General features: G+C 62.1%; 92 protein-coding genes, 1 pseudogene and 1 riboswitch (1 of these 94 only partly in view). Of the genes and pseudogenes, 59 read left to right on the top strand and 34 right to left on the bottom strand.

Features of this window, described 5'->3' with window-relative positions:
• From HT585_RS15015 to HT585_RS15005, 3 genes are all read right to left on the bottom strand, one after another.
• Positions 1-986 carry the 5' portion of a M20 aminoacylase family protein gene (locus tag HT585_RS15015; RefSeq protein ID WP_176353690.1) on the bottom strand. 172 nt of this gene lie to the left of the window's left edge, so 986 of the gene's 1,158 nt are visible here — the first part of the coding sequence; its start codon is at positions 984-986; its stop codon lies beyond the left edge, outside the window.
• 65 nt (positions 987-1,051) lie between these two features.
• Positions 1,052-1,567 (bottom strand): hypothetical protein, encoded by a 516-nt coding sequence (locus HT585_RS15010; protein ID WP_173421730.1) that lies wholly within the window; start codon positions 1,565-1,567, stop codon positions 1,052-1,054.
• A 17-nt stretch (positions 1,568-1,584) separates the two neighbouring features.
• Positions 1,585-2,400 (bottom strand): DUF3100 domain-containing protein, encoded by an 816-nt coding sequence (locus HT585_RS15005; RefSeq protein WP_176353689.1) that lies wholly within the window; start codon positions 2,398-2,400, stop codon positions 1,585-1,587.
• A 463-nt stretch (positions 2,401-2,863) separates the two neighbouring features.
• Between HT585_RS15005 and HT585_RS15000 the strand changes: the two genes are divergently transcribed.
• The 6 genes from HT585_RS15000 to HT585_RS14975 all read left to right on the top strand — a co-directional run bounded on the left by HT585_RS15000 (position 2,864) and on the right by HT585_RS14975 (position 9,690).
• Positions 2,864-3,889 carry an ABC transporter substrate-binding protein gene (locus HT585_RS15000; protein ID WP_176353688.1) on the top strand — a complete coding sequence of 342 codons (1,026 nt, stop codon included), beginning with the start codon at positions 2,864-2,866 and terminating at the stop codon, positions 3,887-3,889.
• Between the two features lie 67 nt (positions 3,890-3,956).
• Positions 3,957-5,462, top strand: coding sequence for a sugar ABC transporter ATP-binding protein (locus HT585_RS14995; protein ID WP_176353687.1), 1,506 nt, complete (start codon positions 3,957-3,959; stop codon positions 5,460-5,462).
• Complete coding sequence (locus tag HT585_RS14990) at positions 5,462-6,454, top strand: ABC transporter permease (protein WP_176353686.1); 993 nt, start codon at positions 5,462-5,464, stop codon at positions 6,452-6,454. Before HT585_RS14995 ends, HT585_RS14990 begins: the two co-directional genes overlap by 1 nt.
• The gene (locus HT585_RS14985; protein WP_176353685.1) at positions 6,451-7,407 is read left to right on the top strand and encodes an ABC transporter permease; all 957 of its coding nucleotides are present in this window, start codon (positions 6,451-6,453) and stop codon (positions 7,405-7,407) included. The genes HT585_RS14990 and HT585_RS14985 overlap by 4 nt, the downstream gene beginning before the upstream one ends.
• A complete protein-coding gene (locus HT585_RS14980) occupies positions 7,404-8,423 on the top strand; it encodes a LacI family DNA-binding transcriptional regulator (RefSeq protein WP_176353684.1) in 1,020 nt (339 codons plus the stop codon). Before HT585_RS14985 ends, HT585_RS14980 begins: the two co-directional genes overlap by 4 nt.
• Positions 8,424-8,445: 22 nt before the next feature.
• The gene (locus HT585_RS14975; protein ID WP_176353683.1) at positions 8,446-9,690 is read left to right on the top strand and encodes a Gfo/Idh/MocA family protein; all 1,245 of its coding nucleotides are present in this window, start codon (positions 8,446-8,448) and stop codon (positions 9,688-9,690) included.
• 80 nt (positions 9,691-9,770) lie between these two features.
• Here HT585_RS14975 and HT585_RS14970 read toward each other — a convergent pair whose 3' ends face one another.
• Positions 9,771-10,241, bottom strand: coding sequence for a pyridoxamine 5'-phosphate oxidase family protein (locus tag HT585_RS14970; RefSeq protein ID WP_176353682.1), 471 nt, complete (start codon positions 10,239-10,241; stop codon positions 9,771-9,773).
• A gap of 301 nt (positions 10,242-10,542) precedes the next feature.
• Here HT585_RS14970 and HT585_RS14965 point away from each other — a divergent pair, with 301 nt between their 5' ends.
• Both HT585_RS14965 and HT585_RS14960 read left to right on the top strand, forming a co-directional pair.
• On the top strand, positions 10,543-12,018 hold the full coding sequence (locus tag HT585_RS14965; protein ID WP_246707690.1) for an SLC13 family permease: 1,476 nt from the start codon (positions 10,543-10,545) through the stop codon (positions 12,016-12,018).
• Between the two features lie 171 nt (positions 12,019-12,189).
• Positions 12,190-13,362 carry a glycerate kinase family protein gene (locus HT585_RS14960; RefSeq protein WP_176353681.1) on the top strand — a complete coding sequence of 391 codons (1,173 nt, stop codon included), beginning with the start codon at positions 12,190-12,192 and terminating at the stop codon, positions 13,360-13,362.
• Positions 13,363-13,503: 141 nt separating this feature from the next.
• On the opposite strand, the gene HT585_RS14955 is transcribed toward HT585_RS14960, so the two are convergent.
• The gene (locus tag HT585_RS14955) at positions 13,504-14,913 is read right to left on the bottom strand and encodes a S8 family serine peptidase (protein ID WP_246707689.1); all 1,410 of its coding nucleotides are present in this window, start codon (positions 14,911-14,913) and stop codon (positions 13,504-13,506) included.
• 158 nt (positions 14,914-15,071) lie between these two features.
• On the opposite strand from HT585_RS14955, the gene HT585_RS14950 reads away from it, so the two are divergent.
• Positions 15,072-15,614, top strand: coding sequence for an RNA polymerase sigma factor (locus HT585_RS14950; protein ID WP_176353680.1), 543 nt, complete (start codon positions 15,072-15,074; stop codon positions 15,612-15,614).
• Positions 15,611-16,417, top strand: a complete 807-nt coding sequence (locus HT585_RS14945) for an anti-sigma factor family protein (RefSeq protein WP_176353679.1) — start codon at positions 15,611-15,613, stop codon at positions 16,415-16,417. Before HT585_RS14950 ends, HT585_RS14945 begins: the two co-directional genes overlap by 4 nt.
• Positions 16,418-16,420: 3 nt before the next feature.
• On the opposite strand, the gene HT585_RS14940 is transcribed toward HT585_RS14945, so the two are convergent.
• Complete coding sequence (locus HT585_RS14940; RefSeq protein ID WP_176353678.1) at positions 16,421-16,915, bottom strand: Lrp/AsnC family transcriptional regulator; 495 nt, start codon at positions 16,913-16,915, stop codon at positions 16,421-16,423.
• 104 nt (positions 16,916-17,019) lie between these two features.
• Between HT585_RS14940 and HT585_RS14935 the strand changes: the two genes are divergently transcribed.
• The 3 genes from HT585_RS14935 to HT585_RS14925 are packed head-to-tail and all read left to right on the top strand — an operon-like array spanning position 17,020 to position 20,710.
• Positions 17,020-18,228 carry a diaminopropionate ammonia-lyase gene (locus HT585_RS14935; RefSeq protein ID WP_176353677.1) on the top strand — a complete coding sequence of 403 codons (1,209 nt, stop codon included), beginning with the start codon at positions 17,020-17,022 and terminating at the stop codon, positions 18,226-18,228.
• 5 nt (positions 18,229-18,233) lie between these two features.
• Entirely contained in the window at positions 18,234-19,406 is a 1,173-nt protein-coding gene (locus HT585_RS14930) for a M20 aminoacylase family protein (RefSeq protein ID WP_176353676.1), read from the top strand.
• Between the two features lie 44 nt (positions 19,407-19,450).
• The gene (locus HT585_RS14925) at positions 19,451-20,710 is read left to right on the top strand and encodes a Zn-dependent hydrolase (protein ID WP_176354182.1); all 1,260 of its coding nucleotides are present in this window, start codon (positions 19,451-19,453) and stop codon (positions 20,708-20,710) included.
• A 150-nt stretch (positions 20,711-20,860) separates the two neighbouring features.
• On the opposite strand, the gene thiC is transcribed toward HT585_RS14925, so the two are convergent.
• From thiC to HT585_RS14910, 3 genes are all read right to left on the bottom strand, one after another.
• Positions 20,861-22,681 carry a phosphomethylpyrimidine synthase ThiC gene (gene thiC / locus HT585_RS14920; RefSeq protein ID WP_176353675.1) on the bottom strand — a complete coding sequence of 607 codons (1,821 nt, stop codon included), beginning with the start codon at positions 22,679-22,681 and terminating at the stop codon, positions 20,861-20,863.
• 94 nt (positions 22,682-22,775) lie between these two features.
• Positions 22,776-22,908: riboswitch (TPP riboswitch) on the bottom strand.
• Positions 22,909-23,061: 153 nt separating this feature from the next.
• The gene (locus tag HT585_RS14915; protein WP_176353674.1) at positions 23,062-24,423 is read right to left on the bottom strand and encodes a sigma-54-dependent transcriptional regulator; all 1,362 of its coding nucleotides are present in this window, start codon (positions 24,421-24,423) and stop codon (positions 23,062-23,064) included.
• 3 nt (positions 24,424-24,426) lie between these two features.
• Complete coding sequence (locus tag HT585_RS14910) at positions 24,427-26,295, bottom strand: sensor histidine kinase (protein ID WP_176354181.1); 1,869 nt, start codon at positions 26,293-26,295, stop codon at positions 24,427-24,429.
• A gap of 229 nt (positions 26,296-26,524) precedes the next feature.
• Between HT585_RS14910 and HT585_RS14905 the strand changes: the two genes are divergently transcribed.
• On the top strand, positions 26,525-27,850 hold the full coding sequence (locus HT585_RS14905; protein ID WP_176353673.1) for a dicarboxylate/amino acid:cation symporter: 1,326 nt from the start codon (positions 26,525-26,527) through the stop codon (positions 27,848-27,850).
• 140 nt (positions 27,851-27,990) lie between these two features.
• Here the strand turns inward: HT585_RS14905 and HT585_RS14900 are convergent, their stop codons facing one another.
• The gene (locus HT585_RS14900) at positions 27,991-28,710 is read right to left on the bottom strand and encodes a helix-turn-helix transcriptional regulator (RefSeq protein WP_176353672.1); all 720 of its coding nucleotides are present in this window, start codon (positions 28,708-28,710) and stop codon (positions 27,991-27,993) included.
• Between the two features lie 76 nt (positions 28,711-28,786).
• Here HT585_RS14900 and HT585_RS14895 point away from each other — a divergent pair, with 76 nt between their 5' ends.
• Positions 28,787-29,398: a glutathione S-transferase family protein gene (locus HT585_RS14895; RefSeq protein WP_176353671.1), complete on the top strand. Its 612-nt coding sequence runs from the start codon at positions 28,787-28,789 to the stop codon at positions 29,396-29,398.
• A 113-nt stretch (positions 29,399-29,511) separates the two neighbouring features.
• Here HT585_RS14895 and HT585_RS14890 read toward each other — a convergent pair whose 3' ends face one another.
• The 4 genes from HT585_RS14890 to HT585_RS14875 all read right to left on the bottom strand — a co-directional run bounded on the left by HT585_RS14890 (position 29,512) and on the right by HT585_RS14875 (position 33,936).
• Entirely contained in the window at positions 29,512-30,396 is an 885-nt protein-coding gene (locus HT585_RS14890) for an aldose 1-epimerase (protein ID WP_176353670.1), read from the bottom strand.
• Positions 30,397-30,403: 7 nt separating this feature from the next.
• Positions 30,404-31,354: an L-arabinose ABC transporter permease AraH gene (araH, locus tag HT585_RS14885; protein ID WP_176353669.1), complete on the bottom strand. Its 951-nt coding sequence runs from the start codon at positions 31,352-31,354 to the stop codon at positions 30,404-30,406.
• A gap of 2 nt (positions 31,355-31,356) precedes the next feature.
• A complete protein-coding gene (gene araG, locus HT585_RS14880; protein WP_176353668.1) occupies positions 31,357-32,883 on the bottom strand; it encodes an L-arabinose ABC transporter ATP-binding protein AraG in 1,527 nt (508 codons plus the stop codon).
• Between the two features lie 69 nt (positions 32,884-32,952).
• Positions 32,953-33,936 (bottom strand): arabinose ABC transporter substrate-binding protein, encoded by a 984-nt coding sequence (locus HT585_RS14875; RefSeq protein ID WP_176353667.1) that lies wholly within the window; start codon positions 33,934-33,936, stop codon positions 32,953-32,955.
• A 197-nt stretch (positions 33,937-34,133) separates the two neighbouring features.
• Between HT585_RS14875 and HT585_RS14870 the strand changes: the two genes are divergently transcribed.
• From HT585_RS14870 to HT585_RS14845, 6 genes are all read left to right on the top strand, one after another.
• A complete protein-coding gene (locus HT585_RS14870) occupies positions 34,134-34,895 on the top strand; it encodes a FadR/GntR family transcriptional regulator (protein ID WP_176353666.1) in 762 nt (253 codons plus the stop codon).
• 70 nt (positions 34,896-34,965) lie between these two features.
• Positions 34,966-36,114, top strand: coding sequence for a galactonate dehydratase (gene dgoD / locus HT585_RS14865; protein WP_176353665.1), 1,149 nt, complete (start codon positions 34,966-34,968; stop codon positions 36,112-36,114).
• 36 nt (positions 36,115-36,150) lie between these two features.
• Positions 36,151-36,927 carry an SDR family oxidoreductase gene (locus HT585_RS14860; RefSeq protein ID WP_176353664.1) on the top strand — a complete coding sequence of 259 codons (777 nt, stop codon included), beginning with the start codon at positions 36,151-36,153 and terminating at the stop codon, positions 36,925-36,927.
• A 293-nt stretch (positions 36,928-37,220) separates the two neighbouring features.
• Positions 37,221-38,936, top strand: coding sequence for an L-arabinonate dehydratase (gene araD, locus HT585_RS14855; RefSeq protein ID WP_176353663.1), 1,716 nt, complete (start codon positions 37,221-37,223; stop codon positions 38,934-38,936).
• 12 nt (positions 38,937-38,948) lie between these two features.
• On the top strand, positions 38,949-39,857 hold the full coding sequence (locus tag HT585_RS14850) for a dihydrodipicolinate synthase family protein (protein ID WP_176353662.1): 909 nt from the start codon (positions 38,949-38,951) through the stop codon (positions 39,855-39,857).
• 114 nt (positions 39,858-39,971) lie between these two features.
• A complete protein-coding gene (locus tag HT585_RS14845) occupies positions 39,972-40,682 on the top strand; it encodes a FadR/GntR family transcriptional regulator (RefSeq protein ID WP_176353661.1) in 711 nt (236 codons plus the stop codon).
• A gap of 18 nt (positions 40,683-40,700) precedes the next feature.
• Here the strand turns inward: HT585_RS14845 and HT585_RS14840 are convergent, their stop codons facing one another.
• Positions 40,701-41,201 carry a hypothetical protein gene (locus HT585_RS14840; protein ID WP_176353660.1) on the bottom strand — a complete coding sequence of 167 codons (501 nt, stop codon included), beginning with the start codon at positions 41,199-41,201 and terminating at the stop codon, positions 40,701-40,703.
• 665 nt (positions 41,202-41,866) lie between these two features.
• Here HT585_RS14840 and HT585_RS14835 point away from each other — a divergent pair.
• Positions 41,867-42,622 (top strand): hypothetical protein, encoded by a 756-nt coding sequence (locus HT585_RS14835; RefSeq protein ID WP_343213985.1) that lies wholly within the window; start codon positions 41,867-41,869, stop codon positions 42,620-42,622.
• 283 nt (positions 42,623-42,905) lie between these two features.
• On the opposite strand, the gene HT585_RS14830 is transcribed toward HT585_RS14835, so the two are convergent.
• The 3 genes from HT585_RS14830 to HT585_RS14820 all read right to left on the bottom strand — a co-directional run bounded on the left by HT585_RS14830 (position 42,906) and on the right by HT585_RS14820 (position 50,336).
• Entirely contained in the window at positions 42,906-44,081 is a 1,176-nt protein-coding gene (locus HT585_RS14830; RefSeq protein WP_176353659.1) for an ABC transporter substrate-binding protein, read from the bottom strand.
• Positions 44,082-44,133: 52 nt separating this feature from the next.
• Entirely contained in the window at positions 44,134-44,499 is a 366-nt protein-coding gene (locus HT585_RS14825) for a hypothetical protein (RefSeq protein WP_176353658.1), read from the bottom strand.
• Between the two features lie 74 nt (positions 44,500-44,573).
• A complete protein-coding gene (locus tag HT585_RS14820) occupies positions 44,574-50,336 on the bottom strand; it encodes a beta strand repeat-containing protein (protein WP_176353657.1) in 5,763 nt (1,920 codons plus the stop codon).
• A gap of 516 nt (positions 50,337-50,852) precedes the next feature.
• On the opposite strand from HT585_RS14820, the gene HT585_RS14815 reads away from it, so the two are divergent.
• Positions 50,853-51,779 carry a transglutaminase-like cysteine peptidase gene (locus HT585_RS14815; protein WP_246707688.1) on the top strand — a complete coding sequence of 309 codons (927 nt, stop codon included), beginning with the start codon at positions 50,853-50,855 and terminating at the stop codon, positions 51,777-51,779.
• Positions 51,780-51,878: 99 nt separating this feature from the next.
• On the opposite strand, the gene HT585_RS14810 is transcribed toward HT585_RS14815, so the two are convergent.
• From HT585_RS14810 to HT585_RS14775, 8 genes are all read right to left on the bottom strand, one after another.
• Positions 51,879-52,487 carry a ribbon-helix-helix domain-containing protein gene (locus HT585_RS14810; protein WP_176353656.1) on the bottom strand — a complete coding sequence of 203 codons (609 nt, stop codon included), beginning with the start codon at positions 52,485-52,487 and terminating at the stop codon, positions 51,879-51,881.
• 3 nt (positions 52,488-52,490) lie between these two features.
• Positions 52,491-53,771, bottom strand: a complete 1,281-nt coding sequence (locus HT585_RS14805) for an HlyD family type I secretion periplasmic adaptor subunit (RefSeq protein WP_176353655.1) — start codon at positions 53,769-53,771, stop codon at positions 52,491-52,493.
• A 60-nt stretch (positions 53,772-53,831) separates the two neighbouring features.
• Positions 53,832-56,009: a type I secretion system permease/ATPase gene (locus HT585_RS14800; RefSeq protein WP_176353654.1), complete on the bottom strand. Its 2,178-nt coding sequence runs from the start codon at positions 56,007-56,009 to the stop codon at positions 53,832-53,834.
• 33 nt (positions 56,010-56,042) lie between these two features.
• Entirely contained in the window at positions 56,043-57,404 is a 1,362-nt protein-coding gene (locus tag HT585_RS14795; RefSeq protein ID WP_176354178.1) for a TolC family outer membrane protein, read from the bottom strand.
• A gap of 447 nt (positions 57,405-57,851) precedes the next feature.
• Positions 57,852-58,613, bottom strand: coding sequence for a GGDEF domain-containing protein (locus HT585_RS14790; RefSeq protein ID WP_176353653.1), 762 nt, complete (start codon positions 58,611-58,613; stop codon positions 57,852-57,854).
• Between the two features lie 436 nt (positions 58,614-59,049).
• Positions 59,050-59,970 (bottom strand): response regulator, encoded by a 921-nt coding sequence (locus tag HT585_RS14785; protein WP_176353652.1) that lies wholly within the window; start codon positions 59,968-59,970, stop codon positions 59,050-59,052.
• Positions 59,963-63,349 carry a hybrid sensor histidine kinase/response regulator gene (locus HT585_RS14780; protein ID WP_176353651.1) on the bottom strand — a complete coding sequence of 1,129 codons (3,387 nt, stop codon included), beginning with the start codon at positions 63,347-63,349 and terminating at the stop codon, positions 59,963-59,965. Before HT585_RS14780 ends, HT585_RS14785 begins: the two co-directional genes overlap by 8 nt.
• A 113-nt stretch (positions 63,350-63,462) precedes the next feature.
• Positions 63,463-63,894 carry an OsmC family protein gene (locus HT585_RS14775; protein ID WP_176353650.1) on the bottom strand — a complete coding sequence of 144 codons (432 nt, stop codon included), beginning with the start codon at positions 63,892-63,894 and terminating at the stop codon, positions 63,463-63,465.
• A 300-nt stretch (positions 63,895-64,194) separates the two neighbouring features.
• Between HT585_RS14775 and urtA the strand changes: the two genes are divergently transcribed.
• The 5 genes from urtA to urtE all read left to right on the top strand — a co-directional run bounded on the left by urtA (position 64,195) and on the right by urtE (position 69,957).
• Complete coding sequence (gene urtA / locus HT585_RS14770; protein ID WP_176353649.1) at positions 64,195-65,487, top strand: urea ABC transporter substrate-binding protein; 1,293 nt, start codon at positions 64,195-64,197, stop codon at positions 65,485-65,487.
• A 186-nt stretch (positions 65,488-65,673) separates the two neighbouring features.
• Positions 65,674-67,290 carry an urea ABC transporter permease subunit UrtB gene (gene urtB, locus HT585_RS14765; protein ID WP_176353648.1) on the top strand — a complete coding sequence of 539 codons (1,617 nt, stop codon included), beginning with the start codon at positions 65,674-65,676 and terminating at the stop codon, positions 67,288-67,290.
• A complete protein-coding gene (gene urtC, locus HT585_RS14760; RefSeq protein ID WP_176353647.1) occupies positions 67,287-68,450 on the top strand; it encodes an urea ABC transporter permease subunit UrtC in 1,164 nt (387 codons plus the stop codon). Before urtB ends, urtC begins: the two co-directional genes overlap by 4 nt.
• Before the next feature lie 5 nt (positions 68,451-68,455).
• Positions 68,456-69,220 carry an urea ABC transporter ATP-binding protein UrtD gene (urtD, locus tag HT585_RS14755; protein WP_176353646.1) on the top strand — a complete coding sequence of 255 codons (765 nt, stop codon included), beginning with the start codon at positions 68,456-68,458 and terminating at the stop codon, positions 69,218-69,220.
• A 41-nt stretch (positions 69,221-69,261) separates the two neighbouring features.
• Entirely contained in the window at positions 69,262-69,957 is a 696-nt protein-coding gene (urtE, locus tag HT585_RS14750; protein ID WP_176353645.1) for an urea ABC transporter ATP-binding subunit UrtE, read from the top strand.
• 62 nt (positions 69,958-70,019) lie between these two features.
• Here the strand turns inward: urtE and HT585_RS14745 are convergent.
• Positions 70,020-70,316, bottom strand: a pseudogene (locus tag HT585_RS14745) (LVIVD repeat-containing protein); the annotation flags it as partial.
• A gap of 331 nt (positions 70,317-70,647) precedes the next feature.
• On the opposite strand from HT585_RS14745, the gene HT585_RS14740 reads away from it, so the two are divergent.
• Together HT585_RS14740 and HT585_RS14735 are read left to right on the top strand one after the other, a co-directional pair.
• On the top strand, positions 70,648-71,106 hold the full coding sequence (locus tag HT585_RS14740) for an RrF2 family transcriptional regulator (protein ID WP_077505311.1): 459 nt from the start codon (positions 70,648-70,650) through the stop codon (positions 71,104-71,106).
• A gap of 140 nt (positions 71,107-71,246) precedes the next feature.
• Positions 71,247-72,473, top strand: coding sequence for an acyl-CoA dehydrogenase family protein (locus HT585_RS14735; RefSeq protein WP_425513747.1), 1,227 nt, complete (start codon positions 71,247-71,249; stop codon positions 72,471-72,473).
• 142 nt (positions 72,474-72,615) lie between these two features.
• Here the strand turns inward: HT585_RS14735 and HT585_RS14730 are convergent, their stop codons facing one another.
• Positions 72,616-73,833, bottom strand: coding sequence for an SfnB family sulfur acquisition oxidoreductase (locus tag HT585_RS14730; protein WP_176353644.1), 1,218 nt, complete (start codon positions 73,831-73,833; stop codon positions 72,616-72,618).
• A gap of 392 nt (positions 73,834-74,225) precedes the next feature.
• On the opposite strand from HT585_RS14730, the gene HT585_RS14725 reads away from it, so the two are divergent.
• The 26 genes from HT585_RS14725 to HT585_RS14600 all read left to right on the top strand — a co-directional run bounded on the left by HT585_RS14725 (position 74,226) and on the right by HT585_RS14600 (position 108,569).
• Complete coding sequence (locus HT585_RS14725; protein ID WP_176353643.1) at positions 74,226-74,612, top strand: BRA0787 family protein; 387 nt, start codon at positions 74,226-74,228, stop codon at positions 74,610-74,612.
• A gap of 218 nt (positions 74,613-74,830) precedes the next feature.
• A complete protein-coding gene (locus HT585_RS14720) occupies positions 74,831-75,733 on the top strand; it encodes a LysR family transcriptional regulator (protein ID WP_176353642.1) in 903 nt (300 codons plus the stop codon).
• A gap of 96 nt (positions 75,734-75,829) precedes the next feature.
• On the top strand, positions 75,830-76,318 hold the full coding sequence (locus HT585_RS14715) for a GAF domain-containing protein (protein ID WP_176353641.1): 489 nt from the start codon (positions 75,830-75,832) through the stop codon (positions 76,316-76,318).
• A gap of 57 nt (positions 76,319-76,375) precedes the next feature.
• Complete coding sequence (locus HT585_RS14710) at positions 76,376-77,506, top strand: FAD-dependent oxidoreductase (protein WP_176353640.1); 1,131 nt, start codon at positions 76,376-76,378, stop codon at positions 77,504-77,506.
• A gap of 345 nt (positions 77,507-77,851) precedes the next feature.
• On the top strand, positions 77,852-78,031 hold the full coding sequence (locus tag HT585_RS14705) for a hypothetical protein (RefSeq protein WP_176353639.1): 180 nt from the start codon (positions 77,852-77,854) through the stop codon (positions 78,029-78,031).
• 344 nt (positions 78,032-78,375) lie between these two features.
• Positions 78,376-79,320, top strand: a complete 945-nt coding sequence (locus tag HT585_RS14700) for an ABC transporter permease (RefSeq protein WP_065797635.1) — start codon at positions 78,376-78,378, stop codon at positions 79,318-79,320.
• The gene (locus tag HT585_RS14695) at positions 79,317-80,135 is read left to right on the top strand and encodes an ABC transporter permease (protein ID WP_176353638.1); all 819 of its coding nucleotides are present in this window, start codon (positions 79,317-79,319) and stop codon (positions 80,133-80,135) included. Before HT585_RS14700 ends, HT585_RS14695 begins: the two co-directional genes overlap by 4 nt.
• Positions 80,132-81,760, top strand: a complete 1,629-nt coding sequence (locus HT585_RS14690) for an ABC transporter ATP-binding protein (protein ID WP_176353637.1) — start codon at positions 80,132-80,134, stop codon at positions 81,758-81,760. Before HT585_RS14695 ends, HT585_RS14690 begins: the two co-directional genes overlap by 4 nt.
• A gap of 1 nt (position 81,761) precedes the next feature.
• On the top strand, positions 81,762-82,619 hold the full coding sequence (locus HT585_RS14685; protein WP_176353636.1) for a serine hydrolase: 858 nt from the start codon (positions 81,762-81,764) through the stop codon (positions 82,617-82,619).
• Positions 82,620-82,672: 53 nt separating this feature from the next.
• On the top strand, positions 82,673-84,217 hold the full coding sequence (locus tag HT585_RS14680) for an ABC transporter substrate-binding protein (RefSeq protein ID WP_176353635.1): 1,545 nt from the start codon (positions 82,673-82,675) through the stop codon (positions 84,215-84,217).
• 103 nt (positions 84,218-84,320) lie between these two features.
• Positions 84,321-85,760, top strand: a complete 1,440-nt coding sequence (locus tag HT585_RS14675; protein ID WP_176353634.1) for a M20 family metallopeptidase — start codon at positions 84,321-84,323, stop codon at positions 85,758-85,760.
• A gap of 272 nt (positions 85,761-86,032) precedes the next feature.
• Positions 86,033-87,292 carry a plasmid partitioning protein RepA gene (gene repA, locus HT585_RS14670; RefSeq protein ID WP_425513746.1) on the top strand — a complete coding sequence of 420 codons (1,260 nt, stop codon included), beginning with the start codon at positions 86,033-86,035 and terminating at the stop codon, positions 87,290-87,292.
• A gap of 5 nt (positions 87,293-87,297) precedes the next feature.
• Positions 87,298-88,356: a plasmid partitioning protein RepB gene (repB, locus tag HT585_RS14665; protein WP_176353633.1), complete on the top strand. Its 1,059-nt coding sequence runs from the start codon at positions 87,298-87,300 to the stop codon at positions 88,354-88,356.
• A gap of 350 nt (positions 88,357-88,706) precedes the next feature.
• Positions 88,707-91,631 carry a DNA translocase FtsK gene (locus HT585_RS14660; RefSeq protein ID WP_176353632.1) on the top strand — a complete coding sequence of 975 codons (2,925 nt, stop codon included), beginning with the start codon at positions 88,707-88,709 and terminating at the stop codon, positions 91,629-91,631.
• A 343-nt stretch (positions 91,632-91,974) separates the two neighbouring features.
• The gene (locus tag HT585_RS14655; RefSeq protein WP_246707687.1) at positions 91,975-93,042 is read left to right on the top strand and encodes a LacI family transcriptional regulator; all 1,068 of its coding nucleotides are present in this window, start codon (positions 91,975-91,977) and stop codon (positions 93,040-93,042) included.
• A 26-nt stretch (positions 93,043-93,068) separates the two neighbouring features.
• Positions 93,069-93,815 carry a transporter substrate-binding domain-containing protein gene (locus HT585_RS14650; RefSeq protein ID WP_176353631.1) on the top strand — a complete coding sequence of 249 codons (747 nt, stop codon included), beginning with the start codon at positions 93,069-93,071 and terminating at the stop codon, positions 93,813-93,815.
• A gap of 78 nt (positions 93,816-93,893) precedes the next feature.
• Positions 93,894-95,549, top strand: a complete 1,656-nt coding sequence (locus HT585_RS14645) for an amino acid ABC transporter permease (RefSeq protein ID WP_176353630.1) — start codon at positions 93,894-93,896, stop codon at positions 95,547-95,549.
• Entirely contained in the window at positions 95,530-96,237 is a 708-nt protein-coding gene (locus HT585_RS14640) for an SDR family oxidoreductase (protein ID WP_176353629.1), read from the top strand. The genes HT585_RS14645 and HT585_RS14640 overlap by 20 nt, the downstream gene beginning before the upstream one ends.
• Positions 96,238-96,254: 17 nt before the next feature.
• The gene (locus tag HT585_RS14635) at positions 96,255-99,287 is read left to right on the top strand and encodes an aminotransferase class III-fold pyridoxal phosphate-dependent enzyme (protein WP_176353628.1); all 3,033 of its coding nucleotides are present in this window, start codon (positions 96,255-96,257) and stop codon (positions 99,285-99,287) included.
• A 202-nt stretch (positions 99,288-99,489) separates the two neighbouring features.
• Positions 99,490-100,638, top strand: a complete 1,149-nt coding sequence (locus tag HT585_RS14630) for an ABC transporter ATP-binding protein (protein ID WP_176353627.1) — start codon at positions 99,490-99,492, stop codon at positions 100,636-100,638.
• Positions 100,639-100,658: 20 nt separating this feature from the next.
• Positions 100,659-101,891 (top strand): ABC transporter substrate-binding protein, encoded by a 1,233-nt coding sequence (locus tag HT585_RS14625; protein WP_176353626.1) that lies wholly within the window; start codon positions 100,659-100,661, stop codon positions 101,889-101,891.
• Positions 101,892-101,910: 19 nt separating this feature from the next.
• The gene (locus tag HT585_RS14620) at positions 101,911-102,867 is read left to right on the top strand and encodes a carbohydrate ABC transporter permease (protein WP_176353625.1); all 957 of its coding nucleotides are present in this window, start codon (positions 101,911-101,913) and stop codon (positions 102,865-102,867) included.
• Positions 102,860-103,672 (top strand): carbohydrate ABC transporter permease, encoded by an 813-nt coding sequence (locus HT585_RS14615; RefSeq protein ID WP_077505268.1) that lies wholly within the window; start codon positions 102,860-102,862, stop codon positions 103,670-103,672. Before HT585_RS14620 ends, HT585_RS14615 begins: the two co-directional genes overlap by 8 nt.
• A 3-nt stretch (positions 103,673-103,675) precedes the next feature.
• Positions 103,676-105,379 carry an amylo-alpha-1,6-glucosidase gene (locus HT585_RS14610; RefSeq protein WP_176353624.1) on the top strand — a complete coding sequence of 568 codons (1,704 nt, stop codon included), beginning with the start codon at positions 103,676-103,678 and terminating at the stop codon, positions 105,377-105,379.
• 14 nt (positions 105,380-105,393) lie between these two features.
• Entirely contained in the window at positions 105,394-106,428 is a 1,035-nt protein-coding gene (locus HT585_RS14605; protein WP_176353623.1) for a LacI family DNA-binding transcriptional regulator, read from the top strand.
• A 128-nt stretch (positions 106,429-106,556) separates the two neighbouring features.
• A complete protein-coding gene (locus HT585_RS14600; RefSeq protein ID WP_176354175.1) occupies positions 106,557-108,569 on the top strand; it encodes a beta-galactosidase in 2,013 nt (670 codons plus the stop codon).
• Between the two features lie 45 nt (positions 108,570-108,614).
• On the opposite strand, the gene HT585_RS14595 is transcribed toward HT585_RS14600, so the two are convergent.
• Positions 108,615-109,109, bottom strand: coding sequence for an SRPBCC family protein (locus tag HT585_RS14595; RefSeq protein ID WP_176353622.1), 495 nt, complete (start codon positions 109,107-109,109; stop codon positions 108,615-108,617).
• Between the two features lies 1 nt (position 109,110).
• Positions 109,111-109,494, bottom strand: coding sequence for an ArsR/SmtB family transcription factor (locus HT585_RS14590; RefSeq protein ID WP_176353621.1), 384 nt, complete (start codon positions 109,492-109,494; stop codon positions 109,111-109,113).
• A 254-nt stretch (positions 109,495-109,748) separates the two neighbouring features.
• On the opposite strand from HT585_RS14590, the gene HT585_RS14585 reads away from it, so the two are divergent.
• Positions 109,749-110,246 carry a DUF2165 family protein gene (locus HT585_RS14585; protein ID WP_176353620.1) on the top strand — a complete coding sequence of 166 codons (498 nt, stop codon included), beginning with the start codon at positions 109,749-109,751 and terminating at the stop codon, positions 110,244-110,246.
• 98 nt (positions 110,247-110,344) lie between these two features.
• Here the strand turns inward: HT585_RS14585 and pcaF are convergent, their stop codons facing one another.
• The 3 genes from pcaF to HT585_RS14570 are packed head-to-tail and all read right to left on the bottom strand — an operon-like array spanning position 110,345 to position 113,203.
• Positions 110,345-111,550 (bottom strand): 3-oxoadipyl-CoA thiolase, encoded by a 1,206-nt coding sequence (pcaF, locus tag HT585_RS14580; protein ID WP_176353619.1) that lies wholly within the window; start codon positions 111,548-111,550, stop codon positions 110,345-110,347.
• Positions 111,550-112,332 (bottom strand): CoA-transferase subunit beta, encoded by a 783-nt coding sequence (locus tag HT585_RS14575; protein ID WP_176353618.1) that lies wholly within the window; start codon positions 112,330-112,332, stop codon positions 111,550-111,552. The genes pcaF and HT585_RS14575 overlap by 1 nt, the downstream gene beginning before the upstream one ends.
• A 10-nt stretch (positions 112,333-112,342) precedes the next feature.
• Positions 112,343-113,203, bottom strand: a complete 861-nt coding sequence (locus HT585_RS14570; RefSeq protein ID WP_176353617.1) for a CoA transferase subunit A — start codon at positions 113,201-113,203, stop codon at positions 112,343-112,345.
• A gap of 249 nt (positions 113,204-113,452) precedes the next feature.
• On the opposite strand from HT585_RS14570, the gene HT585_RS14565 reads away from it, so the two are divergent.
• Positions 113,453-114,208: an IclR family transcriptional regulator gene (locus HT585_RS14565; RefSeq protein WP_176353616.1), complete on the top strand. Its 756-nt coding sequence runs from the start codon at positions 113,453-113,455 to the stop codon at positions 114,206-114,208.
• A gap of 178 nt (positions 114,209-114,386) precedes the next feature.
• Positions 114,387-115,049: a sulfite oxidase-like oxidoreductase gene (locus HT585_RS14560; RefSeq protein WP_176353615.1), complete on the top strand. Its 663-nt coding sequence runs from the start codon at positions 114,387-114,389 to the stop codon at positions 115,047-115,049.
• A gap of 77 nt (positions 115,050-115,126) precedes the next feature.
• Here HT585_RS14560 and HT585_RS14555 read toward each other — a convergent pair whose 3' ends face one another.
• Complete coding sequence (locus tag HT585_RS14555) at positions 115,127-115,330, bottom strand: hypothetical protein (RefSeq protein WP_176353614.1); 204 nt, start codon at positions 115,328-115,330, stop codon at positions 115,127-115,129.
• Between the last annotated feature and the right edge of the window lie 13 nt (positions 115,331-115,343).

Here is a 115,343-nt window from a genome sequence, read left to right as displayed (position 1 = left end):
TCGGCAGCCATGCTGGGGGCCGCATCGACGACGGAAAGGGCGCCGTCTTGCGCTGCGACCGAGCGCGCGAAAGCGGCCGACGCCGCATCGTTGATGGTTGCGGGATAACGACGTTGATAGTCGAGATCGGCCGAGCAACCGAAGCCTTCGGCGACGGCGACGACAAGTGTGCGCATCCGCTGTTCGAGGATGTCGCCGACGTCCTTCGCGAACCAGCGCGTGGTGCCGCGAATGACGGCCTCCTGCGGAATGACGTTCCAGGCGTCGCCGCCATGGATCTGGGTCACCGAGACCACGGCGGCTTCGAGCGGCGAGACGTTGCGGCTGGCAATCGTCTGCAGGGCGGTCACGATCTGGGCTGCAGCCACCAGCGGGTCAGCGCCTTCGTGCGGCATGGCGCCGTGGGCGCCGCGGCCGGTGATCCGAATCTCGAACACGCCGAAGGCCGCCATCATCGCGTCGTCGCGGGCAACGCAGGTGCCGACGTCGAGCGCCGGCCAGTTGTGCAGCGCATAGACGGAGTCAGTCGGAAAATCACGGAAGAGGCCGTCGGCGACCATGGCGCGGGCGCCGCCTTCGGCTTCTTCGGCTGGCTGGAAGAGGAAGTGAATAGTGCCGTCGAAATCCATCTCGGACGCCTGTCGCGCAGCGGCGAGCAGCATCGAGACATGGCCATCATGTCCGCACGCATGCATCTTGCCTGAGGTTTTCGACGCGTAGGCAACGCCGCTTGCTTCGACGATCGGCAGTGCGTCCATGTCGGCGCGGATTGCGATGGTGCGGGATGAGCTGCCCCGCGACAGCGTGCCGACAAGGCCGGTGCCGCCATAGCCGCCTTTGACGGCAATGCCCCATTCGGCAAGCTTGCCGGCGACGAATGCTGAGGTTTCCCGTTCCTCGAAGGCGAGTTCGGGATGGGCGTGCAGGTGATGGCGCCAGGCGATCGTTTCCGCGATGCGGTCGGGGCTGATGTCGTGGCGGCTCATCTCGTTCATCCTGTCTCTGCGAATGGAAGACCGGCCGCAACGCGGCCGGTCCAATGTTTGTTATCCTACTGGCCGAGCCTGAGGAACAGATCGGCGACGACGACGGAGCCCATATAGGTTCCGATCATCACGCAGATCGCCACGATAACGATCTTCCAGCCCGAACGGCGGGCGATCGCAAACTCGCTGGCCGTCAGCGCAAGGCCGCCATAGGCAAGCGCCGGGGTTGCAAGTGCCAGGAAGTTCAGGTGTTCGACCTGTTCGCTGACCCAGGCAGCTCCGGGCACGCCGGGGATGGTGATCAGGATGGCGATCAGCGAGACCCAGGCGACGCTTGGCAGGTAGAAGGGCACGAAGCGTGCGAAGCCCAGGCCGATGATGCAGGCGACGTAGAGTACCGCCATGCCGGGCAGGGCGACGAGGGGCGACGTGCCGGTGCCGACCCAGTTGGCGATGAGGCCGATGGCGCAGGCGATCAGCAGCAGCCCTGAATGCTTGACGACGTCGATCTTGCGCTCGTCTTCCGCATTCAGCGGCAGGTCGTCGGCAAGATTTGCGGTGGTATTGGTTTGATTGGCCATTGTTCCTGTCTCCCCGATCAGGCTGTTTTGCGTTCGGACGGACGGGCCTTGTTGTAAAGCCATTCCGTCAGCGGCAGGGCGACGAACATGCCGACATAAAGACCGGTCGCGTAGGTCAGGATGTTGCTGGCTGCGGCCAGAGCCAGGATGATGTCCTTCTGGTCCGGAACGACGGCGACGAGACCGCCGGTGCAGGCCGCCAGCATCGAGCCGGAGCCGACGCCGCAGGACATGGCAAGCGCCCGCACGTCGAAGATGCCGAGGCCGTGCACGAGCGGCGGCATGATGGCGAAGACGAAGGTGCCGATCAGCGTGCCGGTTGCATAGACGCCCATGGCACCAGCGCCTTCCGGCGAGTTGAGGCCGTATTTATCGGCGATCAGTGCCAGGTTGGGCTCGCGGTCGATCGAGTAGGTGGCGCCAACGGCTTCGCGGCCCATCTTGAGCAGGAAGACGGCGACCGGGAAGGCGACGAGAATGGTGCCGAGATTGCCCAGCTCCTGCAGCACGAGTGCCGGTCCGGCCTCGATGATCTTGGAGATCTGCGGTCCGACCGTTGTGCCAAACTTGGCGATGAAGGGCATGATCGCAACGGTGATCATGGCGCCTGATAGTTTGACCGCATCCTTGGAAAGGAACTTGGCGCTCGCCTTGAAAATGGCGGGATTGAGCAGGATGCCGAGCGCGAAGGCGTAAAGGATCGGCAGGAAGATCACGGTGCCGAGGCCGATCGACAGGCGTTGAATGCCGATCAGTTCGCAGACGATGACGATCGCAAGCACAAGGATGTGCAGATAGAGCCCGCCTGTGGCGGCTCCGGGTTTTCCGGTCATGATGTTCTCCTCTGGTTGGGGACCAGTTGTTGTTCTTTGCCCAGATTTCACACTATGGGCTGAGGACAAATTACGGCTAGCCGGTCGGCGAGCAACGAAGTGTTGCAGTTCCAGCAACGGTCGCTGAGCTGAACGCGGCCCTCGACAAAGCCGCTCGTCCCGTCTGTCGTTTCATGGTTGCAGTCCTGCTTTGGCGCCGTGCGGATGCGAATCGGCTTTTCGCGTGCTCTCGCTTTTGCATGTGCCGCCTTCGTGGCCAAGGCTGCATTCGGCAAAGTCCGGATCAGAACCCTGAAACGCCACTCCTTTCCCCAGCAATCGGGCCGATCGGCGCGGCCAAATCCGCTCGTCTGCGGATTCAGCTCCAAAATTCCAAAAACCCGCCAAAAATCGCTGAAAACCCCCATTGAAATCGATTACATTTTCTGGCTTGATGGTCCTCGCAAGATTTTGGGAGGATCTTATGAAGAAGCTTATCGCCGTAGCACTCGGCACCGTCGCATGCATTGCCATCTCCGCTTCGCTCGCCAATGCCGAGACCTTCAAGATTGGTTTGTCCAATGGTTGGGTCGGCAGCGAGTGGCGCACGCAGATGATCGATGAGGCCAAGGCGGCTGCGGAGAAATGGAAGGAAAAGGGCGTCGACGTCGAAGTCAGCGTCCAGAGCGCCAATGTCGACGTGCCCGGGCAGATCGCCCACGTGCGCAACTTCATCGCCGAGGGCGTAAACGCCATCATCATCAACCCCAACAGCCCGACGGCCTTCGACCCGATCTTCGCCCAGGCGAAAGAAGCGGGCATCCTGGTGATCGCCACCGATGCCGAAGTTTCGTCGCCGGACGCGACCTATGTCGGCATCGACCAGACGGCCTGGGGTGCGTCCGGCGCCAAGTGGCTGGCCGAAACGCTCGGCGGCAAGGGCAAGGTCGTCGCCATCAACGGTGTCGCCGGCCACCCGGCAAACGAGATGCGCGTCGCCGGCTATAAGAGCGTCTTCAAGGACTATCCGGATATCCAGGTGGTCAACGAGGTCAATGCCAACTGGGATCAGGCGCAGGGCCAGCAGGCCATGCAGAACATCCTTGCCACCTATCCTGACGTTAACGGCGTCGTCGTCCAGGACGGCATGGCGGCAGGCGCCTGGAAGTCGATCATGGATGCCGGCAAGGCAAGCCAGATCGCTGCCACCGGCGAAATCCGCAAGGACTTCATCGACCTCTGGAGCAAGGACAAGCTGAACTCCGGCGCGACCGTCAACCCGCCCGGCGTCATGGCAAGCGCACTCAACGTCGCTGTTCTGATGCTGCAGGGCAAGGAACTGAAGGAGCCGGCAACGGCGGGGCAGTACAAGAACGCCATGTACCTGCCGATCCCGTTCATCGACAGCAAGAACCTGGCGGACGCCGCCAAGCAGGTCGACGGCAAGCCGGGCTATTACTCCTACACCAGCGCTCTTTCGATCGAAGACGCCGAAGCGCTCTTCAAGTAAACGCTTGAGGCCGGGCGGATCTGTTGACCCGCCCGGCACCCCGGACCCGATTTACGGACCAAACCCCATGTCGAAACTAACGTTGAACGGCGTAAGCAAGGCTTACGGCGCCACCCTGGCTTTGCGCCGCGGCGACCTCGAGATTGCCGCCGGCGAAGTCCATGTGCTCATGGGCTCGAACGGTTCGGGCAAGAGCACTCTGTGCAAGATCATTGCCGGCAGCGTGCGTCCCGATGGCGGCGAAATCCTTATTGACGACAGGTCGGTGACGATATCAGGGCCGCAGTCGGCGCGTGAGCAGGGCATCGGTATTTTTTACCAGGAACTCAGCCTTGCGGCGAACCGATCGGTCGAGGAGAACGTCTGCCTGGCGATGCTGCCGGTGAAAGCCGGGATCTTCGTCGATCGCGCGGCCATGAAGGCGCTCGCTGCGCGTTACATCGATCTTTTCTCTGGGGTTTCCGGCGACGGATTTGCCGCCGAAACACTCGTCGGCAACTTGCGCGCGGATCAGCGACAGCTGGTCGAGATCATGAAGGCGCTGGCCAGCGAAGCCCCGATCCTGATCTTCGACGAGCCGACCTCGGCACTCGATCGGGCACAGGTCGACCGCTTCTTCCACATTCTTCGTGGGCTGAAGCGCGACGGCCGCGGCATCATCTTCATCTCGCACCGCATGGACGAGATCACCGCGATCGGCGACCGGGTGACGATCATCCGCGACGGCGAGACGATCAAGACGCTCAATCTCTCTGAGACCGATCCGGCCACCGTCATCCGGCTGATGGTCGGCGGCGCCGGCGACATGCCGGCGTCCCAGTCGTCTGCGCCTGCCGTTGCGAGCTTCGCGGCCGGTGCCGCCATGACCGTCGACAGGCTTTCGGGTGCCGGTTTCCGCAATGTCAGCTTCGAGGTCGCCAAGGGCGAGATTCTTGGTCTCGGCGGACTGCACGGCCAGGGCCAATCGGCGGTGCTGCGCGCGATCTTCGGCGCAAGCTCCGAAATGTCGGGCGAGATCCGCATCGGCGGCGACCGTTTCGATGCGAAGAGCCCGCGCGATGCCATCCGGCGCGGCTGTGCCTATGTCTCGGGCGACCGTGGTCGCGATGGCGTCATTGCCGGCAGGCCGATCATCGAAAACGTGACGCCCATCCATTACCTGCGCGATCGGCTGATGATTGCACGTCCGTCAAGCCTTAAGGCAAAGGCGATGCCGGCGCTTGAGGCGATGCACACCAAGTTCGCGAGCCTGATGCACCCGATCAACTCGCTTTCCGGCGGCAACCAGCAGAAGGTGATCATCGCCCGCTGGCTGATCGATAAGCCGGATGTGCTGCTGCTCGACGATCCCACCAAGGGCATCGACCTCTCTGCCAAGGCCGATCTCTTTGCTCTCATTCGCCAGCTGGCGAGCGAGGGGCTCGGAATCCTGCTCTATTCCTCGGAGGATGCCGAACTGCTGGGGAATGCCAACCGCATCCTCGTCTTTAACGGCGGGTCGGTGACGCGCGAACTCACCGGCGAGGATCGCACCCGCTACAATCTCTACCAGGCTGCATACGAGGCCGCGTGATGACACCGACCACGATAGAAACTCCATCCGCCCGCCCCGGCGGCCTCAAGCTCTGGCTCGAACGCTATCCGTTCCTGCCGGCGCTGATCATCGTCGTAGCACTGCTGGCGCTGAACGGTGCGTTCTCGCCCAACAGCCTCAGTTACCGCTCGCTGACGGGCTTGCTCAGCACCTACATGGCGCTGATCATGCTGGCGATCGCTCAGACCTATGTGGTTTCCGCAGGCGACATCGACCTTTCCGCCGGCGCGACGTTGTCGCTCGTCAATGTCGCGATCGTCGTCCTGATGGAGAAATGGGGCGGTGGTGCGGGTGCTGTCATCGGCGCCATGATCTGTGGCATTCTGCTCGGGCTTGCCTGTGGGGTGATCAACGGCATCGTCGTTGCAGCGCTTCGGCTGCAGGCGATCGTCGCCACCTTTGCCACCAGCATCTTCTTCACCGGCGTTGCGCTCTATGTCATGCCCGTTGCCGGCACGCCGGCGCCGGCGTTATTCTGGCGCACCTATGGCGGCAGGCTCCTCGGCCTTCCCTTTGTGTTCTACGTCCTTGCTGCACTGGCACTTCTGCTCTTCCTCTTGTCGCGCACCCGTCTCGTAACCCAGCTTCTGGCCGTGGGCGACGACCAACAAGCAGCTTACCAGACCGGCCTTCCCGTCGTTCTGGTGCGCATCAAGGGTTATGCGCTCTGCGGCCTGTTTTCGGCACTTGCAGCCTTTTGCCTCACCGGCGACACCGCCAGCGGCGATCCGCTCGTCGGCAGCAAGATGACGCTCTATAGCGTCGCGGCCGTGGTGCTCGGCGGCAGCGCGCTTGCCGGCGGCTGGACCACCGTCGTTGGCTCACTGTTCGGCGCACTGACGATCGGTCTCGTCAATTCTCTGGTCTTCTTCATGGGCACGCCATCGGAGTGGCAGAACTTCGTGCAGGGCCTTGCCATCCTTCTCGTCTTGATGGCAGGCGTGCTGGCCGGCCGGAGGGCACGCGCATGAACGCCGTCCTTTCCTTTCTCAAGAAGCCGCTGGTCATCGCGCTGATTTTGATCGTCGCGTTGCTCTATCTCGGTGAAAACCTGTCGCCGGGCTTTGCCTCCGCCGACCAGATCCTGCGCCTGCTGATTGTCGCCTCGCTGCTCGGCATCGTCGCGGCCGGACAGAATGTCGTCATTCTCGGCGGCAGAGAAGGCATTGACCTGTCGGTCGGCGGCGTCGTTTCGCTTTCGGCGATCATTGCCGGCAATGTGATGAACGGCGCCGACGGCGGCATCGTGCCCGCCATTCTTGCTTGCCTTGCGGCTGGTGCCTTCTTCGGCCTCCTGAACGGACTTGGTGTCACGCTGCTGCGCATCCCGCCGCTGGTGATGACGCTCGGCATGCTCGGCGTGCTCCAGGGCCTGCTCGTCGTCATCCGCAACGGCATTCCCTCGGGTCGTGCCGCTCCCGGGCTCTCCGCTTTCGTCACGCAGCCACTGGCGCTCGGCATTCCCGGGATCATTTGGCTCTGGATCGCCATCGGCCTGTTCATGGCCTTCATGCTCACCCGCACCGTCTTCGGCCACCGCATCTATGCGATCGGCTCCAACGAGCATGCGGCCTATATGGCCGGCGTGCCGGTGCGCCGCATGCGCATCGGGCTGTTCATGATCTCCGGAATGTTTGCCGCCATCGCCGGCCTCTGCCTGCTCGGCTATTCCGGCTCGTCGTTCGCCAATGTCGGCGAGCAATACATGCTCTCCTCGATCATCGCCGTCGTCTTCGGCGGGACGTCGCTTGCCGGCGGCAAGGGCGGGTACACCGGCACGATGGCCGGCGCGCTGTTGCTGGTGATCCTCCAGGGCATCCTGACAACGGTCAACATCGACGAATCCGGCCGCCAGATGGTGTTCGGCGCGACCTTGCTGCTGCTTATGTTGTTCTATGGACGCGGAAAGGCGATGCGGGCATGAGCGGCCGGCCGAAGATCAAGGATATCGCCGAGCGTGCCGGCGTGTCCGTCGCAACCGTGTCGCGGGCGCTTAGCGATTCCGGCCTGGTGACGGCCGAAACGAGCCAGCGCATCCGTGCGCTTGCGCGTGAGCTCAACTATCGGCCGAACGTTAGTGCGCGCAACCTGCGCACCCGCAAGTCGATGTCGGTATTGCTGGTCGTGCGCGATGTCGGCAACCCGTTCTATCTCGATATTCTCAAGGGCGTCGAAGCGACGGCGCGCGAGGCGGGCTATTCCGTCCTGATGGGCAACGCCGAGAATGATCCGGATCGCGAGACTGAATATTTCAACATGCTGCGCGACGGCCATGCCGACGGCATGATCCTGATGACCGGCAAACTGCCGCCGGCGGAGCATGATGCTGGCGTCGACCTTTCGCAGTTGCCTGTTGTCGTCGCGCTGGAAATGATCGAGTCCTCTGGACTGCCGCATGTTCAGGTCGACAATATCGCAGCCGCCAAAGCCGCAGTCGAACATCTGATATCGCTGGGTCACCGCAGGATCGCCCATATCGCCGGGCCGCTGCCCGAAGTCATGGCCGTCCACCGCCGCGACGGCTATCGCGCCGCGATGCGTGAGGCAGGCCTTGCGGTCCCGGATGGTTACGAGGTTCGCGGCGACTACCTGCTCGAAACCGGCCAGCTTTGCTGCGGCCAATTGTTTGCCCTGTCCGAACCGCCGACAGCACTTTTCGCCGCCAATGACGAAATGGCCTATGGCGCCATTCACGAGCTGCGCCGCCTCGGCCGCGACGTGCCGGGCGACGTTTCCGTCGTCGGCTTCGACGACCTCTATCTGAGCAAGGCTTTCTATCCGCCTCTGACGACCGTTACCCAGCCGCGCGCCGATATCGGCCGAACGGCGATGTCGCTGCTGCTGCGCATGCTTTCCGGCGAGGAGGTGGGTCTTTCCCCGCCGATCGTGCTGCCGACGGCCCTGAGTATACGGGCCAGCACCGCCTCGCCGCGCCAATAACCTGACAATCTGGGAGAAGAGAATGACACAGCTACCGAAGCAGACGCTGCGCGTGGGTTTCGTCGGAACCGGCTTCATCGCCCATTTCCACCTGAAGTCGATGATCGGCGTGCGCAATGTCGAGGTGACCGGCGTCTTCAGCCGCAAGGAGGAAAACCGCGCGAAGTTTGCGAGCGAAGTCGAAGCGCTCGGGCTCGGCACCTGCCGCACGCATGAGAGCCTCGAAGCGCTGCTGTCAGCCGACGACGTCGATGCGATCTGGATCCTGTCGCCGAACTATACGCGCCTCGATGTGATGCGCGCGCTGCACGGGGCAATCAAGGCGGGCCGCAGCAAAGTGTTCGCCGTTGCCTGCGAAAAGCCCTTGGCGCGCACGGTGGCGGAAGCCCGCGAGATGCTGACACTGGCCGAGGATGCAGGCCTCAACCATGGCTATCTCGAAAACCAGGTGTTTTGTACGCCGGTCCTGCGCGGCAAGGAGATCATCTGGCGCCGGGCTGCCTCCACCACCGGTCGGCCCTATCTGGCCCGTGCGGCGGAGGAACATGCCGGCCCGCATGAGCCCTGGTTCTGGCAGGGCGACAAGCAGGGCGGCGGCGTTCTCTCCGACATGATGTGCCATAGCGTCGAGGTTGCGCGCTATCTCTTGACCGCGCCCGGCGCGCCGCGAAACTCACTGAAGATCAAGTCCGTCAACGGCACCGTTGCTAACCTGAAGTGGACGCGCCCCAACTATGCCGAACAGCTGCGCAAGCGTTTCGGCAACGACGTCGACTATCGCAACCGCCCTTCGGAGGATTTTGCCCGCGCGACCGTGACGCTCGAGGATCAGGACGGCAACGAACTGATGATCGAGGCGACGACCTCCTGGGCCTATGTCGGTGCCGGCCTGCGCATCCAGCTCGAACTGCTCGGGCCGGAATATGCACTCGAATACAATTCCCTGAGCACCGGCCTGAAGATCTTCATGTCCCGCGAAGTCACGGGCTCGGAGGGCGAGGATCTGGTTGAGAAGCAGAATGCCGAGCAGGGATTGATGCCAGTGCTTGAGGACGAGGCCGGCGTCTATGGCTATACCGACGAAAACCGCCACATGGTCGAGTGCTTCCGCAAGGGCCAGAAGCCGCTCGAAACCTTCGAGGACGGCCTTGCCGTGGTCGAGATGCTGATGGGGCTCTATCGCTCGGCCGAGATCAACGCCACCTTGCAGTTCCCCGCACCGGAACTCGAACACTATGTGCCGGTTGTCGCACGCAAAGGCGCTTGATCGGGATTGTCAGAAGGCTGGCGGGGGCGCAGCCCCCGTCAACGTGATAGGCCAGGCATCACGGCTCGGGCGTGTTCTCGTCAATGCGAGGAGACGTCCACCGCGTCTTCGCCCGCGGCGCGCCCAGTCATCTCGTCGATCTCGATGACAAAAAACAGGTGCGGAGAGGTTCCGACGACGGTCTGTTCTGCCGGCTTCAATCCGCCCGGCTCCCACCAGTTGGTGCGTTTCTCCAGCAGCGACCATGCCTGGAGGCGTTCTTGGTGCCCTTGCGGTGTGTCCGGCAGTTCACGATATTTGCCGTAGATGACGGCGCTCTTCCAGCTTCCCCTGTCGGAGAACGCGTCAATCTGGACACAGACAAGAGGGTTTGCGCGCATCCAATCAACTTTCTGCCCGGGCATGGAGAAGCCGTACAGCCGGTTTGCAGTAAAGGCGTACTGGATGGGGACGATGTAGGGCTGGTCATCCCTGGCGCAGGCCAGCCGACCGATATGGTGCGAGGAGACAAGTGCGATGCATTCCTCACGCGACAATTCCCTGACGAACATGTTTCGCTTCCTCCAGCGGTGAGACGCTACCCAAAGACTGCAGGCATTTCGCGGTCCCCTGCATTGATATGGCGCAACGCGTGAACATTGACAGGCGCGATTGCCAAAGCCCGCTACGGTTCCGCCTCATCCGGCGTCCAATTGCCTCTTCCCAACGATAAATCGAACCCAGTGGCACTCAGGGCGGAATAAACCGCGTGCAGCGTCGTTAGGCCCTCATCGACACCTTATGAAGGTCGGGCGCGTGGCACGTGGGGTTTCGCCGCGAACCGGCCGCAAGCAAGAAAAGGATTGGGCCATCATGACCGGCGTTCAAGCATTTGCACCGGCGAAGGACATCGTCATCTCCTCCGCCAACGAAGCAGTGGATTTCGGCGGCCAGATGCCGATGCGACAGGTGCGGCTCCTGACCGGGTCGATGCTGCTCCTCTTCGCCGCGATCCTGGTCTTTGTCGCAGCCGACGGTCTGACCATGCCGATGCGGCTGGCGCTGATGGTGTTTGCGACAACGCTCGTCTGCTGGACGATCTTCGACCTGCCGGAAACGCCCGTGGCGCTTGCCGGAGCATTGGCGCTTGGCGCCACCGGCACCGTTAGCGAGGAGGCGGTGTTTGCCGCACTCGGAAACGATGTCGTCTGGCTGATGATTGGCGCTTTCGTCATTGCCTCGGTGCTGCAGGCATCGGGATTGGTGGAGCGGCTCACCTTTCGGATGCTGGCACCTTTCCGACGCGTCAGCAGTCTGTTCTGGGCGGTCACGCTGACGATCTTTGTGACTGCCTTCATCATTCCCTCGACATCGGCGCGGGCAGCAATCTTCATGCCGGTGTTTCTGGGCCTGACGGCCGCCATCGATCGGCCTGATGTCACGCGGGCGCTCGCCCTGCTTTTCCCGTCAGTGATTCTCCTGTCCGCTGCCGCCTCTTTGACCGGTGCCGGCGCACATCTGGTGGCGGCCGACTTCATCCGTCGTAGCGGCGGTGACACGCCCGATTTCCTCGAGTGGGCGCTGCTGGCAGCACCTTTCGGTTTGATCACCAGCCTGATCGCCTGCGGCCTCATCCTGCGCTTTTTCCTCGGTGCCGAGGATCGCAACGCCGCTTTTGAAGCGAGGGAAAGAACTGAAAGGCAGCCGCTCCGTGCGCCGGAGCGCACGCTGCTCGCGGTCACGGCACTCATCGTTCTGGCACTAGCGACATCAAGCCTTCATGGTGTTGCCTTGCCCTTCGTCGCTTTGATCGGCGCTCTGGTCATGGCCTCGGAAAAGATCTCGGGAATGCCGTTTCGCAAGGCGCTGAAGACCGTCGAGTGGAACCTGCTCCTGTTTCTCGCCGGCACGCTCGTGATCGGCGAGGCGCTGATGAGCACCGGGACGGCGGCACTTCTGGCCGACCGCGCCATCGGCATGCTCAGCCTCGTCGGCAAACCGCCGGCCTGGCTGGTCATCCTGTTCACGGTGATTGTCGCGACGTTCGCGCATATCGTCGTCGCCTCCCGCACGGCGCGGGCGACGGTGTTGATCCCGGCGCTCGCTCTGCCGCTGGCGGGGCTCGGTGTCGATCCGGCCGTTCTCATCATGACTGCAACTTTGGGGAGTGGATTCTGCCAGACACTGATGGTTTCCGCCAAGCCCGTGGCGCTCTTCGGAGGCATGGAGCCTCCCGCATTCACGCCGTCGGATCTGATGCGTCTCGCCGCGATGCTGCTTGTCCCCTTCGTCGGGTTCCTGACGCTTGTTGCCGCTTTCATCTGGCCGCACGTGGGGCTGGGAGACTGATGCAAGCATCTGAAAATATGTGATTATACCAAGGCCGGAGCCCACAAGCTCCGGCCTTCATTTTTTTCTGCATCGACGGCGAAATAGCTTCTTGTGCGGCGGAATAAACCCTCCGAGCGACCGTTTCTCCCTTGCATCCGCATTGTCACAAAAACGCAAGGAGACTGTCACATGACACTAACCATTCTGGTTGCACCGTCTGGTTTCAAGGAAAGTCTGTCGGCGGAAGAAGCGGCCGACTGCATCGAGAAGGGCGTGCTGCGCGCCTGCCCGCGGGCAAAGGTCCTGAAGGTGCCGATGGTCGATGGTGGCGAAGGCTTTACCAAGGCTCTGGTCGCGGTGACCGGCGGCACCCTGCACGAATGCGTCGTCACCGGACCGCTCGGAACACCGGTGCTGTCGCATTTCGGATTTCTCGGCGGGCAGGACGAATCCGTCGCCATCATCGAAATGGCGGCTGCCGCCGGTCTCAGGCTGGTGCCGCGCGATCGGCGCAACCCGTGCATCACGAGCAGTTATGGTGTCGGCGAGTTGATCCGCGCGGCACTCGATGCCGGCGCGCGCAGCATCCTGCTTGGCTGCGGCGACAGCGGCATCAATGACGGCGGCGCCGGCATGGCGCAGGCGCTGGGCATTGCGCTCCTCGACAAGGACGGCCTAGCTTTGCCGCCGGGCGGCGGTGCACTCGGCCAACTGGCGCGCATCGATCTGTCGTCGCGCGACCCGCGCCTGGACAGCGTTCGTATCGACGCGGCCGTCAACTGGCACAACATGCTGCTCGGCGAACGCGGCGTCGCCCGGGTCTTCGGCCCGCAGAAGGGTGCGACGCCCGAGCAGGTCGAACTGCTGGCCCATGCGATGGAGACCTATGCGGAGGCAATCCACCGCACGACAGGCATCGACGTCGGCAGTGCGCCGGGTGCCGGCGCCTCCGGCGGGCTCGGCGCCGCCATCCTCGGGCTGCTCGGTGGTAAGCTGCACCCGCGCTACGACATCGTCATGCAATATCTCGACCTCGACAGCATGATCGCGAGGGCCGACCTGGTGATTACGGCCGAAGGCAGCCTCGATGGCCAGACGCCTTTCGGCAAGGTTCCGGCTGAAGTCGGCCATCGCGCCAAGGAAGCCGGACGTCCGGTAATCGCGCTCGCCGGCACGATCGGCAAGGGCGTCACGCTGAACTTCGAGCACGGCATTGATGCCTTCGCGTCGATCCTGAAGGCGCCATGCAGCCTCGACGACGCAATCAGCGCCGCGCCGAAACTGCTGGTGCGAGCCGCGGAAGATGCGGTGCGCATGGTGCGGGTCGGCATGCTGCTAACCGAGCGTGGACTTGCCGCCTGATCAGATCGGCAATGACGACTCCGGCGGAAAGGTGGTGCGCAATGCGACACCTTCTTTCCGCCGGAGCTTTTTCATCGTGCAACATTGCGGGCGCTCAGGTGGCTGACGCCTGTGGCGCCACCTTGGCGACAGGACCGGCCGCTACGAGCGGCAGAGTTCGCGGGCGTTCAGGACGCCCCAGCCGAAAACCGGATCCTTGCCGGGCGCGCCGACATCTTCCGCTGTTTTCGCTACGAGTTCGCCGATCTCCTCGGCAGACAGCGACGGGTTCGAAGCCTTGAGAATGGCGACCGCGGCAGTGACGAACGGTGCTGCGAAGGATGTGCCGGTGCGCGGCCGGCCGCCATCGACGGAGGCGGCGGTCCACACGCCGGTGCCGAGTGCCGCAACGTCGATATGCTCGCCCTGGGCGGCGCGGCGGTAGGGGCGAAAATTGCGGTCGACGGCGGTAACCGCGATCAGTTCGGGGTAGGCGGCGGGGTAGACGGGCTTTGCCCTGGGGCCGTCATTGCCAGCCGCCGCCACCTGCAGGATATCGCGCTTTGCAACCAGCGAGACTGTTTTCTCCAGCAACTGGTTGTGGGGTCCCGAAAGGCTCATGTTGATCACCGTTACCCCGCGAGACGCCAGAAGATCGATCGCCCGGATGAGATCATAGGTCTCGGCGACATCGGCATCACCTTTCGTTTTCTGGAAGGCGTCGACAGCGATCAATCGCGCGTCGCGCAACAGGCCGGGCGCGCGGCTATCCTGCCGGCCGGCAATGAGGGCTGCAACAGCAGTGCCGTGCTGGCGCCCGGACTCTGGCGCTTCGTCTGCTGCCAGAGGAACGATGTGGAGATCGACGCCTTGCAGCGCCGGGTGATCCGGATTGATCGCGGTGTCGATGAGCCCGATGGGACCGGCGGCGGTGCAGGCCTTCCCGGCATCTGGCTCCGGCCAGCCGATGGCCGTGCGCACGAGCGCGCAGCGGCCTTTGCCGCAGGGTGTCGGCTGAGTGGCACCCTCATTCGGTTCGAAGTAATGGTTGAGGTCGGCGATGGCGCCCGGCGAGGCCGCCGCGACTTCCTGCCGCGCGGCCTCGAGCGTCATGCCCGAGGGTATCGAAAGCTTGACGATCTCAGAGCCGGAAAGCCCGAGAGGCTGGCGCGATCGGGCCGTGAAACCGCGCTCTCCGAGGCGCAGGATCGCGGCGTCGTCGAGTCCAAGCGCGATGACTTCGCCGGGCACATGTGTGGGTTTGCGCACGGGGGCTGGCCGTCGGGCGACGCGCTTTTCCGGGGCGCCACGGAAGAGATCGAGCAGATTGCCGCCGCCGCGCCATGCGCCGCCGGAACCGCGATCGGAGGACCGGCTCTGCGATGAACCTCCACCGCCGCCACCGTCATCATCATCCCCGCCGCCGTCATCATCGTCCGCGTGAGCTGAGGCGATGAAGGCGAAGGAGTTGGTTGTCGTGGAGCCTGTAATCCCTGAGGGCGCAAGGTCGCCATTGGCGACGGCCAGGCCACAGATCGATGCGGCGGTCAATCGAAGCAGGTGTTTCTTCAAGGCTTTCTCCTTGTCCCAACTGCGCCGGAGTGGATCAGCTTACCGTGAAAGGCAGGCCCGACGGTGGTGACTTTTGCGTGTGCTTCCCATATCGCTCAACGGATGAATGAACAAATTATTCCCCCGCGTGCCCGTCGAAGCGCCGGAAGGAACGTCAAATGATCGATCAGGAGATCGCTTTTGGCGAGCGCCTTGTCGCTTTCCTGCCCAACCTGCGCCGCTTTGCCATCTCGCTTTGCCGTTCGCGCGATATCGCCGATGACCTCGTGCAGGCGGCGTGCGAGAAAGCCCTTGTGGGCTCGGAGCGGTTCGAGGAGGGTACGCGCTTCGACGCGTGGATGTTCCGCATACTGCGCAATCTGTGGATCGACCAGCTCCGACGCCAGAAGACGGCAGGCCCGACCGAAGAGATCGAAGCGCAGCCGGAGCTCGCCGTTCCCTCCGGCCAAGCGGGATCCGAGGCGCGCATCACGCTGGAGAGCGTGGCCGTCGCCATCGACGACCTCGTGCTGGAACAGCGCGAGGTGCTGCTGCTGACCTGCGTGGAGGATCTCTCCTATAAGGAGGCAGCGGAAGTGCTCGGCATTCCGATCGGGACGGTGATGAGCAGGCTTGCGCGCGCCCGCAAGAATCTGGCTGAAGCGGCGGGAATAGAACCGGCCGCCGCGCGTTCCCCGGATATGAGAGGCGGGGCGAGATGAGCGAAATGGAATTCACCGACGAAATCCTGATGGCGTTTGCCGATGGCGAACTCGACGACGAGACGATGCGCCTCATCGAGGCGGCACTCGAGACGAACGATGAGTTGATGGCGCGCGTTGCGCTATTCATGGAAACGCGGGTTGCCTCGAGCGATGCGCTGAAGCCGCTGCTCGACGAGCCGGTTCCCGATCAACTGGTTGAGAAAGTCCGTGCGATGGCCGCCGAGGCGGCAGCGCGGGATGACGCCATCCGGATCGCTGATCCGGTCGACGAAAGCGCGCGTGCGGACAACATCATTGACTTCCGCCGGCCGGAGCCAACGGCTCAGACCCCGCGTCGCCCGTCGCAGGTGATGATGGCGTTGGCCGCGTCGCTTCTCATCGTCGTCGGTGGCGTCGCAGGGTATTTAGCCGGCGGAGCAGGCCAGATGGACCCAGGGAGCCCGCAGGTCGCAGGCCTCGTCGATGTGGCCGTGTCGGGCATTCTCGACCAGCGCGCCTCCGGCGAGGAAATCGCGATCGGCGACGGGCGTGTTCGGTTGGTTTCTACGTTTGAGGCGAGTGGCGAACAGATTTGCCGGGAGTATGAAATGAAGCGGCCGGATCAACCGGATTTCGTGTCGGTCGCATGCCGGAGCGCCGGCGGCTGGCAAACACAGTTGGCGATCGTGACGGCTGAAACCGGCGAAGGCTTCGCGCCGGCGTCGTCGCTTGAAACCGTCGACGCCTATCTGACGTCGATCGGGGCCGGCGCGCCGCTGGAGGCAGAGGCGGAGAAGAAGGCGCTTGCGGCCCGGAAATAGCCTTCAGCGCGGTTTTTCCACCGGCACGGACAGGCCTACCTTGACGCGATCCATGGTCACGAATGTCCGGAAGCGCCGGATGTTCGGGTTGCCGAAGAACATGCGCCGGGTGAAGGCTTCGTAGTCGCCCATCGTCGGCACGATCACGACCAGCATGAAATCCACGTCGCCGGTGACGTAATAGCACTGCTGCACTTCCGGTGCGGCCGAAAACGCCGCCTTGGCCGCATCGAGCAACTCGATCTGCTCGCTTTCCACCTCGACCTCGACCAGGATCGTTAGCGCCTGGTTGACGCGGGCCGGGTCGATCACCGCGACATTGCTGAGGATGACGCCGGTCTCCTCCATGCGCTTGATCCGGCGCTGTACGGCCGGCGCGGACAGGTTGACGGCCTCGCCGATCTGCCGCTGCGGCGTGGTGTTGTCTTTCTGCAGAATTGCCAGGATCGCCAGATCGAAGCGGTCGAGCTCCGCCGGTGCTGTCTTTGAAACGGCCATCGTCTCCTCGCTATCATTTACAAACTTGCATTCAAGGTGGCCATTTAGAGCGCATTTCTCTCACGCGATGAAATAGAATTTCGCCAAACAGGGAGATTGCCCGCATGCTTATTCGCAACCACCATGCCGATTTCGGATCGCCGCTGCTTCCGGAAGATGCCGAAATGCTTTCGATTTCAGCTGCCGCCGAGGTCGAGCGTCAGCTTTCCCGCCGCGATGACCACCGACCGACGCCGCTTCATTCCCTGCCGGCGCTTGCGAGCGAGCTCGGCGTTGGCGCGATCCTGGTCAAGGACGAGGGCCATCGGCTCGGACTTGGCAGCTTCAAGGCGCTCGGCGGATCCTATGCGGTGATCCGTCTGGTGCTTGACGAGGCTCGAAAGAGGACCGGCCGCGACGCCGACATCGACGATCTGGCGCGTGACGACGTTCGCGCGGTCGCCCGAGAGATGACGTTCGGTTGCGCTACGGACGGCAATCACGGTCGGTCGGTGGCGATGGGTGCGCAGCTTGTAGGTGCGAAGTCGGTAATCTTCGTGCATTCCAGCGTCAGTCAGAAACGCATAGACGCCATTGCGCATTATGGAGCCGAGATCGTCCGCGTCGAGGGGACCTATGATGACTCGGTCGAATTTGCCGCAAAGGTCTGTGACGATCGCGGCTGGACGGTTGTCTCGGACACATCCTGGTCGGGTTACGAGTATATTCCCGGACTGGTGATGCAGGGCTACATGGCGCTCCTGTGCGAGGCGTTGAGGGAGATCGGTACGCCGCCGACCCATGTCTTTGTCCAGGCCGGCGTTGGCGGCATTGCCGCGGCAACGGCCGGTCATCTGGCGCTGCGCTATGGTTCCGATCGACCTCAATTCGTCGTCGTCGAGCCGGCGCGGGCGGCCTGCCTCTTGGAAACGGTAAAGGCCGGACATCCGGTGAAAGTGGCGCATGGCGAGCCGACCGTGATGGCGATGCTCGAATGCTATGAGCCTTCATTGGTTGCCTGGCGTATTCTCTCGCGCGTTGCCTGCGCCTTCATGACCGTCGAGGAAGACGATGCCGTTTCGATCATGAACCGCCTCGCCCGCCCAAAAGGCGGCGATCCGGCAATCGTTGCCGGCGAGAGCGGTGGCGTCGGTCTGGCCGGCCTTGTCACGGTCGCCGGCAACCCGAATATGCGTGCCACCCTTGGCCTCGATGGCAGTTCGCGGATCCTGGTGATCAATACGGAAGGCGCCACCGATCCGGAGCGGTATGAAGAACTGGTCGGTCTCGCACCGGCTGAGGTCGCCGGTGTTTTGAGCATGGAAAGGGTATGATGCGGATGACTAGCACGAACGACAGGCTTGTGGCGGATATGACGGCATGGCGTCGCGATCTGCACGCTCATCCGGAATTCGGCTTTGAAGAGAAGCGAACGGCCGCCTTTGTTGCCGCCAAGCTGCGCGCGTTCGGCCTGGACGAGGTCGCAGAAGGCATTGGCGGCACGGGCGTTGTCGGCACGCTGCGGCGTGGCAAGGGAAACCGCGCCGTAGCCCTGCGGGCCGACATGGACGCGTTGCGCATTACCGAACAGGGCGGTGCAGTATATCGCTCCACCCGACACGGTACCATGCACGCCTGCGGCCATGACGGCCATACGGCGATGTTGCTCGGCGCAGCGAAGATGCTCTCCGAGGAGGGCGGTTTCGATGGCACCGTGCGCTTCGTCTTCCAGCCGGCGGAGGAATGGGGGAAGGGCGCGCTTGCCATGCTCGCCGACGGCTTGATGGAGCGCTTTCCCTTCGAGGAAATTTATGGCCTGCACAATATGCCGGGCCTGCCGGTGGGAAAGTTCGAGACGCGGCCGGGCGCCATCATGTCGGCCGAGGACAATTTCGAGATCACGCTCAAGGGCGTCGGCGGACACGCGGCGCGGCCACACTCCGGCAACGAGACTCTGGTTGCCGCCTGCGCGACGGTGGTCAATCTTCAGACCATCGTTTCGCGACGGCTGTCTCCCGCCGATATCGCCGTTGTCTCGGTGACGGAAGTGATCACGGACGGCACCCGCAACGCTCTGCCGGGGTTGGCACGCATTCTCGGCGATGCACGCAGTTTTCGACCCGAGGTCAGTGCCAAGATCGAGCAGCAGATGCGCACGATCGCCAAGGGGACAGCGGACGCCTATGGCTGTGAGGTCGAGGTGGACTACACCCGCGAGTTCGTGCCCTTGCTCAACGATCCCGCCCTCGTCGACCATGCATTCGCTGCGGCCAATGTGGTGTTCGGGCCGGAAAATGTCAGCGTTGCCGTCGAGCCGATGACCGGCTCGGAGGATTTTGCGCAGTTTCTTGCGCATGTGCCGGGCTGCTTCGTCTTTATCGGCAACGGCCAGCAATCCGCGCCGTTGCACAATCCCACCTATGACTTCAACGACGATGCCCTGATCTACGGCGCTCGCTTCCACGCCGAAATTGCCCGGCAACGACTGGCGCCACCGGGCGTGGTGCAATGACAGTCGTGATGCCCAATATCAGTCCTGCCGAAAGCGATGCCGTCATGCCTCATGCTTCCATCAATGCCGAGCGTCTGCTGGCGCGCATTCATGAACTCGGCGCAATCGGGCGCGACGATCGGGGTCAGTTGACGCGACTGGCAGCGTCCGACAGCGAGAAACTTGGCCGGGACCTTCTCGTCCATTGGCTGAAGGCCGTGGGGCTCGACGTTGCCGTCGATCGCATCGGCAACATCTTCGGCATATGGCAGAGTGAGGAAAACGCCGAGCAATTGCCGCTGATGCTCGGATCGCATGTCGACACCGTCATCAACGCCGGCATCTACGATGGCTGCTATGGCGTGCTGGCCGGGCTTGAAGTCATTGAGACGCTGAAGGAGCAGGGCGTTACGCCAGCCCGGCCGATCGTCGTCGCCGCCTTCACCAACGAAGAGGGCGTGCGCTACGCGCCCGAAATGCTGGGGTCGCTGGTGCATGTCGGGGGTCTCGACATCGAGGCCGCGCTTGCGACTGTTGGAACCGATGGCACCACGCTCGGATCGGAACTGACGCGCATCGGCTATGCCGGCACTGTCGAACCTTGCGCCTTGACGCCCCACGCCTATGTCGAGCTGCATATCGAACAGGGGCCGGTGCTGGAGCGTGAGGCGACAACGATTGGTGCCGTCGAAAACCTGCAAGGGATTTCCTGGCAGCGCGTTACCATAGAGGGTGTTGCCAATCATGCCGGCACCACGCCGATGGCAATGCGTAGCGATGCAGGTCTTGCGGCAGCCCGCGTTGGCCTGTTCCTGCGCGATCATATCGCGCGATCGAACGCGCCGAGCGTGGCGACGATCGGAACCATGCGCTTCGAGCCGGACGCGATCAACGTCATTCCCTCACGCGCCGTCTTTACCGTCGACCTGCGCGACCCGGACGAGGAGCGTCTGCAGGCACTTGAGAATGCGCTTGACGCCCAATTGCGGGTGATCATGGCGGAGGAAGGGGTGACGGTCACGGTCGAGCGGCTGGCGCGCTTCGAACCGGTGACATTCGATCGGGCAATCGTCGAGATGATCGAGGTGTCGGCGAGCGCCCGGGGGTTCAAGAGCCGACGCATGACCTCGGGCGCCGGACATGACGCCCAGATGATTGCGCGCATCGCGCCGGCGGCGATGATCTTCGTCCCGAGCCGCGACGGCATCAGCCACAATCCGCGCGAGCACACGGATCCGGCGGACCTCGTCGCCGGCGCCAATGTTCTGCTCGATGTGGTGAGCCGGATCGCTGGTGGCCGCGAGGTAGGGCAACCGCATTCGTGATTGTCCTGTTGGATTGATCAGGTGGGAGCAGTTGCGCCGCCACCCCTCCGTCAGGCCCGAGCTTGACGGAGGGGTGGCGCACGGGTGACAAACAGCAGCGAAGCCCGACAAAAACGAGAAGGGCCGTTGGCGACCCTTTTGCCGTCGTCGCTATCCTTTGGCCTCAGCTGCGCTCACCGGCATATAGAGATCGCCGCCCTCGCGATACTTCGCCGCCATCGCCTGAAAGCCTTCCTTCTGCGCTTCGGCGCGAATGTCGTGCGAGATCCGCATCGAGCAGAATTTCGGGCCGCACATCGAGCAGAAATGCGCGATCTTGTGCGCCTCCTTCGGCAGGGTCTCGTCATGGAAGGAGCGCGCCGTTTCCGGGTCGAGCGACAGGTTGAACTGGTCTTCCCAGCGGAACTCGAAGCGGGCGCGTGACAGGGCGTCGTCGCGGGTGCGGGCGGCCGGATGTCCCTTGGCGAGGTCGGCAGCGTGAGCGGCGATCTTGTAGGTGATGACGCCGGTCTTCACGTCGTTGCGGTCGGGCAGACCCAGATGTTCCTTCGGCGTCACGTAGCAGAGCATGGCGGTGCCGAACCAGCCGATCATCGCAGCCCCGATGCCAGAGGTGATGTGGTCGTAGCCGGGGGCAATGTCGGTCGTCAGCGGTCCTAACGTGTAGAACGGCGCCTCGCCGCAGACCGCCAACTGCTTGTCCATGTTCTCCTTGATCTTGTGCATCGGCACGTGACCGGGGCCCTCGATCATCACCTGGCAGTCTTTCGCCCAGGCGATCTTCGTCAGCTCGCCCAGCGTTTCCAGTTCGGCAAATTGCGCTGCGTCGTTGGCATCGGCGATCGAGCCGGGACGCAGGCCGTCACCGAGTGAGAACGACACGTCATAGGCGCGGCAGATGTCGCAGATTTCCTCGAAATGCTCGTAGAGAAAGCTCTCCTTGTGATGGTGCAGGCACCACTTGGCCATGATCGAGCCGCCGCGCGAGACGATGCCGGTGACCCGACCGACGGTCAGCGGGATATAGTGCAGTCGCACGCCGGCGTGGATGGTGAAATAATCGACGCCCTGTTCCGCCTGCTCGATCAGCGTGTCGCGATAGACCTCCCAGGTGAGATCCTCAGCGATGCCATTGACCTTTTCCAGCGCCTGGTAGAGCGGCACCGTGCCGATCGGCACCGGCGAATTGCGGATGATCCATTCGCGGATATTGTGGATATTGCGCCCGGTCGACAGGTCCATCACCGTATCGGCGCCCCAGCGCGTCGCCCAGACCATCTTTTCCACTTCCTCGGCCATGGAGGAGGTGACGGCGGAGTTGCCGATATTGGCGTTGATCTTCACCAGGAAATTCCTGCCGATGATCATCGGCTCGGATTCCGGGTGGTTGATGTTGGCCGGCAGCACGGCGCGGCCGCTGGCGATCTCCTGGCGGACGAATTCCGGCGTGACGTGATCGGGGATTTGGGCGCCGAAACTCTCGCCGTCGCGGGGTGTGGCGCGCGCGGCTTCGCGACCGAGGTTTTCGCGGATGGCGACGAACTCCATCTCCGGAGTGATGATGCCGGCACGCGCATAGGCAAGCTGTGTGACGGCGCGCCGGCCGGTTGCGCGCAGCGGCGCGTGACGGAAGGGGAAGGTCGGCGTCAGCCGCTCACCCGAGGCAAAGCCGTTATCCTCCGGCCGGACACTGCGCCCATCATAGGCTTCGACGTCGCCGCGCGCGATGACCCAGTTGCGGCGGAGCCGTGGCAATCCCTCCTCGATGCGGATGTTTGCGTCTTCGACTGTGTAGGGCCCGGAGGCGTCGTAGACGATGACCGGCGGCTCGCCCGATGTCGGATGGAGGGCGATTTCGCGCATCGGCACACGGATATCCGGATGGATCGTGCCCGGCTTATAGACCTTCTTCGAAGCGGGAAGCGGGCCCATGGTGACCGAGAGGTCTGCAGGTTGAGTGGCAATATTCATGACGAGGCTCCAAGTTTGCGGTTGGAGACCCAGTTCTGAAGCCGGAAGGAAAAGACAGGTTTGCCCGAGACTCCGCGCGAATGACGGAATAGTGGCGTCGATGTCTGCACCGTCCCTACGCCAGTATGAACTGGATCAGGTTCAACGGGTCACTGCGCCTCGGTCGGCAAAAGCCGTTCCGACCAGCAGACTCTCAGCCCCTTGACGGGACCCCCCTGGTGAATATCGAAAGATAGCCATCGATCCGGATGCGCCGTCAAGCGCTAATCTGGCGGCTGTGTCTCTCGCCTGTTGATCGTGCGGCGGGCTGTTTCCGGTTCGAACGCTGCCTTTGCGCATTTCCTGGCGGAAAACCGCGTCGCAGTTTTCCTGGAAATGCTTTAGCGACCAGGCTTTTCGGAGGCCGGGCGCTCTGCATAATCGGCGCGGTTGATGCCATGCCGCTGCAGCTTGTCGTAGAAGGTCTTGCGCGGAATGCCGAGCGCCTTAATCGTCGCCTTGACGTCGCCGCGCTGCGCCCGCAGCACCTCTTTCAGAATTTGCGCTTCGTACCGCTCCAGCCGTTCGGGCAAGGCGGCGCTGGTCGGTGCGGCGATAGTTGCCTGTCCGAGTGATCCTTCGACGCCCAGGGCGACCCGTTCGGCGAAATGCGAGAGTTCGCGCACATTGCCCGGCCAGGAGTGCGACATCAGGTGGTGGCGCACGGCCGGCGAGACATCCGGCACATCGCGCTTGAACCGCTCCGCCGCCCGCGTCAGGAAATGCGAGAAGAGCAGCGGAATGTCGTCGCGGCGCTCGCGCAGCGGCGGGATCGAAAGGGTGACGACATTGAGCCGGAAATAGAGATCCTCGCGAAAGTCGCCGCGCTGGGCCGGATCGCCGAGATCGATCTTGGCGGCGGCAATCACGCGGATATCGACCGGGCGCACGAGGTTGGTGCCGAGTGGTGTGACTTCGCGGGCTTCAAGGACGCGCAGCATTTTCACCTGCGTTGCCGGCGGCATCGCCTCGATCTCGTCGAGGAAGAGCGTGCCGCCGCTGGCATGCTCGATACGGCCGATGCGCTTCTTCAAGGCGCCGGTAAAGGCGCCCTGTTCGTGGCCGAAAAGCTCGCTCTCGATCACCGTTTCCGGCAGCGCGCCGCAGTTCAGCGCCACGAAATTCCCGTCCCGGCGCTGGCTCCAATTGTGCAGCAGCGTTGCCACCACTTCCTTGCCGCTGCCGGTCTCGCCGGCAACGAGCACATCGACGTCGGTGTCGGCGATATGCCGCAGGGTCTGGCGCAGCCGTTCCATGACCGGCGTCTGGCCAATCAGCGGCAGGCTTTCGCCGGCTGTTTCCGCCGCGCGCTTCAGTGCGCGGTTCTCCATCACCAGCCGGCGCTTTTCCAGCGCGCGGCGCGCGCTTTGGACGAGACGGTCGGCAGCAAAGGGTTTCGGGATGAAATCATAGACGCCATCCTGCAGGGCCTGGACGGCCATAGGAATATCGCCGTGGCCGGTGACCAGGATAACCGGAAGATCCGGATCGAAAGTGGCGATGCGGCGAAACAGCGTCAGGCCGTCGATCCCCGGCATGCGGATATCGCTGATGACGATGCCGCCAAAATCTGGGACAAGAGTTGCGAGCGCCTCTGTCGCACTGGGAAAGGTGGAAACGGTGAAGCCGGCAAGCTCCAGCGTCTGCTTCATTGCCTTCCGGAGGTCGCTGTCGTCATCGACAAGGCATACGGATTGCTGCATCGCTCAGGCCCTCTTCAGGCGCACGGTGAAGACGGTGCCGTCAGGCCCGGTCTTGACGTCAATGTCGCCGCCATAGTCGACGACGATCTCCTTGGAGATGGCAAGGCCGAGGCCGAGACCCTGGTCCTTGGAGGTGTTGAACGGCGTGAAAAGGTCTTCGAGGATATCGGGCCTTATGCCCGGACCATTGTCGGCAACAACGAGCAAAACACTATCGTTGGGACCGATTTCGCAACGCACATGGATCTCTGCATCCGGCTGATCGCCAAGAGCCTCCAAGGCATTCTGCAACAGGTTGATCAGCACCTGTTCCAGGCGGATGCGATTGCCGAGAACGTTGAGGCCGTTATCAGGCAGGTCGATGATGATCGCATCCATGTGGCCGGCAAAGCGGCTGCGCAGCAGCATCCGCGCGCCTTCGATCACCTCGCGCAGGGCCGTCGGCTCGGCGACGAAGCGGCCCTTTCTTGCAAAGCTGCGCAGCTCATCGGTGATGGTGCCGACCCGCTCGGTGAGCGCGGCGATGCTTTCGAGGTTTTCGACCGCGGTTTCCTTCTGGCCGCGATCGAGGAATGTGCGGGCGTTGTCGGCATAGGCGCGGATGGTGGCGACCGGCTGGTTGATCTCGTGGGCAACGCCGGCCGCCACTTGGCCGAGGATCGCCAGTCGGTTGGCCTGCACGAGCTCCTGCTGCACGGCTTGCAATTTTTCTCCGGTGCGCCGGTGGTCGGCGATCTCGATTTCGAGGTGATCGCGGGCGAGGCTGAGATCGTGTGTCCGCTCGGTCACCCGGCGCTCCAATTCATCGCGTGCGGCGCGTTCGTTGGCTGCAATCAGCGTCAAAGACTGACGTCGGCGAAGGAGGAATGCGGCAAGCGCCAGGAGCGGTGCAAGCACGGCAATCGCCAGCAGCCGTGCCTCGCGGCTCGCCGCGCTCAAAGCGGCATCGAGCGGCGCCAGTTGTTCCAGCCGCCAGCTGGTCGATGGAACCATCGTCTCAACCCTGAGATATTGCTTCTCGCTGCTGCCGGGCAGAAGGGCTGTGAGCATGCTCGACCCATCGCTCGTCGGTTCGATCCGGCGAAACGGCAAAGGCAGCAGCGAGGCGTCGCCGAACTGCAGGCTGTCGCGGATCGCGGCGAGCCGATCCGCCGGGATATTGCGGGTCGTCATGAACCTCCAGGACGGGAAGCTGGTGATCAGCACGATGCCGCGACGGTCGGTGACGTAGACAGGCTTGCCGGAGGCAAGCCAATCGGCTTCGACCCCGTCGAATTCGAGCTTGGCGACCACGACGCCGATCGGGCCTCCTGGCCCGTCGACCCGCCTCGAAATGTAAAGGCCCGGCCGTTTGCTGACTGTACCCATGGCGAAATGCTCGGCCTTGCCGTCGCGCATCGCCATCCGGAAATACTCGCGGAAGGCATAGTCATTGCCGACGAAACTGGTCGGCTCGCGCCAGTTGCTGGCCGCAATGGCCACGCCGTCGAGACCGATCGCATAGATCACCGCCGCATCGGTATTGGCGGCCAGCGCCTCCAGCTTTTGATCGAGGCGCTGCAACGATTGCTCGCCACCTTTTTCGAGGGCGGCCTTCACCTCGACATCATCGGCCAGAACCAGCGGCAGAGCGCGCTGCCGCTCAAGCACGGCGCGCAGTAGCGACGCTTTGAGGTTGGCGTCGATGCGGCTCTGGATGTCGACTGTTTCGAGCGCCTTGTTTCGCCCATACTCGCCGGCGACATAAAGTCCCGCTGCCAAGAGGGCGAAAGCCACCGCAGCGAAAATCAGCCAGGCACGGCGCATGTGCCGGTCAAGATCGGCTGGTTTTACGGTGGGCGGGGCAGGCATCGACATGGCGGAATTGTGCATTATTCCGCTCATATTTCCAGATCACCTGTGCGGATATCCGCTCAAATATTTGTGTACCCAATTCGAGAGCCAACAAAATACCTCTATAATTCAACAGCCTGATTGGTCTGCCTGCAATCTGGCACGCCCATTGCAAATGACATCCTCATGACAGCCCGAGCTGTCGCGCTTCGGAAATAGGGCCCGGGAGGCCCGGCATGACGCCGGACTGGGCCAAGTGGAGGATATCATGATTATCGACCAATCCGCGGAACCGCGCGGCAAGACACCTTTCTATCGCCATCTCTATGTCCAGGTTCTAGCGGCGATCGCCGCGGGCATCCTGCTCGGCCATTTCTATCCTGAGATCGGCACGCAGCTGAAGCCGCTCGGCGACGCCTTCATCCGGCTGGTGAAGATGATCATCGCCCCCGTCATCTTCCTGACGGTTGCCACCGGCATTGCCGGCATGACCGATCTCGCCAAGGTCGGCCGCGTCGCCGGCAAGGCAATGATCTACTTCCTGACCTTCTCGACGCTGGCGTTGATTATCGGCCTGATCGTCGCCAATGTCGTGCAGCCGGGCGCCGGCATGCACATCGACCCGGCCTCGCTCGACGTCAAGGCGGTCAGTTCCTTCGCCGAAAAGGCGCACGAGCAGTCGATCACCGGCTTCTTGATGAACATCATCCCGACGACGCTCGTCGGTGCATTCGCCGAGGGTGACATCCTGCAGGTGCTGTTCATCTCCGTGCTGTTCGGCCTGGCACTCGCGATGGTCGGCAAAAAGGCCGAGCCGGTCGTCGACTTCCTGCATGCGCTGACGCTGCCGATCTTCAAGCTGGTCGCGATCCTGATGAAGGCAGCCCCCATCGGTGCCTTCGGCGCCATGGCATTTACCATCGGCAAATACGGCGTCGGCTCGATCGCCAATCTCGCGATGCTGATCGGCACGTTTTACGTGACCTCGCTGCTCTTCGTCTTCGTCGTGCTCGGCGCGGTCGCCCGCTATAACGGTTTCTCTATCGTCTCCCTTATCCGCTACATCAAGGAAGAGCTGCTGCTGGTTCTCGGTACGTCCTCTTCGGAAGCGGCCCTCCCGGGCCTGATGAACAAGATGGAGAAGGCCGGCTGCAAGCGCTCGGTCGTCGGCCTGGTGATCCCGACCGGCTACTCCTTCAACCTCGACGGCACCAATATCTACATGACGCTCGCCGCTCTCTTCATCGCCCAGGCGACCGACATTCCGCTGTCGCTCGGCGATCAGGTGCTGCTGTTGCTGGTGGCGATGCTGAGCTCCAAGGGGGCGGCCGGGATCACCGGCGCCGGCTTCATCACCCTTGCGGCCACGCTTTCGGTGGTTCCGGCGGTTCCGGTCGCCGGCATGGCGCTGATCCTCGGCATCGACCGCTTCATGTCGGAATGCCGTGCACTGACCAACTTCGTCGGCAATGCCGTTGCGACCATCGTCGTGGCAAAATGGGAAGGCGAACTGGACGAGACCCAGCTTGCCGCGACCCTTGGCGGCCAGGCGTTGCCGGAGAGCCCGGTCCAAGGCCTGCAGCCTGCCGAATAGAGCTGCCTCCCAGGGCAAGACCGCATCATGATGCGGCGGGGCGCGGTCCACTTCCCGGTGGGCCGCGCCCTTCTCACGACTGGCTGCAGGTTTCGCTCAGGCTCGTTCCGATTGTTTCGTTGAACGGATGAGACGCGCTTCTACCGCCGCAAAGCATTTTGCGCCGTTGCCTTCTCCGCTCCTGCGTTCAACTGGGCGATGTATTCTCGAAGCATGGGAACGCGACGTGGACGGAAGCTTTCCTCGATCAGTTCGAGGCTGGTCATGCGATCGATCCTGAACTTGCGATATCCCTGCCTCAGGCTGCACCAGGCCAAAAGCACGAGCACGCGCTCGAGGTAGACGATGCCGAGCGGCAGAACGCGCCTCTCCGAGTGCCGGCCATCGGCGTCGACATAGTCGATGACGACGGCTCGCTCCTGCCAGCAGGCTTCGCGAAGCAGCGCGACGTCGATATTAGGCGCCGACCGCTGCTCGAAGCGATGAACCTGTGAGACCGCATGGATCGTCTGCTGCTGCAACCGGTCGGGCAGGGTGGCCGTGATTTTCGAAAGCACGGCTTCCGCGGCGCGGGCAAGCTCGGGCTCGCCCATGTGGCGAACTTCGCCGAGCCCCAGCACCAGGGCTTCGATCTCGAGCCGGGTGAAGGTCTGGGGTGGAAGCGCGATGTCTTCGGTCAGGCGGTAGCCGAAGCCGCGTTCGCCGTCGATGACCGCACCCGCGGCGCGCAGGCTGTCGATGTCGCGGTAGAGCGAGCGCAGCGATACGCCGGTTTCCTCTGCCAGTCGCGCGGCAGTCACCGGCTGGGGCAGGCTGCGAAGCGCCTGGAGAAGACGAAACAAACGATCGCTGCGTGCCATGACCCTACTGACGGAAATTGACAGTTGGGCCGTTTTATAAAGAGGCCAGACAGAAACCGCAATCGAGGACCTTTCCATGCTGACGCTCTATCACGCCCCGCGCTCCCGCTCTTCGCGCATCATCACTTTGCTTCGCGAACTGGATGCGCTTGACAAGGTGAACATCGTCATCGTCGACATCACCCGCGGCGACGGTAGTGGCGCCAAGGATCCCAAGAACCCACACCCGGATGGCAAGGTGCCGCTGCTCGTGCATGATGGCGTCGTCATCTGGGAAAGCATCGCCATCATCCAGTATTTGACCGATCTGTTCCCGGAAAAGAAGCTGGCGCCGGTTGCAGGCGACCCCAAGCGCGGCCGCTATCTGAGCTGGCTTGCCTGGTATGCCGGCGTGGTCGAACCGGTGCTGATCGTCGAAGCGGCCGGGATTTCGCATCCCTATCTGCAGGCCACGTTCCGCGGACCCAAGGAGATGGCACAACAGTTGGAGACGGCGCTGACGGCAAGCCCCTATCTGATGGGCGATGAATTCTCCGCTGCCGACTTGCTGCTCTATTCGCCATTTGCATGGTTCCCGGAAGCGACGCCGGACGTGCCTGCAGTCAAGGCCTGGATCGAGCGCTGCGCCGCGCGACCATCGGTACAATGGGCGGCGGAGTACGATGCGGCGCAGCAGGTTGCCGCGTAACTGCCAGATCGTTCCAAGCCACGGTCCATTGAAGCACCGCGCGCCCGATTGGGCGCGCGGTGCACTGTTGTATGCGCCGGTTGGTCGGTCTCCTCGCTTCGTTCCGTTCGCCTTCAACGCTCTTGCGAGATCAGGCGCGGCGAAAGCGTCATCGTAGCGACAAGGCTTTGACCGTTATCGAGAACGGATAGCCCCCCGAGGTGGGGAAGATGATGCCCATTCGGCAGATGCGTCATCGGCTCGAAACAGAGGAAATCGGCGTCTTCCGGCGCGTAGAGCATGAAGTGACGGAAAGGCGCTGGCGCTGCGATCTCCAGGCAGAGATCGAGCTCCGGCCACTCGACGATCGCCTTGCCGTCCCACCCCTCATAGGCATTGTTCAGCCAGTGCGGCGGGATCCGATTGCCTCCCGCGAAATCCAGGTCACCCGGGATGGGGCCGGACTGATCGGGCAGGTGTCCGGCTCGCTCGGTCCAGAAACGATCGGCCTTCGCCGTCAGTCGGGTGCCTGCGGGTTTCGGGAAGAAGGGATGGTGCCCGAGCCCCATCGGCAGAGCGAAGGCCGACCTGTTGGTGACCGAAAGCGTGAGGGACAGGCGATCGGCTGCAACACGGAAGTGCTGAACGGCGTCATAGGCGTAGGGACCCGGCGCGACCGCGCCGTGTTCGTAGCGCAGGCATGCTTCGGTTTCGCTGTGCGAAACCACCTCCCATGCCGCCAGCCAGCCGTCGCCGTGCAGGTAACAGGGGTCGCTGGCATTGGGCGCGAGTGCGAAGCGATGGCCGGAAAGGATGAAGCTGTTACCCTCCAGCCGGTTGCCGAAGGGAACGAGCGGAAAGCTGGCTTCGGCCCCGTGTCGCCGAGAGGCGAGGCCATCGGTCCGTGCGGGTCGAAAGAGCGGGATCCCGCAATAGGAGCCGGAGAGGATTGAGCCGCCGAAGCGGCTCAATTCGATTGACAGAGCCCCGTTGCCGAGTTGCAGGACGTCCGCAGTCATGCGGCAGCTATGCCCGGCGCCCGGCAGCTGACGAGCGAAGATTGTCGAGCAGCACGGCCATCAGCAGGATGAGGCCGCGCACGACATATTGGTAGAAGGCCTGGATGTTCAGCAGGTTCATGACGTTTTCGGCGATGCCCATGATCAGCACGCCGACGATCACGCCGGTCATCGCCGCACGGCCACCGGCAAGCGACACGCCGCCGAGCACGCAGGCAGAGATGACCGAGAGCTCGAGGCCCGTCGCCGCGTTCGGCTGACCGGAGGTGATGCGCGAGGCGAGCAGCACGCCGGCAACGGCGCAGACGAGGCCCTGTAACGCGAAAATCCAGATGCGCATGCGCGCAACGTCGACGCCGGCAAGGCGCGAGGCCTCCGGATTGCCGCCGATCGCCAGCGTGTTCTTGCCGAAGACGGTGCGGTTCAGGAGGAAGCCAAAGGCGACGAAGAACAGCGCCATGACCCAGATCGGTGTCGGGATGCCGAGGAAGCGCGACAGCGCCAACTGGTAGAAGCTCGGATCGTTGATGCCGACGGCGCGACCGTCCGACGCGATCAGCGCCAGGCCGCGCACGATCTGCATCGTCGCAAGCGTGGTGATCAGCGCGTTGATGCGGAAACGGGCGATGACGACGCCGTTGACCGTGCCGACGAGGCCGCCGCAGATGAGGGCGGCGACTAGGCCAAGCAGGATCGAGCCGGTGGCATTCGACGCCATGACCGCGACCATGCCGGAAAAGGCAACCGTCGAGCCGACGGAAAGGTCGAAGTCGCGCGAGGCGAGGCAGAACATCATGGTGCAGGCGACGATGCCGATGGTAACGACCGACTGCAGCAGACCGAGCATGTTACGCTCGGTCAGGAAGTTGGGCACCGTCAGCGAGACGACGAGAAAGGCCAGCGCGAAGATGACGACGAGGCCCTGTTCGCCGAGAAGAAGTTTTTTCAAGGAGGTCATCGTCAGCGTACCTGTGCGTGAGAAAGAGTATTGGCGTTTTGAACGTCCGGCAGTGCGGCGGCGAGAATGCGCCGCTCGTCGAATTCCGCCCTTGGAATATCGGCAGCGATGCGGCCTTCGCACATCACCATGATGCGGTCGGCGATGCCCATGACTTCGGGCAGTTCGCTGGAAATCACCACGATCGCCATGCCGTCCGCGGCCAGTTCGTAGAGGATTTCGTAGATTTCCGACTTGGCGCCGACATCGATGCCGCGCGTCGGCTCGTCAATCATCAGGACCTTGACGCCCTCTTCGGACAGCCAGCGGCCAAGGATCACCTTCTGCTGGTTACCGCCCGAGAGATTGATGATGTCCTGGCGGCGCGAGGGCGTGCGTACGCGCAGCTTGGCGATGAACTTGTCGGCAAGCGCACCCTCTTTCTTCGGGTTGATGATGCCGAAGGGTGAAAAGTGGCGACGCGAGGAGATCGTCATGTTCTCCTCGATCGAACGTCCCTGGACGATGCCGTCAAACTTGCGGTCCTCCGGGCATAGCACGATGCCGGAGCGGATCGAATGCGGCGGGCTGTCCGCCGTGATGGTGACGCCGTCGACCGACACGGTGCCGCCATTGCGGGCATCGGCGCCATAGACGAGGCGCGCCATCTCGCTGCGGCCGGCGCCGATCAGGCCGAAGAAGCCAAGAATCTCGCCGCGCCGGACGGAAAAGCTTATTGGGTGGCGAAGTTTCGCTCCCGAAATATTCTCGACGCGCAGCCGCTCTTGCCCGAGGCTGCGCTCGCGCCAGCCCCAGATGTTGGCGATTTCGCGGCCGACCATTTCCGAGATGATCTGGTCCCGTGTAACCTTCGAAATGTCGGGGTGATGGGCGGCGAGTTTTCCGTCACGCAGCACAGTCAGGCTGTCGCAGAGGCGGAAGATCTCGTCGAGACGATGGGAAACATAAAGGATGACGGTGCCGTTGGCGCGCAGACGGTCGATGAGAGAAAAGAGGATCTCGCTTTCCCTGGAGGAGAGCGACGACGTCGGCTCGTCGAGCGCAATCACGCGCGCGTCGAGCATGACCGCCTTGGCGATTTCGACCATCTGCCGCTCACCGATCGACAGCGAAGCCACCTTGACGGAAGGATCGACGTCGATGCCGATCTCGGCAAGCTTCTTCGAGACGACCCCGGTCAGTTGCTGGCGATCGATGACGCCGGCCTTGCCCGGAAAGCGACCGAGCCAGAGGTTTTCCGCAACCGTCAGTTCCGGGACGAGCTGCAGTTCCTGATGAATGACGATGACGCCGGCATGGAAGGCGTCGCGCACCGAACGGTAGTGCTGTTGCGCACCGTCGATCAGGATTTCGCCGGTATCGGCCGACTGATCACCCGAGAGAACGCGGATCAGCGTCGACTTGCCGGCGCCGTTTTCGCCCATCAGGCCGTGGACTGCGCCTTTTCTGACCGAGAACGAGACGTTCGACAGTGCCTGGACGCCGGGATAGCCCTTGGAGATGGTTCGGAATTCAAGGAAGTCTTGCATCTGCGACGCTCCGGAATGGGGCGCCCGGCGATGATAAACCGCCGGGCTCAAAGTCATCGAAGACGACGATTATTCGATGCCGAGGTCCTTGCGAACGGCCTCGTAGGTATCGCGCAGTGCGATCTGGCCGGCGGTCAGCGTCAGCTTTTCCGGCTCCTTGCCGTTGGCGACCCACTCGTACATGTTGAGCGCGGTCTCGTAGCCGTGGCGCTTCGGCGAGATGATCACTGTGCCGAAGAAGCCGGTAGCCGTGGGCTTCTTGAACTCGTTGATGGCCGAGTCCGCGCCGCCGATGCCGACGCCGATCATGCTGTCGGGCGCGATGCCGACGGTTTCGGTGGCGCGTACCGCGCCGAGCACCGCTTCGTCGTTGAGGCCGACGGCGACCCACTTCTTGATGCCGGCATTCTTGTTGAGAACGACGGTCGAGGCGTTGAGGGCTGCTTCCGTGTCGGTCTTTGCCTGCGGCGCGTCGAAGATGTTGGCTTCCGGGAAGCCGTTTGCCTTCAGCACCGAGAGCGCGCCTTCGACACGGTCGACGGCGGTCGGCAACTGGTCGTAGGAGACGCGGATCGCACCGACCTCCTTCATGTCCCAGCCGCGCTTCTTGATCTCGTCGACGATCGACTGGCCGACGGCTTCGCCGATCTTGGTGGCCGAGATGCCCATGTGCGGCACGTCTTCGATCGGGCTCCCGTCAGCGTTGACCAGGCGGTCGTCGACCGTCATCATTTTGAGATCGTTGGCGGCAGCCTTGGCAATGATGCCCGGGCCGAGCTTGACGTCGGGCGTGCAGATGATGAAGCCCTGAGCGCCCTGTGCGCCGAGGTTGTCGATCGCCGACTGAACCTTTTCGCCATCTTCCGCGCCGATCTTGACCAGCGTGAAGCCTTTTTCCTTGGCAGCGACGTCGGCGAACTTCCATTCGTCCTGGAACCAGGGCTCCTCGGGCTGCTTGACGATGAAGCCGATCTTGACGTCGGCGGCGAAGGCCGAGGTTGCGGCAAATACGGCGACGGTGCCGGCCAGAATGGCGGCTTTGAAGAAGCGCATGATTTCTCTCCCTGGTGAACTGCCTCCTGCAGTTGCCATTTGTGTATGATGAATCATCATATCCGTCAATTGCCTTTGTATGATGATTGAGATAGTGATGTATAACTATTGCTGAAGTGCTCTCTGATCCCTGTCGCGAGGAAAGGTGATCTGGGATAAAAGCGTCGGCGGAACTGAAGGGATGGGTGGAGATGCAGATGGAAGGTCAGGAACCGCAGGCCGTGGCAGGCGAGCAGGTACAGCGCCGGCCGCGCGTCCAGAAGAACGTGACGCGGGCCATCGCCTCCGATATCTGCGCCGATATCTTTCCTGTCGGCTCCTATCTGCCGCGAGAAAACGATCTCTGCGAGCGTTACGGCGTCAGCCGCACCGTCATTCGCGAATCGCTGAAAATCCTGGAATCGAAGGGCATGGTGCGTGGCCGCTCGCGGGTCGGTACCGTCGTTTGTGGTAAGGACGAGTGGAACATCCTCGATGCCCAGGTGCTCGAATGGATCGGAGAGCGCATCTTCGAGTTCGACCTGTTGAATTGCATTCTGGAAGCGCGCCGGGCGATCGAGCCGGTTGCCGCAGAATTCGCCGCCGAGCGTGCGACCGTGCAGGAAATCGCCGATCTCGAGCGGGCCTGGCAGGCGATGCGTGACGGTGAGCGCGATATCGCCGGCTTCACCGATGCCGACGTCGCCTTCCACACCTGCCTGCTCAAGGCCAGTCATAATCAGGTCTTCCTGCAGTTGGTCGGCATCATCCAGGCGGCGCTCAAGTTTTCGCTGCATGCTTCGAACGAGGCCGCCGAGCGGCGCGACGAAGCGATCGACGTCCATCGCGAACTGGTCGAAGCGCTGCGCATGCGCGACAAGGCGGCGGCGCGCGACTGCTCGATCCGCATGCTCGATCTTGCCGCGCGCGATCTGGCAACGGCGGTCAAGCAACACAGTCCTGCGAAACCCGTCCTCTGAAAATGCCCGCCGGCGTGTGCTCGCACGGCCGGTCACGACACGTTATCCCCACCGAACCGGACATCATTCCATGAAGATCACCAAGCTCACGACCTATATCGTCCCGCCGCGCTGGCTGTTTCTCAAGGTGGAGACCGACGAGGGCATCGTCGGCTGGGGCGAGCCCGTTGTCGAGGGCCGGGCCCTGACGGTAGAGGCGGCCGTGCACGAGCTTGCCGATTATCTCGTCGGCAAGGATCCTTTCCTGATCGAGGACCATTGGAACGTGATGTATCGCGGCGGCTTCTACCGCGGTGGTGCCATCCATATGAGCGCGCTTGCCGGCATCGACCAGGCTCTCTGGGACATCAAGGGCAAGGCACTGGGCCAGCCGGTGCATTCGCTGCTCGGCGGCCAATGCCGCGACAAGATCAAGGTCTATTCCTGGATCGGCGGCGACCGCCCGAGCGATGTCGCCCGCAATGCCAAGGACGTGGTGGCCCGCGGCTTCAAGGCGATCAAGCTCAACGGCTGCGAGGAGCTGCAGATCGTCGACACCAACGAGAAGATCGACAAGGCGGTCGAGACCATCGGCATCATCCGCGATGCCATCGGCCCGAACATCGGTATCGGCGTCGATTTCCACGGCCGGGTGCACCGGCCGATGGCCAAGGTGCTGGCCAAGGAACTCGAGCAGTTCAAGTTGATGTTCATCGAGGAGCCGGTGCTGTCGGAAAACCGCGAGGCGCTGAAGGAAATCGCCAACCATTGCTCGACCCCGATCGCGCTCGGCGAGCGGCTCTATTCGCGCTGGGATTTCAAGTCGGTGCTTTCAGACGGTTATGTCGACATCATCCAGCCTGACCTCTCCCATGCCGGCGGGATCACCGAATGCCGCAAGATCGCTGCGATGGCCGAGGCCTATGACGTGGCGCTGGCGCCGCATTGCCCGCTCGGACCGATCGCGCTTGCCGCCTGCCTGCAGATCGACGCCGTCAGCTACAACGCCTTCATCCAGGAACAGAGCCTCGGCATTCACTACAACGAGGCCAACGACATTCTCGACTATGTCTCCAACAAGGACGTCTTCCACTACGAGGACGGTTTCGTCTCGATCCCGCAGGGACCGGGCCTCGGCGTCGAAGTCGACGAGGCCTATGTCATCGAGCGGGCCAAGGAAGGCCACCGCTGGCGCAACCCGATCTGGCGCCATGAGGACGGCAGCGTCGCCGAGTGGTGACCGCTGCGCGGCTTCAATAGGCGAGGGAGAGAGAACATGAGCAAGCGGCTTTCCGGAAAGCGCATCGTCATTACAGGCGCTGCCCAGGGTATTGGTCTGGCGATGGCGGAAGCCTTCCTGAAGGAGGGCGCCAGTCTCTTTCTGATCGATCGGGACGGGCCGCTGCTCGACAAGGAGGCGGCACGCCTTGCCGCCGACGGCGGCAAGGTTGCCGCGACGACGGCCGATATCACCGATGCCGATGGGATTGCCGAAGCGATCCGCCAGGCGGAACAGACAATCGGTCGGCCGAATGCGCTGGTCAACAATGCCGGCATCAACGTCTTCTCCGAGCCGCTGGCATCGAGCGATGCCGACTGGCAGCGCTGCTTCGACGTCAATCTCAAGGGGGCTTGGAACTGCAGCCGCGCGGTTCTCCCGGGCATGATCGAGGATGGCGGCGGCGTCATCCTCAACATCGCGTCGACCCATGCCTTCACGATCATCCCGCATACCTTTCCCTATCCCGTCGCGAAACATGCGCTTCTCGGCATGACCAAATCGCTCGGCATCGAATACGCTTCAAAGGGGATCCGGGTGAATGCCCTGGCGCCTGGATACGTGTTGACGCAGAAGGCCGTCGAATACTGGAACAGCTTTCCGGACCCGGTCGCTGCCGAAGCCGAAACGATGAAACTACACCCAGGCGGCCGTATCGCCACCGCCGATGAAATCGCCCGTGCCGCACTCTTCCTGGTGTCGGACGAATGCACCTTCATCAACGCCACCTGCCTGACGGTCGACGGCGGATTGAGCGTCCTGCATCATCCCTAAAACCAAGCCACATGGCTTGGTCTCAAGTTCCCCCTTCAGTCACTGACGTGGCTGTTGTTGCCGCGCCTGCCGATTGTTGCAGCGCGCGGGGATGTCCTGCGTCCGGATCGCGACTTTTCTCCTGCTCAGCCAGCAGTTTCATCCAGCTTCCGATCGTTTCTCTAGCTGCCCCATGACCGCGCAAGTCCGCCCGATTGCGCGTGTCTGACACTTGACCGCCAATAACTCCGATTATATGAGAAATAAATGCGCCTGGATGCAAGGTCAGGCGAGTGCACAGCGGAGGGCCGAACGTGTCGAGAAAACTGAGATCGCAGCATTGGTTCGGAGGGCTCGACAAGGATGCCTTCATTCATCGCAGCTGGATGAAGAACAATGGCCTGCCGGATGACGCCTTCGACGGGCGTCCGGTCATTGGCATCTGCAACACCTTCTCCGAACTCACGCCTTGCAACGCCCATTTTCGTGGCCTGATTGAACATATCAAGGCGGGTGTGCTGGAGGCGGGCGGTCTGCCGCTGGAATTTCCGGTCTTTTCCTGCGGCGAGTCCAATCTGCGTCCCACCGCCATGCTGTTTCGTAATCTCGCCTCCATGGATGTGGAAGAGGCGATCCGCGGCAACCCGATCGATGGCGTCGTGCTGATGGCCGGTTGCGACAAGACCACGCCATCCCTCGTCATGGGGGCGGCATCCTGCGATCTGCCGGCAATCGTCGTTTCCGGCGGGCCGATGCTGAATGGTCGGCTGAAGGGCAGGACCATTGGATCGGGTACTGATGTCTGGAAGTTTTCCGAGGATGTGCGCGCGGGCGTCATGACGCCAGCCGAGTTCATGGCCGCGGAAAGCGCCATGTCGCGTTCTCCAGGCCATTGCATGACCATGGGCACCGCCTCGACCATGGCGTCGATGGCCGAAGCCTTGGGGCTGGCATTGCCCGGCAATGCGGCTTACCCCGCCGTCGATGCCCACCGTGCGCGCCTGGCACGGCTCTCCGGCAGGCGGATCGTCGCCATGGTCGCTGAGGACCTGCGGCCATCGCATATCCTGACGCGGGAAGCCTTCGCCAATGCCATCCGCGTCAACGGCGCCATCGGCGGCTCGACCAACGCCGTTGTTCATCTGCTGGCGATTGCCGGACGAGTGGGCACGGAACTGACGCTAGAGGATTGGGACCGGTTCGGTCGCGACATCCCGACGATCCTCAACCTCATGCCGTCGGGCACCTTCCTGATGGAGGATTTCTGTTATGCCGGCGGCCTTCCGGCGGTCATGAAGGAAATCGCCGATCTGCTTGATCTCGACAACCCGACGGTGACAGGCAAAAGCGTCGGCGAAAACATCGCGGATGCCGAAAATTACAATCCGGATGTGATCCTGCCACGCGATGTGGCGCTGACACAGCAAGGGGGCATCGCTGTCCTCAAGGGCAATCTCGCGCCTCAAGGTGCGATCCTGAAACCCTCTGCTGCGACACCCGCGTTGATGCAGCACCGGGGCCGCGCTGTCGTCTTCGAAACGATCGATCACTACAAGCAGCGCATCGACGATCCCGACCTCGATATCGACGAGAGCTCGATCATGGTTCTGAAAAACTGCGGTCCCAAGGGTTATCCCGGGATGGCCGAGGTCGGTAACATGGCGCTGCCGCAGAAGCTCCTGAAGAAGGGCGTGCGCGATATGGTGCGCATTTCCGACGCCCGCATGTCGGGCACGGCCTTTGGCACTGTCGTGCTGCATGTCGCGCCGGAGGCGGCCGTCGGCGGTGCGTTGGCGCTGGTCAGGGATGGGGACTGGATCGAGCTCGACGTCGCCGGACGCCGGCTGCACCTCGATGTCGACGAGGCGGAACTTGCCCGCCGCCGGCAGGAATGGACGCCGCCGGAGATCGCCATGCCCGGCGGTTACCAGGGTCTCTATGTCGAGCGAGTGATGCAGGCCGATCGTGGCGCCGATCTCGATTTCCTTGTCGGTTGTCGCGGGCACGCCGTGCCCCGCGAGAGCCATTGAGGAGGAGCGGCGATGTCCCGGTTCGATCCCGCCGATCTTCACGGCATCCACGCCATCCTCTATGCGCTGTTTGATGGCAACGAAAAGCTCGATCGCGAAGCCATGCGCCGGCAGACGGAAGTCTGTCTTGATGCCGGCGTGCATGGCATGGCGGCACTCGGCCTTGCGACCGAAGCCTCGAAATTGAGCGAGGCCGAGCGCATGGCCGTGATGGAATGGCTGGTCGAGGACACCGCCGGCCATGTGCCGGTGGCACTGACCATCTTCGGGCCTTCCGTCGAAGAGCAGGTGCGCCAAGCGCGCCATGCCGTTGGCGCCGGTGCCGACTGGCTGATCCTGCAGCCGCCGATCGTCGGCCAGTTCTCCGCACAGGAATACATTCGCTTCTTCGGCCGGGTCGCCGATGCGATCGACGTACCCGTCGCCATCCAGAATGCGCCTGCGTTCATGGGGAGAGGGTTGACGGCGAGCGATATCGCCGAACTCGTCCGCCAGCACCCCAACATTACCCTTATCAAGGGCGAGGGGCCGGTGGTCGATATCGCCGCGCTGATCGAGGTGACCGAAGGCCAGCTGCCTGTTTTCAACGGTCGCGCCGGCCTCGAGCTTATCGACAACCTGAGGGCCGGATGCCGTGGCTTCATTCTTGCGCCCGATTGCATCGACCATGCGGTCAGGGCCTACGAGTTCTATCGCGACGGCTGGGACGAGGAGGCGGAAGCGGCCTATCGGGATATGTTGCCGGCGGTGGTGTTCACCATGCAGGGGATCGAAAACCTGATGTGCTACGGCAAACGTCTCTTCGGTGAACGGGCCGGTATGCCCGTCTTCGATCGCGCGCCTGCGCTGCGACCGACCGAGACAGGACTTGCGATGGTTCGGCGTTTTGCGGCCGAGCTTGGTCGTCTTGGCGAAGAGTAAGCGCCTTCGCTCAGGCTCAAGCTGGCTTGACCGTTTGGGGCGTGGCGACGGCTATGGTAGCAAGGGCTCGAATCGCGCCAGAATGCGCGCCGGGATTTCGGAAACGGACGGCTGATGACGACATTTACGATCGGTGACCGCGGGCTGCCCGCGCAGATCGCGGCGGAGATCGGCCGCCGCATCGCGCTCGGCGAACTCAAGCCCGGCGAGATCCTGCCCAAAGAATCCGAGATGCTGGGCAATCTGCGCGTCAGCCGGACGACCTTGCGCGAGGCGCTGAAGATCCTGTCGACCAAGGGCTTCATCGAAGCCAAGCCGCGGCTGGGCACCCGTGTCCGCGCGCCGGAGCATTGGAACACGCTCGATCCGGTGGTGCTCTCCTGGCACGAAGGCGCGCAAGACCAGCAGCAACTGGCCGAAGAACTGTTCGAAATCCGTCTGGCGATAGAGCCGATGGCAGCGGGCCTTGCCGCCCGCCGCGGATCGGCGGACGAGCTTGTGCGCATCCGCGCGGCCTATGCCCGGATGACGGAAGACCATGCAACGGTTTCTTCCGCGATTGAGGCCGACATCGATTTCCACCTGGAAATCATCCAGGCGGCGCACAATCGCTTTCTTCTGCCCGTCTCGGCCGTCATTCGCACGGCACTGACGATCAGCATTCCCCGCACGCTCAGGACGTTCGGTGGATTGCAGCACTCTCTCAAGATGCACGAAGCGATCGTCGAAGCCATTGAAGCGCGCAATGCGGCATTGGCAGAGACGGCGGCGCAAACGCTGTTGAACGCGACCTACCAGCGCAATTTCTTATCCGCGCAGCTGTAGCCAGGACCAGCCACAGCATCACTTTCGGTGCAGGTTGATCTCGCTGGTAACGACCCTGTCGCCGGATGCCGGGTCGACATCGACCGTCGTCATCCGCATGCCGTTGGCGCCAACTTTCTGCAGCGTCAGATCTGCGCTGCGGTCGCCGTTGACTTCCTTCGCCCAGCGAATGGTGAGGTTGATGGCATCACCGCGACGGCTGCCGCTCAGGCCCGCACGTCCGCCACGCGGTCCGAGATACGACCCGCTGTATTTCGTGCCGCTGAATTTCAGTTGGGCATCGATCGATTTTGAAATCAGGATCAACCCGCGGCAGACGCCTTCCATCGAAAGCGCCAAACCCCGCGATTGAGAATCGAAGTTGCAGGAAACGTTGATGGGCGACATATGCGTTCGGATTCTAACTGTCCCGGCGCCCGTCCAACTGCCCTGCAGCGACTTCAGGAACGCACCTTCGTCCGCCTGGGCGGCGCCGGCAAGCGATGTTGTCATGGCGGCAAACACGAGCCAACGCAGCATATCGCAATCCTCCGTTCAGAGGCTTGGCATGGTACACCAGCCAAGGCCCAGATCACCAGCCGCAACGCGCAACGGCGGCGGATGTTCCGCGCACTGCGCTTCCTTATCGCGAAGCTTGCCCGGCTGCATCGCACCGCTGGCGCTGACGGAGCGTTGCCTGTGTCCGGGCGAAGAGAGGTTTCAGCCTGTGCAGTCAACCGCCCCGGAAGGGCGCGAGCAACGCCGGCTCGCCGTTAACCTCATCGCTCGAAAATCTTGCCGGCAAGATGGCCCTTTGCACTAAAAGACGGTAAGGAAACTGTTAATATCCTAGTATATGTAGTGGGTGTGGACGCCACCCCGGTTTATTTATCGCCATTTTGATATTTTTGGATCGATGTTAGTGTCTGTTTCATTGGAATTTCTTCTCCGCTTCGACCTGTCTATACAAAACGTCGCCTGGCGCGGGCCCGGTGCAAGAGGAGCGACCGGCGTCGTTCAAGGTACGTCAAGTCCTTGGGTCGCATGGGCTTGAGATCGTGACCGTTCATCCTTCACTTCGCGGTGCTTTCGAGCGACCTCTCCTGCCACGGGTCGAGGCGATCCTTGAGCGGGAGCAGTTCGGGGAGGCCTTACGTGATCTGGCGCTGAGGCTCGTCGCCATGCACGACATTGCCCCGAGGATCGTGCGCTACACGGCCAACCTTCAGAAGTGGCTGCTGACCCAGGCAATCCTGACCCTCTGTTTCGAGCACAAGATCGATGGCACCCGCCCGGGCCTGACAGCGGCAAAGCTCGTGGATTTTTTCGTCGCGAGCAAGATTGCGAGCAGAAATACGGCCGTCGCGCACCTGGCGGAAATGCGCAGTTACAAGTTGCTGCTCGACGCCGAATGGTCGGGCGACAAGCGCTTGCGCCCGCTGATCGTATCGGAAACCGCTGAGGATCTCATACGCCAGTGGTTCGATGGCCATCTCAAATCGCTCGACAGGTTGGATGGGGGCCGGCGTCACCACCTGTCCATGGCCGAGCCGTCATTGCTGTTTTTCGCGCACCCGAGGGCAACGCGTCGCCTGTTCGGGGAGCCGGGCTGGTGTTCGCCACCTGAAAGTGTTGCCTCCTTTGTGCGGACGGAGTCCGGCAGCAATATTCTGCATGATCTGATCGCGCGCCTGCCGAAGGGCGAGCTGCCGCAAGGCCAGATAACGATCGGCCCCTTGCGCATCAGTGAGATCACCAGCCGCTACATCATCTCGAATAGTCACGCCCAACGGGTTTTTGCACGGGCGCGCGACCTTGCCGTCGTTGGCTGGCAAAGGCCGGGAAACCGCGGCGACCTGTGGGTGTCATCGCAACTCGTGTCGGATTATCGCCGCTGGCAGGCGGTCAAGTTTGCCGCACTTGAAGAGGCGTTCGATTGGGCCGTTGCGCGGACCATCTGACCGCGCGGCGCCTCCAGGGTTGAAAGTCCCTGAACAGAGGCGCGCACGATCAGGTCGGGTGTGTCAGTCGAGGGAAGCCACCGGGCGAATGTACAGGCGCTTTGCCGCGTAATGAGAAACGGACGACCGAGTTTGCGGTTATCACAGCCTGTTCACCCATCATCCCTGATGGTTGTCAGGATCGTCCTGTGCTTCCGGATCGGCGCAGCCGGCCATAGCGCCGGCTGTAGTTGGACGCTTCGACCTTGGTCGCAAACCGACATTGCGAGCCCGGTCACTCGCGTTAAAACGAGCGGGGAGCTGGATCAAGGAGCTTCAATTTCCCGCCGGTAACTTGATGGATTGCGCAGGTCCGTCTTACAGCGCCGTTTTCTTCGAACCGGAATGCCGCCGCCGCGCCGATGAAGCCGCTCGGCGACCGAATGCTTTCCTGGTTGATGGCGTTTTCGCCCTTGGTGCGTACCAGACCTGCCGCAAGCGCAATGACATCGAAGCCATAGGCCGCATCGGCAGCGGCGGCGCGCTCATAGCGATCGAGGTAACGCGAGGTCATGCGCGAACCGTTCTCCGGACCAAACACACAAAGATGACTTCCGGAAAGCTCCGGACGTTTGTAGGCGGCGGCGGTCCAACCGGAACTTCCAACGACCATCGCATTCTGCTTCAGATAGCCATTGGCCCTAAGCTGAGACAGAGCGGCGACGTCGGGATCTCCCGCGCCAACCAAGAGCACCGCGTCTACATCCTTGAGTTTGGCCTTCGACGCGGCGTCACCGGAAAATGCGGTGGAGCCGGTCACAGCAAGGAGAGCCGGCTTGATGCCGTAGTCGGCAAGCCCACGCTCAAGCCTCTGCCGTTCATTGGCGGAGACATCGCCGGGCAAGAGCGCGACGAACCGCGTACGGCCGGACGCCGCCGCATAGGATGCACCCTCGACTGTGCTATCGACACGATCGGACACGAAAGCGAAGGTGCCGGCTGGTCGCTCGGCGCCGTTGCCGCGAAGCGTCAGCACCGGCGTGCGGGCGGAGCCAAGTCCGTCACGGACGGTGCCGACAGGTACGTCGGCGGCGGACACGGCGACAAGCGCGACATTCTGATCGGCGAGCCTCTTTGCCGCGTCCTTGACCTGTTGTGGCGAGCCGTCGGTATTTTCTACCAGAAGCGAGAGCTGACCGCCACCAAGTTCGTCGACTGCGAGCGAAGCGCCATCCCGGATATCCCGTTCGCGCACGGTTTCGCCCGTCGGCGCCATGAGGGCCGTGATGATCGCGATCCGCGTCGACCCATTGCCGAACGTTTCCTGCGGTTTGACCGCACGCTCGGCTGCGCGCCGGGCATGCATCGCCTGCGGCGATTCCACGTCGAGCACGTCTTGAGGGGTGGGGGCACCCTGGCAGCCCGCGAGCATACCGAGCGCGAACATGCCGAGGGTCAGCCATTTCCCGCGAAACGACACACACTTAGCCGGTGAAACGACAGCGCGAGACATGGCGATCAGAAAGCCTGTATCAGTTCATGAAGTGATGCATTTTGGCGTAGAAGCAATCACACTTGGCGAGATAGTCCTCGTCGCGCCAATTGGATTGAAGGTAGCCGTAGGCCTTTCCGCAAGCAACCTTGGTCTCGGAAGCCCAGACGAACGCCGGTCGCGTCGAATAGATCCAGCGCGGATCATCGGCAACGGCGATCGCCTCGTCCATGCGCGATACGACTTCCTTCGTGAGAGTGCTGACATCCTGCTCGACCGTCAACGAGGACTGGCTGAGCTCCGTGCACTGCCTGGTGGCCGGCGCATAGTCGACAATGAGATCGGCTGCGAAACCTGATAAGGGCATCAGAGCGACCATCGCCCCCGCCAGCATGCTTCTGATCATGAAAAGCTCCCCCTGGAAATGCGGTTCCCGGATGATTGCCGAGAACCGCTGAACTGTCGAGATCGATGTTGCGTTTATGAAACGTCCTGTGTCTTTGGCGCACCGTTTTCGGTGAAGAGGATCTTCACCACCTCGGTCGAAACCTGGAAGTCTTCGAGCACCGCGACCGTGTGCCAACCCGAACCGTTGCCGGCACTGCCGTCGGTGTCCACCTGAAGATTGGCGTCCTGACCGTTTTGGACCACCTTGACAAAGTTACCGTCCAGGGTCGTTCCCGTGGGCAGATTGCCGAGAAGAGCCGTCAGGTCGACGCTATCGCCCTCGGCGTAGTTGTAGTCGGTGATCACGTCATCGATGCTGAGCTGCAGCGAGTCCGCGTCGATCTTGAAGGTATCGGCGCCAGCGCCCCCGGTCATTGTGTCCGAACCGGTGCCGCCATAGAGCAGGTCGTTGCCGGTGCCACCGTCCAGGATGTCGTTGCCGTCACCCCCAAGCAGCCAATCGTTGCCGGCTCCGCCATAGAGCTTGTCGTCGACCGGTGCTGCGAGTTCGAAAACGATGCGACCAGTGTCGGCGTCAAGACTTGCAAATGTAAGTGTCTGAGTGCGACCGTCTTCCATCGTGATGGTAGCCGTGACGCCCTTGCTGGCGAACAGAGCCGCATAGCCGTCGCCGATATTTGGTCCGAGACGATCAATGTCTATGTTCAGATTCAGGCTGTCGCCTTTGCCGAACGTGCCTTGATCGAAGGTAAGGGTCAAACTGCCGACATCGTCAGTGTCAGAATAGGACACGTCTCCAGCAGACAGGCCGCTTAAGCCCGAGAGAGTTGGCCCCCACTCACCATCACCATTTTTCGAGCTACTGGCGGTTCCGTCGAAAATGGCGTCTGTATCCGTTCCACCTCGAAGATTTATAGAAATGCTCTCTATGCGATCGACGCTGCTGCCTTCGTTGAAGACAAATTGCAGGAAGGAGCCGTTGGTGGACGTGTTTGCACCATCCACTGTCAGGGTGAACTTGACGCGTTCGCTCGTCGAGTCGCCCCCAATCAAGACATCGTTGCCTTCGTAGCCGTAAATCGTGTCGGCGGCGTTGTTGCGACCGAGCAGGATTTCGCCGAGACCGGTGCCCCACAATTCACTGTCGCCTCTCTGGTCGCGATCGACATTGACAGAACCCGTGTCAGTCATGCCTCCCGCGTTACCCGTATAAATGAACGAGCCACCATTCGAGCTTCCGGAACCATCGGTGAACGTAACGGTGCCGCTTCCGTTGCTGACGGACCCGCTGTCTGCCCCGCTTACAGAGGTGACGCTGATAGGAAGTCCATCGGCGTTGCTGTCGTTGTACAGCAACGCAGCATGCGGAATGACAATTGCCGCGGCATTACCCGATATATTCGTGATGACATTGTCGTCTCGCACAATTGGCGGGAGGGCAGCGTTGCTGAGATTGAAGTTGATCGTGTTTGATGCGGTGTCGCCATCGCCATCTATCAATGTGTAGCCAAACGATGCCACCTGAGTTGATGTGACGCTGGACGGCGGAGTGTAGGTGTAGCTTCCGTCATCCATGTCGATCTTCAGCGTACCTTGGGACGTGTTGATCGTTAGTTCGTTCGTTGCGGTATTGAACGAATAAGTTGCACTCCCGCTGCCGGCCATGGTGACCGCGTCTGTCGCTCGGTCATAGGTAAACACTTTGCCGGCATAGGTGATGGCACGCACATATCCGCCGTCCGCGCCAAATGCATTGTCGGGATTGGGGTCGGTCATGATGTTGCCCGACGCCGGCTGGAACACAGAGCCGCTCAGCGAGGTCGTGAGCTGGCTGAGGTCCGTTATCACCTGGGCATCGCGATCGGTGCCAGCTCCCCTTCCGTCGTAGGCCAGCGGATCGAGTGGCCCCTGGACTGCGGCGCTCCCCATGCCGAACGCGTAGGAATTGATGTCATTCGTATTGAGGAAATTCTGCCAGGCAGTGATCTCGCTCCCTGTAATTGCGCCATCAGTTGGATCTCCATCTGACAGGAAATACAGCACGTTTGAGGCGCCGGAAATTTTGCCTGCCGCATTAAAGGCAGCTTGTGCAGCCGCCACAGCAGCATCGTAGTTGGTGCCACCATCAGCAGTTAAGCCGTTCACAAAGGCCTTCGCCTGATCCACGGTCATCCACCCGCCGGGAGCAGCGCTTGCGTCAGACGAGAAAGTCGCGATTGCGATCTTTACATTGCCGACGTTGTCGTATCGCTCGATCAACTCGATGACCGACGCCTTCATAACTTCAAGTCGCGTAAGACCTGTCAGGCCCGAAGCATAGTCCATGCTACCGGAGACGTCGAGCACGAGCGTGATGTTGGTATCCCCACCACCCGTTTCGGTCAGCGACTTGTTGATTTCGTTTGCCGTCGGAATGTCGTCGACGACGTTGATGCCGACCGTTGCGGTCGCGGTGCTGCCGTCCGTATCGGAGGCAACGACGGTGATGCCGGCCAGGTTGATCGTGTTCTGCGACAGTCCGGCTGGGTGCGGGAAGTTGTCGGTCAGCTGGACATTGATCGTCGCCTGACCGCTTGCCCCTGCCGCGATCGGCAGTGTCGGCGGCACAAGTGTCACCGTGATTGCCGCAATGCCGTTGATCGTGCCGGTCAGAACCGAGGTGCCCGTACCACTCCACACGATGTCGGCGCCGTTGATGCCGTTGACATCGGCGGTTACGCCAGTGGTCGTTCCGAACACCATGCCGGTGATGGCGTCCGAACCGGCCGTGAAGCTCACCGTGTCCGAGCCGCGCTCGGTGGTGGACAGTTCAGCCCCACCTGCAGCACCTTCGGCGCTGCCCAGGGCGTTGGCGTTGTCGAGACCCTTCTCGTGAACAGTGATCAAGGCGCTGTTGTCCGTCGCCGTCGGTCCGGCGCCATCGGTGATGGTGATCGTCTGGCTGTCGCTGGTGGTGTCGTTGTCGCCGTCCTTGGCCGACAGCGAGAAGGTCACGTTGGCACCGTTGGCATTGTTGAGGTTGCCGTTGGACGTAAACGACCAGGTTTTGTCTGCGTTGACCGTCAGCTTGCCTTCGGCAAGGACGAACTCCACCTTCTGGTTCGCGGCAAGCGTCAACGTCTTTGTGGTGTCGCCGACCTTCACGTCCACGGTGCTGACACCGTCCGCACCGGCCGAAAGCGTCCAGTTGCCGGAAAGCGACTGTCCCTCGACAATGCTCGACGAGGCCGGGTTGGTGATGTCGATCTTCGGAAGATCGTCGGAGACCGACAGGTTGACCGTGCTTTCGGCGGTGTCGCCGTCGGTGTCGGAGGCGATGACCTTGACCGAGCCGAGGCTTGCCAGGTCGTCGACATTGACGCCGGGATGGCTGGCGTAGTTGTCGTTGAGCGTCGCCTTTACCGTCGCGCTGTTTGCGCCGGGCACCAGGTCGAGGGTGACGATGGCGATCCCGCCGACGCGGCCGACGATCTGGGTGGCGGAGACGCGCTGCCAGGTCAATCCGCCGATCAGGCCGCTGATGTCGGTGCCGAACGCGCTCGTGGCGATCGCGTCCGAACCGGGGGTGAAGGTGATCGTGCTGCTGCTGGTGTCGGGACCTGAAGGCGTCGAGCCGTCCGAGAGGTTCTGGTCGTCGAGCGTCAGCGAGACGTTTGCCGATCCCGGTGCGACCGTCGGGCCGGCGCCATCGGTGATGGTGATCGTCTGGCTGTCGCTGGTGGTGTCGTTGTCGCCATCCTTGGCCGACAGCGAGAAGGTGACGTTGGCGCCATTGGCATTGTTGAGGTTGCCGTTGGACGCAAACGACCAGGTTTTGTCTGCGTTGACCGTCAGCTTGCCTTCGGCAAGGACGAACTCCACCTTCTGGTTCGCGGCAAGCGTCAACGTCTTTGTGGTGTCGCCGACCTTCACGTCGACGGTGCTGACGCCGTCCGCACCGGCCGAAAGCGTCCAGTTGCCGGAAAGCGACTGTCCCTCGACAATGCTCGACGAGGTCGGGTTGGTGATGTCGATCTTCGGAAGATCGTCGGAGACCGAGACGGTGACGGTGCCTTCTGCCTGGTCGCCGTCGGTGTCGGAGGCGATGACCTTGACCGAGCCGAGGCTGGCCAGGTCGTCGGCGTTGATGCCGGGATGGCTGGCGTAATTGTCGGAAAGTGTCGCCGTCACCGTCGCGCTGTCGCCGCTGCGCACCAGGTCGAGTGTGACGATGGTCACGCCGCCGGCCCGGCCGACGATCTGGGTGTCGGAGACCCGTTCCCAGGTCAGCGCACCGGTGAGGGTGCTGGTGTTGCCGAATACGATCGTGGCGATCGCATCAGAACCGGCCGCAAAGCCGATCGTGCCGCTGCTCGTGTCCGCTCCCGCCGGCGTCGAGCCGTCGACAAGGTTCTGGTCGTCGAGTGTGAGCGAGACGCTTCCCGATTCTGGTCCGACCGTCGGACCGGCGCCATCGGTGATGGTGATCGTCTGGCTGTCGGTGGTGGTGTCGTTGTCACCATCCTTGGCCGACAGCGAGAAGGTGACGTTGGTGCCGCCCGCATTGTTGAGGTTGCTGTTGGCAGCAAACGACCAGGTCTTGTCGGCATTGACCGTCAGCGTGCCCTGGGCAAGCGTGAAGGCCACCGACTGTCCTGCCGTCAAGGTCAGCGTCTGCGTCGTCTCGCCGACCTTCACGTCGACCGTGCTGACACCGTCGGCACCGGCCGAAAGCGTCCAGTTGCCGGAAAGCGTCTGGCCTTCGACAATTTGTGCCGATTCCGGATCGGTGATCCCGATCACCGGCACGTCGTCGACAACATCGATGCGCAGTGTGGCGGAGCCGGTCGCACCGTCAACATCGGTGACCGTCAGGTTGAAGATGTCGCGGTCCTGCTCGACATTCGTGCCGGGGATAATGCCGGAGCTGGAGACGGGGCTCGCCAGATCGAAGGTGTATTGCGCCACGCCGGTCACCGGATCGTAGGCGGTGATGGTCAATGTACCGAACTGGCCAATAACGCTCTGGCCGACGAGACCACCAATTGCGAAAGTCTGACCGTTGATGGTCAGGCTGGCGATGTCGCCGAGGCCATTCGGATCGGAAATGGTAAAGACGCCGCTGACAGACGCGCTGCCATCACCGGCACGCGATCCCCCGACGACGCCGGCCTCATCGACCTGCCTGTCGCTCACGAAAATGCCGCTTGGATCGCCGCTGGAATCGGGGATGATCGAGGGGGTGTCATTCAGGTCGGCCGCGAAGGGTAGAAGCTCGGTGGCCTCAAGCGCCGGAAACTGTAGCGCAGTGGGCGCCAGCAGATCGATGACCGGGCCGGCCTGGCCAATGTCGCCGTCTGCGTCAGAAAAGTCGCCGCCGCTGCTCTGGTTCGATACGACGCTGATGCTGCCATCCGGGCCTGCGGCGACGTTGATGCCGTTTTCTCCGAGCACCGCCACGAGAGTTTCGCGCGGGATTTCCGCGTCTCCAATCACGAAAGTCGGAACCTTCAATGCGGCGTTCTGTACCGTGATCGTGGAGCCGTCAGGCTGTTCCAAAACGATATCCGCGACGACGACCTTGATCTTTTCGATCGATGCGCCTGCAGGCAAGTGCACGATATTCGAAGCATCAGCGCTGATCGTCGCCGGCATCGGTGGCGTCTGCAGGGAGGGCTCGGCGCCCTTCGCCGGAGTGCCGGTTGCCGGGTCCAGGAGTTGTGGCTCTTCCGCCGCGCCAGCGCCGGCCTGCGCCACCAGACGACCTACCTTGCCATCTGCTGCTTCGTGATGCTCGATTGCCTCTGCCGGAGTTGCGGCGGCTTCGTTCGAAATTGCGGTGCCTTCGGTTGCCATAACAAATACCCCTCGACCTTTGCGGGCAAGAAAACACCAAGCCGGTGCGGTCGCAATCGGTGCCCGAGGAGTTATCGAGAAATCGCATAATATGTTATGCTAATACCCAAAATTGGTTAGATTGATTCAATCTTAACAATTTTGGTCATGGGTGCGAAACCAGTGTCCGGACGGCGCGTCAGAGTTCGACCAAGCAAGTGCTGCCGTCCCGACGGAGCAGTACCGGAATTCACGCGATCGACCGAACCGGGTTGTCCCGGACTTCCTCCTCGATGAAAGCGTTTCCGCCAGGCAAGCCGCGAGCGGCCTGGTGCCGGCTGTTGCAAGGCCTCATGGGGGCGAAGTCTGGAGTTTGACGAAAATCCCCTAGTGATCCAAAGCAATACACAAGTATAAAATTTGAATAAAATTTTATGAAATACGTATTGTTACGGGACATACTATATAGTCCATGCCGCTTTACCGGAGTTTTTCTTTTCATTCGTAGAGTGCCTTCATGCAACGAGAGGCACGGTGATGAACAAAAAGAGCTGGAACCACTGCGCGAAATACCTGAAGTCTACGGCGATTGCGATCGTCCTGGGGTCGCTTTTTGCAACATCGCCCGTGCAGGCCGGACAAGGCGGCATGCCTCAGCCCGCTCTTGTCCAGCATATGATGAGTCTTGCAAGCCCGTTGGCTGCTGTGGCCACGCAGGTCATCGGCGCCTTGTCGAACCAAGCGTCCGAAGCGTTCAAGCGCCAACAGGTCCAGAATGTGGCGATAACGACGCGAGCCAACATTGGCAACCGGACTCCGGCGCGGTCGGTCCCCTCCGCAGTCTTTCACTCCGTCGCCTTTCGCGTCGCTTCGATCCCTATCGCCCGCAAATGGAAGACTGTCTTTCCGACGGTTGCCGCGGCTGATTTTAGCCACTGCGCACAACAGAGCGGTTGTGCCGCCCGCGACATCCTCGGCAAAGCGGTCGAAAACGCTGAAAATCTCGCCTTCAGGCACAAGATCAGCGGCATCAACCGGACCGTCAACCGGCTCATTCGCTACCAGCCAGACGCCGAAAACTACGGCTCCAAGGACTATTGGGCGACCCCGGACGAAATTCTCGGCCGCGGCAAGGGGGATTGTGAGGACTATGCGATCCTGAAGATGGCCGCTCTGAAAGCGGCCGGCCTCCCGTCGGAAGCCATGGCGATCGTCGTTCTCCGCGATGTCAAACGCAATTTCTATCACGCCGTGCTCGCGATCACGACCAGCCAGGGCCACTTCATCCTCGACAATCTGAGCGACGAGGTGAAGCTCGACAGCGCGCTGCCCAACTACCAGCCGCTCTTTTCTGTCAGCGCCGACCGTTCCTGGATCCACGGTGTCAAGTCGGCCGGCGACAAGGTCGCGTCGACGGCGCCAATGCTCGATGTCATGCCCGGCGAGGGTATCGCGCTTCGCTGAACCTCATCGATAAACGCTGAACCTTTCGCCCCACCGGTGGCCGCTCGAAATCACCGCTTTAGTCTCAACACGCGCTGCGGCGGCGATGGTCCCGCGTCATCAGGTCAGGATAAAGCCGATGATCACGTCCTGGTCGGAGAGTGGGGCCAGGGCGGCGTTGAGCTTACCCCGCGTAACCTGCCCCTGGACGCCTATCGTGAAGCCTGCCGATTGCGGCTCGCCGGGAGACGATTTCAGGCGGCTGACGAGATCGACAAACTGAACGTCGAAGGAGAGCTTTAAGCTCCGGGCGGCCTGAGGTTGCTGCGCGCCGAAGACGCGAGATTGGACGAAGGAGAGGAATGCGGGGTTGTAGGCAATGATATGCTTATTCCCAGTAAGCGCAAAGGCTGGCGATGGGCTCGCACGGACCTGGCTCGTGACAACAGCCAGATTGCTGCGTGACTTGGCCGACGAAAGCTCGTCGCGCAGGTGACGGGTGGCGATATAGCGTAGCCGCGCCGTCAGGTTGCCTGCGCCCTCAAGTTCACTTTCGCAGGCGGCAACGATATCGGCGAGCTTGCGGCCATGTCGCGCGGCAAGCTCGCCAAGACTCTGCCAATAGATCTCCTCAAGCTTAATTCCGTGGCGCTGACCGCCGACGTTGACGACGCGAAACCGCAGCGCACTCAAGTCCTTTTCGGACGGGGGAGGCGGCGTCTCGTTCATTGGTCAACGCTCCCGCAGAGCTTCCTCGCGCGCCTTGTTGATCGGTTTCATCAGATACGCAAGGATCGTCTTCTTGCCCGTCATGATATCCACCGATGCAATCATGCCGGGCATGATAGCATATTCGCGGCCATCCTTCATGAGCGCGGCCGTGTCGGTCTTGACGCGTACGAGGTAGTAGGTTTCGCCGTTGTTCTGATCGACAAGGCTGTCTGCGCTGACGGTCTCGACGACACCGCCGAGGCCGCCATAGATCGAGAAATCATAGGCCGATATCTTGATCAGCGCCGGCTGACCGGGGCGCACGAAGGCAACATCCCGCGGAGAAAGCCGTGCCTCGACAAGCAAAATCTCCGACGTCGGGACGACGCCGGCAATTACGCCGCCGGGCGTCACATAGGCGCCGACCGTGTTGACATCAAGCGTGTTGATGATGCCGTCGACCGGCGAACGAATGTCGGTGTTTGCGACCCGGCTGCTGGCGCCGCGGATGGTTTCATCGATGACGGAAAGTTGTGAAAGTGCCTCGGTTTTCTCCGCCAGGGCTTCCTGCTTCAGTTGCAGCGAAAGCTCCGACACTTGCAGGGTTGCTTCCCTGACTGCCTCCTCCAGCTTTCCGACCGACTCCTTCCAGAGGGCGAGCTGACCCCGAGTATCGGTCAGCTCCTTCTCAACCCTGAGCGACTCGGTCTGCGCGACGAGCTTACGCTTTACCATCGGCGCGAGCAGTTCCTGCTCGCGCTCGGTTAACTGCAAGCTCTCGCCCAGCCGATTGATATTCGCCTGTGCTTCGGCCAATTCCTTCTGGCGCTGGCCTTCACGTGCCTGCATGACCGACAGCTTGTTGTTGAAATTCCCGGCTTTGGCTTTAAGCAGCTGCTCTTCGTTGGTGCATATGGCCGGTGCTACCTTGGTGATTTCCTCAGGACATTCGTATTTTGCGTCGTAGGCACCGGTCTCCTCGAGCTCCAGCCGCGCGATTTGCGCACGCAATGATCGCGCCTTCGCCTCAAGTTCGCCAAGCGAGGAGCCGCTCGCAGTGTCGTCAAGCCGCAGGATCAGATCGCCGCGGCGAACGACCTGTCCGGGCTGCACCGCGATCTCGCGCACGATGCCCGGTTCACTGGACTGGATGATCTGCGTCTTTGAGACCGGGATGACCTTGCCTTCTCCTCGCGCGATCTCATCCACCTCGGCGATCGCTGCCCAGGCGACAAAGGAACTGATCAGCAAGCCTACGACAAGCAGCCCCGCGCGTGCGGCAAGCGGCGGTTTCTCAGTCATGCTGGCACCTTCCGCCACGTGTCGACTGGCTTCGTCTCGCGCTTGTGCAGATGACGTGCATCATAGGCCGGCTCCCGAAGGTGGGGCGGAAGGACCGGGCCGCCTTTGCAACTGCTCGATCACCTCGGCCTTCGGACCATCGGCCACGACGCGCCCGCGGTCAAGGACGAGTAGCCGATCGACGAGGCTCAACATGCTGTGGCGATGCGTCGAGATCACAAGCGTGACATCGCTGCTGAAAACATTGGAGAGTTTGTTGATCAGCTCGCGTTCGCTGGCGAGGTCCATTGCCCCGGAGGGTTCATCGAGAAAAACGATCTTCGGCTTTCGCAACAGCAGCCGGGCGATGGCAACCGCCTGCCGCTGCCCGCCGGAAAGCTGCGAACCGCGCTCTCCCACAGGCATGTCGTAGCCGAGCGGATGGTAGGAAACGAATTCGTCGACCCCGGCAAGTCGCGCCGCCGCGACCACTTCTTCATCGCTCGCGGTTGGATTCGCCATCAGGAGGTTTTCCTTGATGGTGCCCGAGAAAAGGTCGGAATTCTGCGACACGAACGAGACCGCCGAGCGAACGACGGAGGGGTGCAGTTGCCGGATATCGACGCCATCGAGCAGGATGCGTCCGGCGCTTGGCGGATAGAGACCGGCCAGGAGGCGGCCGATCGTCGTCTTTCCGGAACCGATGCGACCGATGATGCCGACCCGCTCCCCCGCCTTGATCGATACGTTCATACCGCTGACGACCTTGTGGTCGTTGCCGGGATAGGCGAATTCGAGATTGACGAAGGTAATGCTGCCGTTGCGGATCTCGCGATTGACGAAACCGATGGTATCGGGTCGATCCTCCGGCTGCTCCATCACCGCATTCAGGATCCGCAGCGACAGCAGCGCCTGGCGCAGTCGCGCCAGCGTCATGGCAATTTGGCCGAGCGGTGCGACAGCGCGGCCGGCCAACATGCTCGCGGCTATGATCGCGCCGGAGGAGATCTTTCCCTCCGTGAATTCATAGGCGCCGGCCACGACAATACAGACCGTCACCAATTGCTGCACGAACTGCGTTGCGTGCGACGCCCAGGAGGAGATTTCCTTGATCTGCTCGGAAGTGTTCGAGGAATGCTTGGCCAGTTCGTTCCAGCGGCGAAGGAGCTGCTTTTCCGATTGCAGCGTTTTCACGGTCTCGATCGCGCTGATCGTCTCGACCAGCAGGGCCTGGCGCTGGGCGGATTCGTTCGAAGCCGCAGCGACGCGTTGGCCGATCCTATATTGCGCGACGTAGCCGATCAGTAGGCTCAAGATAAAAGCGATCGTCGGAATGAGCGCGATCCAGCCCGCGACCGCATAGATGGCGGCGATGAAGACGAAAACGAAAAGACTGTCGATGATCGTGCTGAGCGTATTCGACGTGAAAAACTCGCGCACGAATTCGTACTGCATCGCCCGGTTGGCATATTCTCCGGTGGACGGCGGCCGCGAGGCCATTGTTGCATGCAGGATCTTTTCGAACAGCATGTAGGAGAGTTTCAGGTCGGCCTTGCGGCCGGCGTAGTCGATCAGCGCGGCGCGCACAGTCTTCAACAGGAAGTCGAAGACGATGGCGGCGCTGATGCCCAGCGCCAGAACCCAGAGCGTCGCGATCGCCTTGTTCGGCAGGATGCGATCGTAGACGTTCATCGTGAAAAGGGGTGCCGCTAGCGCCAGGACGTTGATGAAAAATGCCGCGATCGCCACCTGCACATAGGCTTGCCAGAAGGGCTTGATCGTCGAGGTCAACCAGTGCCGGCGGTCGATGCTGCGCGCCTCGCCCACACCCCGGCCGGCCGCCGCATTCAAATAGGTGGCAGAGAACGACACGGCATAGGCGAGCCCGCCGAGTTGTAGATCAGACAATTTGATCGCCGGTTCGTCGGGCCTGCCCACCCTGTTCGAAAGGCTGAGCGTGCCGTCCAGAGCCTCTTCCAGCAACGCCCTGGCGCTGCCGTCGCGAAAGATGAGCAGCAGCGGGAATACGAAATCGCGATTGGCAAGCGCGCGCTTCGAGACGAGTTCCGTCTCCAGGCCCACCCGTTCGGCTATGCGAGACACGTCTTCAACGCTCGGCGACCGTGCGTCGAACGGGACGTCGGAATAGAGCACACTGTCTGACGAGGGACGGTTCAAGAAGATGCAAATCTCCTTGAACGCCTCGGAAAAGCCGGTCAGGGTCGGGCCAATCTGCGCATGCCTGTCGATACCTTGCATTACCACCGGTTGTGCCCGCCCTCACGACAACTATTATTTTTGCCGAATCGGCGCCAACAAGTCGAGAGGCAAGTCGTTTGTCTGGCGCGACGGGACACGGCGATAGGTTTCTGTAGCTGGCGTGGCTGGCACATTGAACTCGGCGCGCGCGTAGGCTTCGGATTGAGCCGGTGCCTTGATCTGCATCGTCGACAAAAGTTGTCCAGTCGCGGCCAGCAGGCGATATTCGGCAAACAAGGCTGCGTACTGCGCGGTCTTCGCCAGGATACTGGTGTTGAAGCGCGCATTCTGCGCGCCCAGCACGTCGAGCAACGAGCGCTGGCCGACTTTGAGCTGTTCACGATAAGACTCGACGAGTTGCACGTTCATCTGAGTTTGTGCATTCAGTGTGCGCGCGATGTCGTATTGGCTTGTGCGGCGTTCCCAAGAAATGCGAACTGCTTCCTCGACGTCGCGATGCGCCTGGTGAAACACCAGCCGCTGCTCGCTCGATCGACGCATCTGTTCCTGTTCGTTGGCGATGTCGATGCCGCCGCGGTACAGATTCCACTTCGCGACGATCCGCGCCTGCGCGTCCCAGGTATTGCCAGTCGAGCCGTCAATATCATTGCCTGTGCGCACGCGCCCTTCGGCAAAGACCTCGGGAAGCATGGTCGAGCGCGCGGCCTTGACCTGCGAATCGGCGACACTGATGTCGGCATCAGCGGCCTTGATGCGTGGATTGTTCGAGCGGGCGATCCCGATCGCCGTCTCCAGCGTGTTGGGCAGGACGCCAGCAACCGACTTGGGCATGGACGGCTTGGTCAGCGGCTGTCCGACAAGGCGATTGAAGCTGATTTTGACGGTGTCGAGGGATTCTTCTGCCTCCTGCAGGCGAGCCTTTGCGGCAAGTAGCCGTTCACTTGCTTGCTGGCGATCGGCATCGGTCAAAGCGCCGCCCGATATCAGCGAGCTGATGTCCGACAGGATCGACTGATGCACGCCGACGTTTTTGCGAGCCTCCGCTACGATCTGCTGCTGGAGAATGTATTCGAAGTATTCGCGTACAATCTGCAAGCCGATCGTTTCGGAGCGCTCCAGGACACGGAAGGAGGCGCTATCGACGCGTGCAGCCTGCCGCTCCAACTCCGCCCGTCGGGCACCGCCATCGAACAATTTCTGCGTTACGGTCAAACCAACATCGGAAGGATAGAGCGGATCGTTTTCGATGGAGGCGAGCCGGCGCCCATTGTCCTCGAGATGGCGCGCGCCCGTCGAAGCCTCCAGATCGACGCTCGGTAGATAGAGGCCGCGGGCTTGGCGAAGTTCGAACTCGATCGCCTCGCGGTTCTCCATCGACTGCCCGATTTCAGGGTTCGATTCCATTGCGATTTGAAGCGCTTCCCTGAGCGTCATCGCTTGGGCGGCACTCCCCGCGAACACGGTTGAAGCGAGCAGAATGGAAAACAATCCGCTTTTTAAGGTTTTCCCCACGTTCAATACTACCCCCTCGTAATCAGTTCGTCACGCCAGCAAATCCAGGAAGGCGTTTAAACTGCAGAAACCTACCGCTAAATAATACAGCCGAAATAAAACGCGCTCACCAAATTTGGGTGGTTCCAAACCGCCGCAAGGTTTTGCACGGTTATGTTGCAAAAATGGAACAGCCCTCCCAGTGTTGGTTGGTCTTTTAACCTATTGAAATAAAATGATTTTTTCCCCTGGTCCAGGGTGCAGGCCGGTTCGGCCCGATTGGCGAATTGCCCACATTTCAACGCCGACGCGAATGCGGCAGTTTCACTGCAGCCACCGACAGAAAAGGCCGTGGACTAAAACTGATGTGGCGCCACCGGCCGCATACAATCAGGCCGAAGGAAGGCGGACGAAACCTACGCTCTCAGACGCCCCCGCCGCAACCGCAATGCTCTCCGACGCTGCGGCGCGGCGCAAACGTTCCAGATCGACGCTGCCCTCGAACAACGCACCGCCGACGCTGAGTGCGAGATCGACCTTACGGCCATCGGCAGAGAAATGCGAAGATGTGAGTGTTGTCGTCAGGCGAGCACAAACCTGCTCGGCATCGGTTTCGGTAGCACCGACCAACAGGACGTCGAAACTCGCTGGGCCGGTTCGCGCGACGATATCATCGCGCCGCACGGAGGTGCTGATGGTCGAGGCGACGAATTGCAGCAGTTCCTCGCTCCATTCCGGGCCGAAGGCGGCGCCGACATCGTCGAGATTGTTGATACGCAGATGGATGAGCGCCCCTTGAAGCGCCTCGACAGAGCGTTGACGGCGCCGCTCAAGACCATTGACATACTGGACGAGCCCGCGGCCGGTAACGCAGCCGGTTGTTGTGTCATGTGCCGCGACGTGGTTGATTTGGTTGCGGAGGCGCTGGGCCCGGCGAAACTGCATGGCCGCGATGACGATCAGCGGCACGCCCATCAGCAGCGAAATCAGAGCCGCCCCTACAACGGCCGCCGCATAGGGGCGATCGACGAGAGCAACCAGGCTGAAATACACCAAGACCTGGGCGAGGACGGCGAAGCCAACGATGCCGGCGAGGACATATCGTACGATCCGCCAGTCCTTCTGCCCGTTGAAGGGTACGTCTCTCTGCATGCATCCAGCTCCCGATTCACTGACAATGATCGGTTTAGTGCGGTTTTATGGATATTCCCTTTCCTAACTATCTACAACTTTATGCACAGCTCAGAATGCACAAGGTAATGCACCAAAACGGCATATTGTCTGCCTCAATGTTCGTGGGAGCGTGTGAGTTCCAGATCGCCGCCCGGAAAATTCTGTTCGTACTATCTCCCGTTCCGAACAATGTCCATGACGTCAAATGCAGACGGTTGGCGCAAGGTTCCGCGCCGCATACATCAACTGCCCGGATCAGCGGGCCAAATCCGGCAACCGATTCGCAACATCAAGAAGCGCCTTCAAGGTGGTGCGGATCCATGAAGATGATCGTTGCGGGGCGTCACCGTCATCACAGCGTGGAAACCGGCGCCAACCGGTATCATCCCCGGGGCATGAGAGAGGGCTTGATCGGCTAAATCCCGTGCAGGACCTGTGTCGCCTTGACAGCGGCCGAGGCGCGGTTTTCGACGCCCAGCTTCACGTAGATCTGCTCGAGATGTTTGGTGACGGTGCGTGAACTCAAGCCGAGGATCTCGCCGATGTCGCGGTTGGATTTCCCCTTGGCAATCCAGAGCAGCACCTCGGACTCGCGTTGGGTCAGGAGGAAGTGCTGGCGCAGCATCTCGTCGTCGCTGCGTCGGCTTTCGGCCGTCAGCCTGAATAGGTATTCGTTGGCGCCGATCGCGCCGAGAAACGAGACCTGCAGGCCGGATTGCCCGGGCTCTTCGAGCGTAAAACTGTTTTCCCGCTTTCCGCCGGCCTCGGTTTTTTCCATCCAAGCTGCAATGCGTCTGGCGATCGTTGCCAGGCCCTCATCGCTGCCGGTTGCCGCGTTGACCAGGCGGTTGGCCTGCGGTGTCGACCAGCGAACGCTGCCATCAGAGCGAACGGCGAGCAGATGGCGACCGGCGGCATCGAGCGCGACGCGGGCGCTTTGCGCTGAGCGGGCATTGGAGAGATGAACGCGGATGCGCGCCCTCAGCTCATCGATGTTGATGGGTTTCGTCAGATAGTCGACACCGCCGGCTTCGAGCGCATGGACCACATGCTCGGTTTCGGTGAGCCCTGTCATGAACAGCACCGGCGTCTGGCCAACGGAGGCGTTGGCCTTCAGTCTGAGGCAGGTTTCGAACCCGTCCATGCCGGGCATGACCGCATCCAGGAGAATGACGTCGGGGGTGATCCGGTCGGCAATCGACAAGGCGGCATTGCCGGAGGTGGCGATCAGCACGGAAAAGCCGGATTGCTCCAAAGCTTCGGTCAGAAAACCGAGCGCTTCGGGGGAATCGTCCACCAGGAGGACGATGTCGCGACGATCATAAGTCTCAACCACGTGTGATGGCTCCAATCGTCGCTTTTTCCTTCAAGAAGGCATCGTAACCGGAGAGGTCGAAGGCCTGCACATAAGCCCGCGCTGCCTTGACGAAGAGCTGATGTTCCGGTCGCAGGCCGATCTCGGCAAGCTTGGCCTCGATGCCTCTGACATAGCCGATCTCGCCGAGCCGGATCAGTTCCTCCACATGGTGCTGACCGGGCAGCGTCATCGCATCCGCGCTTACGGCAACCGGTTCTTCGGATGCTTCGCCCTCATGGATCCAGTTGAGGCCGAGTTGCACGGCGAGTTTGTCCGCGAGTTGTCCGACGCCAAAGGGCTTGGTGAGTGTATCATTGTGGCCGACAAAGGCGCCTCTGGTCGATCCGTCGCCGATATTGGCGGACAGCATGATGATCGGCGCCACCTGGCCGTCGTGTCGCAGTCGATCAACGAGATCCCAGCCGCTCATATCGGGCATGGAGATATCGACGAGAAAGATATCCGGGGTGAGCGCTTCAAGCATGGCGATGCATTGCTTGCCGCTGTCGGCCGTCAGCACGGTGAAATCCATCGGCGTGAGAATTTCGCGCATCAGGTCGCGGTGATCGGCGTTATCGTCGACCACCATGATTGTCCGCCGCGGGCCGAGATAGGAGGTGATCCGGCGCACGGCCACAAGCGGCGCCGGCCGGTCGACGGCGGAGAGCATCAGCCGGACCTTGAAGGTCGTGCCCTTGTTCGGTTCGCTGACGACGGATATCTCGCCGCCGAGCGTCTGTGTCAGCAATCGGGTGATGGTCAGCCCCAGGCCGAGACCTGGCATGCTGCCGAGATGCTCCGCCTCACCGCGCTGAAAGGGGTCGAAGATGCGAGGCAAATCCTTCTCGGCGATGCCCCGGCCGCTGTCGCTGATTGTAAATGTCGCAACCTGGCTGCGATAATCGATATCGAAGCGGATCTCGCCGCGCTCGGTGAATTTCAAGGCGTTCGAGAGCAGGTTGACCAGGATCTGCCGTAGCCGCTTTTCGTCTGTCTTGACGTAGCGTGGCAGGCTGGAGGCGCGCCGATGTTCGAAGGCGATGCCTTTAGCCTGCGCCTGCGGCCGGAACATCTCGACGACCTGGTCGAGGAAGTCGTAAACGTTGATTTCATTGGAATAGACCTGCAGCTTGCCCGCCTCGATCTTGGAAATGTCGAGAAGCCCGTCGATGAGACCGGAGAGATGGTCGGCGCTGCGTTTGATCACCTTGATCGCGCCCTGTCGCGCCGGCGGGATCGTTTCATCGCGCTCAAGCACCTGTGCGTAACCGAGTACCGCGTTGAGCGGCGTGCGCAGTTCGTGGCTGAGCCCGACGACATAGCGGCTCTTGGCACGATTGGCCGCCTCGGCGGTCTCCTTTGCCTGCTGCAGGGCCGCGTCGGTCTTCTTGTGTGCCGCAATCTCCTTCAGCAACAGGGTGTTCTGCCGCGATGATTCTTCCTCGGCGACGACACGGCTGTCATGGGCGAGCACATAGAACCAGCAGACGACGCCGGCGAGCACGGCAAAGACGAAGAAGACGACGGCAATCGTGCGCTCGACGACCGTCGCCGTCTCCGGCGACGCGTTGCCGGTCTGATGTGCGATCATCGCCAGGATCAGGCCGATGCCGGCGATCGAGAGCACCGCCGAAATGGCGTAGCGGCCGAGGCGCGTCGTCAGCTTCGCCGTTATGGCTTCCGGCAGAAGGGCGTGCGTGACCGTTGCCACCTGGGCATTGAACCGGGCCTTGGGCTTGCACATGTCATGGCAGCGGCTGTCGAGCGAACAGCAGAGCGAACAGATGGGGGCGGCATAGGCCGGACACCAGGCCATGTCCTCCGGTTCGAAGGGGTGCTCGCAGATTGAGCAGGTGATCTCGCTCTTGGCCGCCCAACTCTTTCTCGGCTTGCGGGCGAGATAGTATTTTCCGCCCGTCGCCCATGCGATCAGGGGCGATGCGATGAAGGCGACGATCAGGGCGATGTAGGGCGCAAGCGATGCGGCGATGGCGCCGAAGGCGCCGAAATGCGCGGTCAGTGCGATTGTTGCCGAAAGCGCCATGGCGCCGAGGCCGACCGGGTTGATGTCGTAGAGATGGGCGCGCTTGAATTCGATGCCCGGCGGAGAAAGGCCGAGCGGCTTGTTGACGAAGAGGTCTGCCGAGATGGTGCAGAGCCAGGCCATCGCAACGATCGAGAACACGCCGAGCGTCTCTTCGAGCAGCCGATAGATGCCAAGTTCCATCAGAAGCAGCGCGATCGCCACATTGAACACCAGCCAGACCACGCGGCCGGGGTGGCTGTGAGTGAGGCGCGAGAAGAAGTTGGACCAGGCGAGCGACCCGGCATAGGCGTTCATGACGTTGATCTTCAACTGCGACACGACGACAAAGGCGACCATCATGAGGAGGGCGGCCGTCTGCGACGGGATCATGTAGCCGAAGGCGGTGTAGTACATCTGCGCCGGGTCCGCGGCCCGGGTCGAGGGAATGCCGGAGGAAAGCGCCAGCACGACGAGAAACGAGCCAGCCAGAAGCTTCGGGGCGCCGACGAGTACCCAACCGGAGCCAGCCAGGAAGATAGCAACACGGTGATGCAGCTTGCGCTGGCCGTCCGGCGGCAGAAAGCGCAGAAAGTCGACCTGCTCGCCGATCTGCGCCATCAGCGCGAAGATCACCGCGGAGGCTGCGCCGAACTCGATCAGATCGAAGGGGGCGAGTGTGCCCGGCGGTCCGGAGGCGTGATGGATGCCGGCATAGGCGAGCCAGATGCCGACCTTCTCCCAATCGGCAAAAGCGATGAAGACGAAGGGCAGGATATTGAGCACGATCCAGAAGGGTTGGGTGACCAACTGGAATTTGCTGATGAGGCGTACGCCATGCGTAACGAGCGGGATGACGACGACGGCGCTGACGATGTAACCGACCCAGAGCGGGATGCCGAGCGCAAGCTCGAGTGCGCCCGACATGATCGACGCTTCGATGGCAAACAGGATGAAGGTGAAGCTGGCATAGATCAGCGAGGTCAGCGTCGAGCCGATGTAGCCGAAGCTTGCGCCCCGGGTCAGAAGGTCGATATCGACGCCGTGGCGGATGGCGTAGCGGCTGATCGGCAGGCCGACTGTCAGGATCATCACGCTAGCGATCAGGATGGCAACGACGGCGTTGGTGGTGCCGTAGGACATGGTGATCGCACCACCGATCGCCTCCAGCGCCAGAAACGAGATTGCGCCGATCGCGGTTTGGGAAATGCGCTCGGAGGAGAAGCGCCTCGCGCTCTTGGCGGTGAAGCGCAGCGCATAGTCTTCGAGCGTCTGGTCGGCGACCCAGCGATTGTATTCCCGTCGAACCGGAATGATGCGCTGGCGTGCCGCCATGTTGCCTCGTTATCTCTCGCATTGCTGGCAGGTTAATGCCTAATTTCACGGCACGCAAATTCTATGCGTGAAATTTATGCAATGCGGAGAGGGCGAAAGCAAGCGTGAAAGGCTCAGGCGCTCGCAGCTGACGTGTCGACGACGACAAAATCATGTGTGATCGTCGCGGACTTGGCGAGCATCGCCGATGCCGAGCAGTATTTTTCAAGCGACAGGGCGACCGCGCGCTCGACCTTCTTTTCAGAGAGGCCACGCCCTTTCACCACGAAGTGCATGTGGATGCGGGTAAAGACGCGCGGGTCTTCTTCGGCGCGGTCGGCGTCGAGCTCCACGGAACAATCTTCGACCGGATCGCGGCCCTTTTCCAGAATATGAACCACATCGTAGGCCGAGCAACCGCCGGCGCCGATCAACATCAGCTCCATCGGGCTTGGGCCAGGCGTGCGCCCTTCCGGACCGGATGCCGTCCCCAGCACGATCTTGTGACCGCTTCCGGATTCACCGACGAATGTCCGCTCTTCAACCCACTTGATACGTGCTTTCATGATCTTTCACCTGTGTTGAGATGCTATCGATGGCCGTTCGGCCCTCGGTGTCTTCAATAGCCGGAAAAGTCATCCGGCGGCCAGACAGGCGCGTTGATTTCGACGTCGTGGCCTTTGCACAATTCCCGCACCGCGCCGTGAACTCCGGATCGTCTTATCGCGGCCGCTTCCTCTTTGCCCCCTCGACCTACGTAGAATGACGTATGTGCAGTGCAGCACGACTGGCGGATGATCCCTCAAGCAACGGTCAAAAGGAACGAAGCCTCGTTGCGGCGATCAGAACGAGAGGGGTTCAATCAGATGAATATCAAGGCACGCGTCACCGGTGCATTCCTGGCAACGGTCCTGTCGACGACGGCGTTCAACGGCGCCTTTGCGGCTGACGACACGATCAAGGTCGGCATTCTGCATTCACTGTCGGGCACCATGGCGATCTCCGAGACAACGCTCAAGGACGCCATGCTCATGCTCATCGACGAGCAGAACAAGAAGGGCGGACTGCTCGGCAAGAAGTTGGAAGCAGTCGTCGTCGATCCGGCCTCCGACTGGCCGCTCTTTGCTGAAAAGGCGCGCGAGCTGGTTTCCGTGGACAAGGTTTCGGCCGTCTTCGGCTGCTGGACATCGGTGTCGCGCAAGTCCGTCCTGCCTGTTTTCGAGGAACTGAATTCGATCCTCTTCTATCCGGTGCAATACGAGGGTGAGGAAAGTCAGCGCAACGTCTTCTACACCGGTGCCGCACCGAACCAGCAGGCTGTCCCGGCCGTCGACTATCTGATGGAAAACGAGAGCGTCGAGCGCTGGGTTCTGGCCGGCACCGACTACGTCTATCCGCGCACGACCAACAAGATCCTCGAAGCCTATCTCATCTCCAAGGGCGTGAAGCCCGAGGATATCATGATCAACTACACGCCCTTCGGTCATTCCGATTGGCAGACGATCGTCTCCGACATCAAGAAGTTCGGTTCCGCCGGCAAGAAGACGGCCGTCGTCTCGACGATCAACGGCGACGCGAACGTGCCGTTCTACAAGGAGCTGGCGAACCAGGGCGTCAAGGCCGAAGATATCCCAGTGGTCGCCTTCTCCGTCGGTGAAGAGGAACTCGCCGGTCTCGACACGTCGCCGCTCGTGGGCCATCTCGCCGCCTGGAACTATTTCCAGTCGGTCGATACCCCTGCCAATGCCGAGTTCATCAAGACCTGGAAGGCCTACACCAAAAACGACAAACGCGTGACCAACGACCCGATGGAAGCCCATTACATCGGCTTCAACATGTGGCTGAAGGCGGTCGAGAAGGCCGGAAGCACAGATACGGACGCCGTGCTTGATGCGATGATCGGGGTCTCGGTGCCCAATCTTTCCGGCGGCTATTCGACGATGATGCCGAACCACCACATCACCAAGCCGGTGCTGATCGGTGAAATCCAGAGCGACGGCCAGTTCGAGACGGTCTGGGAAACGCCCGGCCTCGTGGTTGGCGACGAATGGTCCGACTACCTGCCCGATTCCAAGGACCTGATCGCCGATTGGCGCGCGCCGATGTCGTGCGGCAACTTCAATGTCGCCACCGGCAAGTGCGGCGGCAAGGGCTCCTGATTTCATCACCTAGCGATATTGCCGGGTGGCGCTGCTGCCCGGACAACGTTTGCATGACGAATCCATAGGCGGGCAGACCCTTCGCCCGACGCTCCCGTCGGGCGAAGGGACCTTGAAACCCCATGCCGCTGTTGCGGCGCCTGCCTTGCGCTTGCCGCGGGCGAGCGAGACCCAAGCGAGAGGGCGATGTACCGCATTCTGCAAACCCTGTTGATCACCTTTTGCCTGCTGGTTTCAGCTGATATCACGGCTTCGCGCGCCGCTGATGACATCGGCGCGTTGGTCAGCGCGCTCGGAACGGCCAAGCTGGCGGAGCTCGACGATCGCATTGAAGCGCTTGCCAAGAGCGGCGATCCACGTGTCATCCCGGTGCTCGAGGCGCTCGGCGAGGGCAATCTCTACGCACGAAAAGCCGATGGCAGCGTGTACCTCGCCACCGAGAAGGGCGCGAGCCTTATGCTCGTCGATCCGCTTGATGGCGCGAATATCGGAGAAGTGCCGAAAAGCGAATTGCAGAAGATCAAGGTCAACAATTCAGTCCGCCGCGCCGTTCGAAGTGCGCTCGGCGGCCTGACGCTTTTCAGTGCCGATACGGATGCAAGGCTGAAGGCGGCGCAATCCATGCGCCAGACGCCGAATGCCGATGCGCTCGGGGCCATTGAGACGGCACTTTCCACCGAGAAGGACGGGGCGGTGCGCAAGACGCTCGACGAGGCACGCGCCGTGAGCCTTCTGGTGTCCGACCGCTCCGACGACGACAAGCGCGCGGCGATCAAGACGCTGGCGGAAGGCGGCGGTCGCGAGGCGCTTGGCGCGTTGACCTCGGCGCTCTCATCGGCGGATTCGAGCCTGAAACCGGATATCGAAGCCGCGCTTCAGCGCATTGAGCAGGCGCAGGCATTCTGGAACGCCGGCCAGAACGTCTGGTACGGTTTGTCGCTCGGGTCGGTGCTGCTGCTCGCGGCGATCGGTCTTGCCATCACCTTCGGCGTGATGGGCATCATCAACATGGCGCATGGCGAGATGGTCATGCTCGGCGCCTATACGACATTCCTGGTCCAGGATGTCATTCGCACGTCCTATCCTGATCTCTTCGACTGGTCGCTGGCGATCGCCTTGCCGCTTGCCTTTCTCGCCACCGGGGTCATCGGTCTTGCCATCGAGCGCAGCGTCATCCGATTTCTCTATGGCCGGCCGCTCGAAACGCTGCTGGCCACCTGGGGGATCTCGCTGATCCTGCAGCAATCGGTGCGCTCGATCTTTGGGCCGACCAACCGTGAGGTCGGCAATCCCTCGTGGATGGCGGGTGCCTTCGAACTCGGCGGTCTCACGATCACCTGGAATCGCTTGTGGATCATCGTTTTTGCACTCGCCGTATTTGCCGCCCTTCTGTTCCTGCTGAAAAGGACGTCCATGGGGCTGCGGATGCGGGCCGTGACGCAGAACCGTCGGATGGCATCATCCATGGGCATCCGCACCCCCTTGGTCGACGCTCTGACTTTTGCGCTTGGATCCGGCATCGCCGGCATGGCCGGCGTGGCGCTGTCGCAGATCGACAACGTCTCGCCCAATCTCGGCCAGGGCTACATTATCGACAGCTTCATGGTCGTGGTCTTCGGCGGCGTGGGCAATCTCTGGGGGACGCTGGTCGGCGCCTTCTCGCTCGGCATTCTCAACAAGTTCCTCGAGCCCTATGCGGGTGCCGTTCTCGGCAAGATCCTCGTCCTGGTGCTCATCATCCTCTTCATCCAGAAGAAGCCGCGCGGCCTCTTCGCACTCAAGGGAAGGGCGGTGGAGGCATGATCACCTCGTTTCTGCTCAAGTCGCTCGATCGCAGCATCATCGCGGTCGTTGCCATATTGCTGGGGCTTTCAATCGCCGTTCCGGCCCTCAATCTGCTGACGGCACCGGATCATCCGCTGCATGTGCCGACCTATCTGGTGTCGCTGTTTGGCAAATACCTGACCTATGCGCTTCTTGCGTTGGCGCTCGATCTCGTCTGGGGCTTCTGTGGCATCCTCTCGCTCGGCCATGCCGCGTTTTTCGCGCTCGGCGGCTACGCCATGGGCATGTATCTGATGCGCCAGATCGGCGCGCGCGGCTCCTACGGCAATCCGTTGCTGCCGGATTTCATGGTGTTTCTCAACTGGAAGGAACTGCCCTGGTTCTGGCAGGGCTTCGACATGTTCTGGTTTGCGGCGCTGATGGTGGTGCTGGTGCCTGGGCTGCTTGCCTTTGTCTTCGGCTGGTTCGCCTTCCGCTCGCGGGTCAACGGCGTCTACCTCTCGATCATCACCCAGGCGATGACCTATGCGCTGCTGCTTGCCTTCTTCCGCAACGACATGGGCTTTGGCGGCAACAACGGCCTGACCGATTTCAAGGATGTATTGGGCTTCAACATCCAGGCGCCCGGCACGCGCGCAGCCCTTTTTGCCGCCTCCGCCGTGACGCTTGCCCTGTGTCTGGTGCTGACTACGGCTATCGTGCGCTCGAAATACGGCAAGGTGCTGGTGGCCGTGCGCGACGCGGAAAGCCGCACGCGCTTTCTCGGCTACCGTGTTGAGCACATCAAGCTCTTTGCCTTTACCGTCTCGGCGATGATGGCGGGCGTTGCCGGGGCGCTCTACGTGCCGCAGGTCGGCATCATCAATCCCGGCGAGTTCGAGCCCGGCAACTCCATCGAGGTGGTCATCTGGACGGCGGTCGGTGGGCGCGGCACGCTGATCGGCCCGATCGTCGGCGCGATCCTCGTCAATGGCGGCAAGAGCATCTTCACCGCCGCCTTTCCGGAGTTCTGGCTGTTTGCGCTCGGGGGGCTGTTTGTCTTCGTCACGCTCTTCCTGCCGAAAGGCGTGGTCGGCACCGTGAGCGCCTATCTCGCCCGTCGCAAGGCGCACCGTCGGGCGGCCGACGCCGACAACGCGCGCGACGCGCTTGTCGCTAAACCCATGGCGGCGGAGTGATTGCCATGAACCAGACGATCAACCAGACCAAGCCGAAAAGCCTTCTCTACCTCGATGGCGTCTCCGTCTCCTTCGACGGCTTCAAGGCGTTGAACTCACTCTCCTTCGTCGTCGAGCCGGGCGAGCTTCGCGCCATCATCGGCCCGAACGGTGCCGGCAAGACCACGATGATGGATATCATCACCGGGAAAACGCGACCCGACGAGGGGCAGGTGTTCTTTAAGGGTGACATCGACCTCACCCAACGCGATGAAGCCGAAATCGCCAATCTCGGTATCGGCCGCAAGTTCCAGAAACCGACGGTGTTTGAGAGCCACACCGTCTGGGACAATCTGGAGCTGGCGCTCAATCGCCGTCGCGGCGTCTTCCCGACGCTTTTCTATCGCCTGACGGCGGACGACAAGGCGCGAATCGAGGAGATCCTGTCGACAGTGCGGCTCAGTGCGCGCCGCGACGATCTTGCCGCCAACCTTTCGCATGGACAGAAACAATGGCTGGAGATCGGCATGCTGTTGGCGCAGGAGCCGGAACTGCTGCTGGTCGATGAGCCGGTGGCCGGCATGACCGATGCCGAGACGGCTGAAACGGCGATCCTGCTCAAGGAAATCGCCAAGACCCGGTCAGTCGTCGTCGTCGAACACGACATGGGCTTCATCCGCGAGCTCGGCGTCAAGGTGACGTGTCTGGCCGAAGGGTCGGTGCTTGCCGAAGGTTCCATCGATTTCGTCAGCAGCGATCCGAAGGTGATCGAAAACTATCTCGGCCGCTGACAGCGGCCACACGATAAACACTAGAGGGAAAGGACGCCTTCATGCTGAGCGTCGAAAACGTCAATCTCCACTATGGCGCCGCTCAGGCGCTGCGCAGCGTCTCGATCGAAGCAAAGATGGGCAAGATCACCTGCGTGCTCGGCCGCAATGGTGTCGGCAAGTCGAGCCTACTTCGGGCCATCACCGGCCAGCACCCGGTGAGCGCCGGGGCGATCGCCTTCAATGGCGTGATCCTCGGCGGCATGGCGCCCTATCGCCGCGCCAAGGAGGGCATCGGTTATGTGCCGCAGGGCCGCGAGATCTTTCCGCTGCTCACCGTCAAGGAGAACTTGGAAACCGGTTACGCGCCGGTCAAGCGCGGCGACCGCTCGATACCTGAGGATGTCTTCAACCTTTTTCCCGTACTTCGCACAATGCTGGGGCGGCGGGGCGGCGATCTTTCCGGCGGCCAGCAGCAGCAACTGGCGATCGGCCGGGCGCTCGTCACCCGTCCGCGCATCCTTGTGCTCGACGAGCCCACCGAGGGCATCCAGCCATCGATCATCAAGGATATCGGGCGCGCGATCCGCTATCTCCGGGATTCCACGGGCATGGCGATCCTGCTGGTCGAGCAATATCTCGATTTCTGCCGCGAACTTGCCGACCATGTCTACATCATGGACCGCGGCGCGGTGGTGCATGAAGGGCCGCCGGAGACGCTGGACACAGTCGAGGCCCGGCGGCATCTCACCGTCTAGTAGAAATGCTCATTTGCGCATTTCCTAACGGAAAACCGCTTCGCACTTTGTCCGGAAATGCCCTAACCGCCGTATTCGATGATCGCGAGCCCGGCATTGTAGTCGGTCGCATAGATGATACCGGTAGCATCGACGAAGACGTCGGCGGACTGGATGATGCGGGGGCGGCCCGCGCGCCGGTCGGTCATTTCGGTCGGGCCGGCCGGAACAAGTGCACCGGTTTCGCGCGGACGGTAAGGGTCGCTGATATCGAAGGCGCGGATGCCGGCGTTCTGCCAGGTGGCGAAGATCAATGTTTCCGAGACGAACGAGCCTGGCCGGTTTTCGTGCAGGTTGTGTGGCCCGAAGGAAGACGATCGAGGATCTGGCGGGGAAAGTTCCGGCTCTCAGTGCCAGTGACGCCGTTACCGCCGATTGGATCCCTGCGAAGCTTTTTTGACGGCTTCGCATCTTCGGGTTTGAAGAAACAGCTGGCCTTGGAGCAATTCTTTGCTGTCCTGCCTTGAATTCGACAATAAAATTCACAAAATCTATGCAGAAACTTACGTAATTTCTTGAGAATAACCCGTTTTGGGTGTATGGCATCTTAAGTGAAACAGTGCGGCCGTCACAACCCGTTGCCTCCGGTGATACCAACGTCGGTGCGGAACGCAGTTGTGGCGGCCTTTGTGTTCAGGAAAGCGAAGTGCAATGTTGACCAAGAAGGGTAAATACGGGCTGAAGGCTCTTGTCGACCTGGCTCAACTGGAGCCCGGCGAAACCGCCTTCATCACCGAGATCGCCACCCGCAACAATATTCCGAAGAAGTTCCTCGACGCGATCCTTCTTGAGCTTCGCAACGCCGGAATCCTGCGCTCGAAAAAAGGGCCTGGCGGCGGCTATTCGCTTTCGAGGCCCGCATCCGATATCCGCATCGGTCAGGTCATCCGCACGCTGGACGGGCCGCTGGCCCCGATCCGTTGCGCAAGCCGCACCGCGTTCGAAGCCTGCGACGACTGTTCCGATCCGGTCAACTGTCATGTTCGCAAATCGATGAGCGACGTGCGCGATGCGGTGGCGTCAATCCTCGACAACATGACGCTTGAACAGTTTGCCGCCAACGACAACGGCACCGAGATCGTCGCGCTCAGGGACGCCGAAGTCGGCTGATCCTTGTCGAGATCCACGACTATCTTGCAGATGGTCAGGGGTAGGACTTTCCGGTTCGTGATCCCGAGTTGAAAATCGTTTGCTGTTATTGTCTATAGAATGAATGCACTATCTCGCCTCAATCACATGGAGAGAGGCGAATGAGCAACGTGCATTTCCTCCGGGAACCCGGACCGGCCAGTACCGAACAGGAACAAATGCGCCAGCATCTGTTTGCGCAGGCGAGCGAGCTTTCCAGTCAGTTTGCGCGACGCGGCGCCGAGCTTGATCGGCTGGGCTTGCCGCCACGCGATGAAATCGAAGCGCTGCGCCAAGCGGGGCTGCTGTCGGCGCTGCATGCCACTGAAGTCGGTGGTGCAGGCCTGAGCTGGCTTGATGGGTTGCGTCTTGTCCGGATCATCTCGCGTGGCGAAAGCTCCATCGGCCAGTTGCTCGGCTATCACTATGTCAACAGCCAGTATGTCTACTGGGCGGCTGCCGATGCGAGGCAGGCCTGGGTGCTTGGTGCCGAGACCGTCGAGCGGCAGCTTTACTGGGGGGCAGCGGTCAACCCGCGGGATCCCGGACTGGTGCTCGAGCGGCGCGGCGGCCATTTTGTGCTCAACGGACGCAAGACGTTTTCGACCGGCGCGCATGTCTCCGATCGCATCAACGTTAACGCGACGCTCGAGGGCAAGATCGCCAATTTCGTCGTGCCGACGGATCGTCCGGGTTACGTCGCCCATGACGATTGGGACAATATCGGCCAGCGCCTGTCCGATAGCGGCAGCGTCGAGTTTCGCGACTTTCCCGTCTACGAGCGCGATTTCATTCTGCCGCTTGCCGAACCGTTCGATCCGCCGCAGGTTCAGGCGACGTTCAACACGCCGCTGATCCAGCTGGTCTTCGTCAACTTCTATCTCGGCACGGCAGAAGGCGCGCTGGCCGCGGCACTCGACTATATCAGAACCACGACGCGCCCCTGGATCACGTCAGGTGTGTCACGCGCGAGCGAGGACCCCCACATTCTCGAACGTGTCGGTGAATTGCAGGCCGCTTTGAAAGCGTCCGTGGCTCTGGCTGACGTGGCAGCAAGTGCAGTCGAGGCCGCACTGTCGAAGGGCAGGTCCGTGACCGAGCGTGAACGTGGGGACGCCGCGATCGAAGCCTACGCCGCCAAGGTCAACGCCACCCATGTGGCGCTCGATGTGACGGCGAAGGTCTTCGAACTGATGGGCGCGCGCGCCACGGCGGCCCATTATGGTTTCGACCGATTTTGGCGCAACGTCCGCACCCACACCCTGCACGACCCGGTCTTCTACAAGGCACGCGAGGTCGCCGACTTTGCTCTAAACGACCGTATCCCGGTGGTCAGCCTCTATAGCTGATCGAAAGCAGTGCGGCCGGATTGCAAATATCGGGCTTTGCGAAATGAAAAGGACCGCCCTGGCTTTCCGGGCGGTCCTTTTCGTTTGGCTGTGGATTTGGCGGATCCAAAGGCAATGATAATGATGTTGTCAGGTCACGGTGTTAGAGCGAGCCGTTCTTCGGCGGCGTGGCGCCGTTGAGGTGGTAGTTGCCGACGACGTGATACTTCCAGCGCACCGGGTCGTGCAGCGTGTGAGTGCGGGCGTTGCGCCAGTGCCGGTCGAGATTGAGGCCGATGCGGGTCGACGACGTGCCTGCGAGCTCGAACAGGGTGTTGCTGGCTTCAAGCGCGATTTCCGTCGTCAGGACCTTGGCGGCGGCGACGGCCAGAGTTGCCTCGATGACGCTTTCCTCGGTGCCGTTGATCTGGGCGATATCGACCTTCTTGCCGGCGCGCTCGACAATGGCGGTTGCCGCCTCGAGACGGATCGCGAGCTGTCCGATGCGGGCGATTGTTAGCGGGTCGTCCGCCGCACGCTCGACGCCGCTATCCATCCAGGGGCGAGCGCGATTGCGGACGAAGTCGAGCGTTTCGGCAAAGGCGGCGCGCGCGATGCCGAGGTCGATGCCGGCATGGATGATCTGGCCGACCGAGCCGATCGTCGTCGGGCGTTCGAAGCCACGGTGGTGACGCACGACCGCGTCGGCGGTGACGTAGACGTTCTGCAGCACCGTGGTGCCGCTGCCTGTGGTGCGCTGGCCAAAGCCGTCCCAGTCATCGATGACTTGCAGGCCCTCCGCGCCGCGCGGCACGAAGGACATCGTGAGTTTCTCGTCCGGATCGAGCGCGAACACCACGACCCATTCGGCAAAGAGCACCCCGGTCGAATAGAACTTGCGGCCGTTGAGGCGGTGTCCGAGACCGTCGGGCGTCAGGCGGGTCGCATAGTCGCCGACTGTTTTCGTGTCCTTCTCGGAAAGCGCGTTGCCGAAGCGGTCGCCGGCGAGCGCGCGGCCGAAGAAGAACTTCTTCTGTTCCTCCGTGCCGTCGGTGCGCAACGCCTCGAGAATATAGAAATGGTTCTGCGGGATCTGGCCGATCGAGCTATCGGCCGAGGACAGGATGGCGATGATTTCAGCCAGTACCACATTGGAAACGTCGATGCCGTCATAATCGGATGGCACGGTGATTGCGAGCAGCCCTGATTGAGCGAGGGTATCGAGTTCCTCGAAGGGCAGGATCCGGTCGGTATCCCGCTCGTTCGAGCGTTTGGCAAATTCGCCCGCGAGGTCCCGGGCGATCTCCAGCGCCTCTTCCTCGCTTGCGATCCGGTGTGCCGAGAGCTTTGTCTTCTCGGAAAGCTGCGAGATCGTCCCCATGTGATTGCTCCATGTCGATAGTGGCGCATATCTGTGAATTATCTGGCGTCGTCAGGTAAGATCGTATATTCTATGGAATATGTGGATATTAGTTTTTCGTTCCTCATGCTTTGGCGAATGGCCGGCGTTTTCAAGTCGGTAGCGGAAAACCAGGCGCGAAATGGCTGCCGATCGAGCGCGGCGTCCGTTCCGTCCGAAAGCCGCATCCGCAACAAACGCCGAAAAAGTTGGCGGTCGCTCGGAACCATTGCCTCACTTTTGCATTTTGCCATGGCCTGCAGTCTACCGATTGTGTGGCCGTCAAAGTACCGGCCACACGGCACGATGACAAATACATGCTGACAGTATTGGCCATTCGCGTTTCCCGGCCTTAACCACTGAAGGAGACACTAATGACGAATTTGCTGCCCGCTCTTCACGAAGGGCATGCCTCCATCATCCTGCACAATCTCTTTAGAGATGCCCTTGAGGCTTATGATGATTGGGGCGAGGGGATGCCTGAACCGGTGGTTTCGTTCGAAGGCACGTTGTTGCCGATCAGTATGGTCTTCGACGCGATGAAACCTTGCACGGATATCATGCCTGCCAACATGATCGGTATCGTCACAGACGGGTTGAGCAAACCCTGGAGTGGCGACGGGCCGCTCGATGAAATGACGTTTTCGACGGCCGCGCGTGTCATGTCCGTTCTGACCAGGCGGCAGTTGCGTCGCTACGGCCGTGGCTCGATCGAGGTCTTTGCCGAACGTTTCAAGCCATCGCTTCACGTCGACGTCTGATCGGCGGAGCATTCCAAACAGACCGGAGAGCGCAAGCGTGCTCTTCGGCACCCGCATGGATCCCTTTCCTCTTCATCCGGGCCGCGCGCCCGCTTGGCGGTATCTCAGCGCCGCCGCTGCCCGCCGGCAAACCGATGCCGCCGAATCCCGCTTCCTAGTTCCTCCGCCTTTTCGTAAACACAGCAGAGACGACGGCGATGGGGACGGTGGGCGCGGCCATGAATTTTCGACAATTGGAAGTGCTGCGCACGCTGCTTGCCACCGGCTCCACGATTGCGGCGGCAAAGACCATGGGGCTTAGCCAGTCCGGTGTCAGCCGCCTTCTTCAGCAACTGGAAGAGGATCTGTCGCTGACGTTGTTTGCGCGCGACAAGGGCCGACTGATCCCGACGCCGGAGGCGCTCAAGCTGTCGGAGGATGCCGAGCATATTCTGCTCGGGATCGATCGTTTCACCAATCTCGCCCAGGATCTTCGCAGCGGCGCCGTTGGCCCTGAGGTCGTGCGGATCGGCCTACCGAACAGCATGTCGGAAAGCTTTGCGCCTGCGATGCTCGCCGACTATGCCAAGGACTTTCCGGGCGTGCGGGTGGAAACCTTCTTCGACACGACCGTGGCAATTGCCCGCCTGGTGGAGCAGCGCGTCATCGATTTTGGTTTTCTGCGCTATGAGGGGCAACTGAGCGCCAGCCTCGACATGCAGCCGGTGGCCGGCGGTGTCAGCGTCTGTGTGATGGCGAAAAGCCACCCGCTGACGGCGCTCGACCATGTGACGCCGAAGGAACTCAGAGGAATACCGCTGATCCTGATCGGCCGCCGGCGACCGACACGGGTCATGCTCGACGAGATCTTTCGAAAGGCAGGCGTGCCGCAGAAGGTCAAGATAGAGACGCACAGCAACAGTTCGGCTTGCGCCTATGCAGCCCATGATCTCGGCGTTGCGATCATCAGCAGTTTTTTCGCCAATCTGCATCGGCATCTGCCGATCGAGATCAGGAGTTTTTCGCCGCACCTGACGCAGGATTTCGGCGTCGCGACCGCCGCGGGCGTGCCGTTGTCGATCGCCGCCCAGGCGATGATCGATTGCCTGAAGCGGCAGATCGCCGTTTCGCAGCAGCCGTGAGAGCCTTGCACGCCGCCGGCGCGTCCGTGTTGCAATTGGCAAACGTCGAGCGCGACACTACATTGCCGGTCCATGCGTTGGGAGAGTTAAGAGACCATGTTCCAGGCAGCCGCAATCGACACAGGCGACAAGACCGAATTCTACAGGGAATTGGCGCAGCAACTCGAAGCCCTGCTGCAGGGTGAGCCCAACATGATCGCCAACGCCGCCAACACCTCGGCGCTGATGTTCCAGACGATGCCCGATCTGAATTGGGCCGGCTTTTATTTCCTCGACACAGATGACGAGCTGGTGCTCGGACCATTCCAGGGCAAGCCCGCCTGCGTGCGCATTCCTGTCGGCCGCGGCGTCTGCGGCACGGCCGTGAAGGAAGGACAGTCGATCCTCGTCGAGGATGTGCACGCCTTTCCGGGGCATATCGCCTGCGATGCTGCGTCGCGCTCCGAACTCGTCGTTCCCGTCAGGCGTCATGGCCGGGTGATTGGCGTCATCGACCTCGATAGCCCCGAACCTGCACGTTTCGATCGTGACGACCAGGCCGGTATCGAAAAGCTGGCCGCGATCTTCGCCGCGGCGATCGGCTGAAGGCATTGGCCGCCATGATGTGTCAGCAACTAACCGGCTATCGGTGTTGATCGCGCCATGACAGATATCCAGGACGCCGTCGCGCCCACCGCCGAGGCCGAGACGCATGCGCGCGTGGCCCGCAAAATCGATATCGTCGTCATCGGTGCCGGACAGGCGGGCCTGTCGTCTGCCTACCATCTGAGCCGGCTCGGCCTTTCGCCCCAGATGCAGTACGTCGTCATAGACCGGTCGCCGCAGCCGGGCGGTGCCTGGCAGTTCCGCTGGCCGTCGCTGACGCTGAGCACCGTCAACGGCATTCACGATCTTCCCGGCATGAAGTTTGCCGAAGCCGTCGACACGAGCAAGGGCGAGGTCCACGCCGCAGTTGCCGTGCCGCAATATTACGGCGCCTACGAGAAGGCATTCGGCCTACCCGTTCGCCGGCCGGTTGTCGTCAAGGTGGTGTGCGAGCGGGGCGAACGTTTCAGGGTGGAGACCGACGCCGGCGTCTATGCCGCGCGCGGCATCATCAACGCCACCGGCACCTGGGAAGCGCCCTATATTCCGTCCTATCCGGGGGCCGACCTTTTCAAGGGTCGCCAGCTGCATACGAAGGACTATCAGACGGCCGGTGAATTTGCCGGCCAGCACGTGCTGATCGTTGGTGGCGGTATCTCGGCAATCCAGCTGCTGGATGAAATATCGCAGGTGACATCGACGACTTGGGTAACGCGCGAGGCGCCGGCCTTTCGTGACGCGCCGTTTACACCGGAGGTCGGGCGCGCGGCCGTCGCCATGGTCGAAGATCGCGTCCGACGTGGCCTGCCGCCGGGCTCGGTCGTCTCCGTCACCGGCATTCCGGTGACGCCGGCGATCCTCGCTGCCCGCGCCCGCGGTGCGCTCGATCGTCAGCCGATGTTTGCCGAGCTAATCGAGCATGGTGTGCGCTGGCCGGATGGCCGGGAGCAAGACGTCGACGTCATTCTCTGGAGCACCGGCTTTCGAAGCGCGCTCGATCACCTGGCGCCGCTGCAATTGCGCAATGCCGATGGCGGCATCCTGATGACAGGTCGGCTTGCGACACAGGTGGCCAGGGATCCGAGACTTCATCTCGTCGGTTATGGCCCGTCGGCGTCCACCATCGGTGCAAACCGCGCAGGCGGTGCTGCCGCCCGTGAGCTCGCCGAACACCTTCACCTGCTTTGATCGCGGACCATTGCGATCGTTTCGGAGTTGATGGTCGAGGGACACGCAGAGTGTGTCAGGCGCGTACCTTGGCCTGCCATCGAGCTAACTCCGGGCACGCGGCCGATGGTTACGATCCGCGCTATCGCCTCAAAATTCCGCTTGAGCCGAACGTTGCGTCATACCTTAAGCATGATTCCCGAAGGCGCTTTGAAGAGCCAGGCGCTGAGCGAAGGCGGTAGAGGTGCGGGGACGTATCCCGGTACGGCAACTGTCGATGCTCATGGCGTTCACTCGATCTTACCGCACTACCAGAGGTCTTTCTCTGGGCGCGCTCGAAGGTGACGCCGTAGGACATGGTTGTGGATGATGTTGCAGGCAATGCCAAAGAAGCGCCAAGCGGCCGTCATAACACTTCGATTTGTCGTTGCCGGCATCGTCTTTGGCTTGGTTACGCTCGCCATTGCAGTTGCCGTCAACGGCAAAGCCGCGCACGACGGCCGTCTGCTTCCTGATCTCAAGATAGGTTTCAGCATCCGCTGGTGACCGGAGGCCTATCCTCGGCAGCCCTTCGCACGTCCATTCGACGCAAGGCGATAGGGGGCTTCCCAGTGAGCTCCTGCTTTTCTGCCGGTGGCTCACCTTCACCCGCTGTCCGTTCTGCTGAATTGAGTCCGTCGTGGCTTGGCGTAGCCGAACTTTGGGAGCGTGCATCGCCCCACTTGATCAGGTCAGGTGGCAGCTCTTATGTCACCCCTTCGTCATAGAGCTATGACGATTACTCATAATATTGCGTGATTTTTTCCATTCAATCATAGTTACGTCAACAAAAGCCGACAGGAAGGCCGAATCGCGATGTCGCGCCAGGCTGTTCTCAGTACGGGGAACCCATGATCAAGTTCATACTCAATCGTCTCGTGATGGCGATACCGACGATCGTCATCGTCTCGGTTGCCGTCTTCACGCTCATCCGTCTCATTCCCGGCGATCCGGCGGCGCTGATGCTCGGCGATATGGCCGAGCCGCAGCAGATCGCCGAAATGCGCAGCGTGCTCGGCCTCGACCGCAGCATTCCAGAGCAGTTCGTCATCTGGGCCGGCAATATCCTGTCCGGCGACTTCGGCCGTTCTATCGTCACTGACGAACCGGTTCTGCACCTGGTGCTGAGCCGCTTCATGGTCAGCGCCGAGATCGTCGTCATCGCCGTGTTCCTGGCGAGCCTGATTGCCGTTCCCGCCGGCGTCATTGCCGCCTGGCGGCAGAACAGCCTGACGGATTTGGCGCTGGTCGGCACGGCGACCGTACTTCTGTCGATACCGACCTTCTGGCTCGGCCTGCTGTTGCTGCTTGCCTTCGGCCTCAAGCTAGGCTGGCTGCCGGTACTCGGCTACGTGCCGATCTCTGAAAACTGGAAGGCGGGCCTGCTCTACCTCGTGCTTCCTGTCATGACGCTGGTCATCCACGAAATGGGCGTGATCATCCGCATGGCACGCGCCTCGACGCTCGAGGTTCTCCGCCTCGACTACATCACCCACGCCCGCGCCAAGGGTCTGTCGGAAAGTGCCGTGCTCTGGAAGCACGCCTTCAAGAATGCCTTCGGCCCAACCTGGACGATGATCGGCCTGATCCTCGGCAATCTGCTCGGCGGCATCGCCGTGATCGAGACGGTGTTCACCATCCCGGGCCTCGGTCGCCTGATGGTCGACAGCATCTTCCAGCGCGATTACCCGGTGATCCAGGGTTGCCTGCTGCTCGTCGCCTTCTCCTATGTCGTCGTCAACCTGGTGGTCGACCTTCTCTATCCTCTCTTCGATCCGCGGGTGGTGGCAGAATGAGAAAGTTCACGTTCAACGGCGTCATCGGCGGCGGTCTCATCGCCGTGCTCGTCATTACCGCGCTGATCGGGGTGTTCTGGACGCCCTACGATCCCTCGGCACTCGGCTTCACCTCTCGTCTGGCAGCCCCCGGTGCCGCCCATTGGCTCGGCACAGACGAGTTCGGACGCGACGTTGCCAGCCGGCTGATGATCGGCGCCCGCGCCAGCGTCTGGATCGGCTGTCTCACGGTTGCCTTCGCAGTAGTCTGCGGCACGCTGATCGGCCTTGTCAGCGGCTATGCCCGCGGCTGGGTCGATGGCGTCATCATGGCGGTCAACAACGCGCTGCTCGCCTTCCCCGGCATCCTTCTGGCGCTCGGCTTGCTCGCTGTCTTCGGGGCAAACCAGTACGGCATCATCTTCGCGCTCGGCATCGCCTATACGCCGTCGATGGCGCGGGTCGTGCGCGGCGCCGTCCTGTCGCTGCGCGAACGGGAGTTCATCGAGGCCTCGCGCGTCATGGGCAATGGCGAGATCTACACCATGCTGCGCCACATCCTGCCGAACTGCCTTGCGCCGATTACCGTGCTTGCGACCTCGATGTTCGGCTGGGCGATCCTGTCGGAGAGCGCGCTGTCGTTCCTTGGCCTCGGCGTGCCGCCACCGGCGCCGACCTGGGGCAACATGCTGGCCGCCGGCCGCCCGTTCATCGAGCAGGCCGTCTGGCTCGGCTTCTTCCCCGGCCTTTGCATCGCGCTGACGCTGCTCGGCATTAACCTTCTCGGCGACGCGCTCCGCGACAAGCTCGACCCCCGCATGCGAGGCCTGAAATGACCGGAAATTCCCTCCTCAGCGTTCGCGATCTGTCACTTGCCGTCGCCCATAACGGCAACCAGGTGGTGAAGAACGTCAGCTTCGACGTCGGCGCGGGTGAAATCGTCGGCATCGTCGGCGAATCCGGTTCTGGCAAGACGCTCGCCACCCGCGCCATCATCGGGCTGATACCGCCTGCCGTGCGCCATGTCGGCGGCACCATCAGCTACCGCGGACGCGATGTGTTGTCCCTGAAGGATCGCGATCTCCGGCATCTGCGCGGCGGCGAGATCGGCGTCGTTTTCCAGGAACCGATGACTTCGCTCAACCCGTCGATGACCATCGGCAGGCAACTGGAAGAAGGCCTGATCCTGCACACGAAGAAGAGCGCCGACGAACGTCGGGCCGCCATTCTGGACATGCTGAAGCGCGTCGGCCTGCGGGAACCGGAGCGGGCGCTTGCCGCCTATCCGCACGAGTTTTCCGGCGGCATGCGCCAGCGCATCATGCTCGCCTCCGTCATGCTCTTGAAGCCGGCTCTGCTGATTGCCGATGAGCCGACGACGGCGCTCGACGCCGTGGTGCAGCGCGACGTCATGGAGCTGATGGTCGAACTGACGCAAGCCGAAGGCACGGCCGTTCTTCTCATTAGCCACGATCTGCCGATGGTGGCGCGCTACACCAACCGCTTCGTCGTCATGGAAAAGGGCGTGATCGTCGAGCAGGGCACGACCGAGGATATCCTCAGCGCGCCTGAGCATCCCTACACCCGCAAGCTCCTGTCTTCGCTGCCGTTTCGCGCGGCGCCGCGCAAGCTCGACATGTCCCGGACGCCGATGGTGTCGGCGCGCGATATAGTCGTTGAATATCCAGGCCGCAAAGGGCTCTTCCGCAAGCAGGCGCCGAAGCGCGCGCTGCACGGCGTTAGTGTCGACATTCACGTCGGCGAAGTCGTTGCCCTCGTCGGCGGCTCCGGTTCGGGCAAGACGACGCTCGGGCGCACGATCGCCGGTCTCGTCAATGAGAGCGAAGGCGAGATCCTCTTCCAGGGCCGCGAGCGCAGCGCCGACTGGCGCGATTACCGGCTGAATTGCCAGATGGTCTTCCAGGACCCCTATTCCTCGCTCGACCCACGCATGACCATTCAGGCGCTGGTCGAAGAGGCGCTGCGGCTGGTGCCCGATCTCGATGGCGCGGCCAAGCGCAAGCGGGCGCTGGAAACGCTGGATGAGGTCGGGCTCGGTGGCGATTTTTCCAGCCGCTATCCGCATGAGCTTTCCGGCGGCCAGCGCCAGCGCGTCGCCATTGCCCGGGCGATTGCCCGACGGCCGAAGTTCCTGATCGCCGACGAACCGGTCTCGGCACTCGACGTGACGGTGCGGGCGCAGGTGCTCGAACTCTTTTCCGACCTGCAGAAGCGCTACGGCTTTTCCTGCCTGTTCATCAGTCACGACCTCGGCGTTGTCGAGCAGGTCGCAGACCGGGTGATCGTCATGCAGGACGGCCGCATCGTCGAACAGGGCGATCGCGACCGCATCTTCGACCAGCCCCAGGAGGCCTATACGCGCAAGCTGCTGTCGGCGATCCCGGCGCTCGACCTCAACCAGACGGGCGGCGTAACCCTCAAATGGCGCCTGGAGGCCTGACATGACCATCGCGATCACGACCGCCACCATCTCCGAACAGCTTCATGCGATCGCCGACGCCCAGCCGTTCATCACGCGCTTCCTCGTCCGCAATCTCCACACCGGCGAGACGATCGGGCGGGGCGAAAACGAAGAGACGCCGTCGGCGAGCACCCGCAAGACCTCGATCATGATGGCGGCGCTGAAGGCGGCGCACGAGGGCCGGCTCGATCTTGATTCAGCCATCACCTACGAAGAGCGGCTGAAGCACGAGGTCGCGAGCGGCATGTTCCGTTACATGACGCCGGGCATCGTCATTTCGCTGCGTGATGCCATCGTCGGCATGATGGTCTTGAGCGACAACGTCTGCACCAAGATGGTGTTGGAGCGGCTGACGCTGGAAGAAGTCGACAGCTACTGCAAGGCGATCGGGATGGCCGGAACCCACCATCGCTTCCTGATCCCGCCGCTCGGGCTGAAGCCGGACCATTCGCTCGGCGAAGTTACGACGACGACGGCGGCCGACCAGATCCTGCTGCTCGAAGCCATTCTTGCTGCGCAGGATGACGAAGCTGCCGCCGCCCGTCTCGGCACATCGGTCGAGCTCTGCCGCTTTGCGCTGCAGACGCTGAAAAACCAGATCTTGCGCTACGGTATCCGCTCGCGCCTGCCTTTTGAGGCTGTCGTCGCCAGCAAGTCCGGGCGCGGCAAGCGCGGGCGCATGGATGCCGGCCTCGTCTATCGCGACAACAGGCCGCTCTACTGCATCGCCGTCTTCACCGACGCCGTGCCGCAGGTGATGGCCGACGGCACGCCCGGCTACACCATTGCGCTCGAAACCATCGGCCTATTGTCCAAGGCCTGCTGGGACGCGTTCTGAGCCGAAATCAACCGCAACAATCCAACAAGAAACAACTGGAGAAGAGTGGAACCATGAAGAACATTTTCCTTGCCGGCACCATGCTGATGAGTGCCATCGGCTTTGCCGAGGCGCGTGACCTGGTCGTCGCGCAGAGCTCCGATATCCGCAGCAACGTCCCGGGTGTCAACCGTGATGGCAACACCGATTCCGTGATCTTTCACATCGTCGAAGGCCTTGTCGGCTACGCCGAAAACGGCGAGGTCAAGCCACTCGTCGCCAAGGGTTTTGAAGTGTCGCCGGATGGCCTGACCTATACCTTCAAGCTGCGGGACGACGTGAAGTTCCACAATGGCAATGCGGTCACGGCCGACGACGTCGTCTGGAACTGGAACCGCTACATGGCCGCAGACACCAAGTGGACCTGCGCCGGCGACTTCGACGGCAGCAAGACCATCAAGGTTTCGGCGGTCACCGCCGTCGATCCGTCTACGGTCACGATGACGATCGAAAAGCCCTCGGCAGTCTTCCTCGGCCTGATGGCGCGTCCGGAATGCGGCTATACCGGCATCATCGCCAAGGACTCCGTTGGCGCGGACGGCGCCTTCGTCGCGCCCATTGGTACCGGGCCGTTCAAATGGGCCGAGTGGAAGAAGGGCGAATATGTCCGTCTCGAGAAGAACGACGCCTATGTTTCGCCGGCCAATGACGGCAAGCCGGATGGCATGGTCGGCTCCAAGCGGCCGCTGGTCGACGGCATCAAGTTCATGGTCATCCCCGATGCCTCGACGGTGAAGACCGGCCTGCTGTCGGGTGCGCTCGACACCGCCGAAGTCTCCGCCGACCTGATCTCGGAGTTCAAGGACAGCGAGACGATGCAACTGATCGTCAAGCGCAACAACGGCAAGAACCTGCTTTACTTCCAGACCCGCGACAAGGTGCTGAGCAACATCGCCGTTCGCCGCGCCATGGCCGAAGCGCTCGACCTCGACCAGCTGGTTGCCGCCGTGTCGAACGGCACAGGCGAGGCCAACGGCTCGATGGTTTCTGCGGACTCGATCTTCTACTCCGACGTCCAGAAGACCAAGATCCCGATGGACCTGGAAAAGGCCAAGAAGGATCTGGCGGATGCCGGCTACAACGGCGAGCCGATCACCATCATCGCCAACAAGCGCGGCAACGTGCCGAGCTTCCCGGCGGCAGTCGTCGCCCAGGCGATGATGCAACAGGTTGGTCTCAACGTGCAGATCGAAGTGCTGGACTATGCGACCCAGGTCGATCGCCGCCGCTCCGGCAACTACCAGGTGATCTCGCAGTCGGTCGCGCCGCGTCTCGATCCAGCGCTGATGTATTCCTTCTACGTCGGCAACAAGGACAAGAACGCCTCGCTGATGTGGGATAACCCCAAGGCAATCGAGCTAATGAAGGCGGCCTATGTCGAGGCCGACCAGGCCAAGCGCCAGGCAATCTTCGACGAATTCCACAAGCTGATGCTCGAGGAAGTCCCGGGGATCTTCATGTACGACATGGTCGACATCTGGGGCGCGACGAAGAAGCTGCACGGCGAGCCTGTGTGGCAGTCGAACACCCGGCTCTGGGAAGTCACGCTCGACGACTAACCCCGTATAATCCTCGGTGGCGGCACCCGTGCCGCCGCCTTCAACCTGAAGACAGAAATACCAATGCGGCCGGCCCCCCATGCTGCCCGCAAGAGGAATATCTATGCCCCAGCCATCCGTCGTCGCCGCTCTCTCCGACATCGTCGAGGCGTTGAAGCCCGAATTCGCTGCGATGAGCGATGCGATCTGGGACTATGCCGAACTGAGCTTTCGCGAGCACAAGTCGGCGGCAACGCAGATTGCGATGTTGGAGAAGCACGGGTTTCGCATCAAGCGGGGAACGGCCGATATCGAAACGGCCTTTACCGGCGAGGCAGGCGAGGGCGGTCCGGTCATCGCCCTTCTCGGCGAGTTCGACGCGCTGGCGGGCCTGAGCCAGATCGCCGGCATTGCTGAGGAGAAACCGCTTGAGGACGGGGGCACCGGCCACGGCTGCGGCCACAATCTTCTCGGGACGGGGTCGCTTCTCGCCGCCGTGGCACTTGCGCAATACCTCAGAGAAAACAATCTGCCGGGAACCGTGCGTTACTACGGCTGCCCTGGCGAAGAGGGCGGCTCCGGCAAGACCTTCATGGCGCGCGCCGGCGCCTTTGCCGATGTCGATACCGCGCTCACCTGGCATCCGGCACCGTTCAACGGGGTGCGCTCGACCAACAATCTCGCCGTCCTCGAAATCTACTATCGTTTCAAGGGGGTCGCGGCACATGCCTCGAACGGCGCCCATCTTGGGCGTAGCGCGCTTGACGCGCTGGAACTGATGAACATTGGCGTCAACTTCCTGCGCGAGCACATGCCGCAGGATTGCCGCGTGCACTACGCGATCACCGATGCCGGCGGCACGGCGGCCAATGTCGTCCAAGCGCGTGCCGAAGCGCTCTATCTTGTGCGCGCACCGCAAATGCCGGAAGCCTTGGCACTGGCTGCCCGCATCGACAAGGTCGCCAGGGGAGCGGCGATGATGACAGAGACGGAGGTCGAGATCGTCTTCGATCGCGCCGCCACCAATCTGCTGCCCAACATCACGCTGGAAACGGCGATCCACCAGAACATGGTTGCGCTCGGCCCGGTTCCCTTCGATGAGGCCGACGTCGAGTTTGCCCGCGAGATCCAGAAGACGATGACGCCGGAGGCGATCGCCAGCAGCATCCGGCTTTACCAGATCAAGGGCGATGTCTTTGCCAACAGCCGGATGGACGGATCGAGCGGCCTGCACCTGGGGCTTCGTGAATTCGAGGGTCAGTCGCATTTCCGTGCCGGTTCGACCGATGTCGGCGATGTCAGCTGGGTGACGCCGACGGCGCAATGCTGGGCACCTGCCTGGGCGATCGGCACTGCGCCGCACACCTGGCAGGTGGTGGCGCAGGGCAAGAGCCCGGCGGCGCACAAGGCGTTCGCCCATGCCGCCAAGTCGCTGGCAACGACCGGCCTTGATCTCATCCTCGATCCGGACCTGCTGGCACGCGCGAAGTCCGAGTGGCGGGAAAAGACCGAGGGCACCCCCTACCGGTGCCCGATCCCGGCTCATATCGGTCCCAAGCTCTGAGCATCTGGCAATATTGCCAAGACTCGATGTTCCAACGAAGCCGCCGCCCTCGGGTCGGCGGCTTTCCTGTTTCCTTCGACTCGTAACATCAGGGGATTGTGTTCACTGGGATGTTCGAATCCGGCCCGACGCCTTGACGCGAATCATTGCATCCGGCATCACTGTTACGGAATTTTCTGAATATGTGCCATTTAGGCGTATCTGAATTAAATCTCTGTTAGTGTCTCCCCAGCGTAAACCATGCGGGACGGCACGCCAGGAGCACGGCGGGAATGGATATGACGGTAACACAAACGCGACCCGAGACGGATCTTTCCCACGCCCGGCAGCCGGCGGATGAAGCGATCGCCGCCGATGCACGCGCCCTTTCCGAACAGCTGAAGGCGATGCGGGAGCGTCTGTTCCCGCCAACCGCGATGAAGACCCTTCGCAGCTTCACCTCCGGCGAGGCCGCCAAGCTGATCGGCGTCTCCGACGGTTATCTGCGCCAGCTGTCGCTGGCGGGCGAGGGGCCGCAACCCGATACCGGAACCGGCGGCCGTCGCTCCTATTCGCTCTCCGATATCAATGCGCTCCGCCGTCACCTGGCCGAGCAGGCGCTTGCAAAAGGCAATGCCGCCAAGGCGCGCAGCTACCTGAAATGGCGCGACCGCGAGCGCGGTGAACACCTGCAGGTGATTTCCGTCACCAACTTCAAGGGCGGCTCCGGCAAGACCACCTCGTCGGTCCACATTGCGCAATATCTCGCCATGACCGGCCACCGGGTTCTGGCCGTCGATCTCGATCCGCAGGCGTCGCTTTCGGCCCTTTTCGGCTATCAGCCGGAACTGGACCTCACCGGCAACGACACGCTCTATGGCGCAATCCGCTACGACGCCGAGGCACGGCCGCTAAAGGACATCATCCGGCCGACCTATTTCGACGGGCTCGACCTGGTGCCCGGCAATCTGGAACTGCAGGAGTTCGAACACACGACGCCGCAGGCGCTCAGCGCCCGCCACAATGGCTCGGAGGCCGGCCCGTTGTTCTTCGCGCGGGTCCAGGCGGCATTGGCAAGCGTTGCCGACGACTACGACGTCGTTGTCATCGACTGCCCGCCGCAGCTCGGCTATCTCACGCTGTCGGCGCTTTGCGCCTCGACGTCGGTGCTGGTCACCGTGCATCCGCAGATGCTCGACGTCGCGTCGATGAACCAGTTCCTCTACATGACCTCGGACTTGCTGAGCGTCGTGCGCGAGGCGGGCGGCGAACTCAACTTCGACTTCCTGCGCTATCTCGTCACCCGCTTCGAGCCGAACGATGGCCCGCAGGCGCAGATCGTCGGTTTCATGCGCTCGCTGTTCGGCGACCGCGTCCTGACCTCGGCGATGGTCAAGTCGACCGCCGTTTCCGATGCTGGTCTCACCAAGCAGACGCTCTACGAAGTGGGCCGGGAAAATTTCACGCGCGCCACCTACGACCGCGCGATCGAATCCTTGAACGCCGTCAACGGCGAGATCGAAGCTCTCATTCATGCGGCCTGGGGGCGCTAAGAGACATGGCTGGCAACCGCAAGAACGAACTGCGTGCCCTTTTTTCCGGAAACGTAACGCCGGCCGCGCCCGCAGCCGAGCAGAATTTGGCCGCCCCCGCCGAGACGGCAGCCCCGAAAGCCGTACCTGTGCCTGTCGAAACACCCCGTGCGGCGTCGGGCGCCATCAAGGCCATGGGTCTTTCGCTTGGCAGCATCACGCGTGAGGCCGAGGAAGCCCGGTCGCTGCGCGAGGCGCTGCATCAGGGCGAACGGGTCGTGGAACTCGATCCCGATCTGGTGGACGCCTCTTTCGTCGGCGACCGTTTGACCGACGGCGAACTCGACGATCCGGACTTCCTGGCGCTCGGCGACAGCATTCGCGAAAACGGCCAGCAGTCACCGATCCTGGTGCGCCCGCATCCGGAAAAGCACGGTCGCTATCAGACCGCCTATGGTCATCGACGGTTGAACGCCGTCCGCAGTCTCGGCATCAAGGTCAAGGCCATCGTTCGACCCTTGACGGATGATGAGCTTGTGCTGGCGCAGGGCAAGGAAAACGCCGAACGCCGCAACCTTTCGTTCATCGAGCGCGCGCTTTTTGCCTCGGCGCTCGTCGACCGAGGCTTCGATCGCAAGGTGATCGGCGACGCGCTTTCCGTCCAGAAGAGCGAGTTGTCGCGATTGATCCAGGTCGCCGAAAGCGTTCCGCTGCCAATCGCGCGGGCTATCGGCCCGGCGCCCAAGGTCGGCCGGGAACGCTGGATGGCGATCGGGGCTCTGCTGGAAGGCGAGCCGGCACGGCAGAAGGCAGAGGACGAGATAAGTTTGAGGCGGTTCCTCGAAGCCGACAGCGACCGGCGCTTTCAGCTCGTCTTCGCACGCCTGTCGCGGACCGACAGGCAGGATCCGGCCAAGCCGGAGGTTCTCAAGGACGAAAACGGCCGGGCCTTTGCCAAGCTGAAGCGGGACGAAAAGAGCGCCCGGATCGAGTTTTCGCCTGACGTCAGCCCGGCTTTTGTCGATGAGGCGATCGAGCTGCTGGCCAAGCATCACGCGGCTTTCGTGGCTGCGCGCCGGAGCTGATCGCTCGGGATTGTCGCACACTTTTGGCGGTCATTCTCGCACCGGCGTGACCTCGTCACGCCGGTGCGATTCGTCGCGGCCTCCGTCTCCGACTGAAGCGGCTCGCCCCGCCATGCTGAAGCGTCTCGGAATGGGGAACCGGAAGAAATATTTTCGTCCCCGGGCCGCCAGCGACAGAATGGCGCGATGCCCTTGAGCGGGATGGGGATTGCGGGCGTTTCAGCGGTCGCTTTGCCGGGTTCAGCGGCCCGCCGGACGTCTTTCGGGCGGCCCTTGGAAGGGACTTGTTAACCTTCATTTTCTATCGCTTAGCAGGCCCCTCGGCGATGTCTCTAGCTCTTCCAGGACCCATGCGTATTCCCAGGACAAATTTCTCTCAGGCAGCTTTGCATGATGCAAACCAGGCGGATTACTATGACGATCCGCAGGACGGTGCGTTGAGCGATATGCCCACCCATGACGTGGAACCCGTCGATCCCTACCAGCTGTACGAGGCGCCTGCCGCGCCTCGCAGACCCGCCAACCTGCAATCGGACGCGACGGCACATGTCGGCCGCGCTGCCCGCCTTTATGGCCAGGGCACGGCCTACGCGCCGGCCCAGGTGACGACGTCGACCGACGAGCCGTTGCCGACCCTGTCGGAGATCGCCGGCCACTACGGCGATTCGACGTGGGAGAGCCACTTCTTCCTGGCGCCGAATGTGCGCTTTACCCGCACGCCGGAGCGCGAATTTACCAAGCGCCGCGCGCCATCGGACAGCGAGAGCGAAGTGGCGCCTGAAGAAACCAGTGCGCCTGTCGAAACGGTCGTCGCAGAGGTCGCGACAGTCGAGGTTGCTCCGGTGGCCAACAACGTGGCTCCTGAGGTTATCGAGGTTGCCGCGTCCGCTGAAACGCCGGTGGTCTTCGCCGCGCCGGTACCGGCCGCCGAACCTGCCTTGCCATCCTACAGCCCGTCCGAGCTGCTGCGCGTGTTGACGAGCCAGCTGCCGCATTGGTCGTCGGCGCCCAAGGCAGAGGCCGCCAACGCGGTTTCCGTCGGTGGTACTGCGATCGCTGAGAGCCAGCCGGTCCTGGCTACCAACGAAGCGCCTGCAGCCATCACGCCGCCGGCTGTAACGGCCGAGCCGCTGCCGATCGCTGAGCCAACGGCCCTCGCGCCAGAGTTCCCGACTGACACGCGTCAGTCGTTCCTGTCGGATTTCGCGTTCTTCGAATTCGGTCCGTCCGGTGGGGATGACGAACCGGCCGCGGCCGTAGCCGTGCAGCCGAAGCCATTCGTTGAAACCGCGGCGCCGGTTTCCTTTACGCCAGCTTCGTCCGTGACGATGCCGACGCCGGCATCAACTCCGGCCCCCGTCAAAACGGTCGAAATCAGGCGTATGCCGCCAACGGCGATCACGTCGTTGTTCCGCGTCGTCGAATGCCGCCCGGCAGCCGCCGCACCAGCGATGCCTGCCGCCGCGGAAACGGCACCGGTAGAACCGGTGTCGGTCGAACCTGTCCGCGACGCGCCTGCACCCATTGTCGTGCCGTCGGAAATCGCATCGGTTCCTCCTGCCGTTATCGAGCCGGCTGAGATCAGCGCGTTGATGGCTGAGGAAGAGCCTGCTCGTCCGGCTGCGACGGTTTCCAAGGCAGCGATCACCATGCCCGCCCAGGTCTCGCGCGCACCGTCGCTGTTACCGCCGATCGGCGCGACCGAGCGTTTCGTGCCGACCGATGGTTATGAGTTCCCGTCCGAAGACTTGTTGCAGGAGCCGCCGGAAGGGCGCGGCTTCTTCATGTCGCAGGAACAGCTCGAGCAGAATGCCGGGCTCCTCGAAAGCGTTCTCGAAGATTTCGGTGTGCGCGGCGAGATCATCCACGTCCGCCCCGGTCCGGTCGTCACGCTCTATGAATTCGAGCCGGCGCCCGGCGTCAAATCCTCGCGCGTGATCAATCTGGCCGACGACATCGCCCGTTCGATGTCGGCACTGTCGGCCCGCGTCGCCGTCGTGCCCGGCCGCAACGTCATCGGCATCGAACTGCCGAATGCGACGCGCGAAACCGTCTATTTCCGCGAGCTGATCGAATCCGTTGATTTCCGCAAGACGAACTGCAAGCTGGCGCTGTGCCTGGGCAAGACGATCGGCGGCGAGCCCGTCATCGCCGAACTCGCCAAGATGCCGCATCTGCTTGTGGCCGGCACCACCGGCTCGGGCAAGTCGGTGGCGATCAACACCATGATCCTGTCGCTGCTCTATCGGCTGAAGCCGGAAGAGTGCCGTCTGATCATGGTCGACCCGAAGATGCTTGAGCTCTCCGTCTATGACGGCATCCCGCACTTGCTGACGCCCGTCGTTACCGATCCGAAGAAGGCCGTCATGGCGCTGAAATGGGCGGTGCGCGAGATGGAGGATCGCTATCGCAAGATGTCGCGCCTCGGCGTTCGCAATATCGACGGCTACAACCAACGCGCTGCCGCCGCCCGTGAAAAGGGCGAGCCGGTGATGTGCACGGTTCAGGCCGGCTTCGAGAAGGGCACCGGCGAGGCGCTGTTCGAGCAGCAGGAAATGGATCTGGCGCCGATGCCTTACATCGTCGTCATCGTCGACGAGATGGCCGACCTGATGATGGTCGCCGGCAAGGAGATCGAAGGGGCGATCCAGCGGCTGGCGCAGATGGCGCGTGCTGCCGGTATCCACCTGATCATGGCGACGCAGCGGCCTTCGGTCGATGTCATCACCGGAACGATCAAGGCCAACTTCCCGACCCGCATCTCCTTCCAGGTGACCTCGAAGATCGACAGCCGCACCATCCTCGGCGAACAGGGTGCCGAGCAGCTGCTCGGCCAGGGCGACATGCTGCACATGCAGGGTGGCGGGCGCATCGCCCGTGTCCACGGACCGTTCGTTTCGGACCAGGAAGTGGAACATGTCGTTGCCCACCTGAAGACGCAAGGCAGGCCCGAATACCTCGAAACCGTCACGGCGGACGAAGAGGAAGAGGAGCCTGCGGAAGAGCAGGGCGCCGTGTTCGACAAGACCGCCATGGCTTCGGAGGACGGCAACGAACTCTACGACCAGGCCGTCAAGGTGGTGCTACGCGACAAGAAATGCTCGACCTCCTATATCCAGCGTCGCCTGGGCATCGGCTACAACCGCGCCGCTTCTCTCGTCGAACGCATGGAGAAGGAAGGCCTTGTCGGCGCTGCCAACCATGTCGGCAAGCGCGAGATCATCCATGGCAATCGCGACCATGCGGTCGCGCCTGATGGCGACGACATGGACTGACAACTCGCGCGTAGGGCGCAGGGTATTGTTCGATAAGAGGCCGCGGAGCGAATGCTGCGCGGCCTTTTTCGTGCGCACCGAATTTTTCTTATGCCGCGTAGCGATTGAACCACGGTCGCGGGGGGGGCGGCATCTGTCTCGGAGCGGCCACCTTCCACTGTTCGCCGCAATCAGAGCCCCGCTCGGGCTGGCGCGCAGGTCTATAGTCGGTCCCTGTGATCGAGAATTTTCGCCACTCGAAGTTCTCCCCATGTCAAAATAAAAACGTTTTTATTTTCCTTGAAAACGTTTTTATTGGCTGTTACGCATATGTGAAGAGTGAGCCAAGGGCCTGGGAGGGTGCATGGCAGCGCATATGCATAAAACCCGGCGGGCACCGGCGCCAACGATCAAGACGCTGGCCGAGATCACCGGCTATTCCATCGCGACCATCTCGAAAGCGCTCAGGGAATCGCCTGTCGTTGCGCCCGTGACCCGCGATCTCATCTTCAAGGCGGCGCGCGAAGTCGGTTATCAGGCGAACGCGCGCGGCATGGCGCTTCGCACCGGAAAGAGCTTTCAGGCCGCCGTGCTGATGCCAGTGACGGCCGCGCGCGACTATGAGTGGGACGGTGTCGAATATACGCAGATCTTAAGTGGCGTCAGCCAGGCGCTTGATGGCACCGACTACCGGATGTCTGTGCACGTCATCCGCGATGCTGCCGACGGCGCTGAAGCGGCTCGCCGCATCGTCGATCAGGGGCTTGCCGATGGCTTGATTTTTTCGGGAATTCTTGCCGACGACCCGCGCATCGATCTGCTGGTCGATCACCATTTCCCGTTTGTCTCGATGGGACGTTGCCGCAAGGATCTGGACTACGCCCATGTCGATATCGACAACGAATGGGCGGCCCATGCTGCGACTGCCCGACTGCTCGCCGGCGGTCATCGTCGGATCGCGCTCGTCAATCCGGAGCGCCGGTTCTCTTATGCGATGGACAGGCTGGACGGCTTCGCTCGCGCCTTCCGCGAGGCGGGGATTGCCGCCTCTGCCGATTTGATCGTCGAAGGTGATCTCTCCACCCATTTCGGCCGGCAGAGTGTGATCGACCTGCTGCAGGTCGCCGAGCCGCCGACCGCCTTTGTCTGCATCAACGAATCGACGACGCTCGGCGTGCTTTCGGGGCTCGGCAGCCTCGGAAGGCAGGTGGGTGTCGACGTCGATGTGATCGCCTATGACGACATCAACGTCAGCGCCTATTTCACCCCGCCGATCACCACCTTCTATCAACCGATCGAGGTCCTTGGACGGACCCTCGGACAATTCCTGTTGAAGCGCATGGAGGGCGAGGACCCGAAGGCGCTCAGGCAGGTCTTTAGGCCAACCCTGATCGAACGACAGCCAGACAATCTCGGCGGCAGGCTAGCCTAATTTTTTACCATCCAAGGAGGAGAACCATGAAAAAACTGATCATTGCACTGACCTTTGCAGCCCTTTCCGCAAGCGTGTCCCATGCCGCCGATCTCGGCGGAAAATTGCTCAAGGTGGGGTCCGACACCACCTCACCGCCGATGGAAAGCGTCGATCCGGCAACCGGCCAGATCGTTGGTTTCGACGTCGATGTGGTCAATGCGGTCTGCGCCAAGATCAACTGCCAGGCCGAGTTCATCACCACCGGCTGGGACGGCATCTTTGCTGCTCTCGATCAGGGCAATTTCGATCTCGTCGCATCGGGCGTCTCGATCACCGAGGAACGCAAGAAGGCGATGGATTTCTCGGATCCTTACATCGTCAACAGCCAGGCCGTGCTGATGCGCGTTGAAGACCAGGACATCACGCTAGAACGCTTCAAGGACGCCGGCAGAAAGCTGTCGGCCCAGGCGAACACCACCGACGCGCAGGTCGCCGAAAGCGTCGTCGGCAAGGAGAACGTCGCCGCCTATGACACATTCAGCGCTGCGATCATCGCGCTCAAGAACAAGGATGTCGACGGTGTCGTCATCAACGGCGCCAATGCGGCGGCTTACGAGCGCGAATTTGCCGGGGAACTGGTGGTAGCGATCAAGGATCTTGAATCCGACCCGCTCGGCCTGGTCTTCCGCAAGGGCGACGAAAACGTCGCGGCCTTCAACGAAGGCCTGAAGATGATCAAGGACGACGGCACGCTCGATCAGTTGATCAACAAGTACTGGGGCCTGAAGTAACCCTTCCGCAATGTCCCCGGAGCGTCGACGTGCGCTCCGGGATCACAGCCTGTTCCATTCGATACCCCGGAGGAATGAATGTCGTTCCTGAGAAGCGTGCGTCCGAGCAATCTCATCATCCTGACCGCGCTGCCCTTCATCATCTATCTCTTCGTGTCCTCCGGAGACTACCAGCGGTCGCTTCGCGCCATTCTTGGCGTCGAGAACGGCTCGTCGGCCTTCGTGCCCGGGTTTCTTGCGCTGGCGATCGCCTTTTCGTCGGGGCTCTGCGTGCTGCTGTTTTCGCGACAGAAGGCGAGCCGGCCGAAATGGGCGGTCGCCTGCGCCTTCCTTAACGTCGCTGCGGCGGTCGTCCTGTTGCTTGGCCAGAACATTCATCCTTTCATCGCCTCGGTGGTTGCAAACGGCGTCGATGCCTTCAAATCGGAGTTGATCGTCAAGGGCGTGACGCCGCGGCAACTGACGGAGGCGGCCGATCTGTGGGTGCGAGGCGTCGAGGCCTGGCTGTTTCCCGCCTATCTGCTGCTGAGCCTTCTCGGGCTCGGGCTGTTTTTTGCCGGGGCGCGTGGTGGCGAGCCTGTCGATACTCCGCTGCGGCGTGCTGGCCGCTGGGTCCTCGGCACCGTCAACGGCGCCGGACTGGTCTTCGTCTTCTTCTTCGCCCATATCGCCTTTGCCGCAGGCGTGGCGACCACCATCCGCGCCGCGATTGCCGCCTACATTCTGGCCGCAGTGCTGGGCCTCATCTGGGTCGGGCTTCTGCAGTTGCACTCGACGGTGCGCACCAGCCTGTATTTTGCCGTTGCCACTCTGGTACTTGCGCTTGTGGCCGGTTGGTTCCTGTTGCAGCCGCGCGACACCTACGTGCTCGCCGGCACGCTTCAAGGCAAGGTCGGCATCGTCACCAATACGCCGGCGGGCCTGATCAGCGCCGTGCGCTTCGGCCAGTATGACGGCGCGCCGCAGACGGAGACGCCCGTGCGCACCTTTGTCGGCCCGACCGAGGCGCTCGCCTCGATCGCGAAGAATGAAGGCGTCAGTGCCGCCCTGCTGCCGGCCGCCTCTGCGCCTGCCGATCTGCCGGTGCTGTGGAAGCCCGAGGCGCTCAACGACCGCGATAGGGCGACCGGCATCACCGTCGCTGTGCTTGCAATCGTCCTCGGGCTTTTGACTTTCGGCGGCTATCTGCACCAGCGCCATCCGTTGGCGATCGGCTCGGAATTCATCGTCGATACCATTCGCGGCATTCCGATGCTGGTGATCGTGCTCTATGTCGGCTTGCCGCTCAGCGGCGCGCTGAAGGATGCCACGCAAGGTGTGCTCGATCCGCCCAATCTGGTTCGTGGCATCGTCGCCATGGCGCTTGCCTATTCGGCCTATCTCGCGGAAATTTTCCGCTCGGGCATCAACGCCATTCCGGTCGGCCAGGTCGAGGCGGCGCGCAGCATCGGCCTCAATCGCTGGCAGACGGCGCGGCTCGTCATCCTGCCGCAGGCATTCCGGATCATCATTCCGCCGCTCGGCAACGAACTGATCGCGATCCTGAAAGACACCTCGCTTCTGTCGATCCTGTCGATCCGCGACATCACCCAGCGGATGCGCGAGTTCCAGTCGGCAAGCTTCCTGCCGTTCGCGCCCTATAACTCTGCCGCGATCTTCTACATCTTCCTGACGCTGGCCGCGGCGAGCCTCGTGAACATGGTCGAGAGAAAATATGACATCAAGCATCGATAGGGTTGGAGCGCGGGAGCGCCGGACGGTACTGATCACCGGCGCCTCCCGCGGCCTTGGCCGCGAACTGGCGGCGCTTTATGCGGGCGACGGCTGGCGCGTGATTGCCTGCGTCCGTGGACAGGCGTCTTTCGACGGCAACATCGAAACGCAGTCGCTCGATGTCTCAGACAGCGCCTCGATCACGGCACTTGGACGTGGGCTCGAAGGTATAGCGATCGACGTGCTCATCAACAATGCCGGCATCCGCGGCGACACAGGTGGGCTGGCGACGCTCGATGACGAGGATTTCGTCGAGGTCATGCGCATCAACGCGCTCGCGCCCTTGCTTCTGGCGCGGGCCCTGCAGGCAAATCTCGTTGCCGGAGAGAAGCGGATCATCGCCAACATCAGCAGCCGCGCCGGTTCGCTTGCCGAAGGCACGCTCGACGATGATGACGGCGACTACGCCTACCGCTGCTCGAAAGCGGCCCTGAATATGGCAACGGTGAAGCTGGCGCAGGATTTGCGCAAGGATGGCATCACCGTGCTGTCGCTGCACCCCGGCTGGGTGAAGACCGACATGGGCGGCGACGAGGCCCAGGTACCGGTGGCGACGAGTGCGGCCGGATTGAAGGCAAGGATCGACGGAGCGGGCATGGCCGATAGCGGCAGTTTCCGCGGCTACGACGGACGGCGGATTTCATGGTGACGGGACAAGCAGCAGGCATGACACAGAACGACGTGAAGGCAGAGCAGGAACTGGCGGCCATCCGCACATTGCTCACCGAGGCCTATGGCCTCGAAGGGGACGTATTGCCGCTCCCGGGTGAGCACGACCTCAACTACCGCGTCCGCGCGCAAGACGGCGAGCAGTATCTCCTCAAACTGCACGCGCCTGCTGATGCCGACGACCTCGGAATGCAGGTGGCGGTGCTCGACCACCTGGCGAACACGGCGCCGGATCTGCCGGTGTCGCAGCCTGTGCTCAGCCGCACCGGTGCATCGACAGTGAAAGTCACCGTGCGCGGTGAGCGCACGGCGCGGCTGCTCACTTGGCTTCCTGGCGATATCTGGGCGAAATCCGTATCCAGAACTCCCGCCAGCGCCGAAACGCTCGGGTCGCTGCTCGGCCAGCTTGACCGAAGCCTTGAAGGTTTTGCCCATGCCGGCACAAAGCGAATCTATGCCTGGGATATTGGCCGTGCCGACATGCATTTGCAGCATGTGGACCTGATCGATGGCGACGAAAAGCAGGCTGCGGTGCGCGCGATCCTTGAACGGTTCGCTGCTTCCGTCCTTCCAAGCCTGGAAACCTGCCCGCGCCAGGTCATTCACAACGACGCCAACGACTACAATGTGCTTTTGGACGTGGAGGGGCGCGTCAGCGGCCTGCTCGATTTCGGCGATATGGTCGAGACCTGGCGTGTGGTCGAGATTGCGGTCGCTGCAGCCTATGCGCTGATCGGCGCCAGGGATGCCGTCGGCACGATTGGCGCACTCGCCGGTGCCTATCACCGAGCAAATCCGATCAGCGAGGCCGAAGCGGATCTGATCTTCGATCTCGTGCGCACCCGCTACGCCGTCAGCATGTGCATGGCGGCCAAGCAGATCCGCGAAAATCCTGAAAACACCTACCTGCTTGTCAGCCAGGAAGACGTCTGGCGCGAACTTCAACGCCTGGAGCGCGAAAACCGCGCTGTCGCTATCGCCCGCATCCGCGACGCTTGCGGTTTTGCACCGATCGCGCATGCGGCGAGTGTCATGCGCTGGCTGGAGCTGAATGCCCACGATTTCTCGGCGATCGTCAAGCCGACTGTCACGAAGCCGCAAGTCGCCGTCTTCGATTTTGCGGCCTCCAACCCGGAGGCAGCCCAATGGACGGCACTTGACGCCCAGGCTGCCGAGGCGCGGATCGCCGACCATATCCGTGCGCAGAAGGCCGATTTCGGCATCGGCCTCTATGGCGAGGATCGCGCGATTTATCGGGGCGACGCCTATGAGACGGCGACCTCAGGTGAGCGCCGTTCGATCCATCTCGGCGTCGATATCTTCGCGCCGGCAGGCGAGCCGGTGCATGCGCCATTCGCCGGCAAGGTCGCCTTCCTGCACGACGATGCGGTCGCCTTCGGCTTCGGCCCGACCGTTCTACTCGAACATGCGACCGATACCGGCGACATCTTCTGGACGCTTTACGGTCATCTGTCGCGCGAGACACTCGCGACGTTGACGATCGGTCAGCCCATCGCCACGGGTGAACGTTTTGCCGTCTTTGGCGCGGCCGAAGAAAACGGCAACTGGGCGCCGCATCTGCACTTCCAGCTGGTGACCGACCATCTCGGGCTTGAGGGACGCATGTTCGGCGTCGGCGTGCGCGATCAGTGGCAGGTCTGGCGTGAGGTCAGCCCCGATCCGAGCGTGGTGCTCGGGCTCTCCGTGCCGGCCTCCGTCATCGTCGCGCGCGACAAGGACTTTCTCGTGCGTGAGCGTCATCGCCGCATCGGCCGTTCGCTCAGCATCGCCTATAGTGCCGCACCGCTGAAGATCGTCGGCGGCGAAGGCGCCCACCTGATCGACGAGGATGGCACGCGTTGGCTCGATATGGTCAACAATGTCTGCCATGTCGGCCATTGCAATCCGCGCATCGTCAAGGCGGCGCAGACGCAGATGGGCAAGCTCAACACCAACTCCCGTTATCTGCACGATTCCCTGGTCGAATATTCCAGGCGGCTGGCAGCTCTGTTTCCCGATCCGCTCAACGTCTGCTTCTTCGTCAATTCCGGCAGCGAGGCCAACGATCTGGCGCTCAGGTTGGCGCGTGCCTACACCGGCAACCGCGACGTCATCACGGTCGATCACGCCTATCACGGCCATTTGTCGAGCATGATCGACGTCAGCCCCTACAAGTTCGCCGGCAAGGGCGGCGAGGGGCGTCCGGCCCATGTCAAGGTTGCCGAAATGCCGGATCTCTATCGCGGCCGTTATCGCTACGGTGATGCGGACGCCGGCCGCAAATATGCCGATGACGTGCGCAGTCAGGTTCTGGCGCTCGCCGCCAACGGCCGCCGGCCGGCGCTGTTCTTCAGCGAGGGCATTCTGGGGACCGGCGGACAGCTGACGTTGCCGGAAGGGTATCTGCGCGAAGCCTATGCACATGTGCGCGCCGCCGGCGGTCTTTGCCTCGCCGACGAGGTGCAGGTCGGCTTCGGTCGCGTCGGCAGCCATATGTGGGCGCACCAGACGCAAGGGGTGATCCCGGATATCGTCACCATGGGCAAGCCGATCGGCAACGGGCACCCGATGGCGGCCGTCGTCACGACAGAGGCGATTGCCGCGTCCTTTGCCAATGGCATGGAGTACTTCAACACCTTCGGCGGCAACCCGGTTTCGGCCGAGATCGGCCTTGCTGTGCTCGATGTCATCCGCGACGAGCGGCTGATGCATCATTGCCAGGTCGTCGGCGACCGGCTGATGGACGGCGCCCGGGCACTGGCCAAGCGCCATGCCATCATCGGCGACGTGCGCGGCTACGGCCTCTTCAACGGCATTGAGCTGGTACGTGACCGCGAGACGCTGGAGCCGGCGGCAAGCGAGCTCGACTTCATCATCGCCGAAATGAAGCGCAAGCACCGGATCCTGCTCAGCAGTGAGGGGCCGCATCACAACGTGCTGAAGGTGAAACCACCGGCACCGTTCAGCGCTGCCGATTGCGACTATTTCCTCGAAGCGCTCGACGACACGCTCGGGCGACTAAACCATTGATCAGGATGAGATACGGCCGGTCATATACCGGCCGTGCCATTTTTGACCGCCCTAATCGTGCACAGCAATTTCGCGAGCGCCAATTTTTTCCCTTTACAACGAAGTTAAACGTTTTTATCGTCCATATAAACGTTTAACACGAACGTTCGGCGGCCTGGCAATGAGCCGGCTGCCGCACTGTTCGCCATCAGGGGAGGGCCCGTTGGCAGCTATCCGTATTGAAAATCTGCGCAAAGGCTTTGGTTCGCTCGAAGTCTTGAAGGGCATAAATCTCGATATCGCCGATGGCGAGTTCGTCTGCTTTCTCGGGCCGTCCGGTTGCGGCAAGAGCACGCTGCTGCGCTCTATCGCCGGCCTCGAAGAGCTCGATTCCGGTTCGATCCACCTTGGCGATCGCGATATCACCGATCTGCGCTCGGCCAAGCGCGATATCGCCATGGTCTTCCAGAATTACGCGCTCTATCCCCATATGAACGTACGCAAGAACCTGTCCTTCGGCCTGGCGCTAAACGGTATGAAGCGCGACGAAATCGATCGCCGCGTCGATAATGCCGCCGATATCCTGCGCATTTCCGAACTTCTGCACCGCAAGCCGCGCCAACTCTCCGGCGGCCAGCGCCAGCGCGTCGCTATCGGCCGCGCGATCGTTCGCGAGCCGAAACTGTTCCTGCTCGACGAACCGCTGTCGAACCTCGATGCCGGCCTGCGCGTGACCATGCGCGTTGAGCTTGCCGCCCTCCACGAGCGCCTTGGCGTCACGATGATCTACGTCACCCACGATCAGGTGGAAGCGATGACGCTGTCGGATCGTGTCGTCGTCCTGGACAAGGGTAAGGTCAGCCAGTTTGGTACGCCGCTCGAACTCTTCTACCAGCCAGCGAACCTCTTCGTTGCCGGCTTTATCGGCTCGCCGCGGATGAATTTCGTCACTGCCAATCTCGTGCGCCAGGACCGTTCCGAACTGACGCTTTCGGGCGGCGGTCTGGTGCGAGAGCTTTCGCTCGAAACGCTGTCGTCGACCGTCGTTGCCAAGGAAAAGCCGGTGACGATCGGCATCCGTCCCGACAAGCTCGAACTGGTTTCGCCTGAGGAAGCGCATCTGGTCGGCGATGTTCGCCTAGTCGAGCGTCTCGGCACGGAGAGCCACGTGCATATCGCCCTTGAGAACGGCTCGGACATGACCGCGGTCGTGCGCGGCACGCATCCTGTGTCGAACCGCGAGCGCATCCATCTGCGCATCCCTGCCGAGCATTGCCACCTGTTCGATGCCGACGGCAAGGCGATTGCGCGCGCACTCGATCCCGAGACGCAGATGCTGATCAATCAGGAAAAAAGCAAAAGGGTCGCGTGACCCGAATGAGGAGGAGAAGCATGCAGAACAAGACGAAGTCGCTCATCGGCTCGCTCATGGTATTGGCGATGGCCGGCGTTGCCACGGCCCGCGCGGAGGAGACCTTGCGCTTTGCCACCTGGGACACGGACGAGAGCCTGGCGATCCAGCAGGCAATCGCCAAGAAGTTCGAGGAAAAGCACCCGGGCGTGAAGGTTCAGGTCGAACCCTATGCCGACGGTTACGATCAGAAGCTGATCGCCGCCTTCGGTGCGGGTAGCCCGCCCGACGTCATGTATATGTGGAATTTCCCGCAGTACTACACCTCGCTGATGCCGCTCGACGATCTGATCGCGCGCGACGCCGCAGACGTGAAGCCGGACGATTTCCCCAAGGGCCTGATGAACACGACGCGTGTTGACGGCAAGACCTACGGCATGCCCTCGGGCTTCACCACGCAGGTGGTCTTCTACAACAAGGACATGTTCGCCAAAGCCGGCGTCGAGGAGCCGAAGGACGGCTGGACCTGGGACGACCTGCGCGCCAAGGCCGCCAAGTTCCGTGACGAGCCGAACAAGGTCTATGGCTTTGCCGTCGACGCCAAGCCGGATCCATACGATTTCGAGCAGTTCCTCTGGTCGAACGGCACCAAGTACATTTCCGACGATGGCAAGCAGATCGACGGCTACATGAACAGCGATGCGGCCGCGCAGGTGCTCGACATGTTCGGCGACATGGCCAAGAAGCAGGAAGCGATCACGCTCAACCTCGGCGACGACACCTCGGGCAGCACGCTGTTCAAGGGCGGCAAGATCGCCATGTTCCAGAGCGCCATGTGGTCGAAGTCCGGTATCGACTCGTCGGGCATCAAGTACGGCGTGGCGCCGCTGCCAAAGTTCGGCGACAAGACCGCCCATTCCGCACTCGGCGTTTCGGCGATCTCGATCGCCAAGGATGCGGCGCATGCCGACCTCGCCTGGGAGTTCGTCAAGTTCTTCTCGTCGCCTGAGGCCGTTGCCATGCGTGTCAACGACCTGCCGGTTCGCACCAGCGTCGCCGAAGAAAAAGGGATGACGACGGACCCGATCTACAAGCCGTTCTTCGACATTCTTGGCACCTCCAACACCGAAACCCACGCGTTCCTGAAGAACGTCAACTGGGGCAAGGTGCAGGACAATCTTGCGCGCGCCATCGAAGCAACCATGATCGACCAAGGCAACGCCAAGCAGCATCTCGATGATGCCGTCAGCCGTTCCAAGCGGTTGATCAAGTAAGCAAAGGGAGTACGGGGAGATGGATATGACCTATGCCGGGGCAGAGCCCAAGATGGCAAGGCGCAAGCGCTCCGCCATCGCGCGCCATGCCGCGCCCTATCTGTTCATCTCCCCGTGGATCCTCGGGTTCCTGTTCTTCACGCTCGGGCCGCTCGTGTTCTCGCTGACGATGAGCTTCTACGACTGGCCTGTTGTCGGCGAGCGGACCTTCGTCGGTCTCGACAACTACCGTACAATGATATCGGACGATCCCCAGTTCTGGGAAAGTCTCTGGATCACGGTGAAGTTTGCGGCGATCTACGTGCCGTTCAACATCGTCATGTCGTTCCTGCTGGCGATGATGTTGCACAACATCACCTTTGCCAGCGGATTCTTCCGCACCGCATTCTACCTGCCGAGCGTCATATCCGGCGTCGCCCTGGTGACGATCTGGAGCTGGATCTACAGCAAGGAATACGGCCTCCTGAACTTCATGCTGTCGCTCGTCGGCATCGACGGCCCGAACTGGCTCGGCGATCCGAATCTGGCGATCGTCGCGATCATCATCGCCAGCCTCTGGGGTCTCGGCGGCACCATGCTGATCCTTCTGACCGGGCTCAAAGCCATCCCGAAGGAGCTCTATGAGGCAGCGACCGTGTCGGGCGTTCCCGGCTGGGCGCAGATGCTGTTCATCACCCTGCCGATGCTCGGGCCGATGCTGCTCTTTACCTTCATCACCTCGATCATTTCGGCCTTCCAGCAGCTGACCATCGCCCTGCTTCTGACCAAGGGCGGCCCGCTCGGCTCCACCTATTTCTTTGCCATGTACATCTACGACAACGCCTTCAAATATTTCGACATGGGTTATGCCGCTGCCGGCTCCTGGGTGATGTTCATCATCGTCCTGGCGCTGAGCCTCGGCGTCATGCGCTGGTCGGCTGCCTGGGTCTACTACGAAGGCGAAGTTCGCCAGAACGATGGAGACGGCCATGCGTAAGACGCTGCTCTATTCCGCGCTGATCCTGCTTTCGGCGCTGTTCATCGCGCCGTTCTACTGGACCTTCATGACGGCGATCAAAAGCACCGCCGATCTCTACCAGTTCCCACCGGTGTTCTGGCCGTCGGAATGGCATTGGGAGAATTTTGCCGCCGCCTGGAACAAGCAGCCCTTCGGCACCTATCTGACCAACTCTCTCATCGTCGTGGTGTTTTCGACGATCGGGCAGCTGATCTCGAGCTCGCTTGTTGCCTATGGCTTTGCCCGCTTCCGCTTTCCCGGCCGCGATCCGCTGTTCATCGTGCTGCTCGCCACCATGATGATCCCGTGGGACGTGAAGATGATTCCGCTCTACATGGAATTCAACATGCTCGGCTGGATCAACACGCTGAAGCCGCTGATCGTGCCGGCCTATTTCGCCGATGCCTTCTTCGTCTTCCTGCTTCGCCAGTACATCATGACCGTACCGATGGAGATCGACGAGGCGGCACGCATGGACGGCGCCAACGCCTTCGACATCTACTGGCGCATCCACCTGCCGCTGATGATGCCGGCGCTGGTGCTGGTCGGCACCTTCCACTTCATGAACGCCTGGAACGACTATCTCGGGCCGCTGATCTTCCTGAACGATCAGTCGAAGTACACGCTGACGCTCGGGCTTTCGATGTTCAAGGGTCTGCATGAAGTCGACGTCACCTCGATCGCCGCGATCACGGTGATCCTCTGCCTGCCGCCGCTCGCCCTCTTCTTCGTCGCCCAGCGCTACATCATGGATGGCGCGGTCGGTTCTTCGGTGAAGGGATAGGCGATGCTGTTCGATATCGAGCATATCCCCTTCAGTCGAAGGGGCCGGTTTCTGACGCTGTCGATGATGAAGGTGCCGGGTGGCGACGGCGCCCGCGCGCTCTACCTGCGCTTCGTCGCCGGCGGCGACGAACGGCCTTCGCTTGGACGTCTGTGCCGCATCGAGTTCCTCGATGCCGCAGGCAATCCGGCGCAGGCGACCTTCGAGTTGTCGCCGGAGCGGCTGGTTGCCAACGTCGGCACTGGGTCGCTGACCTTCGTCATCGGTGAGGGCGAGCGGCTGCATGTCAGCGGCGAGAACGCCGGCGTGCGCTTCCATCTCGAAGGGTCGCGCTACGACTATGTCTATCGCACGCCCACAGGCGATGACTGCCTCGTGGCCGCTGTCGAAAACGTCAAGTTCATTCCGCGCGCCGTGTCGGGCTCGCTCGCCGTGTCGGGCGCCTGGCAGCGCGACCATTCGACCGACGTTTCCTTCGCCTTATCGGGCGAGGGCCCGTTCGAGGGCAATGTTGATTTCTTCCGTACCGTGCCGCCGACAGCGCCGATTGAGAGCTTTGCCGATGCGCTTTCCGGCTCCACGATCGATTTCCAGCAGTGGCACGCCAACGTGCCGGCGGGCGCATATGGTCAGGACGAGGCGCACCGGTTGGCAAGCTACCTGCTGTGGGCCAATGGTGTTCCGGTTGGCGGTCAGCTGACGCGGCCGGCGATCTACATGTCCAAGAACCACATGATCAACATCTGGAGCTGGGACAACGCGTTTTCGGCGCTGGGCGTAGCGGCGGTCGATCCGGATCTCGCCTTCGACCAGTTGGCAGTGATCTTCGATCATCAGGACGCTTCCGGCCTGCTGCCAGACTACATCAACGACCGTGACGTGCTCTTCGCCTTTACCAAGCCGCCGGTGCATGGCTGGGCGGTGTCGCTGATCGCGGCAAGGCATCCGGATTTCCTGACCACCGAGCGCCGGGAATACCTGCGCAGTGCTATCGCCAAGCAGGTCGACTACTGGCTGACCTATGCCCGCCCCGACGCAACGTCGTTGCCAAGCTATTTCCACGGCAACGACAGCGGTTGGGACAATGCGACCTTCTTTGCTGAAGGCGGTCCGGTGATCTCGCCGGATCTGCCGGTGTTCCTCATTCTTGCCTGCGAGACGCTTGCGACCTTGCTGGAGAGCGATCCGGTCCGTGCTGCCGAATGGAGCGTCAAGGCGGACGCCTTGCAGGCGCTGCTGTTCGAACGGCTCTGGACCGGCGAAACCTTTGGCGCACGGCTTGCGGGCGCGCCGGACCCAATCCTGCCGGGCGAAAACCTGATCCAGTTCATGCCGCTGTTGCTGGGCGCGCGCCTGCCGACACAAATGCGCGAAAAACTGGTCGCGCGTCTGGCTTCCGGCGGTTTCATCACCGCGTGGGGGCCGGCGACAGAAAGCCCTGAAAGTCCGTTCTACGAGGATGACGGCTACTGGCGCGGCCCGATCTGGGCGCCAACCACGCTGCTTCTCTGGGACGGTCTTCGCCGACAAGGGGAGATTGAGCTGACGCGCGAAATCGCGGAAAAGTTCTGTTCACTGGCCAGCAAAAGCGGTATGGCCGAAAACTTCGATGCGCGGTCGGGGAGGGGCCTTCGCGATCGGGCATTCGCCTGGACATCCGCAGTATATCTCCTGCTGGCGGCATCGCTCAGCGACGACAACCCGTGACGAGCCGAGACGCCATGCAGAGACCGACGATCAAGACCATTGCGCAGGAAACGGGGCTGTCGATTGCCACGGTGTCCAAGGCCCTGAAGCATTCGCCTCAGGTGCGCCCGGAAACACGCGCGATCGTGATCGAGGCGGCAGAGCGGGTCGGCTACGAACTGAACATGCATGGCGTGCAGCTGCGCACCGGCAAGACCTATCAGGTCGCTGCGATCATGACGGCGCCGGGGCCGAAGCAGAACGAGTGGGAAGGCGTGGAATACGCCCAACTCTTGAGCGGCATCTCCTGGGCGCTGGAAGACAGCCCCTACCGGGTCTCGCTCTATGCCGTCCGGAATTTCGACGAAAGCCAGGCGATCATCAAGCAGATCGTGTCGCTGAAGAAGGCCGACGGCATCATCATCTCGGGCACACGCGCCGACGATCCGCGCATCCGCACGATGCAGGCAGCCGACTTCCCCTTCGTCACCTACGGCACCAGCGTTCACAACGCGCCGCATGCCTATGTTGATGCCGACAACGAGCAGATGATCCGCGTTTCGATGGCGCGGCTGGTCGAGCGTGGCCACCGCCGCATCGCGCTCCTTAACCCGTTGTCGGATTTGAGCTACGGCATCACCCGGTTCGAGAGCTACCGCCGCGCGCTCGAGACCGCCGGCCTGCCCTTCGATCCGGCGCTCGTCGCGCATGGGCGGCTGACGCCGGCCTTCGGACGTGAAAACGTGCTGACGATGTCGGATCTTTCCAACCCACCGACCGCCTATATCTGCGCCAACGAGGCCTCCGCGCTCGGCGCCTTCTCCGGCTTCCACGAACGCGGCCTCGTGCATGGCCGCGACGCCGTCATCAATGCCACTGACGATCTCAATGTCAGCCAGTATTTTGCGCCGCCGATCACCACCTATTACCTGCCGATCAGCGAGCCGAGCAGCCTGCTCGGCGCCTACATTCTTCGCCGGATGGAAGGCGAGCCGCCGGAGGCGTTGCAGACGCTGTTGATGCCGAAGCTGATCGAGCGCTGCGACGACCGCCTGACCGCAATCCGCTGAACACGAACGACGACCCGAAAACCACACGACTGCGCCTGATGATATAAACGTTTATATCTCCACGAGCGCTCGCATCGAAGACGAAGCGCCGGGTAAGACCGGCCGAGAGCATGACGAAGGACCCGATCTTGCATATGCCCCTGACGCGACCGAACCGTTTCAACGCCGACAAGCAGGAGACCGACATGCTCGAACTCGGCGTCTGCTACTATCCGGAGCAGTGGCCGCGCGAGAAATGGGAAGACGACGCCCGCCGCATGGTTGAGCTCGGGCTTGCCTGGGTGCGCATCGGCGAGTTCGCCTGGGCGAAGATCGAGCCGCGGTCGGGCGAGTTCCATTGGGAATGGCTTGATGATGCGATCGACGTGCTCGGCCGTGCCGGCCTGAAGGTCATCCTGGGCACGCCGACCGCCGCACCGCCGAAGTGGCTGATCGATCGTCATCCCGACATCCTGCCGGTCGACGTCAATGGCGTGGTGCGCAAGTTCGGCGCCCGTCGCCACTATTGCTTCTCCAGCCGCACCTACCGTGTCGAGGCCGCCCGCATTACCGAGGCCATGGCCGAACGCTACGGCAGACACGTCTTCGTTCATGCGTGGCAGACGGACAACGAATATGGCGATCACGACACGATCTACAGCTATTCCGCGGAGGCCGAGCGGGCGTTTCGCCTGTGGCTCGCCGAGCGCTACGGCACAACCGACGAGCTGAACCGCGCCTGGGGTACGGCCTTCTGGGCGATGAATTACAACAGCTTTGACGAGGTCGAACTGCCAAACAATCTCGTCGAGGAGCCGAGCCCGACGCATATCGTCGACTTCATCCGCTTCTCGTCCGACCAGGTGAAGAGCTTCAACAAGGCGCAGGTCGACATCATCCGCAGTCACGCGCCCGGCCGCCCGGTCACGCACAATTTCATGTCGCACAACACCGACTTCGACCACTACAAGGTCGGAGAAGACATCGATATCGCCTCCTGGGACGTCTATCCGATGGGCGGGCTGTTGAACGGCCGCCTCTCAACGGAGGACAAGGGGCGCTACCTGCGCGTCGGCGATCCGGACCAGCCGGCCTTCAACCACGATCTCTACCGCTCCGTCGGCCGCGGCCGCGTCTGGGTGATGGAGCAGCAACCCGGGCCGGTCAACTGGGCGGCGCACAATCAGTCGCCGGCCGATGGCATGGTGCGGCTCTGGACCTGGCTTGCCTATGCGCATGGCGTCGACATGGTCTCCTATTTCCGCTGGCGGCAGGTGCCGTTTGCACAGGAACAGTTCCATGCCGGCCTCCTGCTTCCCAACAGCGAGCCCGACCAGGGCTATCTCGAAGTGGCGCAGGTTGCGGAGGAGATGAAGCGGCTGCCGAAGGGCGAGGCGCGGGGCAAGGCCAAGGTCGCGATCCTGCTCGACTACAACTCGCGTTGGGCGACGCGCGCCCTGCCGCAGGGTCGGACCTATTCGGCCGCGGCGACGGCGCTCGACTGGTACTCGACCGTCTCGCGCCTCGGCGTCGATGTCGATTTCATCGGCCAACATTCCGACCTCGACGGCTACCAGCTGGTGCTGGCGCCAGACCTTGTCATCGCCAATCAGGCCTTTGTCGAGAAGCTGGCGAAGTCCGAGGCCAAGGTGTTGTTCGGACCGCGCAGCGGCAGCAAGACTGAGGACATGCACATTCCCGAAGGCTTGCCGCCAGGCCCGCTTGCAGCCCTCATCGACGTCAGTGTCGCGCGGGTCGAATCCCTGCCGGAGTTCCACGGTGAGACCGTGCTCTACGGCAACGAGACCTACCCGTCCGGCATCTGGCGGGAGACGGTGCGCACGAGCGAAACGGTTCTGGCGACCTTCGAAGGCGAATACCGTAATGGCGCCCCGGCGCTGGTCGGCAACGACAAGGCGCGTTACATGGCGGCGGCTGCCCAGGGCGATCTCTTGAAGAAGGTGATCAATGATGCGCTCGGCTGGGCTTCGGTCGAAGCGCTCGCCGATCTCGGCGACCTGCGCATCACCCGCCGCGGCAAGCTCAACTTCGCCTTCAACTACGGCAAGGAGGCGGCCGAAGTGCCGGCCGGTACTGGCGCGATCTTCCATGTCGGGGCACGCAAGCTCGGCCCCGTCGACGTTGCAATCTGGACGGAATGAGAATTGGACCATGGGCGGATCAATCCGCCCATGGTCATTCCATGACTATTTCACTGGTTCGGAGGCAAGAATGCCTTCAAGGCGATCGTAGCCGATCGCAATGCCGCTCTCCATCGGTGACTTGAGAACCGCATCGCGCGCTTCCGTGGAGGAGTAGACGACGGATGTCGTCACCGTGGTGCGCCCACCATCCTCGACGAAGAGGGTCGTCACCTCGGCCTGGCCACCGGTCCAGTCCTCGTCGAAGAGTTCGTCATGGACGATCCGGTCCGGCGCATCGATCTCGCGGTAGGTGCCGCCCATGCCCATCTCCGTGCCTTCCGTGTTCTTCCAGACGTAGCGAAACGTTCCACCGGGTTTCAGATCGATTTCGCAGACGGGTAGCGACCAGCCGTCCGGGCCGGTCAGCCAGCGCTTGACGAGCGCCGGTTTGGTGAAGGCGTCGAAAACCAGCCGGCGCGGTGCGTCAAACGTGCGGATAATGCGAATTTCGCGGTCGCCGTGGGCTGTGACGACCAGTTTGTTGGACGTTGCACGCATGTCAGTCCTCCTTCGTCGTGAAATCGGTGGGGTTCATTGCCGATGCTTGTGAGGCGGCATCGGCCTTCATTTCCTCAAGCAGTGTGTCGAGACGGGCAAAGTTCGCTTGCCAAAGCTTGCGATACTCCGCCAGCCAGTCGGTTACCTCGGTCAGTGGAACGATCTCGATGCGACAGGGACGGCGCTGCGCATCGCGGCTGCGCGAGACCAATCCGGCGCGCTCCAGCACCTTCAGGTGCTTCGACACCGCCGGCTGGCTCATGGCGAAGGGTTCGGCAAGTTCGAGAACCGAAGCCTCGCCCAGCGCCAGACGGGAAAGGATGGCTCGTCGTGTCGGATCGGCAAGAGCGGCAAAGGTGGCGTCGAGGCGTTCGGATGGGGTCATTTATATAACCAATAAGTTTTAGAACTGAATGGTTATGTTGTCTTTCGCGACGGAAGTCAAGACTGCAAGCGAGCGGCAAGATCGCCGCATGTTCTGCTGGCGTCGCTGTCGGAGTGCATATGCATCATCCTGCAAGTTGTGGAGGGGGCGTGTTACAGTCCCGCTCGTTGCTGCCGGCGGGCTATGGCTGGACTGATGCCGGTAGGATTCGGCCCGGATTTCGGGTGTGCCGGCAGTGGACAGGAGTACCGGAAATGAAAATCATTCGAATTGCCAAAACCGCAGCCGTCGCTGCAATCGCCTTGTTCTCAACGCTCGTCGCCTTCGGCAACATCACCGACTACGCAACGAACTTCGCCTTCGTTCAGCATGTGATGATGATGGATACGATCTTTCCCGACGCGACGATCAAATATCGCGCCATCACCAGTCCGGTGCTGCACAACGTGTTCTATATCGCGATCATCGCGGCTGAGACTCTGACGGCGCTACTTTGCTGGCTGGGCGCCTACCGGCTGGCCACCAACCTCAATGGTGGCGCGCGCGAGTTCAACCGGGCGAAGACCGTGGCGATATCAGGCCTCACGCTCGGCTTCCTCGTCTGGCAGGTCGGCTTCATGTCGGTCGGCGGTGAATGGTTCGGCATGTGGATGTCGAAGCAATGGAACGGCGTTCCCGATGCCTTCCGCTTTTTCATTACCATTCTGCTGGTGTTGATCTTCCTGGCGCAGCGCGACGAAGAGACCGTGTGAGTTAAAGAGGGGAGCCGTCATTGGACGGCTCCCGAATTGCGCTCGGTCTGGCTGTATTGCTATCGCGAGACCGAAAACACACTTTTGCCCGTCAATCTTCAGACCCGCTCGAGTGCTACCGCGATGCCCTGGCCGACGCCGATGCACATGGTCGAAAGGCTGTAACGTCCACCCGTCTCGGCCAGTTCCAGCGCCGCCGTCCCGGTGATGCGGGCACCGGACATGCCGAGCGGGTGACCGAGCGCAATGGCGCCGCCGTTGCGGTTGACGCGACCGTCGTCGTCGGCAATGCCGAGATCGCGCAGCGTCGCCAGCCCTTGCGAGGCAAAGGCCTCGTTGAGTTCGATGACATCGAACTGTTCCTGCGTCAGACCCAGGCGCGCCATCAATTTCTTCGAGGCCGGAGCCGGGCCGAAGCCCATTATGCGCGGTGCGACGCCGGCGGTTGCGCCCCCGAGGATACGGGCAATCGGCGTAAGACCGTGTCTCTTGGCCGCCGCCTCCGAAGCGATGATCAGTGCCACAGCACCGTCGTTGACGCCGGAGGCGTTGCCGGCGGTAACCGTACCACCCTCTTTCCTGAAGGGCGTGCCGAGCTTGGCAAGTGCCTCCATCGTCGTCGCACGCGGATGTTCGTCCTTCTCGACTATCGTCGGCTCGCCCTTGCGCTGCGGGATGGTGACGGCAACGATCTCCCTTGCCAGTCGACCGCTCGCTTGCGCGGCCGCCGCTTTTGCCTGGCTGCGCACGGCAAAGGCGTCCTGATCTTCACGGCTCACATTGAAGTCTTCGGCAACGTTTTCGCCGGTCTCTGGCATGGAATCGACGCCATATTGTTTCTTCATCAGCGGGTTGACGAAGCGCCAGCCGATCGTGGTGTCGTAGATCTCCGCAGAGCGGGAAAAAGCGCTCTCCGCCTTCGGCATGACGAAGGGTGCCCGCGACATGCTCTCGACACCGCCTGATATCATCAGCTCGGCTTCACCCGCCTTGATGGCGCGCGCTGCCGCGATGACGGCGTCCATGCCCGAACCGCAGAGACGGTTGATGGTGGTGCCCGTCACGCTTGCCGGCAGCCCGGCCAGAAGCAGCGACATGCGCGCGACGTTGCGGTTGTCTTCGCCGGCCTGGTTGGCGCAACCGAAAATGACGTCATCGACCGCTTCCCAGTCGACAGAAGGGTTGCGTTCGATCAGGGCCTTCAGCGGTATGGCCCCAAGGTCGTCTGCCCTGACCGACGAGAGCGCGCCGCCGAAGCGACCGATCGGTGTGCGGATGTAATCGCAGATATAGGCGTCAGCCATCATGCGGCCTCCCTGTCGCCCTGATGGGCCTTCTTGGTGCGCGCATTGATGTCGCGAAGCGTCGTCAGCTCGATTTCGGTCGGCACCGGGGTCGCGATCACCTGGTCGGCAAACTTGATCGGCCAGCCGCAATTGTCGACAATCTGCTCGCGCGTGACGCCGTCATGGATCGACACGACCGTCAGTTCCTTGCTGACGGCATCGGGCTCCAGAATGCAGAGATCGGTAATGACGCGGGTCGGTCCCTTGGTCTTCATGCCGAGCCGCTCGCGATGATCGCCACCTTCTCCATGGCCCATCGAGGTGATGAAGGGCAGCTTTTCAACGAAACCGCGCTTGGAGAGTGCCATGGTGATGAAGATACGACCACAATTCGACGCGATCTCCGGCGCGCCACCGCCGCCCGGCAGGCGAACCTTCGGGTGGTCGTAGGACCCGACGACCGTGGTGTTGAGATTGGCGAACTTGTCGATCTGCGCGCCGCCGAGAAACCCGGTGGTGATGCGGCCGCCCTGGAGCCAGTAGCGAAACATTTCCGGCACCGAGACTGTGAAAAGGGCCGTATCGCAAAGCTCGCCGTCGCCGATCGACAGCGGCAGCACGTCCGGCCTGGTGCCGACGGTTCCGCTCTCATAGATCAGGGTGATGTCGGGCGCGTGGGTCAGCCGCGCCACGTTGCAGGCGGCCGATGGCGCGCCGATGCCGACAAAGCAGACGTCGTCGTTGGAGAGTTCGCGCGATGCGGCGATGGTCATCATTTCGGTGGGGGTGAAATCCGTCATCATCGCCTCCTCAAGCGGCCTTTGCCGGCGCCTTGCCGGCGTGTCGTGCAAAGTCTTCAGGCCGTGCGTCCAGCACGTTCTCCTTGATCCAGGCCGTAAAACTCTCGCGGTCGCGGGCGATGTCGTCCCAGCCGATGTAGAAGGCGTTCGAGCGCGGATAATAGCCGTGGGCATAGGAGGGGAAGGCGCCGCCCGGCACATGGCTGATGGCGGTCACCGCCCAGGTAGGCAGCACAACGGAGTTCGGCGATGGTGGCGCAAGCTCGTCGACGATTTCCTCGACAGTGACGATCGAACGCCTGGCTGCTAGCACCGCCTCCTTCTGCACGCCGACGATGCCCTCGATCAGCACATTGCCCTTCCGATCGGCGCGCTGGGCATGGATGATGGTGACGTCGGGCCGGATTGCCGGAACAGCAGCAAGCACTTCCGAGGTAAACGGGCAGGTGACAGATTTGATGTTCGGGTTCACCTTGGGGAGGTCGGCGCCGATATATCCGCGCAGCATCGCAAACGGCAGGTTGGCCGCACCTGCCTCATAGGCATTGGCCATCGCCGCATGGGAATGTTCTTCGATTTCGAGCGGCCGCGGCCATTGGTTTTCAACCGCATCGCGGAAGCGGTGCAGGGAGCCGACGCCGGGATTGCCGCCCCAGGAGAATTTCATGCCACGGGCCGCACCAACGCCGATCAGCTGGTCATAGAGGATGTCCGGCGTCATACGCACGAGGAACAGGTCCTTGCGCCCCTGGCGGATCACCTCGTGCCCGGCGGCATAGGGGATCAGATGGGTAAAGCCTTCCATGGCGACGGTGTCGCCATCCCTGACATTCTCGCCGATTGCCTCGGCGAGCGAAACGATCTTCGCCATGTTTCCTCTCTTCTGATCTGAGCGTTGCCACCTGTCGGCGGGCGCGCGTTTTGTGCAGCCGGTTGGTGAAGTGCTGGTGGGGTTACTGTCCCGGCAACATCATCTCGGCGTCGGCAAGCATGGGCCTTTTCTTGCCCGTAGTGGCCTGAAATAGGCTCTCAAAAACCGAGGACGTCAAATATTTTGTGCGATAGTTGACATTTGTTCGCATATCGCACAGAATGAATGGCAATGAGTTGAGGATGGACGATGAGAGAAACCGATTTCGTCAGTGGTTTTGCCCGCGGCCTGACCGTCATCGAGGCTTTTGGCGAAACCCAGCAGAAGTTGACGATCACCGAGGCCGCCAAGATCACCGGCCTCGACCGGGCGACCGTCCGCCGCTCGTTGCTGACGCTCTCGGAACTCGGCTATGCCGACTATGATGGAAAGTTCTTTTCGCTGACGCCCAAGGTGCTGCGGCTGGGCCACGCCTATCTCTCCGCAACGCCTCTGCCGGCAATCGTCCAGCCCTACCTTGACCAGCTTTCGGAGCGGGCCGGACAGAGCGCCTCCGCCTCCGTGCTCGACGGAACGGAGATCGTCTACATCGCGCGCGCGTCGCAGAAACGGGTGATGTCGATCAGCCTGATGCCGGGTTCACGCCTGCCCGCCTATTGCGCTTCCATGGGGCGCGTGTGGCTCGCGGCACTGCCGGAGGCGCAGGCGAGGGACGTGCTCGCCCGTTCCGACCTCAAGGCCAATACGCCTCACACAAGAACCGACCCGGAAGAGCTGATGGCCGAGATCGGCCGCGTGCGCCAACAGGGTTATGCGATCATCGACCAGGAGCTGGAGATTGGCCTATGCTCCATCGCCGTTCCGCTTCGAAACGATCGCGACCGGATCGTCGCCGCACTCAACATCGGTGCGCCGGCGGCCCATGTGCCGGCTGCCGAGATGGTCGAGCGCTATCTGCCGCTGCTGAAAGAGACGCAGGCCGCGCTCCGCGTTGTGCTGCCCTGACGGTGATACCTGCGCCTGGCGCCTGACGGAAACCGCGACGGGTCTTCTAAAGCGCATCGCGATCTCTCAGATTCGCTTGGCGCGCTTTAGGTTCTTGTTTGCACGCATGTCGTTATCGCAAAACCGCTGCACACTTTTGCGCGACGTGCTTTAATCCGGCAGACCGGAGTAGGATGCGATGACCGAAGACGAACGCTCAACGGAAACAAAGCTGACCACGACGAAGCGACGCTGGGCGGCGGCGGGCAAATTTCTCACCGGGCATGTCGCCCGACCTGAGGATGAACGGTTGCCACCAGGCCAACACCTCGTCAAGGATTGGCCGGTGCTGGACCTTGGGCAGCAGCCTGCGATCGGCTTGGAGCGCTGGCGCCTTGATGTGACCGGCCTCGTCGAACAGCGCCTGTCGCTGGACTGGGCAGCGTTCAAGGCCTTGCCGCAGGGTGACAGCCTCTCCGACATTCACTGCGTCACGACCTGGTCGCGCTATGACAACCGCTGGCAAGGCGTGTTGACGCACGACCTGCTCGATCTGGTCATGCCGAAACCGGAAGCAACCCATGTCATGCTGACGAGTTACGATGGCTATATGACCAATCTTCCGCTTGCCGATTTCGCCTCGGAGCCCGCAATCCTCGCCACGGATTGGGAGGGGCAACCGATCAGCCGTACCCATGGTGGGCCGATGCGGCTCGTCGTGCCGCATCTCTATTTCTGGAAGAGCGCGAAGTGGTTGACGCGCATCGATTTTCGAGCGAGCGACGAAGCCGGCTTCTGGGAGCGTAACGGCTATCACATGCGTGGCGATCCCTGGCTCGAGGAGCGTTACTCCGCGGATTGACGATCGGACAGCGATCTGGGGTGAGCGAGGCAGTCGCCACGCTCCACTATCTGCCATGGCCGGCGGGCGAGGTGACCCTACTTCATCAGATCCATATGCTGGTCGGCCCGGGCCTTCAGCAAGGGGTCCAGGTCCGACTTGTAGGGCCCGTATTTCGTAAACATCTCGTGGGCCTCCTGTGGCGGAATGCCGGAGGCGCGAATGAAATCCTCCAGATCGTACCGGACTTCGCCATTCGCGACGCCTTCAGTAAACTGCATTCCCGTTTCGGACGTGGACATTTGAATCTCCTAT

It is taken from the genome of Ensifer oleiphilus, assembly GCF_013371465.1.
GTDB classification, from domain to species: Bacteria; Pseudomonadota; Alphaproteobacteria; order Rhizobiales; family Rhizobiaceae; genus Ensifer; species Ensifer oleiphilus.
The sequence above is the reverse complement of the archived record's forward strand: the minus strand, read 5'-3'. Positions and strand labels throughout refer to the sequence as shown.

Bases quoted from the DNA above. Each gene is read 5' to 3' on its own strand.
- HT585_RS15010 (WP_173421730.1), bottom strand. From the start codon at position 1,567: ATGGCCAATCAAACCAATACCACCGCAAATCTTGCCGACGACCTGCCG.
- HT585_RS15005 (WP_176353689.1), bottom strand. From the start codon at position 2,400: ATGACCGGAAAACCCGGAGCCGCCACAGGCGGGCTCTATCTGCACATC.
- HT585_RS15000 (WP_176353688.1), top strand. From the start codon at position 2,864: ATGAAGAAGCTTATCGCCGTAGCACTCGGCACCGTCGCATGCATTGCC.
- HT585_RS14995 (WP_176353687.1), top strand. From the start codon at position 3,957: ATGTCGAAACTAACGTTGAACGGCGTAAGCAAGGCTTACGGCGCCACC.
- HT585_RS14990 (WP_176353686.1), top strand. From the start codon at position 5,462: ATGACACCGACCACGATAGAAACTCCATCCGCCCGCCCCGGCGGCCTC.
- HT585_RS14985 (WP_176353685.1), top strand. From the start codon at position 6,451: ATGAACGCCGTCCTTTCCTTTCTCAAGAAGCCGCTGGTCATCGCGCTG.
- HT585_RS14980 (WP_176353684.1), top strand. From the start codon at position 7,404: ATGAGCGGCCGGCCGAAGATCAAGGATATCGCCGAGCGTGCCGGCGTG.
- HT585_RS14975 (WP_176353683.1), top strand. From the start codon at position 8,446: ATGACACAGCTACCGAAGCAGACGCTGCGCGTGGGTTTCGTCGGAACC.
- HT585_RS14970 (WP_176353682.1), bottom strand. From the start codon at position 10,241: ATGTTCGTCAGGGAATTGTCGCGTGAGGAATGCATCGCACTTGTCTCC.
- HT585_RS14965 (WP_246707690.1), top strand. From the start codon at position 10,543: ATGACCGGCGTTCAAGCATTTGCACCGGCGAAGGACATCGTCATCTCC.
- HT585_RS14960 (WP_176353681.1), top strand. From the start codon at position 12,190: ATGACACTAACCATTCTGGTTGCACCGTCTGGTTTCAAGGAAAGTCTG.
- HT585_RS14950 (WP_176353680.1), top strand. From the start codon at position 15,072: ATGATCGATCAGGAGATCGCTTTTGGCGAGCGCCTTGTCGCTTTCCTG.
- HT585_RS14945 (WP_176353679.1), top strand. From the start codon at position 15,611: ATGAGCGAAATGGAATTCACCGACGAAATCCTGATGGCGTTTGCCGAT.
- HT585_RS14940 (WP_176353678.1), bottom strand. From the start codon at position 16,915: ATGGCCGTTTCAAAGACAGCACCGGCGGAGCTCGACCGCTTCGATCTG.
- HT585_RS14935 (WP_176353677.1), top strand. From the start codon at position 17,020: ATGCTTATTCGCAACCACCATGCCGATTTCGGATCGCCGCTGCTTCCG.
- HT585_RS14930 (WP_176353676.1), top strand. From the start codon at position 18,234: ATGACTAGCACGAACGACAGGCTTGTGGCGGATATGACGGCATGGCGT.
- HT585_RS14925 (WP_176354182.1), top strand. From the start codon at position 19,451: ATGCCTCATGCTTCCATCAATGCCGAGCGTCTGCTGGCGCGCATTCAT.
- thiC (WP_176353675.1), bottom strand. From the start codon at position 22,681: ATGAATATTGCCACTCAACCTGCAGACCTCTCGGTCACCATGGGCCCG.
- HT585_RS14915 (WP_176353674.1), bottom strand. From the start codon at position 24,423: ATGCAGCAATCCGTATGCCTTGTCGATGACGACAGCGACCTCCGGAAG.
- HT585_RS14910 (WP_176354181.1), bottom strand. From the start codon at position 26,295: ATGCACAATTCCGCCATGTCGATGCCTGCCCCGCCCACCGTAAAACCA.
- HT585_RS14905 (WP_176353673.1), top strand. From the start codon at position 26,525: ATGATTATCGACCAATCCGCGGAACCGCGCGGCAAGACACCTTTCTAT.
- HT585_RS14900 (WP_176353672.1), bottom strand. From the start codon at position 28,710: ATGGCACGCAGCGATCGTTTGTTTCGTCTTCTCCAGGCGCTTCGCAGC.
- HT585_RS14895 (WP_176353671.1), top strand. From the start codon at position 28,787: ATGCTGACGCTCTATCACGCCCCGCGCTCCCGCTCTTCGCGCATCATC.
- HT585_RS14890 (WP_176353670.1), bottom strand. From the start codon at position 30,396: ATGACTGCGGACGTCCTGCAACTCGGCAACGGGGCTCTGTCAATCGAA.
- araH (WP_176353669.1), bottom strand. From the start codon at position 31,354: ATGACCTCCTTGAAAAAACTTCTTCTCGGCGAACAGGGCCTCGTCGTC.
- araG (WP_176353668.1), bottom strand. From the start codon at position 32,883: ATGCAAGACTTCCTTGAATTCCGAACCATCTCCAAGGGCTATCCCGGC.
- HT585_RS14875 (WP_176353667.1), bottom strand. From the start codon at position 33,936: ATGCGCTTCTTCAAAGCCGCCATTCTGGCCGGCACCGTCGCCGTATTT.
- HT585_RS14870 (WP_176353666.1), top strand. From the start codon at position 34,134: ATGGAAGGTCAGGAACCGCAGGCCGTGGCAGGCGAGCAGGTACAGCGC.
- dgoD (WP_176353665.1), top strand. From the start codon at position 34,966: ATGAAGATCACCAAGCTCACGACCTATATCGTCCCGCCGCGCTGGCTG.
- HT585_RS14860 (WP_176353664.1), top strand. From the start codon at position 36,151: ATGAGCAAGCGGCTTTCCGGAAAGCGCATCGTCATTACAGGCGCTGCC.
- HT585_RS14850 (WP_176353662.1), top strand. From the start codon at position 38,949: ATGTCCCGGTTCGATCCCGCCGATCTTCACGGCATCCACGCCATCCTC.
- HT585_RS14845 (WP_176353661.1), top strand. From the start codon at position 39,972: ATGACGACATTTACGATCGGTGACCGCGGGCTGCCCGCGCAGATCGCG.
- HT585_RS14840 (WP_176353660.1), bottom strand. From the start codon at position 41,201: ATGCTGCGTTGGCTCGTGTTTGCCGCCATGACAACATCGCTTGCCGGC.
- HT585_RS14825 (WP_176353658.1), bottom strand. From the start codon at position 44,499: ATGATCAGAAGCATGCTGGCGGGGGCGATGGTCGCTCTGATGCCCTTA.
- HT585_RS14820 (WP_176353657.1), bottom strand. From the start codon at position 50,336: ATGGCAACCGAAGGCACCGCAATTTCGAACGAAGCCGCCGCAACTCCG.
- HT585_RS14815 (WP_246707688.1), top strand. From the start codon at position 50,853: ATGAACAAAAAGAGCTGGAACCACTGCGCGAAATACCTGAAGTCTACG.
- HT585_RS14810 (WP_176353656.1), bottom strand. From the start codon at position 52,487: ATGAACGAGACGCCGCCTCCCCCGTCCGAAAAGGACTTGAGTGCGCTG.
- HT585_RS14805 (WP_176353655.1), bottom strand. From the start codon at position 53,771: ATGACTGAGAAACCGCCGCTTGCCGCACGCGCGGGGCTGCTTGTCGTA.
- HT585_RS14800 (WP_176353654.1), bottom strand. From the start codon at position 56,009: ATGCAAGGTATCGACAGGCATGCGCAGATTGGCCCGACCCTGACCGGC.
- HT585_RS14795 (WP_176354178.1), bottom strand. From the start codon at position 57,404: ATGACGCTCAGGGAAGCGCTTCAAATCGCAATGGAATCGAACCCTGAA.
- HT585_RS14790 (WP_176353653.1), bottom strand. From the start codon at position 58,613: ATGCAGAGAGACGTACCCTTCAACGGGCAGAAGGACTGGCGGATCGTA.
- HT585_RS14780 (WP_176353651.1), bottom strand. From the start codon at position 63,349: ATGGCGGCACGCCAGCGCATCATTCCGGTTCGACGGGAATACAATCGC.
- HT585_RS14775 (WP_176353650.1), bottom strand. From the start codon at position 63,894: ATGAAAGCACGTATCAAGTGGGTTGAAGAGCGGACATTCGTCGGTGAA.
- urtA (WP_176353649.1), top strand. From the start codon at position 64,195: ATGAATATCAAGGCACGCGTCACCGGTGCATTCCTGGCAACGGTCCTG.
- urtB (WP_176353648.1), top strand. From the start codon at position 65,674: ATGTACCGCATTCTGCAAACCCTGTTGATCACCTTTTGCCTGCTGGTT.
- urtC (WP_176353647.1), top strand. From the start codon at position 67,287: ATGATCACCTCGTTTCTGCTCAAGTCGCTCGATCGCAGCATCATCGCG.
- urtD (WP_176353646.1), top strand. From the start codon at position 68,456: ATGAACCAGACGATCAACCAGACCAAGCCGAAAAGCCTTCTCTACCTC.
- urtE (WP_176353645.1), top strand. From the start codon at position 69,262: ATGCTGAGCGTCGAAAACGTCAATCTCCACTATGGCGCCGCTCAGGCG.
- HT585_RS14740 (WP_077505311.1), top strand. From the start codon at position 70,648: ATGTTGACCAAGAAGGGTAAATACGGGCTGAAGGCTCTTGTCGACCTG.
- HT585_RS14735 (WP_425513747.1), top strand. From the start codon at position 71,247: ATGAGCAACGTGCATTTCCTCCGGGAACCCGGACCGGCCAGTACCGAA.
- HT585_RS14730 (WP_176353644.1), bottom strand. From the start codon at position 73,833: ATGGGGACGATCTCGCAGCTTTCCGAGAAGACAAAGCTCTCGGCACAC.
- HT585_RS14725 (WP_176353643.1), top strand. From the start codon at position 74,226: ATGACGAATTTGCTGCCCGCTCTTCACGAAGGGCATGCCTCCATCATC.
- HT585_RS14720 (WP_176353642.1), top strand. From the start codon at position 74,831: ATGAATTTTCGACAATTGGAAGTGCTGCGCACGCTGCTTGCCACCGGC.
- HT585_RS14715 (WP_176353641.1), top strand. From the start codon at position 75,830: ATGTTCCAGGCAGCCGCAATCGACACAGGCGACAAGACCGAATTCTAC.
- HT585_RS14710 (WP_176353640.1), top strand. From the start codon at position 76,376: ATGACAGATATCCAGGACGCCGTCGCGCCCACCGCCGAGGCCGAGACG.
- HT585_RS14705 (WP_176353639.1), top strand. From the start codon at position 77,852: ATGATGTTGCAGGCAATGCCAAAGAAGCGCCAAGCGGCCGTCATAACA.
- HT585_RS14700 (WP_065797635.1), top strand. From the start codon at position 78,376: ATGATCAAGTTCATACTCAATCGTCTCGTGATGGCGATACCGACGATC.
- HT585_RS14695 (WP_176353638.1), top strand. From the start codon at position 79,317: ATGAGAAAGTTCACGTTCAACGGCGTCATCGGCGGCGGTCTCATCGCC.
- HT585_RS14690 (WP_176353637.1), top strand. From the start codon at position 80,132: ATGACCGGAAATTCCCTCCTCAGCGTTCGCGATCTGTCACTTGCCGTC.
- HT585_RS14685 (WP_176353636.1), top strand. From the start codon at position 81,762: ATGACCATCGCGATCACGACCGCCACCATCTCCGAACAGCTTCATGCG.
- HT585_RS14680 (WP_176353635.1), top strand. From the start codon at position 82,673: ATGAAGAACATTTTCCTTGCCGGCACCATGCTGATGAGTGCCATCGGC.
- HT585_RS14675 (WP_176353634.1), top strand. From the start codon at position 84,321: ATGCCCCAGCCATCCGTCGTCGCCGCTCTCTCCGACATCGTCGAGGCG.
- repA (WP_425513746.1), top strand. From the start codon at position 86,033: ATGGATATGACGGTAACACAAACGCGACCCGAGACGGATCTTTCCCAC.
- repB (WP_176353633.1), top strand. From the start codon at position 87,298: ATGGCTGGCAACCGCAAGAACGAACTGCGTGCCCTTTTTTCCGGAAAC.
- HT585_RS14660 (WP_176353632.1), top strand. From the start codon at position 88,707: ATGCGTATTCCCAGGACAAATTTCTCTCAGGCAGCTTTGCATGATGCA.
- HT585_RS14655 (WP_246707687.1), top strand. From the start codon at position 91,975: ATGGCAGCGCATATGCATAAAACCCGGCGGGCACCGGCGCCAACGATC.
- HT585_RS14650 (WP_176353631.1), top strand. From the start codon at position 93,069: ATGAAAAAACTGATCATTGCACTGACCTTTGCAGCCCTTTCCGCAAGC.
- HT585_RS14645 (WP_176353630.1), top strand. From the start codon at position 93,894: ATGTCGTTCCTGAGAAGCGTGCGTCCGAGCAATCTCATCATCCTGACC.
- HT585_RS14640 (WP_176353629.1), top strand. From the start codon at position 95,530: ATGACATCAAGCATCGATAGGGTTGGAGCGCGGGAGCGCCGGACGGTA.
- HT585_RS14635 (WP_176353628.1), top strand. From the start codon at position 96,255: ATGACACAGAACGACGTGAAGGCAGAGCAGGAACTGGCGGCCATCCGC.
- HT585_RS14625 (WP_176353626.1), top strand. From the start codon at position 100,659: ATGCAGAACAAGACGAAGTCGCTCATCGGCTCGCTCATGGTATTGGCG.
- HT585_RS14620 (WP_176353625.1), top strand. From the start codon at position 101,911: ATGGATATGACCTATGCCGGGGCAGAGCCCAAGATGGCAAGGCGCAAG.
- HT585_RS14615 (WP_077505268.1), top strand. From the start codon at position 102,860: ATGCGTAAGACGCTGCTCTATTCCGCGCTGATCCTGCTTTCGGCGCTG.
- HT585_RS14610 (WP_176353624.1), top strand. From the start codon at position 103,676: ATGCTGTTCGATATCGAGCATATCCCCTTCAGTCGAAGGGGCCGGTTT.
- HT585_RS14605 (WP_176353623.1), top strand. From the start codon at position 105,394: ATGCAGAGACCGACGATCAAGACCATTGCGCAGGAAACGGGGCTGTCG.
- HT585_RS14595 (WP_176353622.1), bottom strand. From the start codon at position 109,109: ATGCGTGCAACGTCCAACAAACTGGTCGTCACAGCCCACGGCGACCGC.
- HT585_RS14590 (WP_176353621.1), bottom strand. From the start codon at position 109,494: ATGACCCCATCCGAACGCCTCGACGCCACCTTTGCCGCTCTTGCCGAT.
- HT585_RS14585 (WP_176353620.1), top strand. From the start codon at position 109,749: ATGAAAATCATTCGAATTGCCAAAACCGCAGCCGTCGCTGCAATCGCC.
- pcaF (WP_176353619.1), bottom strand. From the start codon at position 111,550: ATGGCTGACGCCTATATCTGCGATTACATCCGCACACCGATCGGTCGC.
- HT585_RS14575 (WP_176353618.1), bottom strand. From the start codon at position 112,332: ATGACGGATTTCACCCCCACCGAAATGATGACCATCGCCGCATCGCGC.
- HT585_RS14570 (WP_176353617.1), bottom strand. From the start codon at position 113,203: ATGGCGAAGATCGTTTCGCTCGCCGAGGCAATCGGCGAGAATGTCAGG.
- HT585_RS14565 (WP_176353616.1), top strand. From the start codon at position 113,453: ATGAGAGAAACCGATTTCGTCAGTGGTTTTGCCCGCGGCCTGACCGTC.
- HT585_RS14560 (WP_176353615.1), top strand. From the start codon at position 114,387: ATGACCGAAGACGAACGCTCAACGGAAACAAAGCTGACCACGACGAAG.
- HT585_RS14555 (WP_176353614.1), bottom strand. From the start codon at position 115,330: ATGTCCACGTCCGAAACGGGAATGCAGTTTACTGAAGGCGTCGCGAAT.